General features: G+C 43.5%; 117 protein-coding genes, 4 tRNA genes, 1 CRISPR repeat array and 1 other annotated feature (2 of these 123 running past the window's edge). Of the genes, 54 read left to right on the plus strand and 67 right to left on the minus strand.

Features of this window, described 5'->3' with window-relative positions; all coding sequences use genetic code 11:
* From LRM48_RS01220 to LRM48_RS01330, 23 genes are all read left to right on the plus strand, one after another.
* On the plus strand, positions 1–151 hold the 3' portion of the coding sequence (locus LRM48_RS01220; protein WP_243812509.1) for an NUDIX hydrolase. Its footprint begins 320 nt before the window's first position; the window shows 151 of its 471 coding nt (coding positions 321–471); the start codon falls outside the window, past its left edge; it ends in the stop codon at positions 149–151.
* A 94-nt stretch (positions 152–245) separates the two neighbouring features.
* On the plus strand, positions 246–740 hold the full coding sequence (locus LRM48_RS01225) for a hypothetical protein (RefSeq protein WP_426303690.1): 495 nt from the start codon (positions 246–248) through the stop codon (positions 738–740).
* Positions 741–764: 24 nt separating this feature from the next.
* Entirely contained in the window at positions 765–1,433 is a 669-nt protein-coding gene (locus tag LRM48_RS01230; RefSeq protein ID WP_243812507.1) for an SDR family NAD(P)-dependent oxidoreductase, read from the plus strand.
* 26 nt (positions 1,434–1,459) lie between these two features.
* Positions 1,460–2,476 carry a gluconeogenesis factor YvcK family protein gene (locus LRM48_RS01235; RefSeq protein WP_243812506.1) on the plus strand — a complete coding sequence of 339 codons (1,017 nt, stop codon included), beginning with the start codon at positions 1,460–1,462 and terminating at the stop codon, positions 2,474–2,476.
* A gap of 48 nt (positions 2,477–2,524) precedes the next feature.
* Entirely contained in the window at positions 2,525–4,168 is a 1,644-nt protein-coding gene (locus LRM48_RS01240) for a hypothetical protein (protein ID WP_243812505.1), read from the plus strand.
* A gap of 27 nt (positions 4,169–4,195) precedes the next feature.
* Positions 4,196–4,621 (plus strand): ribonuclease H family protein, encoded by a 426-nt coding sequence (locus LRM48_RS01245; RefSeq protein ID WP_129743803.1) that lies wholly within the window; start codon positions 4,196–4,198, stop codon positions 4,619–4,621.
* Between the two features lie 39 nt (positions 4,622–4,660).
* Positions 4,661–5,638 carry a Kiwa anti-phage protein KwaB-like domain-containing protein gene (locus tag LRM48_RS01250; protein WP_129743804.1) on the plus strand — a complete coding sequence of 326 codons (978 nt, stop codon included), beginning with the start codon at positions 4,661–4,663 and terminating at the stop codon, positions 5,636–5,638.
* Position 5,639: 1 nt separating this feature from the next.
* Complete coding sequence (locus tag LRM48_RS01255; RefSeq protein WP_243812504.1) at positions 5,640–6,893, plus strand: ATP-dependent DNA helicase; 1,254 nt, start codon at positions 5,640–5,642, stop codon at positions 6,891–6,893.
* Between the two features lie 217 nt (positions 6,894–7,110).
* Positions 7,111–7,479, plus strand: coding sequence for a division/cell wall cluster transcriptional repressor MraZ (locus tag LRM48_RS01260; RefSeq protein ID WP_146428578.1), 369 nt, complete (start codon positions 7,111–7,113; stop codon positions 7,477–7,479).
* A 291-nt stretch (positions 7,480–7,770) separates the two neighbouring features.
* On the plus strand, positions 7,771–8,691 hold the full coding sequence (rsmH, locus tag LRM48_RS01265) for a 16S rRNA (cytosine(1402)-N(4))-methyltransferase RsmH (RefSeq protein ID WP_243812503.1): 921 nt from the start codon (positions 7,771–7,773) through the stop codon (positions 8,689–8,691).
* Between the two features lie 197 nt (positions 8,692–8,888).
* Complete coding sequence (locus tag LRM48_RS01270) at positions 8,889–9,230, plus strand: hypothetical protein (protein ID WP_129634729.1); 342 nt, start codon at positions 8,889–8,891, stop codon at positions 9,228–9,230.
* 21 nt (positions 9,231–9,251) lie between these two features.
* Positions 9,252–10,997, plus strand: a complete 1,746-nt coding sequence (locus LRM48_RS01275) for a peptidoglycan D,D-transpeptidase FtsI family protein (protein ID WP_243812502.1) — start codon at positions 9,252–9,254, stop codon at positions 10,995–10,997.
* 2 nt (positions 10,998–10,999) lie between these two features.
* A complete protein-coding gene (gene mraY / locus LRM48_RS01280; protein WP_243812501.1) occupies positions 11,000–12,037 on the plus strand; it encodes a phospho-N-acetylmuramoyl-pentapeptide-transferase in 1,038 nt (345 codons plus the stop codon).
* Between the two features lie 55 nt (positions 12,038–12,092).
* The gene (locus LRM48_RS01285; protein ID WP_243812500.1) at positions 12,093–13,322 is read left to right on the plus strand and encodes an FtsW/RodA/SpoVE family cell cycle protein; all 1,230 of its coding nucleotides are present in this window, start codon (positions 12,093–12,095) and stop codon (positions 13,320–13,322) included.
* The gene (locus tag LRM48_RS01290; RefSeq protein WP_243812499.1) at positions 13,255–14,418 is read left to right on the plus strand and encodes a UDP-N-acetylglucosamine--N-acetylmuramyl-(pentapeptide) pyrophosphoryl-undecaprenol N-acetylglucosamine transferase; all 1,164 of its coding nucleotides are present in this window, start codon (positions 13,255–13,257) and stop codon (positions 14,416–14,418) included. The genes LRM48_RS01285 and LRM48_RS01290 overlap by 68 nt, the downstream gene beginning before the upstream one ends.
* A complete protein-coding gene (locus LRM48_RS01295) occupies positions 14,415–15,329 on the plus strand; it encodes a cell division protein FtsQ/DivIB (RefSeq protein WP_243812498.1) in 915 nt (304 codons plus the stop codon). The genes LRM48_RS01290 and LRM48_RS01295 overlap by 4 nt, the downstream gene beginning before the upstream one ends.
* A 567-nt stretch (positions 15,330–15,896) precedes the next feature.
* A complete protein-coding gene (locus tag LRM48_RS01300) occupies positions 15,897–16,139 on the plus strand; it encodes a hypothetical protein (RefSeq protein ID WP_243812497.1) in 243 nt (80 codons plus the stop codon).
* A gap of 124 nt (positions 16,140–16,263) precedes the next feature.
* On the plus strand, positions 16,264–16,443 hold the full coding sequence (locus tag LRM48_RS01305; protein ID WP_243812496.1) for a hypothetical protein: 180 nt from the start codon (positions 16,264–16,266) through the stop codon (positions 16,441–16,443).
* Positions 16,444–16,481: 38 nt separating this feature from the next.
* A complete protein-coding gene (locus tag LRM48_RS01310) occupies positions 16,482–16,634 on the plus strand; it encodes a hypothetical protein (protein ID WP_243812495.1) in 153 nt (50 codons plus the stop codon).
* A 176-nt stretch (positions 16,635–16,810) separates the two neighbouring features.
* The gene (locus LRM48_RS01315; protein WP_243812494.1) at positions 16,811–17,896 is read left to right on the plus strand and encodes a hypothetical protein; all 1,086 of its coding nucleotides are present in this window, start codon (positions 16,811–16,813) and stop codon (positions 17,894–17,896) included.
* Complete coding sequence (locus LRM48_RS01320) at positions 17,893–18,168, plus strand: hypothetical protein (protein WP_243812493.1); 276 nt, start codon at positions 17,893–17,895, stop codon at positions 18,166–18,168. Before LRM48_RS01315 ends, LRM48_RS01320 begins: the two co-directional genes overlap by 4 nt.
* A complete protein-coding gene (locus LRM48_RS01325; protein WP_243812492.1) occupies positions 18,168–18,854 on the plus strand; it encodes an ATP-binding protein in 687 nt (228 codons plus the stop codon). Before LRM48_RS01320 ends, LRM48_RS01325 begins: the two co-directional genes overlap by 1 nt.
* Before the next feature lie 235 nt (positions 18,855–19,089).
* Positions 19,090–19,746 (plus strand): rolling circle replication-associated protein, encoded by a 657-nt coding sequence (locus LRM48_RS01330; protein WP_243812491.1) that lies wholly within the window; start codon positions 19,090–19,092, stop codon positions 19,744–19,746.
* Here the strand turns inward: LRM48_RS01330 and LRM48_RS01335 are convergent.
* Together LRM48_RS01335 and LRM48_RS01340 are read right to left on the minus strand one after the other, a co-directional pair.
* Entirely contained in the window at positions 19,661–20,194 is a 534-nt protein-coding gene (locus tag LRM48_RS01335) for a DUF2726 domain-containing protein (RefSeq protein WP_243812490.1), read from the minus strand. The genes LRM48_RS01330 and LRM48_RS01335 overlap by 86 nt on opposite strands.
* Before the next feature lie 410 nt (positions 20,195–20,604).
* On the minus strand, positions 20,605–20,988 hold the full coding sequence (locus LRM48_RS01340; RefSeq protein ID WP_243812489.1) for a DUF2726 domain-containing protein: 384 nt from the start codon (positions 20,986–20,988) through the stop codon (positions 20,605–20,607).
* Positions 20,989–21,086: 98 nt separating this feature from the next.
* Between LRM48_RS01340 and LRM48_RS01345 the strand changes: the two genes are divergently transcribed.
* On the plus strand, positions 21,087–21,623 hold the full coding sequence (locus LRM48_RS01345; RefSeq protein WP_243812488.1) for a DUF6609 family protein: 537 nt from the start codon (positions 21,087–21,089) through the stop codon (positions 21,621–21,623).
* A 71-nt stretch (positions 21,624–21,694) separates the two neighbouring features.
* Here the strand turns inward: LRM48_RS01345 and LRM48_RS01350 are convergent, their stop codons facing one another.
* From LRM48_RS01350 to LRM48_RS01390, 9 genes are all read right to left on the minus strand, one after another.
* Entirely contained in the window at positions 21,695–21,886 is a 192-nt protein-coding gene (locus tag LRM48_RS01350) for an Arc family DNA-binding protein (protein ID WP_129744235.1), read from the minus strand.
* A 725-nt stretch (positions 21,887–22,611) separates the two neighbouring features.
* A CRISPR array of direct repeats spans positions 22,612–24,296; the repeat unit is 36 nt; unit sequence GTTTCAGTACTATTCAATATAACACTACTGTAAAAC.
* A 49-nt stretch (positions 24,297–24,345) separates the two neighbouring features.
* Positions 24,346–25,038 (minus strand): type II-A CRISPR-associated protein Csn2, encoded by a 693-nt coding sequence (gene csn2, locus LRM48_RS01355; RefSeq protein ID WP_243812487.1) that lies wholly within the window; start codon positions 25,036–25,038, stop codon positions 24,346–24,348.
* A complete protein-coding gene (gene cas2 / locus LRM48_RS01360) occupies positions 25,035–25,340 on the minus strand; it encodes a CRISPR-associated endonuclease Cas2 (protein WP_129637368.1) in 306 nt (101 codons plus the stop codon). Before cas2 ends, csn2 begins: the two co-directional genes overlap by 4 nt.
* Positions 25,341–25,357: 17 nt before the next feature.
* Positions 25,358–26,233, minus strand: a complete 876-nt coding sequence (gene cas1 / locus LRM48_RS01365; RefSeq protein ID WP_243812486.1) for a type II CRISPR-associated endonuclease Cas1 — start codon at positions 26,231–26,233, stop codon at positions 25,358–25,360.
* Positions 26,234–26,236: 3 nt separating this feature from the next.
* Positions 26,237–30,265 (minus strand): type II CRISPR RNA-guided endonuclease Cas9, encoded by a 4,029-nt coding sequence (gene cas9 / locus LRM48_RS01370; protein ID WP_243812485.1) that lies wholly within the window; start codon positions 30,263–30,265, stop codon positions 26,237–26,239.
* A 158-nt stretch (positions 30,266–30,423) separates the two neighbouring features.
* The gene (locus tag LRM48_RS01375) at positions 30,424–30,717 is read right to left on the minus strand and encodes a hypothetical protein (protein ID WP_243812484.1); all 294 of its coding nucleotides are present in this window, start codon (positions 30,715–30,717) and stop codon (positions 30,424–30,426) included.
* Positions 30,718–30,769: 52 nt separating this feature from the next.
* A complete protein-coding gene (locus LRM48_RS01380) occupies positions 30,770–31,342 on the minus strand; it encodes a CAP domain-containing protein (RefSeq protein WP_243812483.1) in 573 nt (190 codons plus the stop codon).
* 43 nt (positions 31,343–31,385) lie between these two features.
* Complete coding sequence (locus LRM48_RS01385) at positions 31,386–31,469, minus strand: hypothetical protein (protein ID WP_426303693.1); 84 nt, start codon at positions 31,467–31,469, stop codon at positions 31,386–31,388.
* 5 nt (positions 31,470–31,474) lie between these two features.
* Positions 31,475–32,491, minus strand: coding sequence for a hypothetical protein (locus LRM48_RS01390; RefSeq protein ID WP_243812482.1), 1,017 nt, complete (start codon positions 32,489–32,491; stop codon positions 31,475–31,477).
* A gap of 271 nt (positions 32,492–32,762) precedes the next feature.
* Here LRM48_RS01390 and speD point away from each other — a divergent pair, with 271 nt between their 5' ends.
* The 3 genes from speD to LRM48_RS01405 are packed head-to-tail and all read left to right on the plus strand — an operon-like array spanning position 32,763 to position 35,333.
* Positions 32,763–33,107, plus strand: a complete 345-nt coding sequence (gene speD / locus LRM48_RS01395; protein WP_243812481.1) for an adenosylmethionine decarboxylase — start codon at positions 32,763–32,765, stop codon at positions 33,105–33,107.
* A 1-nt stretch (position 33,108) separates the two neighbouring features.
* Positions 33,109–33,795: a hypothetical protein gene (locus LRM48_RS01400; protein WP_243812480.1), complete on the plus strand. Its 687-nt coding sequence runs from the start codon at positions 33,109–33,111 to the stop codon at positions 33,793–33,795.
* Between the two features lie 11 nt (positions 33,796–33,806).
* Complete coding sequence (locus LRM48_RS01405) at positions 33,807–35,333, plus strand: polyamine aminopropyltransferase (RefSeq protein WP_243812479.1); 1,527 nt, start codon at positions 33,807–33,809, stop codon at positions 35,331–35,333.
* A 3-nt stretch (positions 35,334–35,336) separates the two neighbouring features.
* Here LRM48_RS01405 and LRM48_RS01410 read toward each other — a convergent pair whose 3' ends face one another.
* The 8 genes from LRM48_RS01410 to LRM48_RS01445 form a co-directional block, all read right to left on the minus strand.
* A complete protein-coding gene (locus LRM48_RS01410) occupies positions 35,337–37,985 on the minus strand; it encodes a type IV secretory system conjugative DNA transfer family protein (RefSeq protein ID WP_243812478.1) in 2,649 nt (882 codons plus the stop codon).
* A gap of 44 nt (positions 37,986–38,029) precedes the next feature.
* The gene (locus tag LRM48_RS01415; RefSeq protein ID WP_129632578.1) at positions 38,030–39,082 is read right to left on the minus strand and encodes a sigma factor-like helix-turn-helix DNA-binding protein; all 1,053 of its coding nucleotides are present in this window, start codon (positions 39,080–39,082) and stop codon (positions 38,030–38,032) included.
* Between the two features lie 201 nt (positions 39,083–39,283).
* Entirely contained in the window at positions 39,284–41,629 is a 2,346-nt protein-coding gene (gene topA / locus LRM48_RS01420) for a type I DNA topoisomerase (protein WP_243812477.1), read from the minus strand.
* A gap of 51 nt (positions 41,630–41,680) precedes the next feature.
* The gene (locus LRM48_RS01425; protein WP_129744698.1) at positions 41,681–42,367 is read right to left on the minus strand and encodes a CDP-alcohol phosphatidyltransferase family protein; all 687 of its coding nucleotides are present in this window, start codon (positions 42,365–42,367) and stop codon (positions 41,681–41,683) included.
* A 38-nt stretch (positions 42,368–42,405) separates the two neighbouring features.
* Positions 42,406–43,275 carry a DNA-processing protein DprA gene (gene dprA / locus LRM48_RS01430; protein WP_243812476.1) on the minus strand — a complete coding sequence of 290 codons (870 nt, stop codon included), beginning with the start codon at positions 43,273–43,275 and terminating at the stop codon, positions 42,406–42,408.
* 376 nt (positions 43,276–43,651) lie between these two features.
* Complete coding sequence (locus LRM48_RS01435) at positions 43,652–44,065, minus strand: Fur family transcriptional regulator (RefSeq protein WP_243812475.1); 414 nt, start codon at positions 44,063–44,065, stop codon at positions 43,652–43,654.
* 47 nt (positions 44,066–44,112) lie between these two features.
* Complete coding sequence (locus LRM48_RS01440) at positions 44,113–44,847, minus strand: TIGR03943 family putative permease subunit (protein WP_129744695.1); 735 nt, start codon at positions 44,845–44,847, stop codon at positions 44,113–44,115.
* Entirely contained in the window at positions 44,837–45,880 is a 1,044-nt protein-coding gene (locus LRM48_RS01445; protein WP_129744694.1) for a permease, read from the minus strand. Before LRM48_RS01445 ends, LRM48_RS01440 begins: the two co-directional genes overlap by 11 nt.
* Positions 45,881–45,921: 41 nt before the next feature.
* Here LRM48_RS01445 and LRM48_RS01450 point away from each other — a divergent pair, with 41 nt between their 5' ends.
* A complete protein-coding gene (locus tag LRM48_RS01450) occupies positions 45,922–47,043 on the plus strand; it encodes a DUF475 domain-containing protein (RefSeq protein WP_243812474.1) in 1,122 nt (373 codons plus the stop codon).
* 8 nt (positions 47,044–47,051) lie between these two features.
* Here the strand turns inward: LRM48_RS01450 and pth are convergent, their stop codons facing one another.
* A complete protein-coding gene (gene pth / locus LRM48_RS01455; protein WP_243812473.1) occupies positions 47,052–47,612 on the minus strand; it encodes an aminoacyl-tRNA hydrolase in 561 nt (186 codons plus the stop codon).
* Positions 47,613–47,655: 43 nt separating this feature from the next.
* Between pth and LRM48_RS01460 the strand changes: the two genes are divergently transcribed.
* The gene (locus tag LRM48_RS01460) at positions 47,656–48,624 is read left to right on the plus strand and encodes a GTP-binding protein (protein WP_243812472.1); all 969 of its coding nucleotides are present in this window, start codon (positions 47,656–47,658) and stop codon (positions 48,622–48,624) included.
* Positions 48,625–49,483: 859 nt separating this feature from the next.
* Here the strand turns inward: LRM48_RS01460 and der are convergent.
* The 5 genes from der to LRM48_RS01485 form a co-directional block, all read right to left on the minus strand.
* The gene (der, locus tag LRM48_RS01465) at positions 49,484–50,917 is read right to left on the minus strand and encodes a ribosome biogenesis GTPase Der (protein WP_243812471.1); all 1,434 of its coding nucleotides are present in this window, start codon (positions 50,915–50,917) and stop codon (positions 49,484–49,486) included.
* A 20-nt stretch (positions 50,918–50,937) separates the two neighbouring features.
* Positions 50,938–51,444 (minus strand): hypothetical protein, encoded by a 507-nt coding sequence (locus LRM48_RS01470; protein ID WP_243812470.1) that lies wholly within the window; start codon positions 51,442–51,444, stop codon positions 50,938–50,940.
* A gap of 83 nt (positions 51,445–51,527) precedes the next feature.
* Positions 51,528–52,235 carry a pseudouridine synthase gene (locus tag LRM48_RS01475; protein ID WP_243812469.1) on the minus strand — a complete coding sequence of 236 codons (708 nt, stop codon included), beginning with the start codon at positions 52,233–52,235 and terminating at the stop codon, positions 51,528–51,530.
* Positions 52,232–53,254, minus strand: coding sequence for a response regulator transcription factor (locus LRM48_RS01480; RefSeq protein ID WP_243812468.1), 1,023 nt, complete (start codon positions 53,252–53,254; stop codon positions 52,232–52,234). Before LRM48_RS01480 ends, LRM48_RS01475 begins: the two co-directional genes overlap by 4 nt.
* Before the next feature lie 52 nt (positions 53,255–53,306).
* Entirely contained in the window at positions 53,307–55,289 is a 1,983-nt protein-coding gene (locus LRM48_RS01485) for an ATP-binding protein (protein WP_243812467.1), read from the minus strand.
* A 117-nt stretch (positions 55,290–55,406) separates the two neighbouring features.
* Here LRM48_RS01485 and LRM48_RS01490 point away from each other — a divergent pair.
* Positions 55,407–55,481 (plus strand) — tRNA-Glu (locus LRM48_RS01490).
* Between the two features lie 167 nt (positions 55,482–55,648).
* On the opposite strand, the gene LRM48_RS01495 is transcribed toward LRM48_RS01490, so the two are convergent.
* From LRM48_RS01495 to LRM48_RS01525, 7 genes are all read right to left on the minus strand, one after another.
* Entirely contained in the window at positions 55,649–56,131 is a 483-nt protein-coding gene (locus LRM48_RS01495; protein ID WP_243812466.1) for an NUDIX domain-containing protein, read from the minus strand.
* A 185-nt stretch (positions 56,132–56,316) separates the two neighbouring features.
* Positions 56,317–57,084 (minus strand): hypothetical protein, encoded by a 768-nt coding sequence (locus LRM48_RS01500; protein ID WP_243812465.1) that lies wholly within the window; start codon positions 57,082–57,084, stop codon positions 56,317–56,319.
* A 15-nt stretch (positions 57,085–57,099) separates the two neighbouring features.
* Positions 57,100–57,480, minus strand: coding sequence for a response regulator transcription factor (locus LRM48_RS01505; protein ID WP_243812464.1), 381 nt, complete (start codon positions 57,478–57,480; stop codon positions 57,100–57,102).
* A gap of 8 nt (positions 57,481–57,488) precedes the next feature.
* Entirely contained in the window at positions 57,489–59,015 is a 1,527-nt protein-coding gene (locus LRM48_RS01510) for a sensor histidine kinase (RefSeq protein ID WP_243812463.1), read from the minus strand.
* Complete coding sequence (locus LRM48_RS01515; protein WP_243812462.1) at positions 59,006–60,112, minus strand: DUF3048 domain-containing protein; 1,107 nt, start codon at positions 60,110–60,112, stop codon at positions 59,006–59,008. The genes LRM48_RS01510 and LRM48_RS01515 overlap by 10 nt, the downstream gene beginning before the upstream one ends.
* Before the next feature lie 38 nt (positions 60,113–60,150).
* Positions 60,151–61,596, minus strand: a complete 1,446-nt coding sequence (gene gltX, locus LRM48_RS01520; RefSeq protein ID WP_243812461.1) for a glutamate--tRNA ligase — start codon at positions 61,594–61,596, stop codon at positions 60,151–60,153.
* 29 nt (positions 61,597–61,625) lie between these two features.
* Complete coding sequence (locus LRM48_RS01525) at positions 61,626–62,648, minus strand: DUF4367 domain-containing protein (protein ID WP_243812460.1); 1,023 nt, start codon at positions 62,646–62,648, stop codon at positions 61,626–61,628.
* 89 nt (positions 62,649–62,737) lie between these two features.
* Between LRM48_RS01525 and LRM48_RS01530 the strand changes: the two genes are divergently transcribed.
* On the plus strand, positions 62,738–64,234 hold the full coding sequence (locus LRM48_RS01530; protein WP_243812459.1) for a PEGA domain-containing protein: 1,497 nt from the start codon (positions 62,738–62,740) through the stop codon (positions 64,232–64,234).
* A 9-nt stretch (positions 64,235–64,243) separates the two neighbouring features.
* Here LRM48_RS01530 and LRM48_RS01535 read toward each other — a convergent pair whose 3' ends face one another.
* Complete coding sequence (locus LRM48_RS01535; protein WP_243812458.1) at positions 64,244–65,647, minus strand: sortase; 1,404 nt, start codon at positions 65,645–65,647, stop codon at positions 64,244–64,246.
* A 103-nt stretch (positions 65,648–65,750) separates the two neighbouring features.
* On the opposite strand from LRM48_RS01535, the gene LRM48_RS01540 reads away from it, so the two are divergent.
* A tRNA-Leu gene (locus tag LRM48_RS01540) sits at positions 65,751–65,837 on the plus strand.
* A gap of 124 nt (positions 65,838–65,961) precedes the next feature.
* On the opposite strand, the gene LRM48_RS01545 is transcribed toward LRM48_RS01540, so the two are convergent.
* The 3 genes from LRM48_RS01545 to LRM48_RS01555 all read right to left on the minus strand — a co-directional run bounded on the left by LRM48_RS01545 (position 65,962) and on the right by LRM48_RS01555 (position 67,895).
* Positions 65,962–66,174 carry a hypothetical protein gene (locus tag LRM48_RS01545; protein WP_243812457.1) on the minus strand — a complete coding sequence of 71 codons (213 nt, stop codon included), beginning with the start codon at positions 66,172–66,174 and terminating at the stop codon, positions 65,962–65,964.
* Between the two features lie 129 nt (positions 66,175–66,303).
* On the minus strand, positions 66,304–67,089 hold the full coding sequence (locus tag LRM48_RS01550; RefSeq protein WP_243812456.1) for a hypothetical protein: 786 nt from the start codon (positions 67,087–67,089) through the stop codon (positions 66,304–66,306).
* A gap of 5 nt (positions 67,090–67,094) precedes the next feature.
* Entirely contained in the window at positions 67,095–67,895 is an 801-nt protein-coding gene (locus LRM48_RS01555; protein ID WP_243812455.1) for an exodeoxyribonuclease III, read from the minus strand.
* Positions 67,896–67,925: 30 nt separating this feature from the next.
* On the opposite strand from LRM48_RS01555, the gene LRM48_RS01560 reads away from it, so the two are divergent.
* Genes LRM48_RS01560 through LRM48_RS01570 form a run of 3 tightly spaced genes read left to right on the plus strand, consistent with a single transcriptional unit; the run spans position 67,926 to position 71,099 of the window.
* Positions 67,926–68,735 (plus strand): alpha/beta fold hydrolase, encoded by an 810-nt coding sequence (locus LRM48_RS01560; protein ID WP_243812454.1) that lies wholly within the window; start codon positions 67,926–67,928, stop codon positions 68,733–68,735.
* Between the two features lie 20 nt (positions 68,736–68,755).
* Positions 68,756–69,781 (plus strand): glycosyltransferase, encoded by a 1,026-nt coding sequence (locus LRM48_RS01565; protein ID WP_129744510.1) that lies wholly within the window; start codon positions 68,756–68,758, stop codon positions 69,779–69,781.
* A 19-nt stretch (positions 69,782–69,800) separates the two neighbouring features.
* Positions 69,801–71,099 carry a glycosyltransferase gene (locus LRM48_RS01570; protein WP_129744509.1) on the plus strand — a complete coding sequence of 433 codons (1,299 nt, stop codon included), beginning with the start codon at positions 69,801–69,803 and terminating at the stop codon, positions 71,097–71,099.
* 29 nt (positions 71,100–71,128) lie between these two features.
* Here LRM48_RS01570 and smpB read toward each other — a convergent pair whose 3' ends face one another.
* A complete protein-coding gene (gene smpB, locus LRM48_RS01575) occupies positions 71,129–71,605 on the minus strand; it encodes an SsrA-binding protein SmpB (protein ID WP_129632756.1) in 477 nt (158 codons plus the stop codon).
* 89 nt (positions 71,606–71,694) lie between these two features.
* Between smpB and LRM48_RS01580 the strand changes: the two genes are divergently transcribed.
* Positions 71,695–73,353, plus strand: coding sequence for an ABC-F family ATP-binding cassette domain-containing protein (locus LRM48_RS01580; RefSeq protein WP_243812453.1), 1,659 nt, complete (start codon positions 71,695–71,697; stop codon positions 73,351–73,353).
* A 50-nt stretch (positions 73,354–73,403) separates the two neighbouring features.
* On the opposite strand, the gene LRM48_RS01585 is transcribed toward LRM48_RS01580, so the two are convergent.
* Both LRM48_RS01585 and LRM48_RS01590 read right to left on the minus strand, forming a co-directional pair.
* Complete coding sequence (locus LRM48_RS01585; RefSeq protein WP_129634903.1) at positions 73,404–73,691, minus strand: glutaredoxin family protein; 288 nt, start codon at positions 73,689–73,691, stop codon at positions 73,404–73,406.
* Positions 73,692–73,739: 48 nt separating this feature from the next.
* Entirely contained in the window at positions 73,740–73,964 is a 225-nt protein-coding gene (locus LRM48_RS01590; RefSeq protein ID WP_243812452.1) for a hypothetical protein, read from the minus strand.
* 39 nt (positions 73,965–74,003) lie between these two features.
* On the opposite strand from LRM48_RS01590, the gene LRM48_RS01595 reads away from it, so the two are divergent.
* From LRM48_RS01595 to atpC, 10 genes are read left to right on the plus strand one after another with little or no spacing between them, the layout of a single operon-like run.
* Positions 74,004–74,264 carry a hypothetical protein gene (locus LRM48_RS01595; RefSeq protein WP_243812451.1) on the plus strand — a complete coding sequence of 87 codons (261 nt, stop codon included), beginning with the start codon at positions 74,004–74,006 and terminating at the stop codon, positions 74,262–74,264.
* Complete coding sequence (atpB, locus tag LRM48_RS01600; RefSeq protein ID WP_243812450.1) at positions 74,261–75,097, plus strand: F0F1 ATP synthase subunit A; 837 nt, start codon at positions 74,261–74,263, stop codon at positions 75,095–75,097. The genes LRM48_RS01595 and atpB overlap by 4 nt, the downstream gene beginning before the upstream one ends.
* Before the next feature lie 36 nt (positions 75,098–75,133).
* Positions 75,134–75,346: a H+-transporting ATPase gene (locus LRM48_RS01605; RefSeq protein WP_039327198.1), complete on the plus strand. Its 213-nt coding sequence runs from the start codon at positions 75,134–75,136 to the stop codon at positions 75,344–75,346.
* 16 nt (positions 75,347–75,362) lie between these two features.
* Positions 75,363–75,905 (plus strand): F0F1 ATP synthase subunit B, encoded by a 543-nt coding sequence (gene atpF / locus LRM48_RS01610; protein WP_243812449.1) that lies wholly within the window; start codon positions 75,363–75,365, stop codon positions 75,903–75,905.
* Positions 75,906–76,304 carry a F0F1 ATP synthase subunit delta gene (locus LRM48_RS01615; protein WP_243812448.1) on the plus strand — a complete coding sequence of 133 codons (399 nt, stop codon included), beginning with the start codon at positions 75,906–75,908 and terminating at the stop codon, positions 76,302–76,304.
* Between the two features lie 8 nt (positions 76,305–76,312).
* On the plus strand, positions 76,313–77,839 hold the full coding sequence (atpA, locus tag LRM48_RS01620) for a F0F1 ATP synthase subunit alpha (protein ID WP_243812447.1): 1,527 nt from the start codon (positions 76,313–76,315) through the stop codon (positions 77,837–77,839).
* A 3-nt stretch (positions 77,840–77,842) separates the two neighbouring features.
* Positions 77,843–78,724, plus strand: a complete 882-nt coding sequence (gene atpG, locus LRM48_RS01625) for an ATP synthase F1 subunit gamma (RefSeq protein WP_243812446.1) — start codon at positions 77,843–77,845, stop codon at positions 78,722–78,724.
* The gene (locus LRM48_RS01630) at positions 78,721–79,170 is read left to right on the plus strand and encodes an NUDIX hydrolase (protein ID WP_243812445.1); all 450 of its coding nucleotides are present in this window, start codon (positions 78,721–78,723) and stop codon (positions 79,168–79,170) included. Before atpG ends, LRM48_RS01630 begins: the two co-directional genes overlap by 4 nt.
* 51 nt (positions 79,171–79,221) lie before the next feature.
* Positions 79,222–80,655, plus strand: a complete 1,434-nt coding sequence (gene atpD, locus LRM48_RS01635) for a F0F1 ATP synthase subunit beta (protein ID WP_243812444.1) — start codon at positions 79,222–79,224, stop codon at positions 80,653–80,655.
* A gap of 2 nt (positions 80,656–80,657) precedes the next feature.
* Complete coding sequence (atpC, locus tag LRM48_RS01640) at positions 80,658–81,083, plus strand: ATP synthase F1 subunit epsilon (protein WP_243812443.1); 426 nt, start codon at positions 80,658–80,660, stop codon at positions 81,081–81,083.
* 104 nt (positions 81,084–81,187) lie between these two features.
* Here atpC and LRM48_RS01645 read toward each other — a convergent pair whose 3' ends face one another.
* The 5 genes from LRM48_RS01645 to LRM48_RS01665 all read right to left on the minus strand — a co-directional run bounded on the left by LRM48_RS01645 (position 81,188) and on the right by LRM48_RS01665 (position 87,481).
* Positions 81,188–81,973 (minus strand): hypothetical protein, encoded by a 786-nt coding sequence (locus LRM48_RS01645; RefSeq protein ID WP_243812442.1) that lies wholly within the window; start codon positions 81,971–81,973, stop codon positions 81,188–81,190.
* Between the two features lie 99 nt (positions 81,974–82,072).
* Positions 82,073–82,528, minus strand: a complete 456-nt coding sequence (locus tag LRM48_RS01650; RefSeq protein ID WP_129745260.1) for a hypothetical protein — start codon at positions 82,526–82,528, stop codon at positions 82,073–82,075.
* Position 82,529: 1 nt separating this feature from the next.
* The gene (locus tag LRM48_RS01655; protein ID WP_243812441.1) at positions 82,530–83,501 is read right to left on the minus strand and encodes a tRNA dihydrouridine synthase; all 972 of its coding nucleotides are present in this window, start codon (positions 83,499–83,501) and stop codon (positions 82,530–82,532) included.
* A gap of 270 nt (positions 83,502–83,771) precedes the next feature.
* Positions 83,772–83,854, minus strand: a tRNA-OTHER gene (locus LRM48_RS01660).
* 330 nt (positions 83,855–84,184) lie between these two features.
* On the minus strand, positions 84,185–87,481 hold the full coding sequence (locus LRM48_RS01665) for an ATP-dependent helicase (protein WP_243812440.1): 3,297 nt from the start codon (positions 87,479–87,481) through the stop codon (positions 84,185–84,187).
* Between the two features lie 98 nt (positions 87,482–87,579).
* Between LRM48_RS01665 and LRM48_RS01670 the strand changes: the two genes are divergently transcribed.
* Genes LRM48_RS01670 through LRM48_RS01680 form a run of 3 tightly spaced genes read left to right on the plus strand, consistent with a single transcriptional unit; the run spans position 87,580 to position 90,753 of the window.
* Positions 87,580–87,897: a hypothetical protein gene (locus tag LRM48_RS01670; protein WP_243812439.1), complete on the plus strand. Its 318-nt coding sequence runs from the start codon at positions 87,580–87,582 to the stop codon at positions 87,895–87,897.
* A gap of 55 nt (positions 87,898–87,952) precedes the next feature.
* Positions 87,953–88,441 carry a hypothetical protein gene (locus LRM48_RS01675; protein WP_243812438.1) on the plus strand — a complete coding sequence of 163 codons (489 nt, stop codon included), beginning with the start codon at positions 87,953–87,955 and terminating at the stop codon, positions 88,439–88,441.
* Positions 88,441–90,753: an HAD-IC family P-type ATPase gene (locus tag LRM48_RS01680; protein ID WP_243812437.1), complete on the plus strand. Its 2,313-nt coding sequence runs from the start codon at positions 88,441–88,443 to the stop codon at positions 90,751–90,753. Before LRM48_RS01675 ends, LRM48_RS01680 begins: the two co-directional genes overlap by 1 nt.
* A 104-nt stretch (positions 90,754–90,857) precedes the next feature.
* Here the strand turns inward: LRM48_RS01680 and LRM48_RS01685 are convergent, their stop codons facing one another.
* Complete coding sequence (locus LRM48_RS01685; protein ID WP_129744360.1) at positions 90,858–91,205, minus strand: immunity protein Imm33 domain-containing protein; 348 nt, start codon at positions 91,203–91,205, stop codon at positions 90,858–90,860.
* A gap of 21 nt (positions 91,206–91,226) precedes the next feature.
* Complete coding sequence (locus LRM48_RS01690) at positions 91,227–92,540, minus strand: class I SAM-dependent RNA methyltransferase (RefSeq protein ID WP_129744359.1); 1,314 nt, start codon at positions 92,538–92,540, stop codon at positions 91,227–91,229.
* Positions 92,541–92,613: 73 nt separating this feature from the next.
* On the opposite strand from LRM48_RS01690, the gene LRM48_RS01695 reads away from it, so the two are divergent.
* Positions 92,614–92,688 (plus strand) — tRNA-Gln (locus LRM48_RS01695).
* Positions 92,689–92,734: 46 nt separating this feature from the next.
* Here the strand turns inward: LRM48_RS01695 and LRM48_RS01700 are convergent.
* From LRM48_RS01700 to LRM48_RS01720, 5 genes are all read right to left on the minus strand, one after another.
* Positions 92,735–94,483, minus strand: coding sequence for a DUF262 domain-containing protein (locus LRM48_RS01700; RefSeq protein WP_243812436.1), 1,749 nt, complete (start codon positions 94,481–94,483; stop codon positions 92,735–92,737).
* A 180-nt stretch (positions 94,484–94,663) separates the two neighbouring features.
* The gene (locus LRM48_RS01705; protein ID WP_243812435.1) at positions 94,664–95,332 is read right to left on the minus strand and encodes a DUF2268 domain-containing putative Zn-dependent protease; all 669 of its coding nucleotides are present in this window, start codon (positions 95,330–95,332) and stop codon (positions 94,664–94,666) included.
* 351 nt (positions 95,333–95,683) lie between these two features.
* Entirely contained in the window at positions 95,684–96,142 is a 459-nt protein-coding gene (locus tag LRM48_RS01710) for a GreA/GreB family elongation factor (protein WP_243812434.1), read from the minus strand.
* A gap of 76 nt (positions 96,143–96,218) precedes the next feature.
* Entirely contained in the window at positions 96,219–97,169 is a 951-nt protein-coding gene (locus LRM48_RS01715; RefSeq protein WP_243812433.1) for a sensor histidine kinase, read from the minus strand.
* Positions 97,166–97,834, minus strand: a complete 669-nt coding sequence (locus tag LRM48_RS01720; protein ID WP_243812432.1) for a response regulator transcription factor — start codon at positions 97,832–97,834, stop codon at positions 97,166–97,168. The genes LRM48_RS01715 and LRM48_RS01720 overlap by 4 nt, the downstream gene beginning before the upstream one ends.
* Positions 97,835–97,897: 63 nt before the next feature.
* Here LRM48_RS01720 and LRM48_RS01725 point away from each other — a divergent pair, with 63 nt between their 5' ends.
* The 3 genes from LRM48_RS01725 to LRM48_RS01735 are packed head-to-tail and all read left to right on the plus strand — an operon-like array spanning position 97,898 to position 101,008.
* On the plus strand, positions 97,898–98,647 hold the full coding sequence (locus LRM48_RS01725) for an ABC transporter ATP-binding protein (RefSeq protein WP_243812431.1): 750 nt from the start codon (positions 97,898–97,900) through the stop codon (positions 98,645–98,647).
* Complete coding sequence (locus LRM48_RS01730) at positions 98,640–99,872, plus strand: ABC transporter permease (protein ID WP_243812430.1); 1,233 nt, start codon at positions 98,640–98,642, stop codon at positions 99,870–99,872. The genes LRM48_RS01725 and LRM48_RS01730 overlap by 8 nt, the downstream gene beginning before the upstream one ends.
* A 2-nt stretch (positions 99,873–99,874) precedes the next feature.
* Complete coding sequence (locus LRM48_RS01735; RefSeq protein WP_243812429.1) at positions 99,875–101,008, plus strand: AI-2E family transporter; 1,134 nt, start codon at positions 99,875–99,877, stop codon at positions 101,006–101,008.
* Between the two features lie 39 nt (positions 101,009–101,047).
* Here the strand turns inward: LRM48_RS01735 and cysS are convergent, their stop codons facing one another.
* The 3 genes from cysS to LRM48_RS01750 form a co-directional block, all read right to left on the minus strand.
* Positions 101,048–102,481 carry a cysteine--tRNA ligase gene (gene cysS / locus LRM48_RS01740; RefSeq protein ID WP_129744350.1) on the minus strand — a complete coding sequence of 478 codons (1,434 nt, stop codon included), beginning with the start codon at positions 102,479–102,481 and terminating at the stop codon, positions 101,048–101,050.
* Positions 102,482–102,625: 144 nt separating this feature from the next.
* Positions 102,626–103,177: a hypothetical protein gene (locus tag LRM48_RS01745; RefSeq protein ID WP_243812428.1), complete on the minus strand. Its 552-nt coding sequence runs from the start codon at positions 103,175–103,177 to the stop codon at positions 102,626–102,628.
* A gap of 216 nt (positions 103,178–103,393) precedes the next feature.
* Positions 103,394–104,374 carry a DHH family phosphoesterase gene (locus LRM48_RS01750; protein ID WP_243812427.1) on the minus strand — a complete coding sequence of 327 codons (981 nt, stop codon included), beginning with the start codon at positions 104,372–104,374 and terminating at the stop codon, positions 103,394–103,396.
* A 210-nt stretch (positions 104,375–104,584) separates the two neighbouring features.
* Here LRM48_RS01750 and LRM48_RS01755 point away from each other — a divergent pair, with 210 nt between their 5' ends.
* Positions 104,585–105,766, plus strand: coding sequence for a PKD domain-containing protein (locus tag LRM48_RS01755; protein ID WP_243812426.1), 1,182 nt, complete (start codon positions 104,585–104,587; stop codon positions 105,764–105,766).
* A gap of 73 nt (positions 105,767–105,839) precedes the next feature.
* Here LRM48_RS01755 and recR read toward each other — a convergent pair whose 3' ends face one another.
* The 13 genes from recR to LRM48_RS01820 all read right to left on the minus strand — a co-directional run.
* The gene (recR, locus tag LRM48_RS01760; RefSeq protein WP_243812425.1) at positions 105,840–106,457 is read right to left on the minus strand and encodes a recombination mediator RecR; all 618 of its coding nucleotides are present in this window, start codon (positions 106,455–106,457) and stop codon (positions 105,840–105,842) included.
* Positions 106,458–106,461: 4 nt separating this feature from the next.
* Positions 106,462–106,752 (minus strand): YbaB/EbfC family nucleoid-associated protein, encoded by a 291-nt coding sequence (locus LRM48_RS01765; RefSeq protein ID WP_129635271.1) that lies wholly within the window; start codon positions 106,750–106,752, stop codon positions 106,462–106,464.
* 32 nt (positions 106,753–106,784) lie between these two features.
* Positions 106,785–108,245, minus strand: a complete 1,461-nt coding sequence (locus tag LRM48_RS01770) for an ArnT family glycosyltransferase (RefSeq protein ID WP_243812424.1) — start codon at positions 108,243–108,245, stop codon at positions 106,785–106,787.
* Positions 108,246–108,266: 21 nt separating this feature from the next.
* Positions 108,267–109,619, minus strand: a complete 1,353-nt coding sequence (gene dnaB, locus LRM48_RS01775; RefSeq protein ID WP_243812423.1) for a replicative DNA helicase — start codon at positions 109,617–109,619, stop codon at positions 108,267–108,269.
* On the minus strand, positions 109,619–111,067 hold the full coding sequence (gene dnaX, locus LRM48_RS01780) for a DNA polymerase III subunit gamma/tau (protein ID WP_243812422.1): 1,449 nt from the start codon (positions 111,065–111,067) through the stop codon (positions 109,619–109,621). Before dnaX ends, dnaB begins: the two co-directional genes overlap by 1 nt.
* 46 nt (positions 111,068–111,113) lie before the next feature.
* A complete protein-coding gene (locus LRM48_RS01785; protein ID WP_243812421.1) occupies positions 111,114–111,506 on the minus strand; it encodes a hypothetical protein in 393 nt (130 codons plus the stop codon).
* Positions 111,507–111,522: 16 nt separating this feature from the next.
* Positions 111,523–111,858: a hypothetical protein gene (locus LRM48_RS01790; RefSeq protein ID WP_129744992.1), complete on the minus strand. Its 336-nt coding sequence runs from the start codon at positions 111,856–111,858 to the stop codon at positions 111,523–111,525.
* Positions 111,859–111,939: 81 nt separating this feature from the next.
* Entirely contained in the window at positions 111,940–112,212 is a 273-nt protein-coding gene (locus LRM48_RS01795; RefSeq protein WP_243812420.1) for a hypothetical protein, read from the minus strand.
* Between the two features lie 187 nt (positions 112,213–112,399).
* Positions 112,400–113,275, minus strand: coding sequence for a DUF2797 domain-containing protein (locus LRM48_RS01800; RefSeq protein WP_243812419.1), 876 nt, complete (start codon positions 113,273–113,275; stop codon positions 112,400–112,402).
* A 5-nt stretch (positions 113,276–113,280) separates the two neighbouring features.
* Complete coding sequence (locus LRM48_RS01805) at positions 113,281–113,796, minus strand: hypothetical protein (protein ID WP_129744342.1); 516 nt, start codon at positions 113,794–113,796, stop codon at positions 113,281–113,283.
* A gap of 250 nt (positions 113,797–114,046) precedes the next feature.
* On the minus strand, positions 114,047–114,424 hold the full coding sequence (gene rplL / locus LRM48_RS01810) for a 50S ribosomal protein L7/L12 (protein WP_243812418.1): 378 nt from the start codon (positions 114,422–114,424) through the stop codon (positions 114,047–114,049).
* Between the two features lie 65 nt (positions 114,425–114,489).
* Positions 114,490–115,014, minus strand: coding sequence for a 50S ribosomal protein L10 (gene rplJ, locus LRM48_RS01815; RefSeq protein ID WP_243812417.1), 525 nt, complete (start codon positions 115,012–115,014; stop codon positions 114,490–114,492).
* 59 nt (positions 115,015–115,073) lie between these two features.
* Positions 115,074–115,211 (minus strand) — a sequence feature (ribosomal protein L10 leader region).
* Positions 115,212–115,248: 37 nt separating this feature from the next.
* Positions 115,249–115,343: the end of a WhiB family transcriptional regulator gene (locus LRM48_RS01820; RefSeq protein ID WP_243812416.1), read on the minus strand. It continues 232 nt past the right edge of the window; the window shows 95 of its 327 coding nt (coding positions 233–327); its start codon lies off the right edge, out of view; it ends in the stop codon at positions 115,249–115,251.

The following is a 115,343-nucleotide window of genomic DNA, read 5'->3' on the forward strand; positions in this document are numbered from 1 at the left end:
TGTGTGGACGGAAAATTTTGATTTTTCAGCGGGCGTTGATGCGGACGAAGTGATGTTTATTGATCCTGAAGAGTTGCGGCTCCAAGAGAGCGAGTCGGGCGCGCCGCTTCGATATAACGTGCATTTGAAGTGGCAGAAATTGTGTGATTGACTTTTTCCATAAAATAGTATAGAATATCAGGCATGGAAAAAAGTACAGGCGGCGTGTCTTTTGATTGATATAGCTAATGTACAAGGTTTTGCGTATGAAGAAAACTGATAATTACAGCGCCAGAGTTGAAATCGAGAATATTGTCGGTGACCCCAGTAAAGTCGATGAGAATTCGTTATTTACACTATTGACCAGATTGGCTATTAAAAAAGGTCGGATTTTTGACATGGGCATAATATTGGCTAGTCGTGATGATAAATATTCGGGACACGATGGATTAGCGGAGAAGCGTCTCCCTAGCCGGTCCACATCCATACAATCGCCATCTCAGTTTCCGTATGATAGGATTGAGTTGCGAAGCTGGCGAGATAAGCTGGGTGTGCAGTCTTTCGGCAGAATGAAAGGGGATTTCGACAAGGATGCCTATTTTTCTTCAGATAATGCGGAATATCTCATGAGGCGAGTGGCTGCCGTGGCTGTTGGGCTTTGTTTGGAAACGCCTTTGCAGGAGCTGGATTCTGTCAAGGAATTTTCGGCCGAGGAACTGGCAGAAGCGTGGCCGAGGCTTAGATACGGAATTTACATTTAATATTGTCATTGCTATAATAACCATATGCATATTATTCTTGGTGGGACGAGTGGGCTCGGTTTGGAAATGGCGAAGCAGCTGCGAGAACGTGGTGAGCGAGTGCTGGTGCTAGGTAAAACTTATGATCCGCAGAAGCACGGTGAGGGCTTTCCTCTGGATGTTTATTATTCGGATCAAGTGGAGTCGGCGTCGGCGCGAATTGAGCAGATTTTGAACGGTGATGATATTGATCAATTTGTGTGGGCGGCTGGATATGGTTGGCGCGGCAATTTTGAAGATCAGCCGAGTGTTCGCAGTATGGCGGAAGTTAATTTTTCGGGCGCGTTGCCGCTGGTTCAATGGGCTTGGCGTAAGATGTCAACGCAGAATCGCAAGTCTGTACTGACGATTATTGGGTCGACAAGTAGCGTTAAAGCGCGCTCAGATGAAGCTGTGTATGTTGCGACGAAGCACGCTCAAGCGGGTTTGGCGCGAAGTTTGGGGATGCAGGCAGATGAGCAAAAACTTCCAGTTAGAGTTGCGCTATTTTTGCCCGGCGCTATGAAAACTCCGTTTTGGAATGGGCGCGATCTTCCGGCTGACTATATGTTTTTCAACGATCCTGCGAAAATTGCCACGCACATTATCAACGCGATTGATTGCCAACAGCAGCCATTCTTGGAATGGGCGTTGCCAAAAGGTACGTTGGTTTAGGCTTTCCAAGGTGCTATAATTCAAGCATGACAGATAGTTCGAATAATGATTATTTTGGGGTAAAAGTTGTAGTTATTGGCGGCGGAACGGGAAGTTTCACGCTGCTCTCTGGATTGAAAAAATATACACACAGCATCACGGCGTTGGTCAATATGGTCGACGATGGCGGCTCAACTGGCGTGTTGCGCGATGAATTGGGCGTGTTACCAGCGGGCGACGTCAGGCAATGCTTGGTGGCGCTAAGTACTTCGCCGAAAGTTCGCGATTTGTTCAATTATCGGTTCGGCGAGGGCAGTATGAAGGGTCACGCGTTCGGCAATTTATTCATGGCGGCACTGGAAAAAATGACAGGAAGTTTTGCCGATGCAGTGGAATTGGCTAGCGAAGTTTTGGGCGTCAATGGTCGAGTTTATCCGATTACTTTGGACGATACAACAATGTCGATTAAGCTGAAAGACGGCACGGTTGTTGACGGTCAGCACGCGGCTGAGTCGCTAAAGATTCCGCGCGGCGAGCGTCCGTGGCTAGAGCTTAAACCGCCAGCTACGATTAACCCGCGAGCTCGTCAAGCGATTTTGGATGCCGATTTGGTGGTGATTGCGCCGGGTCTTTTATATGGCAGTTTGGCTCCAGCGTTATTGGTTCGAGGCGTTACTCGTGCGCTTGCTGAAACGAAGGCGAAGAAAGTCTATGTTTGCAATTTGGTCACCAAGCCAACGCAGACTGATGGATTTACCGTGGCGGATTTTGCGGATGAAATTGAGCGATTTTCAGGGGTGAATATGGATTATGTGCTTTACAATAACCATCGCCCGCCAGAGGAATTGATAAAGAAATATGCTCACGACGGCGAATATTTGGTCGAGTGGGATAAGGAATTGCTGAAGAAAAAGCATTATTACGCGTCGGGCAAGCGTTTGATTGCTGATGACGTGTGGGTCAATACGAACTCCAACAGCGATCCATTGGCGGCTCAGCGTAGCTTGATTCGTCACGATGCCGACAGGGTGGCGCGCGAATTGATGCGGATTTATTTTGCGTAGATTCCAGGGCTTGATAATTTCCCATTACTATGATATAATGCAAGGGTTGTGTCAAGTGAAAATTGTATTTTGAACGAAAAAGAGATTATACCTGCAGAAGAGGTTTTTCATGAATCATGCCGTAAGGTTTTAGACGGCTATATTAGTTGTACTGAAGGTGAGCGCGAAGATTTTAAGGATCATGCTTACCGAGTGTATAAGATCGTAAAAGCATATACGAGTGATGATTTACCGCCAGAGGCAGCTTCGTTGTCATTGATTCACGACGTTGCTGATAGGATGTTTAATAAAAAGAGCACAAAATATAACGATGCGTGGGCTAGGAATGCCGCAGATGCACTTTATGGCTTCATGGATGATGAAAAGATTAGCCATGATCAGTTGGAATATTCCGCAAGTTTACTGGCTGATATGGCTAAAATTGAACAAAGCGCGGCGTACTATCGTAAGTTGATGGCTGAAATTGCTGAAGAAGAGTCTAATGAAGATTATCGAGAGATATACCCCTTGGTTGCCGAGCGACATACGGGCAAGGTTTCTCCTAAGCAGTGGGCGATTGCTCAGCCACTTCTAGACCTTGATCATATGAGATTAGAGATGGATAAGGTTAATATCGAGGCGTTTATAATAAAAGGCGCTGAGATAATGGATAATTTGCAATATCCGTCGTCAAAGAGGGAATCTGCAGTTTTACAGGATGTATTGGAAGCTGAGTCATTCTATGCTCCAATTCTTGAGGCGATGGGATATGAGGCTTTTTCTGCAGAACTACGTAGTGTGGCTAAAGTAAGACGACTAATTGGTCAAGGTAAGGAAGACCTTGTTAAAAGTGCTAAAGGGATACAAGACAAGGTTCTACAGGTCGGCATAGAAAAAATTACAGACAAGATATTTGGCGTGAATGACGGTACTATCAATTACGCTATTCGTAAAGATGAGGATTCCGGTGAATATTCTACTCATATGGGGGAATTTGCGGCTGACACCAAATATGGCAATATGGTTGCTGGAAACTGGCGTATTAAAACTGTAGGATCGCTTGCGGATAAACTTAAGGGTGGCGACGGAATTATGGATATTGTCGGTATGATGGTGATATCTAGAGATCGTGAAACGACAGCTTGTGATTTTGCGCATTTTATTGCCGACAGGTTGAAAGAATTTAGGTCGGCGTGTGCTCGAAACAAAAACAAACCTATATATATTCAGGGAACTAAAGAGTATGTTGATATTGTGGAACGTAATCTTCGCGAATTGGGCGTTAGTTCGGATGAGTATTTGGTAAAAATTGATACCGATGAAAAATGTGAAAAACGTGGATATTCTATCTATGAAATATCTAAAGTAACATTTGTCGTGGATGTTGATGGTGTTGAGATTCCAGTTGAAATACAGTTTATTACAAAAGACGAGCGACGCCGTGCGCGTACAGGCGAAGTATCTCATATTGCTTATAAATACCTACAGTCTCAGGGTTTTGGTAAGGATAATCTAGAGGAAGAGACGACTCGTCAACGTGTTGAGAGAATAAAGATAGTCAGTCTTGCAGAAGAGGTCTTAGGCGCGCTATACAAACGGCGCTACGACATGAAAAATAGTAAAAACACTGGTGATCTTGGGCTTAATCCGAAATCTCTGTCTAATGAAGATAAGTTTATTGAGAGCTTAATTGATTTACGAGCTGATAATTAACAACTTGCGCGTGATATAATCATACTAATGACGACTTACTATACTGACGGCTCTGCTTCGCCAAATCCCGGTCCGGGTGGGTTTGCGGTTATTCGTGATCTTCAGCCTTATATTTTGGGGTCAGAAGATGGCGACACCACCAATATTCGCATGGAGGGCAAAGCTTTAATTGCGGCATTAAAAGACGCTAATGGTGCGCCGTGTGTGATTTATTCTGATAGTGAATTTTGGATTAACGTGGTTACCAAGTGGGCGCCGGGCTGGGAAAAACGCGGTTGGACGAAGAAGAGTGGCGAGATTAAAAATCTGGACATTGTGCGTGAATTGTACGAACTATATTCGAATTCTCAGGCGGATTTACGTTGGGTGCGCGGTCATGAGGGCGACGAAGGAAACGAATTGGCTGACGAATGGGCTAATCGGGCGCGTGAAGGCGAGAGATTGGCTAAATAACTGCTAGCGACATCTGATAAAAATTGCTATACTAGAAAAATGGAAGAAGTGAGGGAAACGACTGATATTTTTTTGTGGGCAAATCAAAATGACGCAAAAAAGAATGATTTACAGATAGAGCTGTTCTTATTTAGCAAAAATTACACGCCATATTTTATGCCGATAAAAGGCGATGTTGAGCAGCAGCTCAGACCGTTGTTTTTGTTTGATTATATCAATCAGGTCAATTTGGGTGCGGGTACTGGATTGAGCGTTCGTGATTATGAATTGAGCGAATCAGAAGATAATGTTTTATTGAGGACTGACCTGGAAAAGGTTGGGCGAGCTGAAACACTGATTCATTTGATTGAGCATGAACGTCACGACATTGTGGAGTTTTCGGAAACTGAGCACGAATTCAAGCGCATGAAGGGAATTGTGGCACGATTTACCGATCCAAATAACCCTGACGCGACATTCTATACAGTTAAGCTAATCCAGCAAGGTCAGACGCTGAAGAGCGCGTTGGCTTGGGAATTTTCTGATGGCAAATTTGGTTCATTTAATGCGGAAGTTGGTTTTAAGGTTCCGGATGATAATCAAGTTTTGATTGTCGGTAAAGATATTTTTGCGTTTAATCCTGGAAAATTTGAGCGAATGTTTGGCTATGAATATAAAAAGCAGGTGATTGCTGATAAAAAAGTAGCGGAAATTGAGAAGGAATATAAGCTAAGTTTTCCAGAGGGAATGGATCTTAATGCGCTAGTGAAGGAGCGAAAAAAGACGATTAATAAATTGCAGAAATTGGAAATCGGCGCGGTTAAGCAGGAAGATGTTTTGGACTATGCTGATGAGATGCAGTTGGAATTGATGAGCGATGATAACGGCGCGATTATTATCATGGACGGCAATGATTTGGATATGTTCGTAAATCTCATCAACGAGGATTATATCGAGAGTAAAATCACGGGTAAGCGTTACGAAATTAAGTCGAAGAAGCTGCTCGGCGAGCCAGAAGGCGAACCGCCACGAGGCTAAAATGGATCAAGAATTAGCGCTGGCTATTTTACTGAGCGGTCGGTCGGCGTTGCTGACTGGTGCGGCTGGAACGGGCAAAACTTACCTGTTGAATACTTTTATTGCGCAGGCGCGAAAACGGGGTAAAAAGGTGTCGGTAACAGCGACAACTGGTCTGGCGGCTACGCATCTTGGCGGCAATACGATTCACAGCTGGAGTGGTATTGGCGTGAGTGATCATTTGCCGAACAATTTTTTTGAACGATTGTCAAAAACGCGGCGTGATGTGATTTCTAAAACTGACGTGCTGATTATTGACGAGATTTCAATGCTTCACGATTTTCGGCTGGATATGATTGATAAAGTTTTAAGAACCGTCAGGGAAAATGATCGGCCATTTGGTGGCATTCAGTTGGTGATGAGCGGCGACTTTTTCCAATTGCCGCCAGTGAATCGTCCGAACGAGCAGGGCGGCGGTTTTGTGGTTTATTCTGATGCTTGGCAAGAACTTCAGCCGGCGGTTTTATATTTGGAGCGACAATATCGTCAGAATGATGAGCAGCTTTTGGAGATTCTGACCGCTCTAAGAACTGGCGATGTTAGGCGACGTCACGTCGAGGCGTTGTTGGCGCGCACGGAAATTGAGCCGCCAGATGGCGACATTACAGAGCTGCACACCGTAAACGTCGATGTTGATGATATCAATATTCAAAAATTGGCGGAATTACCAGGAGAAGAGCGATCGTATCAGCAAACGACGACGGGCTCGAAAATTTATGTAGAGAATCTGCAAAGGTCGGTTCTGGCTCCAGAAAATCTGGTGATTAAGCTGGGCGCGTTGGTGATGGCGGTTAAAAATTCGCCACAAAAATTATATGCCAATGGTAGCATTGGAACGGTAGTTGATTTTGAGCCGTTGACGGAATATCCGGTTGTTGAGTTTCGAGACGGTCGTCGGGTGACGATGGTACCGGATGTTTGGGAATTGCGGGACGGAGAGCGCAAACGAGCGAGTATTTCTCAGGTTCCGCTGCGTTTGGCGTGGGCTATAACGGTTCACAAAAGTCAGGGAATGACGCTGGATGTGGCTAAGATTGACCTGAGGAAGGCGTTTGTTGAGGGTATGGGTTATGTGGCTTTGAGTCGCGTGCGAGATTTGGACAACTTATATCTATACGGAATTAACCGTAGGGCGCTGGAAGTTTCTCCTGACGCGCTGGCAATTGATGAGGTCTTGAGGCGGGCGAGTAGAGAGTCTGTTGAGAGATATAAATAGCGTAGACTTACATCAACTCAACACTAGGCTTTTCCACAAAAATGTGGAAAAGTTTTTATTTGATGCAAAAATGGGTAAAAAGTCATAAAAAGGGCTTGCAAGTGGGTAGCTGTGGGTAGTATAGTGGAGTCAGTGGAACGAAAGTTGATGGAAAATCACCAACAAAAACAAACATCCACTGTAAAAAACAACTAATCTACCACGAAGGAAGGACGACGTGCAGACAGATTACTTTGAGCGCAAGTTGGACGACAAGCGACGCTTGACAATTCCGGCTGAGCTCAGGGCAGAATTTGCATCAGGCGTCGTGCTAACTCGCGGGTTTGGTAAATATCTCCACTTATATCCACAGCAAATCTGGGATCGGGAAGTGGAAAGCGCTCTAACGGGAAGTATTCTGGATGAGCGAGTTGCCGACCTGAACGTTAAATTCCGACGAGGTAAAACCGCATCGGCGCTCGACCAAAAACAAGGACGAGTGACGATTGAGCAGCATTTGCTCGACTACGCTGGAATTGACAGAGAAGTCGTTGCTGTGCGAGCAGGGGAATATTTTCGGCTAATAGCGGCCGAGAGTGCAGAATAGTAGATTAGCTAAGCACTTTAACAATTAAAACCTCTCGAGATCAACTATCTGGGTATTTGAAAATGGCATGTGGCAATTTGCTCCACATTAAAAAAGGCAACGCACCTTCCTCAAACACCTCCCAAAAAAACTCCACCTCACACATAAGTCTCTTTGGAAAACATGGTTGTTACTGACAATCAACAAATTTCCACTCTAAGACAACAAAAACAAACAAAACACAAATACAAAAAAGCCAGAATTAAATATCCAGTTAGGTGATCTCGAGCATTATTTCTGTATAATGGAATAATGATGAGTATTAAAGAACATCCACCACAGTCGGAAGAACTCCAAGCGAGCGAACCGATCCATGTTCCCGTACTTTTGGAGATAACCCTTAGCAAGCTGCAGCCAGTCGAAGGCGAGTCGTATCTCGACTTGACGGCTGGCTATGGCGGCCATGCCAGGGCATTCTTAAATAGGACGGATAATTACTTGAACTCAGTGTTAGTAGATCGCGACGAAAACGCGATTAAAACATTGGGCGATTTGGCTGAAAAAGGCGTAACTTTAATTCACAAAGATTTTGTGAGCGCGGCGCAAGATTTAGTCAAGCAGGGACGTAAGTTTGACGTGATTTTGGCTGATTTGGGGGTGTCGTCACCGCAGCTTGACAGAGCAGAGAGAGGTTTTTCGTTCAGATTTGACGGTCCGCTAGATATGCGGATGGACAATCGGACGGAAATTACAGCGGCAGATATTGTCAATTCGTATTCGGTTGATGATTTGACGCAACTGATTATTCGTTACGGCGAAGAAAATCCCGGGCGAGCAAGGCGAATTGCACAGGCAATTGTAAAAGCTCGACCAATTCAGGGAACGACTGAGCTGGCTGATCTGATCAAGCAAACCGTTGGTCGCGGTAGCATGAAGCATCATCCTGCGACTCGTACCTTTCAGGCGCTACGCATTGAAGTCAATCGCGAACTTAAGCTGATTGAAGAACTATTGCCACTTTTGCCACGCTTACTTAATAAGGACGGGCGAGTAGGAATAATTAGTTTTCATAGCTTGGAAGACAGATTGATCAAGCGTTACTTTTCGGAGCAAGCGGCGGCTGGCTATGAGGCTGAGCTGATTGTTCCAGAGAAAAAACCGGTGTCTGGAACTGAAGATGTTCACAATCCGCGTAGTCGAAGTGCAAAATTTCGATACGCCGTGAAAAAATAAAACAAAAAAGAAGGAGGCACAATATGCCAATCCACATCAAAGTAGAATTCCAGAATACAGACAAGGCAGAGACTGTTTCAGTACGCCGCGGCTAAACTAAAGCGTATTCCGGAATATATAGAAAAACCAGCCTGTCTTTAACGGGCGGGCTGGTTTGTTATGCTAAATACAAATATAAACATAAAAGATAGAGACAAATGACAAACACCACCACATTTACTTCACGACGTTCACACGGTCAATTGCGCCGAAATCAGAATTCTACACGTTTTCAGTCTCAGGTCAAACTTGGTCCTGTTGCTCATACAGTGCTAGTTGCATTGATGATTACAGTACTGGGCTTGATTTATCTTACTCAGGCAACCAGGCTCACGGCTTACGGCTATGAAGCTCAGAGTCTGGATACAAAAATCACCGAACTAAGCGCAAAAAAGTCAGAATTGGAAGTGCAGAATGCGCGTCTGACGGCGTTAGAGAAGGTGAAGAATAGCAATGTCGCTTCAGCTATGACGACAACTGAAACGCATTACGCTCAATAGTGATATAATAAGATAAGCAATATGCAGCGGCTTATTCGTTCAAGAACTGGTTGGTTAGCCATCGCTTTACTAGTAGTGATGGCAGCTTTTGTGTTGCGATTATTTCAATTGCAGATTTTGCAATATGGCAAATATACGGAATTAGCGCGGGCGAGTCAGCAGCGTCAATTTATCATTCCTGCAGAGCGCGGGAAAATTTACATGATGGACGGTAAAACGCCAGTTCCTGTGGTGCTTAATCGGGCGGTCTATACGGTGATTGCGGACCCGCAGTCGATTGACGATAAAGAGCGGAGCCAGCTTGTTGATAGTTTGAGGGAAATTGCTGGTGGTGAAATGACGGAAAATGTATCTGAACGGCTCAATAATAAAAAGTCGCGCTATGAAGTTTTAGCGAAAAATATCACCAGAACTCAAGCGGAAAAATTGAAAAAGAAAAACTTTGCGGGTGTGTTGTATCAGCAAAGTTCTATTCGAAATTATCCTGAGGGCGAACTGGGCGCGCACGTGCTTGGATTTGTGAATGCGGCTGGCGAAGGTCAATATGGCATCGAAGGCTCTTTGAATAAGCAGCTTAAGGGTCGGGACGGGCTATTGCAATCTGTAACTGACGTAAGGAATATACCTTTGACGGTTGGAAAAAATAATATGCGAATCGAGGCGAAATCTGGTGACAATTTAGCGCTGACGGTGGATAGGAATATCCAGAATCAGACTGAATTGGCATTGAAAAAAGGAGTCGAAGCAGCTGGCGCCACTGAGGGAAGTGTGATTGTTATGAATCCGAAAAACGGTCAAGTTCTGGCAATGGCGAATTATCCGACTTATAATCCAGCGGATTTTGCCAAGCAGAAAAACGGGTCGGTGTTTGTGGATAGCGCGTCGATGGTGCCGTTTGAGCCGGGTTCGATTATCAAGTCCTTTAGTTTCGCTACGGCAATTGACAAGGGTGTTATTACTCCGTCCAGCACGTATAATAATACCGATTGTATTAAAGTCGCTGACCGCACGATGTGTAATGCCTTGAGAGGTTTGGGCGGCACGATGACGATTCAAGGTGCGTTTAACAATTCGCTCAACGTCGGTACGATTACCGCGATTCGAAAATTAGGAAATGGTTCGCAGATTAATTTGCCGGCTCGCCAGACTTTGTACGAATATTATCACGATAAATTTGGCTTTGGCACCAAAACCGGAATTGAGCTGGGCGAGGCTTCGGGCTATATTTATCCGCCAGATAGCGCTGAGGGAAATGAGGTTCGCTATTCGGCTATGACCTACGGGCAAAGTATGAACTTGACTATGGTTCAAGTCGCGGCTGGATTTTCGTCGCTAGTTAACGAAGGCCAATATTACAGGCCAACCATTCTCGTCGGCACAATTGACGAATCTGGCAATCTGAAATCGTCGGAAAATAAAGCCATTCGCCAAACTGTAAGCGGCGGTACGTCATCACAGATGCGAACGATGCTAACGACAGCGCGCCGATCTTCATTCCTATCAAAGAGTGACAAATCTGGCTATGAAATTGGCGGAAAAACTGGTACTTCTGAAGCGGTGGTTAATGGCGCTTACACTCAGAAGGAGACGATTGCTACATATATTGGTTATGGCGGTGGAAAAAATGGCGCCGAATATGTCATAATGGTACGTGTAGCGGCTCCAGGCAAGGGGATTAATTTGCAAGGAAATCTTCACGCTGGACCAATTTTTACAGATATATCCAACTGGATGATTGATTATATGAAAATAGCACCAAAGGAATAAATATGGGAATAGCTTTACAAACAATGACCAATGAATTGACGCACGTGTTTTTACTGAGCGTCGGCGCGTTTTTACTAGCGATGTTTTTAACGCCAATTTATACGTTTTTCGCTTATCGATATCGCTTCTGGAAGCGCCAAAGGTCGGAAAGTACTGATGGGAAAAAGCTAAAGGTTTTTGCCAAATTCCAAGCGGCAAAATTGCGGCGAAACATTCCGACGATGGCTGGAGTAATTGGCGTAATTTCAATCTTTGTGGTGACGATTTTCTTCAATTTAGACCGAGCGCAGACCTGGCTTCCTCTGGCAGCGTTGGTTGGTGGCGGAATTGTCGGGCTGATTGACGATATCATCAATCTGCGTGGTTTGGGTGGCGGCGCCGCTGGGCTTCGTAGTCCAGTGAAGTTTGCGCTGATCACGTTGATTGGCGTGGTGCTTGGTTGGTTTTTCTTTGCCAAACTGGGCGTGGCGAGTTTCCACGTACCGTTTGTGGGTGAAGTGAATATTGGATGGTTGATAGTTCCATTGTTTGCATTTGCAGTGGTGGCTACCGGTAACGCTGTTAATATTTCTGACGGAATGGACGGGCTGGCAGGCGGGCTGCTTGGTATTAGCTTTGGAGCATTTGGCGTGATTGCTTTATTGCAGCAACATGTTATATTGGCGGGATTTTGCTTTACGGTTGTCGGAGTGCTCTTGAGCTATTTGTGGTTCAATATTTACCCAGCTCGATTCTTCATGGGTGACGTTGGAAGTTTTGCTTACGGCGCGTGTTTGGGCGTTGTGGCAATGCTGACCGACTCTTTGCTTTTACTTCCTGTGATTGGTCTGCTATTTGTAATTGAGGCGGGATCAAGCTTGGCTCAAATCGTCAGCAAGAAGCTGTTTAAGAGAAAGATTTTCTTATCTGCGCCGATTCATCATCACTTGGAGGCGATTGGTTGGCCAGAAACTAAAGTGACGATGCGCTTCTGGGTTATTGGCTGCGTGATGGCGTTTATTGGTGTGATGCTGGCGCTCGCTGGAGGTCATATTGCGTAATTCGGTCGCCAAAAGTCGTCAATCTATCGCTCAGCCGGTTAGAAGTCACCGGCCGATGTACCAGATTGTGCTTTATATGGGGCTTTTGCTACTACTTGGGCTGATTGTTATGTATGCGCTGGGGCCGCAACGCGCCAACGTGATGAATTATGCTTACGGCACGAGTTATAGCGATACGTATTTCTTTGGCAAGCAGCTGACGAGTGTGTTTATTGCTATAGTAGCTTTTTCTGCGTTTTACTTTACGCCGTACAAATGGATTACCGGCGAGAGATCAAAATACATTCTTTACGCTGGATTTGCGCTATGTATTTTACTATTTCTCTCGGGCGCAGTTCTTCATTTGTCATTTGCACAGGAAACTAACGGTGCGTATCGATGGTTCCAATTGGGCGTACTGGGAAGCTTCCAGCCGTCGGAATTGCTCAAATATGGCGTACTATTGTTTTTGGCGGGATTTTTAGGGCGGCGCTCGCAACAGGGAAAATTGAACGACATCCAAGAAACTATCATTCCGCTGGGCATTATTTCCGGATTATCGCTGCTGATGATTGTGTTTTTGCAAAAAGACCTGGGAACGGGAATTTCGTTGATAGCGATTATTTTATCAATGATTTTGGTGGCTGGAATTGATTGGAAGATTTTCAAGAAGATTCTGGCGATTGTTGCACTTTGTGGTTTGGTGATGATTTTTACGTCGCCACACCGAATTGAGCGCGTGATGACTTTCGTGCAAGGCGATAGTCACAAAGGGACGAGTAGTCAGGAGAACAAGAATTATCACATTCAGCAGGCCAGAATTGCGATTGGCTCTGGCGGGCTTCTGGGGCTTGGAATTGGCAAAAGCGTTCAGGCGACAGGATATCTTCCAGAGGCGACTAACGATTCAATTTTTGCTGTCATGGGAGAAACGTTTGGCTTTGTCGGTTTAATGGCTATATTGGCGCTATTTACGGCGTTGCTACTATCAATTTTGCATGTAGCCGCGAGGCTTCCAAACGTAACGTTGCGGCTAATTGTGGCGGGAATTTTTGGCTGGATTGCTTCTCACGTGATACTGAATATCGCCGCAATGACAGGATTAGCGCCACTTACTGGAATCCCATTGCCGTTATTAAGTTATGGCGGTACAAGCATGTTATTTATCGCGGCAGCGCTAGGTTTAGTTTTTCAAATTTCCAAATATACGTCACATAAAGCATTAGAGGAGGGTGAAAGTGGCCAAGATCTTAGCGGTCGGCGGCGGCTCAGGCGGACACGTTACGCCAGTGGTAGCCGTATTTAGAGAATTACAGAAAACTGGTGATCACGAGCTTCGTTTTTGGTGCGATAAAAAATTTGGCGCCAGCGCACGCGGGATTTTTGCTAAGTTCGATGAAAATATTCCGGTCGATTTGATTATTGCTGGAAAATTACGCCGATATCACGGAAAAAGCATCTCGTTTCATCTACATCCGTCAATTTTATTCCCAAATTTGCGCGACGGTTTTAAGGTGATGATTGGGTTTTTCCAGAGTTTGTTTAAGCTTATGAGATGGCGTCCAGATGTTATTTTCATTAAGGGCGGGTATGTTTGTCTGCCAGTTGGCTATGCGGCTCGGCTATTAAGAATCCCGTTGGTTTTGCATGATTCTGACGCGCATCCAGGTTTGACGAATCGCTTGCTGAGTCCTTTCGCAAAAGCTATCGGCACGGGCGCGCCGCTTGAATATTACAATTATCCACCAGAAAAAGCTTCATATGTTGGTATTCCAGTTGCGCCAGAATTCCATCCATATTCTGAGGCCGAGAGGAGAGAATTGAAGGAAAAATTGGGCTTTAATGTCAATAAGCCGCTAGTTGTTATTACTGGCGGTGGACTCGGGGCCGGGCGAATTAATTCCGCGATTGTAGCAATTAGGGAAAACCTGCTTTCTGAGGCTTCGGTATTTTTGATATCGGGAAATCAGCAATATGAAGAAATTCTCAAGCAAACCGACGAGCGAGAAGGCTGGCGGCTGCAGGCGTTTGTTCACAACGGAATGGCGGAAGTTTTGGCGGCGGCAGATATAGTCGTGACCAGGGCAGGGGCGACCACTCTTTTGGAATTGGCGGCGCTACATAAACCGACAATCATCATCCCTAACGGCCATTTGACAGGCGGGCATCAATTGAAAAACGCTAAAGTTTACCAGGACGCATTAGCGGCGTTGATAGTTTCTGAAGACGAGTTGGATAAGGACAATCAAATCTTGGCACGAAAAATAATTGGCGTATTAAAATCTCAGAAAATTCTTAAAGGTCTGGGTGATAACTTCGGTAAATTTGCCAAGCCAAACGCAGCTAAAGATATGGCGAAGATTATTCTTACTACGGTGCGAAGGCAGGGTAGGCGAAAGTGAAATTCCCCTTCTCTAAGAAAAAATCGGACGAGAATCTAAGCCGTCGAGAAATCGCGGCGCGTCGTCGGACTGAGAATTATGAGGATTTGCCCGCCCAATCGTATCGTCGGAACAGGACGCTTAATAGCCGCCAAACATCCTCTCCTTTGGAGACTTCTGAGAGACTTGAGACGCACGAATTGGTGAAGAAACGCCGCAGTGTACTGCGAAAAATGCTTGCGACTGCGGTAAGTCTGCTTATTGTGACATTTCTTTTGTTTCAATTGACAATCAATATTTCAGTCCAAACTCCCGACGCAAAAAGTTCCAGTAACGCTAATAAATACGTGGGCGTTCTTAATGAGTATTACAGCGCTCATCCAGCGGAGAGGTTCCGGTTTTTCCTCAATAATAATGACCTAAAGCAGTTCTTTTTACAGAAAGCTCCTGAGGTAAAAAACATTCGCGTGGAGGGAGATTTTCTAGCGCGATCAGCTATTAAATTGACGTTTAGGCAGCCGGTGGCTCAGTGGTCTTCTGGGGATAAGATTTATTTTGTTGATGATAGCGGTGTTACTTTTGAGCAAAATTATTTTGCCGCACCTACGGTTGCTGTTCGTGATGAGAGTGGCCTGCCAACTAGAGGTGGTCAAGAAGTTATCAATCGTCAATTCTTGAGCTTCCTTGGTCAAGCCGTGTCTGAATTTTCGCAACACAAAATGAATGTTTCAGAGGTTATTCTGCCGGCTAATACCGTACGCCAAGTTTGGTTTAGGGTCGAGGGCAGGGAGACTCAGATTCGTATGACGGTAGATAGGTCTGCTCAGGCTCAGGTTAATCAGGCGATAGTTACTTTGAGCTATTTGGATAACAATGGCGCGAAGCCAGGGCATATAGACGTCAGAGTGGATCAGAGGTCGTTCTATAAGTAGGGCGGTCAACTTCTCTTCTGGATAGAGTAAGTTCTCTTTTTGTTCTATTTCTGTATGGAGCGGAAAATATATATAACAATATAAAAATATGCAAAAGTCAAATAATCACAAAATGATAAGCTAGGGGAGTAGGGTAATAAAAATATAAAAATGTCAAATAATATAAAATGCATTGTGGAAAACTTAACGAACTTACGGCGCGCATACTCAGAGTTTATATTGATGTAAAAATATCAATGTAGCACTCCAGTATGTGTAGTGCTGGAATTAAAAATATTTTTTAAGTTCGTATTTTGTTGGTGCATTTTTTTTTAAAAGACGGTATGTTTTATGAGGTTGTATATAATAGAGAATCCCCTGGCCGAATTACTAGAAAAAGTTCGTTTTTAAGGTGTTAGTGAATATATGTAGACATATGTATATTCATCTTTGTGTGGTATTTATTATTGCGTAAAAGGTACATTGTGCGACATTAAAACTATCTATGAAATGCGGTTACTCTATTGTCTTTTTTTACAAAATAAATTATGTTGTTTTTGTAAATCAATTTAATTTTTGGAGGCTTTTATGTCACAACCTACAACCGCCCTGCCAGGCGCCTTAGACAATTTAAAATCACGTGTTTCACGTCTTTATTTTGACAAACGTCAATTTAAAGATGATTCTGGTCAAACTGTCGATTATGAGCGTTTAGTTATTGAAGTTCTTATTAAAGGCGAGATTTTTAATATTGAGTTTAAGCCCGAGAAAAAAGATAAAGCGATACTTATGTTAGCCGATGATTTAAGTCAACCCATGACTTTACAATAATAGAACGAAAAGCGAACTAAGTATATTTTAGAGTAAGTGTTATAGTTCCCTGACAATTTAGAGATTGGTGACCAACTAGCGAAGTCGTTAAACTCAAGCGGGTGTAAACTTAAGGGGGTATAAAATGCCAGAAAATATGACATTTTTTGACGCAGCCACTGCCGGTTCTGTTTTCAAAACTGCTTGGGGTGTTATTTCGTCAAATTTTGCCGGTATTGCCGTTTTGCTTGGCGCTATGATTGGCCTTGCTATTGCTGGTCGCGCGATTAATTCCGCGGTTCGTGGTAAAGTCAAGGTTAAATAATCGGCTTGGGGAGGTACCCCCTCCCCTATTTAGGAAATATGGAAAATTTATCAGTTTTAGCAATCAGCAACGAAATTCTTAAGATGACGCGAGATTTATTAGTTGCTTATGCTCCTCTTATTGGATTATTGGGTGGTTTAAAGTTCGTTTTGGATTATTTACATAAAGTCATTTTTGGAAGAAAAATATGATTGTAACTTTTGGTAACATATTATTTTTTATGTTGGTTATTGGGATTATAATGTTAATTTTGGAAGAAATAAAGAATAATGGCTAGTTTTTTACTTAAGTTAAGTGCGTTTTGGCTATTTATTGCCGTAGCAATTTATGCAATTTTTTGGTTGAGCGGTGCGCGTAGAGGTGATAAATGAAACGGTTGGTTTTGGTTGTTTCCAGCTTAGTTTTAATTTTTCAAGTTGCTTTTCCACCACAGCAAGCGCGTGCCGCTGAGCCAATAAATTATAAGCGTGCTGATCCGTCGAAATTTAAACACCCGTTTAAACTCAACCGCGCTAAAATCACGTATTTTTCAGACGAATTATCGGATAAAGAATTTAATCGACGATTTGACGCGCTTGAAAAATCATTTCAAGAAGACTCATATTTCGTGCTTAGCGAATATGAGGATAATGTTCGCTATCTTATTTTCGACAAAAATAAGCCGATAGAACTTACAATTCAGACTTCTAATGACGGTCGTAAATTCTACAAATTTAAATTTACGCCAGTCGCTGCATATCAATTTGATTATAATATTAATAAACAAGCGTATATTATGCGTCAATATAATGATTTGTATGGAATAACGCCTAAAGGCTTAGGAAATTATGTCGGTTCATCTGATATAATATCGCTTGTTGCAAAACAGCGAATCGAATATCCGGATGGATATGACGGCGATTTGTTTGTTGGCGGCGATTCGCCAGTTTTAGAAATCACGCGAAAAAAAGAATGCGACAATTTGGATTTTGTATGTTTTTTCAAAAAGGCGCTAAGTTCGACAATTTCGACTATTCAGGATCTATTCAAGGGAATAACGCAGCTTGTAGAGGGATTCTTTGAGTTTTTGAAAAACTTATTTGTCCCGTCCGACGCGAATTTTTTTGCGCGATTTTTTAAATCAATAGATGAATCACTTCATAAAAAATTAGGGTTTTTGACTTTTCCGTTTGATTTTTTTACAAAAAGTTTTAATGCGTTTGCTGGTTCGTTAACTGCTGATAATATGAGTGAGTGGCATTGCCGTAGCACTGATTTTTATAAATCAAGTGTATGTTCAGGTATTTGCGTTGATAATTTATTATCGAATAATCAAGTTTGTCTGAGATTTGGCGCGCTTGAGGAGAATTTTCCACAAGTTTGGAATGCGGTTATTCCTCTCGCTAGATTAGGCGTGGTTTTGTCGCTTTTATTTGCAATTTTTGCGAAATTTAAGGAGGTTACAGAAATATGATATTTATAATTATTATAACTGCCGTTATAGCTGGTTTAATTGCGATTTTTGCGTTAATTCCAGATTTACCACCAACACCTGAATATTTAGTTGCTTTTTCAGATTTATTTGCCAATATTTTACGTCAGTTTTCAGGCGTTTTTCGTTATTTTATGACTCCCTCTTTGGCTTTATTGTCAATTACTTTAGTTATTGCGTTTTTAGGTTTTGAGCCGATTTATCGTGTTACGATGTGGATTCTACGTAAAATACCGATGATTGGGATAAAATAATGAGAGTTGATTGGAAATCATTATTAAAACATTATACACGTCCCAAAAAAGGTTTATTCCCTGTTGGTTCTAGAGTTTATATTGGTCGTCAGGGCAAGGGTAAAACACTTAGTATGGTTAATTATGCATATGCAATAAAGCAAGCTTATCCAAATTGTGCCATTTTTTCTAATATAATTTTACAGGATATTAAATATGTTTATCTAGATAACGACGAAAGAGTTTCGCAAGCGCTAGAATTTCAAAACGGTGAAAACGGTGTGCTTGTGTTGTTAGATGAAGCGCACTTGATGTTCAACGCGAAAACTGGAATCCCGATTGACGTCTTGACCGCGATTTCGCAACAACGTAAAGATCGTCGACGGATTGTATTTTCAAGCCAAATCTGGAATGAAATGGATATGTCGATTCGTAAACAAGTTCAGGAGGTTGTAAATTGTCGTAAGATTGGTAGATTTCAATTCAATACAGTTTACGATGGTGAAAGTATAAGGCTTGATAAATCTGATTATACATATGTGATGGATAAGCTTTTTAGCGAGATTTTCAAGCACAACGACGAATATTATAAGCGATACGACACCTATCAGAAAATTTTGCGCAATTCAGAATATAGCCGCCAACCGTCGTCAAGTACTCAATTTGTGCCAATTAACCAAGATAGAAAGAGGAGGTGGCGGAAATGATTTAATGAGCGAAGCAGCAACGTTGTAACGTTGCTGCTGGTGCGCGCAGCGGGCAATCCATTAAGCCCGAGCAAGCGCGCGCGAATATTAAAATTTTATCAAAATTAAGTGCGGAAGCCCGCGCAGCGGGCTACTTGATAGTAGGACATTTAACATATTTTATATAGGGGTGAAGGTGAACGATAATTATATTAACAATATTGTGAAGGAGTACCCTGAGATGTATAAATTAACGATGTTTAAATTTCCAAAAGCACGTTTTTCATCAATATCTAGCAATAAGCAAAAACGTAATCAATGTAATGAGTTAGATATTATGCGTTCAGTTCGTCGAAGCAGAACTGTAATTTCTGATTATATTTTGTCGAATGATTTTGAAATGTTTGTAACGTTTACGTTTAATCCAAAAAAAGTAAATCGTTATGATCTGAACGCTTGTTATCTCAAAATGCAATCATGGCTTTGGCGTCAGCAGAAGAAGTCTAATAATGAGATGAAATATATAATTGTTCCTGAAAAACACAAAGACGGCGCAATTCATTTTCATGCGGTTATGTCAAATTATCCTGGCTTGATTAAGAAAACTAACGTAATTCAAAATAATCGTCGTGTGTATAATCTAACGTCGTTTCGGTTTGGCTTTTCAAATATGCAATATCTTGATGATGACAAACAAAAAGTTGCTTCTTATGTGTGTAAATACATAACAAAAGATATGATTACAGTATCTAATCGCCGGCGATATTGGGCGTCTAAGAATCTACAAAAGCCAGCTAAGTATTATAATGAAGCTGATGCTTTATTTCTTAATCCTGATTTAAAGTCGTTGACTTTTGAAAATCAGTATTTACAGATGCATGAGTTTGAAAAACTTGAGAAACTTTTTGCTTAATAGTTTCATTATTCCACTCACCAGCCTTAAATCGCAGTAGAGGCATATTTGCGTTGTTCATTATTGAATTAACGAATATGTCGCGCTTTTGGCGTTCTAGGCGGTTGTGAGTGCTGTCATCAAGTTCTACAGCAAAAAGTGGTTTCATCTCATTATTACAAATAAGAAAATCGACTGATTTACCATTAATTCTTGAAAATGCCGCTTTCCAATTCTGCCCTTTTATTCTATGTTCTAAAAACATGCTAAAATGTGCTTGCGGAATAATCACACAACCACTTATACATTCCTGCAATATTTGATAAAATTTTAACTCAAATGCTGTCATAATGCATTCTTTTTTCACATATGCATATTCCTTTTTTACGTAATTTTTTGTGATTTGTTTATTTGTTTTTATTCCGATTATTGCAATTGCAATTATCAGAAATACTATAAATATTTCCATTTTTTTAGTATATCATAGTAAATTCTACAACATTATTTTTATTTTAATATTTTGCGTCGTTTATTTTTTTATTTTCTCTGTTGTGCGACATTTGATAATTTTCCTAGGTACATTGTGCGACATTAAAACTATATCTAAAACACGACTATTCCATCGTCTTTCTTCGCGATAAATTTATCTCATTTTCACCAAATCAACCTACTTGTCGTTTATCGTTTTATAAACCGCCCTATTTGCTGGCTTGGTGTGTTTTATGTTGTGTATTGGTTTATCTGCATTGGCTCGGATTTATAATTTATGCTTGTATTGCGCAAAATTTATCAATATAAATATTCAGCCGATTCGGCTTTATGCACGCTTAAAAATTAACTAACAATTAGTTCGTATTTTGTTCTATTGTTTTTTAATCGCTAGTTTTGCGAAAGAGCTTGGGTGATTCTGTGCTTAATTATTTCACTGTTCCATTCGCCTGCCTTAAATCGCAGTAGGGGTATATTAGTATTGGCCATGATCGAATTGACAAAATCGTCGCGCGTTTTTCGATCGGGCTGATTGTGAGTACTATCATCAAGCTCAATAGCTGCCTGAGGTATAATTACACATCCGTTTATTGCTTCGTGTAGGGTTTTATAAAACGATAATTCACTTGGCGTCATTGCACAAGATTTTTTAATATATACGTATTCTTTCTTTATTGGGGTTTTAATTGGGCTTGTGTCGCCGCCGGTCCCCTGCCTTGCTTTGATTGCCAGAAAAATAATTGCGGCTACTACTATAAATATAAGCGCTTCCATAAGATTAGTTTATCGTATGCTAATAATAAATGCTTACGATTTTTAGGCTTTATCGTTGCGGTGATATAATAAGAGTGATAATTTTATCGGAGATATTTATGGCTTTTTTAAATTATAATAAAGATGAAAAGTTGGAATTCAATTATAAGAGAGCGTGTGGATTGTGGCTAATTGTAATAGCGGCGATTATTTCAATAGCTACTCTAATAGGAGGAAAGCAAATAATAAATATGCAAGTATTCAGTATTGGATATGTTATTAGTTTTTTCTCAATCAACATGAATAAAAAGGTGTTGAATAGGTTGTCTGCTGGCTCTTCAAGTGAATTTCAAAAGAAAGTATCTTTATATGCCGTTATTTTATTATTTATCTTGATGGTTTTGCTGGGCGGACCATTCTTTGCGACTGAAAATTGGAGATTGATTTGGCTGGGGGCACTGATGGCAACCGCACTGCATTTTTTCCCGTATTATTTTGTGCATGGAAAATCAATGATATATCTAGGTCTTATTTGCGCCATTAATGTTTTTGTAGGATATATTTTTACTGATATCTCATTAGAGGTGATAGCATATATTGACTCGGCAATTAAGCTTGTATTTGGAGTGTATTTATTATTTTTTTCGAAGCCGTAAAAAAGACACCTCGTTTTTGAGGTGTCTATACAACAACGGCTGCAAATCACAACAATCGCTCAGCCATAATACTACTTTTTAAGAGATTGTTCAAGCCTCCAGTTTATCTCACCAGTTACACTACGACCGTTCTCTGCGGCTAGCACAACTAAGCGTTCGTATACTTCCTGTTTAATTCGTACATTATAAACTGGCGTAGGTACGTCAACCTTAGATTTGATAATCTTGCCATTCTTTTTTACAATTTGATTTACTATTGGCATGGCCTTTCCTTTCTTTAGAGGACCTTAGCGCCAAGCGAGGCGTTAAGCTTATATCTTTATTATCTTTTCGGGTTTGCAATTCATTATAATAATGGCGTATCCTCTAATTGTTAATGTGCCTCGCCTGAGTGTTTCTATTATAGCAAAAGTTGCGCACAAAATGTAATCATTTTGCGTGCATTTTGTATACTTTTTATGTAAAATCTATCCTGAAAATGATAATTTACCATATGGCGTCGCCGTACATAAATAAAACCCGCCCTCATTCTCAGAGGGCGGAAAGGCCACATGGATGCTTAAACCATGCGTTTGCAGTTTATCACTATTTGTTAGATCTCGCAATATGCTTAAATATACAATAAAATAAGGCGTACCGCTTTCCGAGACCAGACCCGGGGCGTATACACCTTATGTTGACATATTACTATAGCCGCCATTGAAAAATCAATAAACGGTTGTTATTAATATTTGTCTTTGGTTATAGCTACCTAACAATTTAGAAATTTATACAGTTTTGGTGATGTTTAAGGGTAATACATCAGTCAAAATAAAATAAGACAGCCCGCTTGCCCTAACATAAGGGGGCGCTGCTGCCTTATAGTCATACTACCACAACCGTCATTGAAAAATCAATAATATCGCCTTGAGTTATAGTTACCTAACAATTTAGATATAATATAACACTACTGTAAAACCGGATTGATCACTATAACAACGGTGATGTGGTTTCAGTACTATTCAATATAACACTACTGTAAAACACGGCGTGTTCCTTGCATCTCAGCCAACTGGTTTCAGTACTATTCAATATAACACTACTGTAAAACCCCTCGTCATAGCGTGGGTTTGCCTTGATTGTTTCAGTACTATTCAATATAACACTACTGTAAAACAGCCTGTCTATAATAGTATCTAACAAATCAGTTTCAGTACTATTCAATATAACACTACTGTAAAACAAAGGACGCGTTTATGCAGCTGCACCAGAAGTTTCAGTACTATTCAATATAACACTACTGTAAAACCGCACGAAAAAGTGGATGGATGAGTGGATCGTTTCAGTACTATTCAATATAACACTACTGTAAAACGACTTAGAAGATCCATCAGCTTTTAAGTAAGTTTCAGTACTATTCAATATAACACTACTGTAAAACATCTGCTGAGCAGGTTGCCCTAATTGATTCGTTTCAGTACTATTCAATATAACACTACTGTAAAACTCATAACCAGGAATAGTCAGCGTCTCTGAAGTTTCAGTACTATTCAATATAACACTACTGTAAAACAGGCGGTAGAGATGCCATACGGAGACTCTGGTTTCAGTACTATTCAATATAACACTACTGTAAAACGGCGTCGGCGGTAAGAATATGAACATACCGGTTTCAGTACTATTCAATATAACACTACTGTAAAACGCAATCCTGTTTATGCTGATAATCTTCTGGGTTTCAGTACTATTCAATATAACACTACTGTAAAACACAGGTGAGAACACTCGCTTGACGTTTTCCGTTTCAGTACTATTCAATATAACACTACTGTAAAACTAGACAAACAGCAGTACTTCTATCACTTACGTTTCAGTACTATTCAATATAACACTACTGTAAAACTTCTGAATCACATCACCGCCTTTACGCTTCGTTTCAGTACTATTCAATATAACACTACTGTAAAACGCCCTTAATACATAATCGCAAATATAAAGCGTTTCAGTACTATTCAATATAACACTACTGTAAAACCGATTGGAGTAGCGTCGCTGGCGCTGACTAGTTTCAGTACTATTCAATATAACACTACTGTAAAACCTAAGCGTTGAAATGCAAACAGCAATTGCCGTTTCAGTACTATTCAATATAACACTACTGTAAAACACTCATTCTAGCCGGTGGCAATGAAATACCGTTTCAGTACTATTCAATATAACACTACTGTAAAACAATAGCTTATCTCCTGCAGCTTTAGCAAACGTTTCAGTACTATTCAATATAACACTACTGTAAAACACCTATTTCGCGAAGAACTCAAGCAGCATGTTTCAGTACTATTCAATATAACACTACTGTAAAACCAGAAGTTATCGTCAATTGCTAGAGGTGATGTTTCAGTACTATTCAATATAACACTACTGTAAAACAAGTTGTTCTGGAGGATGTAAATGAATAGCGTTTCAGTACTATTCAATATAACACTACTGTAAAACGATAATTATGAAGCTATCTAACATGTCGACGTTTCAGTACTATTCAATATAACACTACTGTAAAACTAGTCAAATTATTCAAAGATGGCTGCTCGGGTTTCAGTACTATTCAATATAACACTACTGTAAAACGCCATCGCCAGGTTGCCCATAACCCCCGAAGTTTCAGTACTATTCAATATAACACTACTGTAAAACCTCATATGTGCGGTTTTACAGAGGTAAACGCGGTAGCGCTTACTTGATATTATCGTGAATTAGTACTAAAATCATAAAAATCGTCATCTATGGACAAAAGTCCTTCGCTGTCTAATTTGTCTTTACAGATTTTTTCAATAAAAAGTACTGAAAAATGATTATCTTCTACGTATTGTAAAAGAGCCCGCAACTCACTATGCGATAATAGTTGGCGCTGATTGACCAAAACTACTAGCTGTTTTGACAGTAATTGTTGCGCTGAATCTATGATACCATAAAGTCTATCAATATAGTTATTCCTTAAATTTACCTCCAATCCCACATGCGCCACCTTTAAGATGTCATTCATGGAAATGGTTGATTGGTAACTCAAATTTTGTGAGAAATCGATATTTATATTATCAAGGATATCAAATATGCTTGATTCTATCTGCTCTATTTTTGTCTGATCTATATCGCTGTTGTCCTGAATGTTTTTATATAACGCCGCAGTAATAGTTCGACTGGATAGATCGTATGAATATATGTCGGTAATTATTAGTGAGTCTTTTGTTATATCTAGCGGGTTACAATTATCATCGCAAATTACAATGCGATTATTTTCTTCTCTTTTTGTGTATGCATCAAGTATATTTTCTATAATTTTTCTAAAAAACAAATCATTGTGAATGGCTAGTGTCGCAATTCCACCATTTTCTGGTATTGATGCTGCATTGTCGAATCCTGAAACTTTAATTCTCATAAAATTACTGTCCTGTCTGTATTTTGAATTGATAATTCATCATATTTTCCAGCCAGATATTCCATTGATGCGAATTGATTTTCGGTTACGGTCAATAATTGAACTATGCCGTTTTCTGGTATTATTTTTTTGATTCTGTCGTGGGTTGATTTTTCATTTGTGGAATTGAGTACCAATTTAGTGTAGACGGATTGTTGCATCATAACAAATCCTTCTTGAGTGAGTCTTTTGCGAAAAGTGGTGTATGTTTTACGCTCGTTAGCATTGGTCATTGGTAAGTCGAAGAATATAATCATTCTCATATAGCGCACTCTCATAGTTATATTAATTCATACTCAGGTAGTTCGTCGTCCCCTGTTTCCATTGTCCTGAAAAATAGCTTCACGTAGATACTGATAGCGTTTGATAGGAACTGTTCTTTGCCGAGGATAACAACTTTATGGTTAAGAATCTCAATCAGTCTACTCTTAAAGAAGTCGTCAAATGCAAAATTGCGGCATTTGTAAACTTCGCTGTCGACTATAGGTCTGAACGACTCCATGAGGTCGCAAGTAAGATTGAACGGGTTGTATTCATTACAGTGATTGACGCCTATAGTTGTTGAATATCCAGCAGCCGTAATCTCTCGATTGAAGGCAGACAGAAGAATAGCGTAGCCATAATTTAATGCCGCATTTATATCATTAGAGCTGTCTCGTGAAAATTTTGGACCAAACAATTCTTTGAAGTAGAGCTTGGCTGCATGAGCTTCCCTGTTGGTGAGATCTCCGGGAGATACGTTCGCGGCGAAGTTCATTAGCGCTTCGCAGGCGGAACTATTGCCAGTTTCTCTATAGATCGTCTGGGCTTGCTTAATTATCTTTTGAGTAACGATTGTTTTCCATAAGTTATTTTTGGTCGATTGCGACCACTGGCTTTGCTTTGACATCTGTTTGCTTGCGTTGTGAGATCCGTAATAAGGAATTATCTCTCCATACGGATTACGCTGATGATCACAGAATATCACTTTGACTTTATAGCGAGATAATTCACACAGTAGATAAGCCGTCAGATTAACAGCGGTATTTTCAATTATTAAAGTGCCAATTTCACTTATGTGGAGTGTTTTTTCATTGCCGTCGCTAGTAATAAGCATATAATCATTTTTATAGCTTAATTTACAGCGATTTTTGACGATTACAGTTCGCCAAGACATATCTTAACGCTTATGCCCTAATGATTTTCCGTTTAGCTTTCGACAGTGCAAGCCAGTTATAGACTCGTAGACGAAGGTAACATTGAGGGGGTCTATAGTCTTTCCTGACATGCGACCAAATGAATTCGGTAGACCTAACTCTGGGAATTTAGGATTCTTCTCGCTACCTTTCATGTCTACGCGACCAGATCCAGCGCTCGTAGCCACCAGAACTAGTTTAATAACCTCTATTTTGTCGTCTATTGATAGTTTGTCATATTCTGGTGCTGCATTGCGAGCATTATCCCCCGCCTTTCTGAATTGTTGATATTGATTAGCGAGCTTGTCAGAGTAAACCTTCCAAAAGCGATTTATTCCATCAATAACCTTAGTTCTTTTTTCGATTTGTCTATTGCGTTTGTCGCGTAATTTATCATCTTCGTCGGCTTGTTCTTCTGAAATCGTAACGCGTGGAATTCCGCGCTTTAGCGCTATTGCAATGGCATATTCGATATCGTAAGGAAGTTTTAATTGTTTGGCGTTAGTAACCTCGCTACTGCCAACTATAAATTGCTCGTTACCGTCATACTCAATTTTTTGGTTAATCGGTATTTTAGGCAGAAGCACTACGGCATCTTTATAATTATCTCGGATATATTTATCTATCGATCCTGGGTGAGTCTTCTCTAAGGTGTATATTTGCGCTGGAATGCTGATTATCTCAGTTGCGGGAGATTCTTTTTTGTTTGACTGCTTTAAATAATTGATCACCGCAAAGTAAGCTGCTTGCACGCCAGAATATCCACCGTATCTATTGGTTGGTAGATTTGCTTTTATAGGTATTGTAGGTTTAGGGTCGGTTGATTTTTTGCTATAAATAGTTTGTTTATAGAATTGACTATCACCAGTCTCGGTTTTTTTCGTAATCAAGCAGTCATTATATTTCATCGTTTTATCAATGATTTCGCAGGATGATTTACCCTGCCAGACAATTTCACCAGTATTTGTGTTGGTAAAATCATATTTCATTGACGATAAGATGAAGCTGCCGTATTCCCTGTTCTTCTTTTTGTCCGACTTGAATTTCTTATATTCTCCGTAGATAAACTCCTTGTCAAGCTTTGGATAGCGAACTTTTACATATTGGGCTAGAGTTGCTGCTAAGTAGGCATCTTTTGCGTGGTGGAGGTCGTTTACTTCGCGGCATTTTGGCAAGTCGTGGATGCGGCGATATTCGGAACTCATGCCAGCGCGAATAGTAAACACCTCTGTTGATGAGTCTTTGTATTTTTCGGTTAGCATTCTAGCCAGGTGTTTGGTAATTTGTCGTGTCTCAACTAATTGGCGATTAATGAAGCCATATATCTGGTCGTCTGATAGCTGCTTCTGGCTAGTTAATCGCTGGAACTTGAGCTGTGACATAAATTTGGCGTTTTTTAAAGACATCCAGATTGGCAACATCTTTTTTTGAACGTCGGGCGATATTGGATAGTCGTCAAGCTTTAGCTGATTCTCTTCTCGCAATACCAAGACGGTGTTGTCTAGAGAATCACCCTTTGTCAATGAGCGTGGCAAAATATGATCGATTTCGCAATCTTTAAGTCCGTTTTCAATGTCTAGTTTTTTACCTGAGTATGCAGATTTGCCATTTTGCAAGAAGTACAGGTAATATTTTTTCTTATCAAGGCAATCTTTATAATTTTCCAGTTGAGGCTTTATATCAGATTTATTATATTCTTTTCCGTATAATTCTTTATACATCTTTTCTAGCTGAGAATATCGATTTTTTGTTCTGACTTTTTCCTCTTCGCCTCGCGCCATCTCAATGCTAATCAGTTTCGGACCATAGCCGATCGTATCGACAATTTCATCTATAATCCGAACACTTCGCCAGAGGGCGCGCTTAATCCCCGGAGATGCTGCGAGATTTTTAATATCATCATAGGTGATTTCTGGGGTAGCATCTTTCAAAAGAGCGTCTTCTATGATTTTTTTGAATTCATATCGGTCACTTTGGATAATTTGCATAAAATTATCAGAACATTGACGCATTACTTCAATAACTGTCATTTTTCCATAACGAGTGTGCGCCGCAATTCCGTCAAGTAATTCACTGGATAGTCTTCCCCAGCCTGTATATTTTAGCTTCAAAATACTATCGATCTGGTCTTTGCTAAAAATGTCATTATATTTTTGTAGTTTTTTTGACAGGATTTTCTTGTCTTCAAATAGAGTTATCCATTTTATTACTTCCTCAATTGCCGCTTTGTTTTCTGGCGTGATTTCAATCCCAATTTTCTTAGTAAAATCTATGTACGATTTTCGTGACGACATGAAAGATTTATCGTCGGCTGTTCCAGTAATAACTAGCGAACTAGTGTCGTATATTTGATTGTCGTAAAGATATTTTGCAAGTTTTTTATAGTTAACGGAATATTCTTTCGTGAATAGCTCGTCAATTATGCGATTTTGAATATCTGGGCTTAACCTTTTTCCGTTAACTGTTACATTTTTTAGTTCATTTCGGCACTCATATTCTTGATAAAGTAATGAATTCTTGGGAAGTACATCTTTATCTGGTAAATATGTACACTTGTTGCGCATTCTCCCGATAAATTCTTCAGCTGAAGCTTCGTCGTCTATGATTTCATTAAAATTCCACGGATAAATTACGCCGTCTTTCTTTTTGATTGACCAGGCAAAATCACCACCCGTTTTTAATGGTCCGATGTAATACGGCAATTTAAATGTGAAAATGCTAATAATCTTATCGCGATTTTGCGCCAAGAATGGATAATGGGTTGCTTGATTATCTATAATCTTCTCAAGCTCGTATTGATGAATTTGGTGTGGTATGGCACCATTGTCACGTATTCGCTGTCTGGATAGAAATTCGCCCAATTCCGCCCGTTTCTCAAATCTTTGATATCGCGCATCATCTTTAGCCGATTCGCCTAAGTGTTTTTTAATTGATTTATATAGATCGTCTGCGTCAATCTTGTGCCTGTTGTATAAATCAAATTTTGAAGCATCTCCGTGAAAAAATGATTTATATTCTTTTTTAGAGAGAAAATCTCGGAATAGCCCTTTGAGGTCTGATAAATCCTGACGGTAAGCGTCATACTTTTCGACCATGATGTCAGACAGGCAGCTATCTTTCCTGATAAACTGACTAAAAATTGTCCATTGATAGACCGATTCTAAGGTTTCTATCAACTCGTATCGATCGTCGCCGATTGCTGCGGCTATGTCGTCTCGCTGATCTTCGTAATTCTTATCAGAAAATTCTCCTTTTATTTCAAGGGATTTATCATCAAACAATTTTTCTGCATTCCATTTTAGTCCAATTGCTGCACCAACAGCTTCGCTTATAATGTTTTTACTGTCAGCAGAAGGTTGTAACAGCTGAATTATACTTGATTTTCGAGCGCTTCGCGTTTGAGATTGGTTTAGAAAGATGGACTTAATCTGCTTAGCTTCTTTATCTCCAGCTCCAATAAACTCCATGAATTTTTGCAAGTTTTGGCTATCGAATGACGAAATTACGCCGTCTACTCCTCCTTCGATTAAGAAATTGCCACGATATTTAATAATGTGATGTAACGCCAAATAAATTAAGCGAATATCTTGTTTTCCTGGGTTGTGAAATAGTTCGCTGCGTAAGTGGTAAATTGTCGGATATTTTTCCCTATATATCTTATCTGTAAATGTGTGATCTGAGAATAATATGTTGGCGTCAAGATCTAAGGACGAGCTTTTATCGTCTATGTAGAGCATGGATTCTGTCAGGCGTAGATAGAAATTGGGATCGACGTTGCAGATTTCATTGTTGAATATTTGCTGCAATAGCGTGATACGTCTCTTTCTTCTGGCGAGCCTTCTGCGCGATGAGCGGAATGATCGTCTTAGTTCAGCCTTTTGAGCTTCATTAAATAAATTTGCTCCCCACATGTTCTGATGTTTATGTCTACGCAGACTGAAATCTTCGTTGATGACCGCCCATCCTACGCTACCCGTGCCGATGTCTAGACCTATAGAATATGATTGTTTCATTGTGTGATATCCTTGTTTAATTATTTTCAGTATATCGTTTACTTTTGGGGTTTACAATATTGCTTTAGTTGTATATACTTCTACTGTACCGTTTCGGTACTTCAATATAACACTACAGGTTAAAATAAAGCATTAGCTAAAATGTTTCTGCAAAAGATTCAGGCGGTAGGCCTGTTTTTTTGTTGTACCTGTCTCGCTAACTGGCATATGAATTCATCCACCACGGATTGACTGAACGATTCAGAGTTGAAGCTGTATATCCCGTTTGATGTTTGCTCGCGGGTTCCCATTCCCAGAAATCCACCACGCTGACCTGTTAAAAAATTACCGTCCAGCTTACCGTCGTCTCCGACCTTATTTAGTAGGGCTTGTGCTTCTGCTCGTTTAGCGGCTGACGGGTGATTGTTCGCATGGTACTGAAGGTACTGTCGGAGCGATTCATTTCCTTGCATAAAAAATCTCCTTATTTTTATATAAGGAGAGAGACTTAGTAGAAGATGTTATTTAGATTTGACAGAAGTGCTGGACTGCTACTAGGGTTGTGTTGTTGGTACTAACACCAAATCCCGTCTTTTTGTACTTAGGATCTTGTATAGCTTCTCTGTGAGGCTTAGAACTCATCCATCCGTTAAATGCTTCTCTACTGGTCGATACAAAAACATCTGACTTTGGATGATATGCGCCAGTATAATAATTTTCACTACTATGAGAGCATTTAGCCCGTTGATATATTAGATAGCGCATTTCTTGCGTGTACATATCACCTAGCCCAGGTATGATATGCTGTCTATAGTCTTTGGTAATCATATCATCTGCCTTGAGCTGAGCTGACCTTTGCATGCTTTCATCAAACTCCAACGGCGCCACACCTATACGCTGGCGTTCAGCGTTAACTAGCTCTAATAACTCAGTAGGGTCTGCTGGTCCAACATCATACTTACTCTTCGGTTGCTCCTCTGCTTGCTCCTGAGCCACTCCAGCAGCTGCCTGAGCGTCCAAACGGGTCTTTAGCCATACTCCACCGCCAACGCCCGCTACAAGCGCTAAAATGATGGTGATGACTATAGCTTTTTTCATGCTTACACGTTAGCATAACAGAGATATTTTGTCAAGATGTAGTTTAATATAACCACTGGCTCACACCGCCATGATGCGAACAAGTTCCCCTTCCAGTAGCGTATGATCGCCAGCCATCACGACAGATTGCGCCTACACGATAGTGTTGCTGCTGTACTGGCTGTGGTGCAGGTTTAGGCGCGTCTGGTCGTTAAATTGACCTTCTGCCCTATTCCATGAACTCTTTAATTCGTTTTTCTTGGTATTGTACTGGTTCGCCTCTGCCGACTCCATGGAACATGTAATATGGCTGTTCTCGTCATTGACATCTTGAGGGTTGTTTGGTATACTAGATTTGTCAATCGACTGGTCAAGCGCATCTGCGCTAATGGCGGAACCATCGAGTCCGCGCCCAGTCGATTTTCTTATGTCTGAAATATCATAAGCTAACACATTGCCTAATTTATCTACCTCATTGACATTTTGGGCTTCTTGTGCTATATTGGCACCATCAGAGCTCCGACCGGCGGAAACTGGCGCGCCGCCGACATAGCTATCGCTATTGGTGGATGATGGAACAACATTTGCGCCCCCATCCGAAGCTCTCGAAATCTCTTCTCGTTGTTGGGAGAGATTTTTTATTTCTCCTTCTCTTCTTGGTGAGATGTTCTTTAAGCTTATATTCCCATTAAAATCAGCTATTGTAGCTGTATTGTATCTGCCAGTCTCGCCTGGGCTAGTTACTATATTTATATGATCACGATTATATCCACCTCTACTGGTAGTTCCTCCATATGCCTGAGATTCAGGGCTGGTGGTATCGACATCTTTAATCTCTTGTGCTATATTTTCACTAGAAAAGTCGCCCAGTCCCCGTTTGGCTTGTCCACGGGGCGCACTATTAAGGTCGCCTGGACGGCTTTTTTCTTGGCTTCGCACGTTACCTTCATAAAGAGTATTGCTCCCTGTTGTATTATTTGTTACACTATCTACATGAGAATCCCCTAGATGGTGTAACTCAGTTGACGGGTTCGTCCCTGCTGGCTCCATGGGGGATTTTCTTGTTGTGGCGTGATCATTCTCATCATTGATATTTTGAGCTTCTCGTGCTATATTACGATCAGAAGTCTCTGTGTTATAACCAGGTTCGATAAGTTCCCCTGGCGTCACAGGGGCTTTTCTTATGTTGCCCTCATAGAGAGTATTTCGCCCTATTGTCTGTCTTCTAAGAAATTTACAGGCTATTTGATCGTTGGCAGTTTGAGGAGTGTTTGCTATAGTAGAATCAGAAGAATCCCCACTTAAATCCCGGTAATGGGATTCGGGGATTTTTTCTGTATTATTTGGTTATAATTCCCCAACAATCTAAATACCGATATTCCCTAAGAACCGCGTTTTACCTTTATTCCCAACACCCTAGAAATGATATAATTACTATAATATGCATGCCGCGGCTCAATCTATAACCATAAAAGTGAGCGAAGTTGATTCTGCCTTGCTTAATGACGCGGATGAGCTGCAGAAAATGTTAAGAAATGTTACGGAATTGGCGGGCTTGCATTCTTTGGAATCGGTGATGCATCAATTTTCCCCGCAAGGAATCAGCGCTGCCCTGCTTTTGTCGGAATCGCATATTGCTATTCATACGTGGCCGGAAAGTGGCGTGGCATATATAGCGATGACAACTTGTAAAATGCTGGATGATGATAAATTGCAACAAATAAAAGAGTTGGTTGCACGGCTGCTGGGTGCAAAAAACATAATTATGAAAGAAATGGCATTGTAATATGAAACGAACCAAGGCGCGACTTAAAATTAACCAGATTTTGACCGGCAAGAAGACGAATTTACGAGTTGTTGGCTGTTTGCTTTTTCGCGAATGGGATAAGAAAGACAAGCGATTTTACTATTGGGAAGAGTGGGAGATTACAGGGTTGGCTGATTATGATAGCTGGGTGGAATATGATCACAGTGATCAAACCGTTTCTCTGTATGAGCCGATTCGTTTTACTCAGGCAATTGATCCAACGCAATTGAAAAAGGGTCAATCGTTCACCGTTTCTGAACAGGATGGCAAGGACCACGTTGTGGTGGTTGATGAGGTTGGAATTGGCGAAATTATGAATATCAAGGGCAAAAACACGTACCAAGTTTTCCCGAAAGAACTGATGGCGTACGCTACTTTGAGGGATACTGGCGCGCCGAAAAACCGTCAGTTGATCACGATTGAGAAGTATAATAATCGCGAATACGACGCTTACCGTAAGGTTCAATTGAGCGATAAAGAACAAAAGGAGCTGTTCGGCAGAACCATTAAACCGATTGACTGGACGACGATTATATTTATTGTCATATTTATCGCCATTATTTTGTTTGCATTCATCTTTGACAACAATTCCGACAATAGTAATGGCGGAGGTCACGGCGGATCGCGCAGTGTTTACGGCGGCAGCAGTGGCGGGCTTGGTAAATAAAAGGAGTTATAATGTCACAATCAAGTACGAAAAAACGGGAGCAAGTTGCTTTATTTGCGGCGGCAATTTTGGTAGCAATTGGCGGAATTATTTATGAGCTGATTTTAGGTGCAGCTGCGTCGTATCTGGTGGGCGATTCGATTTTGAGCTTTAGTCTGGCGACGGGCGTGACGCTGTTCGGTATGGGAATTGGCTCATTGCTGGTCAATTACATCAAGCTTCATCCAGCAACCAGCTTCGCAGCGAACGAAATTATTCTGGGATTAATTGGCGGAAATTCGGTGATGCTGATGTATTTGGGATTCGTTTTTACGCGTTCGCATTGGCTGATTTTTGCCGTCATAAGTTTGGCAATTGGTATTTGTATCGGGTTGGAAATTCCGCTTTTAATGAAGATGTTTCAGGAATTCGGGCGCAAGTCTTCGGTGAAATTATTTAGTAAGATTTTAGCACTCGATTATTTTGGGGCGTTAATTGCGTCGCTATTATTCCCGCTCGTTATGCTTCCATATCTTGGCTTAATGCGTAGCGCATACCTGGTGGCAGCTTTGAATATTGGCGTTGCGGTTCTGATTCTTAAGCAAATGAAAGCGTCGAAAATTGTAATGACAATTAGCGTTATTGCAACAATGTTGCTTTTGGGATTCTTTATTTATGCGACGGAAATTGAGCACGGAATTGACAAACGAACGTATAAAGATCCGGTGATGTGGCAGCAGCAGACGCCGTATCAGAAAATTGTCCTGACTAGATATAATAATGACACGAGGTTGTTTTTGAATCGCAATCTGCAGTTTTCCAGTCTTGACGAAGCGCGCTATCACGAAACACTGTCTGCTTCCGCTCTGTCTTCAGTCGCTAATCCGAAGCGCGTGCTGATTATGGGTGGCGGCGATGGGTTGTTGACTCGGGACGTTTTGAAATATTCCAGCGTTGAGCATATTACGTTGGTTGATATCGACGAGGTGATGACTAATCTGGCGAAAACTAATCATCTTCTCACTGATATAAATCAGCGTTCACTGCACGACCCGCGCGTTTCCATTGTCAATCAAGACGCTTTCCAATTCGCCTTCTCTACCAAGGATAAATATGATGTTGTGTTGATTGATTTGGTGGATCCGTCGAATGAGAAATTAGCCAAATTGTATTCTGAGCAATTATATCGTCAAATCGGTAATATTTTAACGGAGCGTGGCGTTATGGTGACTCAGGCGACGTCTTCGTTTTTCTCTCCGCACGCTTTTTATATGGTGGCAAACACCGTCAAATCGTCTCATCCAGAGCGATATGTGACGGCGTTTTCGATCAATGTGCCATCATTTGGTGAGTGGGGTTTTGTGATGTCTACGCCGCGAGCCGAGGTTGTGGCTAGTCAGCCATTACCGAAAAACCTACGATATCAAAACCAGAAACTACTCACCTTTCTGACTAAACAAAACGCCGTATCGGTGCCATCTGGACCGACTTCTACGTTGGTTTCTCCGCGAATTACCGACGTTTACAATTCCGATATGCGTCAGTGGCGATACGAATAGTTTTTAGTCGGCGGTAGTGTTCTTTTTTCGTCGGCGACGTCGTCTTTTTGGTGTGGCTGAAGCTAGCGGTGTAACTGTATTGACTACGGTTTCTGTGGTCACGTTATCATTGCTGCGAATTTGCAGAACAACTTCACCGTCGTTAGCTGTAGGCTGTGGCTTTTCCGGTTGGCTATTGACCGCTGGAGCGTTGTTTGCAGGCTGCGGTTGAGGTTTGGCCGGCTGTTTTTTCTGATTGCGAACAGGCTTTATTGCGGCGTCAATTTCCTTCTCGACATCTTCCCTGTTTCGCGAATACATGCGACGTGAATGTTCGATAATGTGCGGCGTGTTGTCGGCTTGGCTTGGCGGAAGTTCCAATGTGCGGGCAGAAAACGCGGGAGTTTTCTCGCCACCGATAACCATATTGACAACAAAATTACGATTGTGCATTTGAAGCAGGTCGATTGCCTCGAAGTTCGGCTCGAATTGCTTGGCAAGAATCGGTGCATCGTCAGCAGAAACTCGGAAAGAAATCATGGTGCCGACGTTGCCGAAAACTGCATCGCGAACCGTGTCGCTCATCTGGGAAATGTACTGGTTGGCAACGGTCAAATTAAGGCCATATTTTCGAGCCTCGGACAGAATAGTCGCAAACGAATCGGTGGCGAAGTTCTGGAACTCGTCGACGTAAAGATAGAACGGGCGGCGGTCGCGCACGTCAGGAATGTCGCTTCGAGACATGGCGGCAAGCTGAATTTTCGTGACCAAAAACGAACCGAGGATGGCAGCATTATCTTCACCGATAAGACCTTTGGACAGATTGACAATTAGAATCTTTCCTTCGTCCATAATCTGGCGAATATTGAACGTGGATTTCGGCTGCCCAATGATGTTGCGGATGATTGGATTGGCAGTGAAAGCCCCGACTTTATTTAAGACTGGTGCAATTGCCTCGGCGACAAACTTGTCATTCCAGCTAGCAAATTCGACATTCCAGAATTGCAAAACCACGGTGTCTTGGCAATAAGTCAGCGTTTCTTTTCGGAATTCCTTATCTGTTAGCATACGAGTAATGTCAAGCATTGTCGCTTCTGGTCGATCCAGCAAAGCTAAAATAGTGTATCGCAAAATATACTCAAGTCGCGGTCCCCACGAATCGCCGAAAATACGCTTCAAAACGCCGATGATCTCTGATGAGATGTTGGTTTTTTGGTTCGGGTTCGTGACTTCTAGCGGGTTGAATCCCAGAGGATACGCGGTGTCGGCTGGATTGAAATAGATTACGTCGTTTAATCGGCTGCCGGGGATAAATTTCATGTTGTTGATTGCGAAGTCGCCGTGCGGGTCGATGATGGCATATCCTTGATTATGGAAAATGTCGCTTAAGGCGAAGAGCTCTAATAGTCCACTTTTTCCGGCGCCCGTTTGCCCGATTATGTAAACGTGGCGTGAGCGGTCATAGCGTAACATGCCGAATTGGTGGCTGATGCCGCGGAAGTTGGTGACGCCAAAGGCGGAAATTTGGTCGTCGTTGACGTCTTCGCCGGTTAAGACTGGCAATTTGGATGGCGGTTCTGCGGTTTTGGAGCTCGCCCAAACTATATTTGGCGTTTCAACGTTGGTGTGTGGCAAGTGAAAAACTGACGCCAATTCTTCTATATTTAAGATAAAACCGTCGCCGATGAACGAACGCTTGCGATATTTATCAATAAATTCTTTACCAAACGCGCCTTTGACAGCGTGAAATCCGTTGAGATTTGTCGAGTTGAACTGCTTAAATGTACCGACAAGCGCCTGCATACGAAGCTTAGCGTTCGTCTGACTTTCGCCCATATAAACCAAGCGAATTTTTACCTCGTAGCCGAGCTTGGTTGCTTTTTTCTCTGCTTCAGAAATGCGAGTTTTATCGCGATCTGACAGCTCGATTTTGGTTGATTGCCCAACTCCCTGCTCTGGCGGTTGCCATAACGCGCCAAGTATGCCGATTAACCACTGCATGCTGCCGCCAAACCCCGGCAAGGAGAATATTCGTCCATTTTTTATGCTATTGATATATCGGTCAGCGGCGTTTTGCCAGTCGTCAGGAATTGGTCTGACTAGCACCTGAATCCACAATTCTTCACCGGTGGTTTCCAATTTCGCCAGCGTGCCCGTAATGCCTGCCAGCGGGTCGACTTCAAAGTTTTGGAAGGTGCGAATCGGGAGAAATTCATCTGTGGTTAATGTCAATTCTGTCGAGTAAGCAACTTCGTGGTTGCGCTCGTGCTCGGTGTAATCTTCGTCGGCTTGGTGAATTTGAACGGTTGGATATTGAGAATAAATCTGTCCTTCGACAAAGCTCTGCAAGGTTTTTGGCACCCAAACGTAAAAGCGAATTTGCCCATTGACTGAGGCGATTTCAAAGCTGATGTGCTCCTGGTGTCCACCAGATAATCGCAATTCTTTATTATCGCGAAGAATTCCGTGTAGTGAAGCGAATAGCTGCTCGGCGGCAAGTTCTTGCTTGTCGTTGGTGCGTGGGATTTCCAGAATTAAAAGCACGCTCTCAACTGGGGTAAAATCTTCGATCTTCCGATAATTCCGCCACGTCAAAAACATCAGGACTGCCACGATTGGCATCCAAACGTACCATTGCAATAGTGTGCTGATGATCCAAGAAATAATCTGCATTATGTGTAAATTATCTCACCTCTGAAAGAAGTTTGCAACTTAGCTTAAGCGGCTTCTTCAAAAACGTATGTGGCTTTAGCGACGCGTTTGAATTGTGGCTTTGATTGAAGGTTTAGTAGAATGGTGGTTTCTTTAACTTGTCGTTTGTCGAGGACTTGACGAACGATCTCATCACGGTGAAGCGGAGTTTCGGAATTCTTCAAAATATCGGTGATGATATCTGCTACAGTTCCGCGGCTGTAGCCCCAGCTAGCGAGTGCGTAAATCCCGCGACCAATTAGAACAAAGCGCTTGTCTTTAATGAGTTCATTGTGAATTGCCTGCGTCGTGACGCTTCGGCGGTTAAATTCGCTGTCCCGAATTCCTTTGGCAATGTCGGAAAAATGCATCGGTGAGCCATTCGTGTCCAGAACAACGTAGATTTTATCGCGAATGTTCTTTGGGTTGACCGCTGGCCATTTGGCTAGTCCCCACTGATCGTTTAAGCTAGCCAATTTTTTACTGACGGTAGCCAAGGCTGCAATGTTTGAAGGATGTTCATAGTCCAATTTTTTGTGCAATTCTTCCGCAGTAACGGGCTCGCCGTGTTTTTTGATCGTTTTGACAACCTCTTCAACTCGTGCTCTAATTTGCTTTTCATTGCCGAGAGTGTCAATTGCTGCTGCCTGGTAATAATCGTCATTCTCTGTAACAATTGTGATGTTTTCTGCTAGCTCAGAAATGAACGCCACACGAGCGCGGTCAATTGCAGTAGCTTCTTTACCGAGAAAATGTGACGCCAAATCTTGCATGCGCGCAACTCGTCCCATCTCAGACAAACTTGAAGTGATTTCTTTTTCCATAGCAATAACCGAAGGAAGTTCTCCCTCGGCGACAGCTGCACGTAGACGCGTTAAAATTGCTTTTTCTAGCTGACGAACGCGCTCGCGAGTAATGCCGAACATATCGCCAATTAACTCTAACGTTTCTTTTCGGTCATACAAACCAAATCGTCGAGAAATAATTTCCTTCTCGCGCTCTTGCGGAATCTTAGAAATAATAGTATCGACGACAGAATTTAATTTGGCGCTTTGCTCGGTTTTTGCTGTCTCGCTCATGCTACTAGAAACATCCTCTCTGCCTCACCACAGGTTATATTGATTGAAAATATGTTTTTAATTATACAATTGCATTTGACAAAAGTCAATAGATAAATGCCATAATTGCTGATATAAATTATAGCATTTATTTTACGTTTTTTGCAATAGATTATATGAAGAGTTTTTATTATCCGGAATTATTGGATAGTATGGAAAGCGCTATTTCTTTTTAGTGGATGTTTTGGTGGCTTTTTTAACTACGCGTTTGCGAGTTGGTTTCGCTGTTGTGGCGCTTAATAGCTCCAGAGCTTTTTCGTGAGTAATAGTTTTCGGATCCGTATCTTTAGGGATTTTGACATTTTTAGTGCCGTTGGTGATGTATGGACCGAATCGTCCATTAAGAACTTTAACTCCATCCGGGAATTCGGCGATATTCTTAGCGGCTTCGGCTTCTAATTTGGCGGCGTAAAGTTCACGCGCTTTTTCTAAAGTAATGCTATGCGGATCTTCCGGCTTAATGGAAACGAACAATTTGCCAACTTGAATGTATGGACCGAATCGTCCAATATTCGCCTTAATATCTTGCCCGTCCTCTGTTTGTCCGACGATGCGTGGCAACTTGAACATTTCCAGTGCTTGCTCCAGAGTAACTGTCTCAATTTTCGTGCCCTTTGGCAGCGGCGCAAAACGCGGCTTTTCGTCGCCGTCAGTTTCGCCAAGCTGTAACATTGGACCGAATCGCCCAAATCGCGCAATAATCGGTTTATTCGTCTTCGGGTCAATTCCCACTTCGCGATTAGCGCCGACTTTGCTTCGGTCGATCCCGCCAGATTGCTCGATCAATTTATGGAAAGGCATGTAAAATCCGTGCAGCATTGCGCTTTTTTTCAGATTGGCGCCAGCAATTTTGTCAAATTCTGTCTCGACGTTGGCGGTAAAATCGTAATCGACAATTTGTGTAAAGTGGTCCGTCAGGAAATCGGCAATCAGTTCGCCGCTCGGCGTTGGAATAAGTTTGCCGCGTGTCGAGCCAGTTTTTTCCTGGACAATACTTCTACTAACTTCCTCGCCGTTATAGTTCAGGACAATCACATCTCGTGGCTGACCTTCACTGTCACCTTTTTCAACATAGCCGCGAGTTTGCACGGTGTCGATAATTGTGGCGTATGTGGATGGACGCCCAATTCCAAGTTCCTCCAGCTTCTTAACTAACGATCCTTCAGTGTAGCGAGCTGGCGGTCGTGTAAATGTTTGACGAGCCGTAATATCGTGAGAATTGACTTCATCGCCAGATTGTAACTTCGGTAGAAGCTCATCTTTATTGCCGCCGTAAACGCGCAAAAATCCGTCAAACGTAATGACTTCGCCCTTTGCCTCAAACTGAGCGGGCTTTTTGCTCTTAGGTAATTTATCACCTTTGATATCAATTGTAATAGTTGTTTTTTCTAGTTTCGCTGGCGACATTTGCGACGCTAAAGTTCGGCGTCGAATTAGGTCGTATAATTTCTGGTCATAGCTATTATTAGATGCGGTTTCCAGAGTGATGTCTGTCGGGCGAATGGCTTCGTGAGCTTCTTGGGCAGACGCAGATTTGGTCTTAAATTTGCGAACCGTTGAGTAATCTGGACCGTAAAGACGCTTGATAAAATCGGTGGCCGCCGCGATGGCTTGACCGCTCAAATTCACCGAGTCGGTACGCATATAGGTGATTTTTCCGTCTTGGTATAGCTTTTGTGCCGAAGCCATGGTTGCTTTGGAGCTGAAACCAAGCTTAGAGTTGGCCTCCTGTTGCAAGGTTGACGTGGTAAATGGTGCCGCTGGATTGCGCGTTCCGGGGGTTTTTGAGATATCGCTAACAACAAATTCGGCAGGTTTCAGACTATTTAAGAACTCGTTCGCTGCTTCTTCTGTATCGAATTTTTGATTAAGTTCGGCCTTGAATTCTTGATTATCGTGAATAAAAATGGCGGTAACTTTGAACTGAGAGTTGCCCTCAAACTTCATAATTTCTCGTTCGCGCTCGACTAGTAATCGCACCGCTGGACTCTGAACGCGACCAGCCGATTTTCCGCCCGGAACTTTCTGCCAGACGACTGGACTAAGTTCAAAGCCAACCAGTCGGTCGAGGATTTGCCTGGCTTGTTGCGCCTGAACCAAATTCATATCAACGGTTCGCGGATTCTTAATTGCATTAGTTATGGCGTCTTTGGTGATCTCGTGAAAGACAATTCGCTTAGTTGTTTCAATAGGAAGATCCAGCACCTTACATAAATGCCAAGCAATAGCCTCTCCTTCGCGGTCTTCATCGGTTGCGAGCCAAACATTTTCCTTGCCGACTGCCTTGACGTTTCTTTTAAGCTCAGTGATAACTTTCTTTTTTTCAGGATCAACTTCGTAAATTGCGAAAAAATCGTTAGCCACGTCAATCGGCGGCGTTCCATCCTTCGTCTTTTTAACAATCGAGCGAATATGCCCCACGCTGGACAGGACGTGAAAATCCTTGCCGAGATATTTCTCGATGGTTTTAGCTTTGGCTGGTGACTCGACGATAACGAGATTTTTCATAACTTTATATTATAACAAATCACTATCTGGCTACAACCGCAAAGTGAATTATTACGAGCGACCGCTGAGGCGACCGAGCATTGCCATTGATCCGAGGGTGCGATTGACATCTGCTATTTGGCGTGGTTTTTCTTTTTCCGCGTTGCCGTTAATCGCTCGTTCTATGTAGGTGCATGTTGCGTGTGCAGCGGGCAGAAGCGAAGCGGCGAATGCTCCAGCTCCTAGTTTGCGTAGAATCTCGGCGGGCTTTGGATTGTCGGTTCGCTTGTCTACTAATTCGGCGGCGGCATAAGCGACTAAGGCTGCTGTCTCCATAGCTAGCCCCACCTTCCCTGATTTAGTCGGTCGAGTTTCGGTTTTCTCGTCACTACGTAAATTAGCGATTCCCGTAGCTAGGGCGTTTATCAAGTTTAGCACCGCAACAATGTCAATAACTTTCTTTGGAGCCAACTTTTTTTTATCCATTTCATAGAGGATTTTTGCCATAACTATTTTGTCTGTTATGGCATCTAAGGCTGCTCCAAAATTGCTAGTTTGCCCTGTCATGCGCGCTACTTTGCCGTCCAAGACGTCAGCTAATCGCCCGACCACGCATTCCGCCAGCCCTTCGGGTGTATCGATTTTCTCAGATCCGTGCATCGCTAAAGCGGCGCCAGTCACGCTTATCAAATTAGGGATGGTAAAAACGTCTTTGGCGACTTTACGGACGGTAGGAGATGTTTCTCGGGCTTTTTTCATAGTTCGTATAATAACATCAATTTGTCAAAGTAGCAATATTATCGTAATGTCCAGTTGTTCGCCCCGAGAGGTTTGATAACACCGTTGATTTCCAGCATAGTTAACGCCGTGGCAAAATCTGACGCGGATAATCCTGATTTTTGTTGAATTTCGTCGCCGTCGCGCAGTCCTTCTGAGATGAGTTTTATGATAATAGCCTCTTCAATTGTTGCGCTGGCTGCTAATTCTTGGCCGTTGTCTTTTTGCAATTTCTCTGGCGCGATGATTGATAAAACATCGTCGGCGTCTGTCACCAAATACGCCCCTTGTTTTAATAAAGTATTGCAGCCAGCCGACAACGGGCTGGTTATGTTTCCGGGAACTACAAACAAATCTCTTCCCTGATTCAGTGCATGCGAGGCTGTGTTTAATGTGCCGCTTCGCTCGGCGGCTTCAGTGATAATAATTCCGTCAGCTAGCCCGCTAACCAGCCGATTACGCTCCAGAAAGCTCCAACGATTGACTATTTTATTATCGCCCTTCATCCATTCCGAAACGACCGCGCCACCTTGCTCTATGATGCTCATGGCTAATTGATAATTGGTCCGCGGTGAAATATCAGGAAGCTCGTTTGGAACGACCGCCACGACCGTTCCGCCAGCTTCAATCGCAGCTTTTTGGGCAATGCAGTCCACTCCTAGCGCCAGCCCGCTCACGATTACACACCCAGCTTTTGCCAGATCTGTTGCCAATCGCTCGGTGACTTCTTTTCCGTAGGCAGACGGCTTGCGGGACCCGACGATTGATACGACGGGCGCATTTGTTTCTGGCAATTTTCCCATATAACATAAGCTTTTTGGTGGATTGGCAATATGTGCTAATATCTGGGAGAAAATATGCTCATCTGGTGTAATTCTATTGATTTCCATAAAAAATGTGGTAAAAAGTATTGACACTTTGTCAAATGTTTGCTATAATCAAGGACGATTGGTTAAGTAATCATTAACCAAACGCACCTTATACCCCCTATTCTAACTATATGTTAGGTTGCGCGCAATGGCATTAAGTATTCTTACCCTCCACTTTTTGCGGTTCAACGTTACGCGCATACTAACCCCTTTAACTGCCCTTTTTCAAAGGCGACATCCGTTGAGGCGAGCACTAATTGGTGTTGATAATAGTCAGGCGCGGACTTTTGGAGTTTTAGTCGCGACGCTTCGCTGATACGGTAGCTCGGGTGGGTTGAAGGGTAAAAAAGCGTCAGGTGATGCCCACCCTTACCTGGCGCTTTTTTGTTGGGAAAAATTATTTATTTTCTATAATATGTCGGCATTTTTCGCAAATACCTTCCAGCTCAAAGTGGTGTTTTGTGACTATGAAATTATGTTTTTTACCGATGAGATCTATGAGTTTTTCGAGTTCTTGTGATTGTATGGGTTCGGCATTTTGACAATTGATGCAGTATAGATGGTGATGATGTGGTATAAAAGGTTCCGCCAACTCGTAATAATTCTTCCAGCCAATAGTTATAGTGTTTATAATGTTCAGAGTATCGAACATTAGCAGCGTACGGTAAATGCTGGCACGGCTAATGTTTTTGCAGTTTTTCGCAATATCGCCGACCGTAAGAGGCGCATCTGAATTTCGCAGGATATCAAATACTTGCTGGCGTGGTTTTGTCAGGCGAAGACTGTGGCGTTCAAATATTTCATTTAGCATAGTGTTATCAATAGTTTATAACTTATTGCAACAAGTGTGCAATAGACTTACAGCCCGAGCAATTCATAAGGATATTTGGGTTGGTTGATTTTTGTGATGTGTGCGTCGGTTATGACGTATTCGGCTTGGCTATTAACAATTTTCTGTGACAATTTGCCTTTGACGATTAGCCATGTTCCATCTGGGTAATCTGTCGAAAAGTTTTTCTCGATCAGGATTTTCATAGGCACGCTGTCAACAGTGCAGCAACTTATGACGTATCTGGCAATATTGAAGTAATTATAGCCGTAGTTTTTTAACAGATCATTTGAAACGAAGCCAGTAACGGTGATATCTTTGCCGTTAAAATAAGAGGCTTCTTTACAGGAATTTATTGCGGTTTTCCAGCGGTTTATTGAGATTGTAGAAGAGCCTTCTTTTGGTTGAGGTGCTTCGCAGCGGCTTTCAGGTTCAATAATCGCAGGACTTTCTTTTTGCGCGAGACTGCTTGGAGAGAGTGGCTTTGGTGGTAATATATATCCGACTGATAATATAATTATTGCAAAATAAGATATCGGGGTAATTTTTTTCAAGCCAATTCTAGTTTTGTCTTTTGCGGATTTATTTTTTAATTGCAACATTATATCAATAAGCAAAAGTATAACGCCGATTACGCTAATTATGACCGCGAATGTGTGATAGCGTGGATGAACATAAAAGCCGAGTTGGTCACGCCAAGCTAATAGCAAAATATATGCGCAAACGACAATTCCGCCAATTGATCTTGCAAGGTTAGCGTACATATAAATTAACTCCCAGTCCGACAATTAGCGATAAGGCGAATACGGTTAAGGTAATTGTTGCAATAAATTTCCAGCGAAAAGTCGTTTTTAATAGCGTAATCATTTTTATGTCTATCATCGGTCCGAATAGCAAGAAAGATAAAATTGAGCCTGTCGTGAAATTTCGCACGTAAGCCAGTGCGAAGAACGCGTCGATGCTGGAGCATATCGAAATGATGAAACTTAGCGTGATCATGGATATGACAGATAAGAAGATGTCGCCACCGACAGCGTTTATGATGAATCGCGGAACGAAGATTTGCGTGGCGGCTGCGATGCTGGCACCTAAGACCAACATAGTAAATAATTGCCAGAATTCATTGCGTGATGAGCTGAATATGTTTGACAATTTTGAACCGTGATTATGAGGGTGGCAAAGTTTTTCAAACTCTGGATTGACAATGGAATCTTCCTTAAAAAAGCTGACGATAAAAGCGGTTATTTGTACGATAATTAGCGCAAAAATAATTCGCCACCAAACCATTCGGGTGTCAAAACTGAAGGCGGTCATGGTTGAAATTATGGTTATCGGGTTTAAGATTGGCGCGGCGAAAAGAAAGCTAATAACGTCGGCAGGTTTCAGTCCATTTGCTATTAAGCTACGTGCAATTGGCACGTTGCCGCATTCACATACGGGTAAAATTAGCCCGATCATAGAGAGCGCAATTCGTCGGAGAAAGGCGTTTTTTGGCAATATTTTGAAGACGTCTTTTGATGATAAAAAGTATCTGATAAGCGCGGATATGATAATTCCTAAAATTAAAAATGGGACCGCCTCGACAATTACGCTTAGCGTCAGCGTGATGAAATCTTGTAATGACGGAAGTAATTTATTGCACCATTCTGCAAATTCTCCGTTTAATAACATAACGCCGAATCGCGAGCTGAATTGATAAATAGAAATTATAAGGACGCCAAAAACCACCCAACCGATCAATTCGCTGTTGGCTGATAAAAACTTTTTTATGCGACCATCTGGCGATTTTTGTGCCATATATAAAATTATACTCCATGCTTATGCTATACTAAATCAATATGAAACATCTTTTACATTCACATCATCCGTTTCGGATTTTCTGGTTTTCGGTCCTATTGACCTTAGGTTTGGGCAGTTTGATTTTTAGCCATATGGGCGTTAGTGGTCTTTGGCTATTTACTATTTTGGTGGTTTTGGAAGTTACGTTTAGCTTCGACAATGCGGTGATAAATAGCAAAGTTTTGGCGGGAATGAGTCAAGTCTGGCAGAAAGTCTTCCTGACGGCTGGCATATTTGTGGCGGTGTTTATTGTTCGATTTATATTGCCAATTGCTATCGTGATGATTGCGAGCGGTCATGGATTTATGGATGTTGTCAATCTGGCGCTACATAAACCTGTCGAGTACGGCAAGATCCTGCACGAGGCGTCGCCGATGATTGACGCGTTTGGTGGTGCGTTTTTGATTATGATTGGGCTTAGCTATTTCATCGATTACAACAAGCGTGTTCACTGGATGCGACATGTTGAGCCGATCTTGGCGAAGGCTGGGCGATTTGAGAATTTTAAGGTGTGCATAATGCTTAGCGTGGCGGCTATTTTGTATTTTACGGTCGAGGCGCCGCATAAATCTTTGGTGCTGATTTCAGCGGTTCTTGGAATTGTGCTGCATATTGGGTTGGAACTATTTGGATCATTTTTCCATGAAGATGACGCGAAATCAGTTAAGATTAAAACCGGCTGGGCGGCGTTCGCTAGCTTGTTATATTTGGAAATTTTGGACGCCAGCTTTAGCTTTGACGGTGTGATTGGTGCGTTCGCCATTACCAACAGCGTGCTACTAATCGTGGCTGGACTGGGCGCTGGAGCGATTTGGGTTCGATCACTAACCGTATATTTATTACGAACAGGCGCGCTTAGTAAATATAAATATTTGGAAAATGGCGCTCACTGGGCAATTATGGCGCTCGGCGTAATGATGATTGCCAAATTATTCCACTTGGAATTGCCGGAATGGGCGACGGGCGGCTTGGGCTTATTGTTCGTGAGTCTGGCGGTCGGCAGCAGTATATTGGAAGCCCGATCGATCAATTTGCAAGAAGCTGCGGCTACAAAATTGCATCAAGCCGAAGAGCAATTGAAGAACGGCGCTTCAAAAATTGTGCCGCGAAAACGACGCTAGAATCTGGTTTAATATTTTATACTGAACGGCTCAATAGTTTCGTTAATAAACTTCTCGACCAAGTTAATTGATTCGGGCAATATCCAGCTTTGGAGAATCTTTTGCTCATCTGAGTTGAACTTGCCTAGTACAAAATCTACGTCACCGACTTGACGTCTGAGCAGATTATCTGTGCCAATACGAATATGCCAAAAGTCTGATCCGACGTGAGCGTGAAGGGATTTTAATCCGTTGCTGCCCGCGTCTCGTCCGCCTTTGCGAGTTCGAATTTTACCAAAATCCAGTGCCGTGTCGTCGTGAATAATTAGTAAATCGTCCAATGTCAATTTGTAAAAATCTAAGATTGCTCGGGCGGAAATTCCGACCTCGTTGTAAAAAGTAGTTGGCTTAACCAGCAGGATTTTTTCTCCAGAAATATTCAGTTCGGCAATATCAGCGGAAAATTTTGGCTTATTGTAAAAAACTGCATTATTCTCTGAGGCAAATTTATCAATAGCCAAAAACCCAGCATTATGCCGCGTGTTTGTGTATTTTTCGCCTGGATTTCCCAATGCTAAGATGACTTTCATAGACTTAGTATATCACCTTGTGAAAATGACGTATAATAAGCATATGGCAAAACGCGATGATGATTTGGAATTTAGCATTAATGCGCCGTTTGATGATGGGCGAGCGATTGTCGATAAAGTTCCGTTGTATTTGGTGAACGGCTCGTTGGGCGCTGGGAAAACTAGTGTTCTTGAGTTCTTATTGCAACAAAGTGACTATAAGGGTTCTCGGGTGATTGAGAATGAATATGCTAATGAAAACGTTGACGGTTATCGATTGGAAAAGTTGGCGGATATTGTGACGACTTTGGCTGGTGATTGCGTTTGTTGTTCGTCGAAGCATGCATTGACACGAATGTTACTTGACTTTTGTCGCAATTCCCCCGTCCCAGTGTTTATTGAGGCGACTGGTGTGGCACGAACGATGAATTTGGTTGAAAAATTGATTAATGCACAAATATTCAATAAGTATGAGTTGGCGCAGAGCTTTTATGTTATTGACGCACATGAGATTTTACATGGAATTGAGCCGGCGCATGAAATTGAGTTGCAAGCAGCGGACATGATTTTAGTGACCAAAGAAGATTTGCTAGGTGACGACGAGCGACTACGATATGAATCCAAGCTGAGCTCCCTGCCTTACGGAAAAATACTGAGCGCGCCACGAGGTAAATTTGATGTCAATAAAATGACGACGCCGTCGGGACTACTAACGTTTTTCGATAAGTACGATGGCGAGTTGGTCGTGCCGGATAATCCGACGTATGCGGTGCTGGATGTTTCTGGTATGAAAATTGCTGCGGCGACTCTGGAAAAAATTTGGCCGGAACTTTTTGATGCTTATAAACTCAGGCGAATGAAGGGCTGTTTTATTGATGATAATGGCGTGCGGCATCATTTGGAGGCAACGGAAAATCAGATTCAAATAGCTAATTCTGCGGCGGAAGAGCCAGCAAAAATTGTGCTAATTGGTGAACGTGCGGACGAAATTACGCGTGAAGTTTTGTCGGCGCAATTGATGATGTTTGAATAAAAGTTCGCTTTCGTCGTTTCCGACTCATCAGCATAGATACACATCTATGGAGCGAACATGACAAGCAGAGACTTTGACAGAGGTTCGCAGGAGACTACAGCAGCTTGGCAATATCGATCGCCAAGTAGACTGCTACTACAACAGCAATGAGACTGATGGCTATGGCATTATACAATGCATGCTATACCAGATGTTTGTGACGTGCAGGAGTCCAAAGCATACGCTAGCGCGCACTCGTTCGCGCCAGTTCCACCTCTCGCTCCCGGAGCGAAAAGCTTGCTCCTCCAGTAGTGCGAAGAGCAATAGAGTGTTGTACATCCCACATCCGGTTGCCTTGAGACTCTGCAGAGACTTCTGCTTTTTCGTGTAGCTCGTGAAGTTTCCCATGAGAAAGACTCCCGTTGCACCAACAATCCAGGCAGCCCCTGTCGCCCATCTCGCAGGGAGGAACGTCTCAAAGATACTAGTCAGCAGTCCGACTACGGAGCTATCAAGCCCCGGAATCATCAGTAGCGCTTTTATCGTGGCAATTGTTACGATAATCAATCCTGTTGCGATGGCAGTGAGCCATCGCTTGCCAAAGTTTCCGGTATCTTCGATTGCGGCAACTAGCTTAGGCCAGACGAACACTGGTCTGCTGTCTGTCGGCATGACTCTATTGAAGAGCCAAGCCATAGCCCCTTTTTGGGGGCGATGCACCACCGCAATATCTGGAGGGCACATCTATCATCACCTCTTTCAAAGTTCTGCTTGTCAAAGTGCGCTTTCGGGCAAGGATGTACTCAACTTGTCCGAAAGCTGATAGTATTTATAATACATATGTGTAAAAAAGTCAATAGAAATTGCTGTAAGAATAAGATTAAGCGATCTTTTCGGCGTTTTTGGCTTGCTTGTAAGCTTTGGTAACGGGCGCTAGGCCGCGGGCGACGCGTTCGCGATTGGCCTTTAATTGCTTTTCGTCACGGAAAGACATTTTAATTGGCGTTCCTGCAAAATTGAAAGCTTCACGCAGAGTTCGCTCCAGATAACGTTTGTAGCTCCAGTGGACGAATTTCAGATTACTGCCGTAGATAACAAACCACGGCGGAGCAACGTCCGTCTGGACAATGTAGCGCAGCTTCGGGTGTGAATTTTTCAGACCAGCCGGCGGATGTGCGGCGATAGCTTTCTGTAAAATATCGTTTAAGGCGCGAGTTTTACATTCTTGGCGACGACGCTTATAGATATCAAGCGCTAGGTCGAATAACTTAGCGACATTCTGCCCAGTGACAGAAGAGGTGAATATTAACGGCGCGTATGGCGTAAACTTGAAGTTATAGCTGATTTGTGGTGCGATTTCATCGTGTGTGTAAGCGTCTTTACCTTTGACGGAGTCCCATTTGCTGACAACCAGAACAAGCCCCTTGCCCGCCTCGTCAATAATTCCAGCTAGGCGCTGATCCAATTGAACGTTAAGCTCATTGACGTCCATAAGAAGCAGACAAACGTCGGCTTCGTTTATGGCTTGCATGGTGCGAAGAACTGAGAACTTCTCAATTCCCGTTTCTTGCTTTCCTTGGCGGCGAATTCCAGCGGTGTCGAGCAGTTCAATCGTCTGACCGTGATAACGAACTTGAACGCGGTTTACGTCGCGAGTGGTGCCGGCGACGTTGGCGACGATGGCTTGCTGTTTGCCCGCTAAGGTATTGAATAGATTACTCTTTCCGACATTCGGGCGGCCGATTAGTGCGACGCGGATGATGTCGTCAGGTGCGGTTTCGGTGGCTGGTGGAATAAGTTCGGCAATGCTGTCAAGAAGCTCCGAAATGCCGATACTGTGCTCGGCGGAAGTTTTTATGATGTTTTTAATGCCGAGTCGTTTGAATTCGTCGATAGAAAGAGAGCCTTTTAAGTCTGCTTTATTGGCGATTAAAATGACTGGCTTGCCGCTTTTTAGGGCTTTTTTGGCCAATTGTCGATCAGCGTCAGAAGGATAAACAGTGGAGTCAACTGTTACGAGGATCACGTCAGCGGCGGCAGATGCGTCAGCAATTTGGTCCTGAATGGTCGCCTCAAATTCGTCCTCGGCAGTTTTAAGTCCAGCTGTGTCGATGAGCCAAAATTGCGAATAGTCATCTGATGGCGTAGAGTCGACGTTGCGTCGTTTGTATGAGACTTTACCAACAACATTGTCGCGTGTCGTGCCAGCTTCTCTGGCGACGATGGCCGTGCGAGAGCGCGTCAAGCGATTGAATAGTGAGCTTTTGCCGACGTTGGCTTGCCCGATGATGGCGACTGTTGGTAGTTTAGACATGATTGTATATTATAGCAGTTTTAAGACATTTTGGCGAGCACACTGTTTATGTAAGCCTCGCACGGACGAATTATTTTCAGGAAATCTGTAAAATAATTCGGGTTATTTTCTATTGTGAACTTCTCAGGCGCGGCTACGACGAGTGTACATTCTCTGCTGTCGCTATTATATTCTCTGGCGTAATCGTGGATGTAGACCTTTGGAGATTGTTCGTTAATTGGATTTGGGCAAAGTGTTATGTAACAATTTTCTTCGGGGTTATTTATGCAATAGTACACGTTATTGTCGTCATCTTTGAACGCTACAGATATAGGATATTCAAATTTCGTAGTATGTTTCTCAACCTCTTTAATAAGTTCGATGTAAGCGTAGATTTGGTTTTCTAGGAATTTTGGTAAAATGTTGGACTTATCTTTCTCATAGAACAATCTTTCTATGGTATCCGATCTTTCTTCCTTAAGGTTACGTATGACTGCTCTTAGTTTTTCTGAGGACAAGGGCTCAGATTCGCGCCCTAGCGTTTCCATTTTGCAATTACACTTTCTATCAAACTTAGCATAAAAGCTATATTACAATATTTACCGTAAAATGTAAAGAGCCGCGGAGTAAATTATGAATTCGTGAATTTCTCTTCTCGCCATTCGCCTCTCTTGAGTTCACCGAGCGAATAATTGCCAAAGTTTGTTCTGTGGAGTTTTTTAACAGTGTAACCTAACGCATCGAAAGTTCGCCGAATTTGACGATTCCTTCCCTCGCTCATTTCCACTATCCAGTGATAGTCATCATCTTCGTGTTGTCTTTCTAGCGTCAATTGACTGCGCCCGTCAGGAAGCTGCACACCAAAATCATTGATCATTTGGCGATGTAGAGGTTGCAATGGCTGGTCGATTGTAACGAGGTATCGCTTAATCTTGTAAAACGACGGATGTGTCATGCTGTGAGCAAAATCGCCGTCGTTCGTCATGAGAATCAGCCCAGAACTGTCTTTGTCCAGGCGACCAACAGGTTTTAAGTGGTGAAGATTCTTCGGTAATAATTTGTAGATTGTCGGAACGCCGCCCTGAGAAGCGCGCGAACAAAGATATCCAGTTGGCTTATGCAGGATGATGAGCTGTTTGGATTGCAATTCTAGCAATTTGCCGTTATAGGAAATTTTATTTGCGTCAGAGATTTGTTGACCCAATCTGGCGGGCTGACCGTCAACGATAATCTTTCCCTTCTCTATCAATTCGTCGGCCTTCCGCCTGGAAACACCCGAGCACAGCGCCACGAATTTATTGAGGCGCCAAGATTCTTGCTTTGTGTCTGGGTTTATCATTGTTGCGGATTTATCGGTGGAAATTGTGGTGACTGAGGTTCTGATGGTTGATGTGGAATGTTTTTCTCCTGAGGCTGTGCTTGGACCTGAGGTATTACGCTAGCTTGCTCAATAGGATTTGGTGCTAGCTGTTGTGGCTGAGGCGTTGGAATCGGTTGCGGTGCTGGAGTCTGCACTGGTTGAGGCTCTGGAGTTGGTTGAGAAATTCTCTGCGTATTGTCTAATTCTTCTGCCATAAGTTTAGAGATGTCTACCGAATTCTGAGAATCATCAGCTGGTAAAGGTTGAATAATGCGATCACCAAGCCCTGAAGGTCGCGGCGCAGGTGATGAAAATGGCGCCATAGGTTGCGGCAGAGTTGCTGGCTGCTGCTGCGGTGTTGGAATCGGTTGTGGTGCTGGAGTCTGCGCTAGCTGAGGTAGCGGTTGTAGCGCCGGCGCGAATGCCTGTTGCGGATGTTGCTGCATAAGCGGATTTACTAAAGAAGCTGTTGGCGTTGCAGCGGGGGCGGCTGGTTGTGGTGACAATGAAGAAATATCAGGTCTAGTAACTGGCTGCGGCGCTGCTGGAGTTGGCTGAGGTGCTGGAGTGGCTGGCTCATATGTATGAGCTGGTTGTGAAACTGGCACTGGATTTGTGCCGACTCCCGGAAGATCTCCCAAGGTTTCGTGAACTGCCCTCACGACGTCTTCTATTCCCACCTGAGACTTCACCAAGTATTTATCAGCGCCAAGTTGCTCGCCGCGTTTTCGCTGATCTTCTGATGATAGTGCGGTCATGATAATCACCTTAACGTCTTTTGTCTCTGTCGTTGAGCGTAAAATGTCCAGCATATCAAATCCAGAGATTTTCGGCATCATCACGTCGCTTAAAATTAATCGCGGACGTTCTTTAATTGCCATGGCCAGAGCTTCTTCGCCGTCGCCCGCCGAAACGATATCGTAGCCCTCCGCCAAAAGTCGTACACCGTAAATTTCGCGTAAACTTTTGTCGTCCTCAACCAATAAAATTTTTGTCATATGTTTATACTATACTGAAGTTTTGACAAAAAATCCATAGCCCTTATGGTTATTATTCGCGACCAGGAATTGATAGTTGCTGGCGCTTTTTACGCAACTCTTCCTCAATTTCAGCCAACGTCGGCTCGGAAGAATTTCTGGCTGGTTGTGGAGTTTCTGGCTGGGTCGTCGGGACTGTAGGCACGGCTGGAGCTGGGTTCTCTGGAGTTGCAATTGCGGCTGGATTTGAATCGACAATTTCGCTATTATTTTCAGTTGCGACATCTTCCGTCTTCTCTTCTGTGGCAATTTCAATTTTTCCTGAAGCCAAAGAGTCTGGCGTTTTATCTTCGGGCTTTTTAACTTCCGCAGATTCTAATCGCTGCTTAGCTTCCGAACTATTCATACGAGGAATTTCCAGATAGAAAGTACTTCCCTCTTTATATTTGCTTTCAACTCGCAAGTTTCCAGACATCGCCTCGGCCAAGCGGCGACTCAAATATAGCCCCAAGCCAGTTCCGCCAATTTCTCGCGTGTCAGAATTGTCCACCCGATAAAATTTCTGGAATAAATGTGGAATATCTTCGGCGGGAATGCCAATACCGCTGTCTTTTACGCTTACGGAAATCTGCTTATCGTCGCCGGTAACATTGACGACAACTTCGCCCGACGGTGTGTATTTGATGGCATTTTCAATCAAGTTGCTAACAACTTCCCGAAAATGATCAGGGTCAATATTGGCATAAAAAATCGGCTGCAATGACTTCTCTTTACTCTCGCCAACGATGTCTGGCATAAAGATGTAATTGAGCTGCTTTTCGCTAGCTTTTGTCGCCAAACCATCAAAAATATCCTTCAAAAATTCGTTTACGTTGATGACTTTCGGGTTGTTTTTCATTCGCCCATCTTCGACTTTGCTGATATCAAGAAGATCTTGGAATAATCGTCCCAGATGTTGCGCCGATTCGTGGGCTTTGGTAATGAAATCGCGGGCTTTCTCGTCGATGTGAGCGGTGGCTGGATTTAACGCCAGACCCAAATAGCCCTCAATTGACGCAACTGGCGTACGCATCTCGTGGCTGGCGGTGGAAATAAACTCGGCTTGCTCGCGCTCCTCGGCTTTTTCCTTGGTGATGTCGCGGAAAACTACAATGATTCCTTCGCCGTCCGTGCCGACTGGAGAGCTGACGATTGACACTAAAATGCGTTTTTCAGAGCTGGTCAATAGGAATAATTTATCGTTGTGCGTTGGCTGGTTTTTTGATAAAGATTGAGCTATTGGATTCTCGAGGTCTTCTACATCTTTTCCGTCTGAGGTGACAAGTTTTAAGACACTTTTCCAATTAAGCCCGAGCGCGTCGCCTTGGTCCCAGCCTATGATTTGTTGGGCGGACGGATTTATCAGTTCGATGTTGCCGTCTTTGGAAATAGCCAGAACGCCGTCGTCGATGGCATTAATCACTACGTCAGATTTACTTTCAACCGCGGAAAGTCTATTCTCCAGATTGGATGTATTGTCATCAGTTTTTTGGCGGCGAATCCATAGAACGAGGCTAAAAATCAAAGGTAAAAATCCGAAGAAGAGGTAGCCGATGATGAATTGCACGTTTATTCCCTGTTGAACGCTGGTGGCTACAATCTGCAAAATAACCAAAAGTCCCATCATTCCTAAGATTATTGCGCCGAAAAATCCTGCGAAAATTGCCACGATAATCCACATAACCAGGAATGGCGAAACGACTCCGCCGCTGGTAATTATGGTGGTTACGGCGACAGCGACGGTTAACAAATATACGAAAATTCCGATTTCAGTTTCGTGTTTTCTGGGAAGCCAAAAACATAAAATCAGCACAATTAAGCTGCCGATTCCTGCCACGCCAGCTGCCAAATCTGAGACCGATAATCCTATTGGTAGTTGATAGCCGGTCGGTATGAATCGTGCCCATGCATATAAAAGAATGATCGTGAAACAACTCAGTAATGCCACTTCACACAACCGTCTTAACCAAAATCTGGAAATTGCGTGAGGCTTAAAGTAAATCCCGCCCTTTTTCATGCTTTTATTATGGCGAATTTTCAGAAAAATCTCAAGTGATAAATATGACATAGAGGTTGTATGGATGCGGAAAAGTAGACAAGCCTCCCCTTTTCGTGGTACAATCTATGGAGTTACGGCCCTATCGTCTAGCGGTTAGGACACCAGGTTCTCATCCTGGCAACCCGGGTTCGATTCCCGGTGGGGTCACCAAGAATAGTTAACTTATTAAAAAACATCTACATGAAGGTGTTTTTTTAATTTGTGAAGTAGTATGCTTCAATTCTCAATATTCTTCAACTTTTCATATAGACACATACTACAAACCGTACGTAGATGGTCTAATTGACGATCTGTATGGTCTCATAACTAGGGATGTCCTAGAGTTTATAAAGTAACAAATCCACCTCGTCCCATTCCTCAACCACTGTGGTCAAAGTATACGTAGCGATGGTTTTGGCGTTGTCGTATATTTGTTTTGATGTAAGCTTCTTTAAATCTCTCAAGCTAAAGAGGTTAATGTTGTTGGATTCGCCGCTAGCTATATCATGTATCGGATTTTCCGAAGTAATAAACGCATAACTTATGTCCGTGTGATAATGCCCGCCACCAGCAGGATATGTGTGAATCGCGATCGGTTGAGGGTGTAGTTTCACCCCAGGCAATGAAGCAAGTCTATTGTAGCGCGGCTGCAACAACCTCAGCTGGTTTTTGTCGTAGCCAGATTCTTCGGCTATTTCCCGTAAGACCGCTTGCCACGGTGTCTCGTCCAGCTCGACATGCCCGCCAAACTGCAATAACTTGTTTAGCTTGCGGTGCTTATGCAAAATAATCCGAGGTTCGGCACTCTCTGTTATTTTCACAATATATCCGCTAACGCATATATCGTGCTGGCCAGGCTGGTTATGTATATGAGGCATACTATAATTTTACTTTAATTGTGGTGCGCGGTCAAAAGGATGCGCAAGGGTAACCTTTAAGGCGGGCAGGTTAATAAATTGCACTGCATGTGAGACGCCGTGGGAGCCCATAGAAGGGCTATTTTTTATTATTCTATGTTAATCTTTCCGGTGAACATTGCTAATTGAGGGTTTTCAAAGAAAAACAGCGGCTCTCCATGATAATTGTGACACATCTTCAACTCCTTCACTGAACGTTCGTCTCTCTTTACTAAAGTAAGAGTTTTATAATCGGGATTTTTCGCGCTTATAAATATTATTCCCTCGAGGTTTTTACTCTCAATGAATAGATTTTCTATTTCTGGAAAAAATAACGGGAAGAATGGTCTCGTATTTATATTGTCATCATACTCAGGCTCAAAGCGGGAGCCTAGTATAGTCTCATCTTCTGCTATAAACCATATAGCAACGTTTTCCCTGTCTACTCCTAGTTTACTTGACAAGTTTTCTTTGTATTGATCTATCTTTGAGTAGTGTAATTTGAACGATGTTATGAAGTTGTCTTTATAATATTCTGGTTTCGGCACTGACTTTATTTCTTCGTGTATAGTTACGGAATTTTCAGTTTTAATCTTTTTTCGAATTTTTTCATCAGCAGATTGTTTTATTTTCATCTCATCTCTGCGTTGCTGACTTCCGTTTTTGTTACGTTTACGAGCGTCATATTTAAAATGCTCAAGACCATATACTGTTTTATCATATTTAGTGTATATGTCTGGACTCTCGAATGAATGCCAGTTGCTTAATATCCTTTTTGCTTTACGCTTTCCTAAGCCTAGTAGAGAGCATTCTAGATAAGGAGATTTGCTGTCATGATTTAAATATTTTCTACTAATGTACTCAGCTTCATTTTTCATTGCGTCAAAATATTTTTAGTCGTCGCTGCTCATCTGTTTAACGACTTCTATCAAATTCCGCGGCGTAATGTCGGCTTTAATCAGATATCCATCGACGCGACTCATAACGGATTTACGCGAAGCTTCGTCCTGTTCAAAATTGGTCATAATCAAAATCTTACTATTCGGAACCAAATCGACATTGTTATTTCTCAGTGCGTCTAAAATCTGGTCACCACGCTGTTCTGGCAGCATTAAGTCGAGGATTATCAGGTCAAAAGTTTGGTTGCGCGCCGCCACTAGTCCGTCATTTCCGTCGACCACCCACGTCACATCATATCCCGCTTTTTGCAGACTCCTGACATACATTTCGCCAATAAAACGGTCATCTTCCACGCATAAAATTGTCTTTATCATAATTCCTCCTAGCCCTTATACATGGCGTGATTTTTTATCCAGCCGCCACCCTTTCGTATCAATTGATTATTCAGTTGCCCGTCTTCTAACAATTTATCTTTAACTGTAGCATAAATTGGCAAAGTGAACGAGAAGACTGAACCTTCATTTTCGCGGGATCGAGCGATTATCGAGCCGCCGTGAGATTCGACAAAGGCTTTGCAAATGTAAAGCCCAATTCCCGTCCCAGCGACGGCCTCGCGTGATCTGTGTGATCGATAGAACTTGTGGAACAAATTGTCCACGACATTCGCCGGCATACCAATTCCATTGTCGGCGACGGACACTTCCACGAAGTCGCCTTTTTTCTCCGCGGAAACGGTTACGGACCCGCCCTCAAAACTGTATTTAATGGCATTGTCAATTAGATTACCAATCACTTCCCCGATACTTCCGTGATCAGCGGCTACTGTCGGCAGATCATCTGGAATATTGACGCTGAGCATTCTGTGTTGAGTTGAGGCACGAAGCTGCATATCATCGGCGATCGAGGCGTAAATATTAGCGACAGTGTCTTCCAGCAGATAAACCTTCAAGTGATGTCTATCATATCTGGCGACGTTAAGAATATTGTCAATGTAGCTAGACAAGCGATTGGACGAAACGACCAACCTATCAAGAAGTTGCCTTTCATCGCCCTGCAAGCGTCCAGCAAACTCTTCGTTGATGATGTCCAGGTATCCACGAATGACTGTAATCGGTCCGCGGAGTTCGTGGGCGGCAAATGATATGAAATTGAGGTCCTCCTCTTCTGGCAAATATCCTTTAGACTTGTCGATGAGAAAAATGACAGTTTCGGCGGCGGCACCTTTCTCAAATGAAGCCACGATATCAAAAATCCGCGTTTTTTGGATGATGTCGGGGTTGGTGCTAATGCGTTGCCAGCGGCGCTCGGCTTTGATTTTCTCATTGGCAATTTCGTGAAGCCAATCGGAAATGCTCGGTTCGTTTAGAAAATCAAGCGCTAGAAAATCCTCGCCTTTTGCGTTTCTGGAAATCGGGGCGGCGGAATTGGCGAAGATAATTTTCTGGTTGGAATTAAGAATCACGACGCCGGTACTGGCTTGATTCAGGGCTTGAGTGAGCGGGATTTTTGGTTTGTCGTTGTCGTTAGCTGATTTTTGCTCTGGTTGATAATCGCCATAAATTGCCTGAAGTGCCGTCTTAAATCCGGTTTTTTCGTAGCGTTTATCGTTGGGGTTTGGCGGAGTGTCGGTTGTCGGTTCGCCAATTTTATGAGAAAGCGCCGCCAGAATTTTATTAAGCGGTGCAGCGATGATTTTAACGATAGAAATTGAAAATAGGATTTGTAAAATAGCAGTAATTAAAATGATAATCCAGAAATTTAGCTGGAATATGGAAATTGCCGTAAAATGGAGCGCGATTCCCAGTCCTAATATAATGCAGGCGCTCGCTGATAATAGGACTAATATGACTTTTCGGTAATAATATTGTTTGTACTCGCGTAGGGTTTTAGATGCCGGATCTATTGCCATGAAACACTTCCCCTTCCTGGTGTGAAGGCTGCAATCCATGTTTGCCCGCGATTTAAGGCAACGTCTTTTCCAGATTCGTCTGTCAATTTAAGCGGCGAATTTATGTCCGCTTTTGACCAAGTGGCGGTGGCGACTGTGCCGTTTTGGAAAATGTAAGCTTTGCCGGATCCTGTCGTTTTGATGTCTTCGTAGCCATCGTAATTTTGAGCCCGAGCTTCAACGCCAACTTCCATAGCTACGACAGTATTTGGGGCAATTTGCCCGTCCTCTCTATCAGTATGTGGCGCGCCAGCCATGCTCCTGAGGTAAGAATTCGACGCCTTGTCGTAGGCGTATGAAGTGTTGTAGAGTGAGCCGCTGAGGTTTATGCTTACAGATGTGGCGTTTGGCGATTCGACAGGTTTGCCGTCTGCTCGCGCGAAGCTGGTGAACTCGGAATTGTTATAACCTTTTGCGCTGTTCAATTGGTCAAGTTTTTCTCCTGAAGTGTAGACGTTGTGCGGCGCGTAGCGGTCGCGAGATCGCCAATATGATCCGTCGTTAAAGAACTGGTCGATGTCGCGATAATTGCCGTTTCTGACTTGAGATAAAGCGTTGGGGCTTCCGCCAACGTGTGCGATTGATGCTTGATACGGCGCCGCCCAGCTCAAATAGTACAATCTCAAGCTTCGTACTGGACCGATTAGCGCAGGTTTCTCCCCTTGATACAGAGCCAAAAACCTAGTAATTCCGCCCTCTGCCACGGCTTCATAAACCACGCCAGCTTTCTTCAGTCCTGACTGTGGTCTGGCGGCTGGACTATTCTCAATCATCACGCCAGTTACGGGTAGCTTCGCGGCGGCTTCGTTCGCGATTTCCATTCCAGTCAATGGCGAATAAAACTTCTTCGGCGCGGGTTTTTTAGTTGGTAATTTCAGATCCGCACTAGCAGTCTGCTCGTATTTTATGGAGTGAATTGCAATTATGAAAACTCCAGCGATAACCACCGCGCTCACCACGAGCACAATTGCCAGAATATGCTTTTTTACCCATTCTTTGAACGACTCCCAGCGGGCGCTCTTTTTTTGTCCTGATTTATCTATTTTTTCAACATTCATGCTTATGCTTAGTATAGCATTTTCGGCGCACGAATAAACTATTTTTGTAGATAATTATCGATTATTTGCAGAGTTTTTTCCTTGCCAATTAGCGCCAGCGTGTCGTTAAGTTGCGGACTAAACGGCGCCCACGTCGTCACAATTCTCACCAGACTAAACAAAATCCCCGGCTTCTGCCCCGTCGTTTCTAGTAATTCATTAAGGCAATTCTGAATTGCTTCTGGCGTCCAATCTGTAATTTTCTCGAATTCTTGGCGAGCAATTGTCAATAAATCTCGTCGCTCGTCGTCGGTCAATTTGCGAAGTTGCTTATTTCCGTCAATTAATTTCGTGTCAATTTCAGGCTCGACGAAGAAATAGCTCGTTAACTTTGGCAAATCTTGTAGTGTCTTCAAGCGATCTTGTGCCAATTCCAGAACGCGCTTTTTATACGATTCGTCGGCGTTTTTGGCTTCTCCGCCCCAGAACGGTTGGCAGCGAGAATAAAGATCGTCCAAGCTAAGTGAGCGAATCCATTGACCGTTCAGCCAGATAAGTCGTTGTTCGTCAAATCGCGCGCCAGATTTTTGGACTCGATCAAGTGAGAACTTTTCAATCAGCTCAGCTTTACTGAAAATTTCCTGTTCCGTGCCGTCATTCCAGCCAAGTTGCGCTAAGAAATTAAGCATCGCTTCTGGCAAAATTCCTTCTGATCGATATTCAGTTACGCTTTTAGCGCCGTCACGCTTGCCAAGTTTTTTATTTCCCGATGGCGCCATAATGTGTGGCACGTGTGCCAGAATTGGTGGCGTAATTTTAAGCGCTTCGTAAAGCGATAGGTATTTAGGCGTACTGGCAATATATTCCGAGCCGCGAATCACGTGCGTGACTTGCATTTCGAAATCGTCAATGATGTGCGCAAAATTGTAGGTTGGCAGACCGTCCGCTTTGATCAGAATAAAATCATCCAAGGCTTCTGGGCCAGCTGACAACTCGCCCATAACGGCGTCTTTCCAAGAATATCGCTTAATTTCCGGAACTTTGAAGCGTAGCGGCATTCCAAGTTGCCACTCTGGCGGATTTTCTGGACGATGGTCGCGGTATAGGAATGCTCGTTTTTCAGCCTTGGCTTTATCGCGGAAAACTTGCACTTCTTCGGGCGTGTATGGGTCGGCGTAAGCTAGCCCTTCGCTAATCATTTTCTTTGCCCACTTTATGTAAATGTCGCGGCGATCTGTCTGGTGATATGGACCAAAATTGCCAGACTCTTCTTTTGGATTGTTAAGAGTTGGTCCTTCGTCCCAATTTAGTCCTAGCCAATTTAGAGTTTCCAAAATCATTTCTTCCGCGCCTTCGACGAACCGAGCTTGGTCCGTGTCTTCAATGCGCAAGATGAAATCTCCCTGATGCGCTCTGGCGACAAGGTATGTGTATAGCGCGGTACGGACGTTGCCTAAGTGAATATAGCCAGTCGGACTTGGCGCAAAACGAGTTCTAATAGTCATGAGTAAATTATAACACGTTATCTGATGAGTTACAGACTAGTGGCGATTTTTTCAATTTGGCTACTTGAAAGGTTCGCGTCGCCGCTGATTTGATATAGGATTCCGCCGTTCACCCAAGCCGCTTCTTTTCCGCCGCTGTAAATTGTCAATCCATCGATCATTGTGGTGTTTGGATTCTTGTGTTTCTCAGAGAAAAATTCTTTCACTGCTGACGAATTCCAGCCGCTTTTTTGCTGGGTTATGGTATATCCTGAGCTTCCGTCAGCGTAGGCATATTTCATAGAGACCTCGCCCGATTTGAATTTGATAGGTCCGTTCAGTGCGTAGCCGTCTGGCTTGTAGCCTGGGTATTTGGCGTCAATTCCTGATTGAACGGCTGCCATTTTTATGGAAATATTTGGCATACTTAAGTATGTTAAATAACCACCTAGCAGCATCACCGCAAAACCAACAGAAAACGTATTCAACCAACGCAAGGCGCCGCCCTTTTTCTGGCGTCGGCGTGCTTTTTTATTGCTGATAATCTCATTCGACAAAGCTTTCTCAATCGCTTCGTTTTTCAATTGATGAGCGGTTTTTGCGACTGGCTTTTCTATTTTTTGCGGAGCCGTAGCGACAAGCGGATTGTTATTCATAGCCAGAGGCTGGCGTTCTTTTCGCAATTTATTATCAACGCTAAGAGATCTTTGTTGGGCGCGACGAGTAACGGGGTGAGCTTCGGCTGGGCGGTTAATGGCAATTTTCTGAGGAGCCGGTTTGCTGACAATTGGCGTAGAAAACTTCTTCACGGCGACATGTTGCTTCACGTCGACGCGAGCTTTCTGGGGTTTGGCAGCCAATGGCATACGCTGCGGCATTTTAACGTGCCGACGATTCAATGTGCTGGATTTCTGAACATGTGCAGCGTGAATATTTGATACAGATGTGCCGCGCCTACTGATTGATTGTTCTTTTTTTATTTCAGATTTTTCAATCTTAATATCATCCATTACCATTCCAGTAATAGTGTTGTAAGCTCGTCCATTGATAACCACGTAGTTTTTACTTGCCATTAATCCCCCTAATGTTTATTCCTATATATTATAGTACAAATCGCCTAAGGTTTTTTCAAGTGTAAAAATATGTTATAATTTTCGTAATTATGTACCAGAAAAAGAATCGCACTAAAGAGCTCGCGCGGCGGACCTTTGTGTACACGCTGATGACATTATCACTTATAATTCTTCTTACGTTTTTGACGTTTAGAATGCTCGGCTATACGTTTGATCCAAACACGAAAGAATTGCAACAAACTGGACTTGTCCAATATGAATCACATCCTGGCGGGGCGCTGGTTTATGTTGACGATATGGAGCTGCGCCGCACTCCGACGAAAAGCACCGTTCTTCCTGGCAAGCACACTTTTTCGATGAAATTGGATAAATACGAACCGTGGCAAAAAACGTTGAATATCAAGTCCGATACCGTTACGAATTTGAATTACGCCAGATTGATTCCGACAAAACGCGAAACTACCGAGGTAAAAACGTTCGATTCATTACAATCCGTTTCTCTGTCGCCAGCTGGTAATTTCTTGATGGGATTTGGCGTTAAGGATAAAACTCCGATTCTGACAATTGGCGACATTCGCGACACGAACAAAGATAAGGAAAAGTTTACGGAGCATGCATTAAGTACGAGCGTTTTGGCTGGCTATTCCCTGTCTTCTGACAATCATACGTTTATCGTGTCGGAATGGGACCGCGATTCTCGTTACGCGCTAGTGAAGCATTCGTATCCAGCGGAAAATAACACTACGGGCGTGCAGTGGTTGGTTTTTGATAGAGAAAATCCAGAGAAAATTATTGACGTAACGGCTATGACTGGTTTTGGAATTAAGCAAATCGGCTTTGCGGGAACTGGCGCACACACAGCTTACGCTCTGCAGGAAACTGGCGAATTGAGGCGAGTTGACCTTGATAGCTTGACAATTTCCAGCCCAATCTTGACTGGCGTCGAATCTTTCAAGCTTTATGGCGACGATCGTTTGTCTTATATGGCTACTGTTGATGGTAAAAAAGTGGCGGGAATTTGGAAGCGAGATTGGAAAGAGTCGTTCGTGATCGGCACTTTTGCTACCGATTCTACCCCGGTAATTCGAATTTCTCGCTATTTCAATAAAGACACCGTGGTTTTGACTGATGGCAAAAATATGACAATTTACAGAGGTGAGATTTCAGATTCTAAGGACCGCCAAAAAGAGTTCTTAAAAACGGCGAAGATTATTAAGACTGATAATGCGATTACGAACATAACGATGGACAATGCTGGGCGATTTATCGTGGCGCAAAGCGGCGCAGTGCTGCAGACTTACGATTTGGAGCGTAAAGAATTGTCGAGCGCGTTTAATATCGGCGTGGCACAGGAAGTGAAGTGGCTTGACAATTTCTATATCCGTAGTGTTTCTGCGTCAGGAAAAATGGAGATTCGCGAGTTTGACGGCACGAACGCTCATACGTTGATAGACGTTAAGCCTGGTTTGGATTCTGTTTTGTCCTCGAACCAGCGATACGTTTACGGATTGACGACCAACGCTTCTGAAAAAATTGTCCTGAGTAAAATGAATATGGACAATGGTTCGATTGGGCTATTTAATTAAATAGCTAGTTTATCGACCGCCGAATAACTTCTCAAGCAAAGTCGGCTCGGGTTTTCCTGGAATATTTGATTTATTTCCTTGTTGTTGATTTGAGCTGGATTCTGATGTCGCAGTAGCTTTGCTTGGGTCTGGGCTGATTTGTTCCGCAAAGATAAGAAGTCGTTTTTCTGCGGTTCCTAAAGGCACACAACTTACAAGTGTCAGCATTGGCTTATCTGTGTTAATCTGAACTTTTGAAACTTCGGTAGGCATTACAACTTCTGTTGAGGTTATTTTATAAGTGTAGCGTTTCCCGTTGTAATTCATGTAAATAATATCGCCCTTGACCAACTTTTCATTCTGAGCAAAGACGAATTTATAATCGCCACCAGCAAAAGCATCGTTACTGGAGTGTGCGGCAAATACGGCATTTCCGACTTCGCCTGGCACGGCGCTGGCGCCAGGAATTGAAAAGTGAGCCACTCCCTTCTCCATGGCTTTTGATTGCGATTTTGTGTCGCTGGCGGCGCCGTAAATGACCGGCGCGTCAACGTTAATCTTTGGGATGATAATCCTAGGTTCAGGTCCGACAGTTACGTCAGTGGAGGCGTCAACGATGATGTTTTGCGGGTTAATTGCGCCAGGTGTTGTATAGGCTGCGACCGCGCCGAAAATAACGCGGTTATATTGCAAAAACATGAAGACTAATAACACCGATAATCCAGCAATCGCCGGAACAAAATGTCGGGATTTTTTCACCTTATTTGCGGAGTCGCGAACCTTCTGCTGAATTTGACTGCGGAGTTCTTTGATGGCTGCTTTTTGCGGGTCCAGAGGCTCGTCTTCGCTGACTACTGGCGTGATATTCTGATTTTCCCTCGTTAATCGAGAAATCTCACGGTTCTTTGCCGCAATGTCGCCAGCGTAGTAACGCTCATAATACATCTGATAATATTTCTGCCAAGCGCTGTGGTATTGCTTCCATTGGTCAGCCGAAACTTGAGTGTGGACGGCTGAATTTTGAGTTTGAGCGGTTTGGTTTGCGGGAGCGGAATTGCTAATTTGCGGCTCTGGCTGAATCTGGGTTTGGGCAATTGGCGCCGTCCGCATAGCGTGATTAACAGAGTCTTTTTTTAGCTCTGGCTGTGGCGCTGTTGAAGCTTGCTGAGGTTTGGTTATTTGTGCCTTGGGCTGTTCTGATCGGACTTCGGGCTTTGATTGCAATTGAGCGGAAAATGGTTGCGTCTGAGTTTTTTCTGGCGCAGAACTTTGCTCTTCTGATCTGGAATAAATAGCGTCAAGTTGCCCACGAATAACATCGGCAGCGGCATTTCGTGAGGCTGCTGAGTCGCGAGTTGGCGGCGTGAGAGATCGGCGCTGATCTGATACCGGCATGCCCACTCGACCGTTTGATTGATCATCCGTCGGATACATAACTTCTTCTATTATACGTCAAATTGATATCAAATAAAAGTCGTGCTTGTGAGAAATTGTTAGTTGTGTTACAATCATACGGTAGCTTGGAGCGTTCTCTTGTGCCGCGGTGGCGGAATTGGTAGACGCGCTAGACTCAAAATCTGGTGAGCAATAGCTCGTGCCGGTTCAAGTCCGGCCCGCGGTACCAGAGGCAGCTTCAGGTGATAATCGTCCATTTTGGGCGATTTTTTATGCAAAGAAAACAGCCCACAGAAAGGCATTGTGCCGAGGCTTTATAGCCTTCCAGGCGAGCTGTTTCCTTTCTGCGGGCTTTACAGCCCTTTATTCCCGTTTGTTTTCGCATTCAGCAAGAATGCGAGCCCGGAGCAGGCACCGCCCAGCGCTCCAATAAGTGCTGTGGGGAGTGTGGGTAAGGCGAGTACGAGCGAAGCCAAGGCTCCGACTAGGGCTCCTGCTAGGGCGGGGATGATGATGATCACGATAACCGTGATAATCATGATGAATACGATCCAGATTTTTTTCATGACACTTCCTTTCAAGAAGTGCTTCACTCACGACTAAGGGCTACTTTCGCCCTTTGATGAGTCCGAGCGAAAGCTTGGTAGTATAATACAACTAATTGTACGTAATGTCAAGCGGATATTTATGCGAGGCTACATTTTGCAGATAGCGGTACTGATTGCTGCTAGCGGCGCTTTCGGCGACCAAATCAAGTAGCTTGCGGCGCGGGCGCCGACGGTTCCCCGCCAAATTGCCATTGGTGCGTCCCATTTTTGGGTAACGACTTCTCCGCTGTGGGCGATTATTAAATTGTCGGCATGAAAAACGCAAATTGTTACGGGATATGTGATGGTGAATTTGTGAAGCGCTTCAACGAGTTGCGACAATTGAATGCTGAACGTAATCATCTTTGGATAAAAAATTGCGCGGAATATTTTCTGAACTTGCGCCAGACTCGCTATGAAAACCACGTGCGGATTGTCCAAAATTTCCTGAAAACTATTTTGTACAAGGTCAATCGCGTCTCGCGTCAGCACGACGGGAATTTCTGTTTTTTTGATCAATTCTTCATAGACAATTGCCGTTTGACTATTCCGTCCAGCGTCGCCGCATAATAGCAATACATCCGCCCATCTTCCTAGCGCCAAAGTTTCAGTGAGCGCTTCGTTTGCCAAACTTCCTGATTGGTTCGTTGGTGCGAATAAAACGTCGGTCATATTCGCGGGAACATTTTTTTTCAGGGCGTCAGGCAGTAAAACGCGAGCCTCGCCCACGCCAGTTTTAAGGGATTCTTGATAACTTTCTGCCACCGCCAAAAAGCCTAATTTGTTGCCGCCGATGATTCCTAATTTTCCCGCTTGGTCGCGTCGCTCTGGCTTATTCCATTCGACATCTGGAAAAAGTGGTTTCCCTGGTTCTTGTTTTTGCCAAAATTTCATATCCATTACAAATTTACCTCAATGCTCACCGGACAATGATCGCTGCCCATCTGTTCTGGATGAATTTGCGGATTAGTAACGCGATTTGCGATTTCACGCGACGCCAGCCAATAGTCAATCCGCCAACCGACATTTCGCGCCCTGGCATTCGCCCAGTGCGTCCACCAAGTGTACGCGCCAGTTTTTTCGGGAAAAGCCGCCCGGAAAGTGTCCGTAAATCCAGCGTCCAAATAGTTCTGAAAACCTTCCCTTTCTTCGTCGGTGAAGCCGTGCTTGCCGACGTTGGGTTTCGGATTTGCCAGGTCAATTTCTTGATGCGCCACGTTCATATCGCCACAATAAAGGACTGGCTTTGACAATTCCAATTCTTCCAGATAAGCCAACACTGCCTTGTCCCATTTTTTATATCGCAAATCCAATCGGCTCAAATCCCCTTTTGAGTTCGGAGTATAGCAATTGACAACCCAGAAATCGTCAAACTCGGCGGTGATAATTCGTCCTTCGTCGGCTGGATTGCCGTATTCATCGCCCGTCAAGTCAAATTGCTCAATGATGTTTGGCGGAAATCCGTCACGCCAGCTTAAGGGCGGAATTTTTGAGAAAATTGCCGTGCCAGAATAGCCTTTTTTGGCGGCGGAATAGAAATGTTCGTGATAATCTGGCAGGTCAATTTCAACTTGATCTCGTGTGGCTTTGGTTTCCTGCAGGCACAGAATATCTGGATTGTACGTGTCGATGAACTTCGCGAATTCACCCTTATTTATAACTGCACGAATGCCATTTACGTTCCAAGAGAAAAGCTTCATAATTTTATTATACCGTGATGATATAATTTAATGAATATGCTACCAATGTACGATAAGTTTTTGGGCGAAATATCAAGCGATTTCATGGACGTCGGAGGAGTGAAAACTGCTTGCTATTTTTATCAAGGCGGCTCGAATAAAACTATTTTGCTAATTCACGGCATTGGTGGCGATTTTCACGGGATGATTCCGCTGGCTTATCACCTGAAAAATGACGCGAATTTGATGTTTGTTGACTTGCCTTCTCACGGCAGAAGTCAATTGATAAAAAATATGAAAATGAGCGATATTGAAAATTGGGCGATGAATTTAATATCGGCTTTTGACGGTAAAGGCGTGTCAATTGACGAGGTTGTTGCCCATTCGCTTGGATGTTTGGCGGCAAATAAAATGCAATGCCAGAAAATTTGGTACATCAGCCCTCCGATTAAAACTTCGGCTATATCGAGAATCTCCTCGTCATTTTTTTACCACACTCGTCGAGTGAATCAATATATCTATTTGAACTATTATTTTTCGGTGTTTCGTGGGCTGTGTTTGGTGAATAATAGACGGAAAAATGTCGTGGATTTGATACGGTGGCTGACGAAAAATACGCGAGTAACGCGGCGGCAATATTTGGAGCAATCGAAAATTGCGCGGGACATTTCTCGGGGCAATAAAATTATTATTTCTGAGCGTGAGTTTACGGGATTGATAGTTGGGCGACGGGATAAGATTTCGCTTCCCGTAAACGCCGCCGATGGTGTAAAAATTGATAAATTTGTGGAGCTTGATACGGGACATTTGTCGGTGTTGGACAGTCCAGAACTGGTTGCCGAATTGATATTGGCGGAATAATTATTTGCTATACTGTAGGTATGAGTAAGAAAGACGATAAAAAACTAATTGTTGATATGATTTCTGAGAGCGAGTTTACCGTTCAGGGTCACGGTGTGCATACGGCCTTTGTAGAGATGACAAATGCGCTTAAAGATCGTAATGATATTGATATTGCGGTGAATAAGGCTCGGTTAGATGCGGATATAGTCCATGCGCAAACTACCGGACTGTATTCGATGAAAAAAATGCGTCAATCTGGCGGAAAGAAGGTTGTGTCTGCTCATGTTGTACCAGCTTCTTTTATAGGTAGTATTAAGGGTGCGAAGTTGCTAGAGCCACTTGCTCGCGCGTATTTACGATGGTTTTACAATAAAGCTGATTTGGTCTTGGCGGTATCTGATTATACAAAGAACGAACTGGAAAAAATTGGTGTCAAGAAGCCAATTTCTGTACTATACAACACTATAGATACGGCAAAATATGCTAATTCACCGGCGAAGAAGAAATCTGCTAGACAAAAGCTTGGCATTAGCAATGATGCTTTTGTGGTTGTTGGAAGTGGTCAAGTGCAGCCACGTAAGCGTGTCGATGTGTTTTTTGATATGGCAGAAAAGATGCCTGATGTGGAGTTTGTATGGGTCGGCGGCGTGCCGTTTGGAGTGATTGCGGCTGAGAATGGTGCTATGCAAAGAATGATGAATAATCCGCCAAAGAATTTGAAATTTACCGGTGTGATACCGCTTGACGATGTTGCTGATTATTACCGTGCGGCCGATGTATTTGTATTGCCGAGCGAGCAGGAAACCTTCGGTTTGGTTGTTGTTGAGGCCGCTGCCGCAGGATTACCTGTTGTCTTGCGAGATATTTCTGATTATGACACAACATTTAGAGATGGGGCGGTAATGGCTTCGTCTGATAGCGATTTTGTTACCCAAGTAGATAAACTGAGGCGAAATAAGAAATTTTATAGCCAACAATGTCTATTAGCAGAAAAGATTGCCAAACGTTTTGACAGCAGTGCTGGCGCTGAGCGATTGGTTGAATTTTATCGATCGCTGATATAAATGGTATAATGGGGCTATTATGAGGATAGGACTTTTTACGGACAGTTACAGACCGTCCATTAATGGTATCGTTTACGTTGTTGAATCATTAAAGCGCGAGCTGGAAGCTTTGGGGCATGAGGTCTATGTTTTTTGCCCAGCAAAGTCTATTAATCCGTCCAAGCAAGCCGAACTCCTTCACGAAGATGAAAATAGTCGAATAATTCGTTTCCGCTCAATTACGGGCGCGTTCTTTGATGATTACGACACGTCGGTGTTCTTCCCTCCTGTGGTGCAGCGCCAAATTGCTAATATGCATCTGGACGTCGTTCATATTTTTACGCCGTCGCAAATTGGGCTATTGGGCGTGAAGGCGGCAAAGAAAAATAATATTCCTTTGATTATCCAGCATTGCACGGATCTATATGAATTCGTCGATCATTATCCTGCGGTTTTGCCGGGAGTTTTGGCGTTGGCGGGAGTGGTTTTTCCATTGTCGGTAAAACTGAATGGACAGGATTTGCTGGAAGTTGCCAAATTATATCGTCCGCGTAATGGCGTAACGAAATGGAATAAAGATATTATTGAGCGCGTCATAACTATTTTATACAGCAAGGCGGATGCGGTGATTGCCCTGTCGCGTAAAAGCCGCGATCAATTGGAATCTTGGCAGACTGAAGATTACACGTACGATGTTACTTTAATGCCAAACGGTGTGAATGCTCTTCCGCGAGCAAGCGCAAAACGAGTTGCAGAATTTCGCGAGCAATGGGGTCTTGATGAAAAAGATGAGGTGTTTGGCTTTGTGGGGCGTTTGGGCGAGGAAAAGAATTTGCCAATTTTGATTCAGGCGTTTAGCGAGTTTATTGCCGAAGCTCGTCCGAAATCGAAGCTATTGTTTGTTGGTGATTTTGAATATCGAAAGACTTTGGAAAAAATGGCAGCCGAGACGGATTTTGCGGATAGGATTATATTTACTGGCGCTATGCCACGAGAAGATTTGGGCGTGGCGTATAAAGTGATGAATGTGTTTACTTTTCCTTCGCTTAAGGATACGCAGGGCTGGGTTCTTCACGAAGCTGCTCACGCTGGAAAGCCGATTGTTATTATTGACAAGGAAGTTTCAGAGGTCGTGAAGGACGGAGTCAATGGCTATTTTGCGGAGAACAATCCAGAAAGTGTCGCGGAAAAAGTAATTGCAATTCTAAAAAGTCCGAAGAAACAAGCGGAATTTAGCGCTGAAAGTAAGAAGCTGGCTAATAAATTCACGGAGCGCAGTCAAGTGAAGAAGCTTGAAAAGCTTTATGAAAAGCTAATTGACGCGCGCGAAAATCAATAAATTCTGAGCCTGGTTCGTAGTCAATGCGATTATCTATTAGAGATAAGCCGCCTTGTTTCTCGGTCTTGGTCGCGACGTTTGATGGTTTGGCGCTTGTCGTAATTTTTCTTACCTTTTCCGAGTGCAATTACAACTTTAATGAATTTTCCGTTGGTCAACAATTTGGTCGGGACGATTGTCATTCCCTGTTTTTTGGCTTCTGTAAAATTGGACAATTGTTTTTTACTTACCAATAATTTCCGCGCCGAAGTGTCGACTGAGCGGCTATTTGCTTCTCCGCGAACGTTTAATCGCAGTGAAAAGCTGGCGTTATTTAGCCACAATTCGCCGTTTCTTAAGCTAACAAATGAGCCTTTAAGTTGGACGTGTCCTTCTCTGGCGGCTCGCACTTCCATCCCAGTTAAAACCAAGCCGGCTACAATTTCTTCGCCAAGTTCATAATCAAACCGTGCGCGACGATTGACAATATTCTGTGTGGCTGGTTTTTTAGCTTTTGGCTTTGACATGGATTATATTATAGCAAAACTTAACGCGACAGTATATTTAGGCTAGTTTTGTGCGGCTGAAATATGACTTATGTTACAATATCTCAAGCATGATAGCCGACATTCATATTACTGAGAAAAGTTTTGGCGATAAGACGTTGATGAAAGACGTCAAGTTCAGTGTGGACGACGGCGAGAAAGTCGGTGTGGTTGGTCGTAACGGTGTTGGTAAGTCGACGCTGTTTGGAATATTGAGCGGAAAAGACACTGATTATACTGGCGAGGTTATTTTTCGCCGTGGCATTACAATAGCAACTACGGCTCAGGAGCATCACGGCTTGGGTGATCAAACGGTTATGTCGTATATTCTTGGCGGACTTCCAGAATATTCCAAGCTGAAGAAAATCATCGATGAATATCCGCTGACTATGGGCGACAATATGCGAAAAATTGAGGAATATACGCAGGCTTTGGAGCGATTTGACCAAAAAGGATTTTATCAAGTTGAAGAAAAAATTGAGCGAGAGTTGAGTAATTTTCAATTAGACGGTTATGGCAATCGGAAGATTTCTTCCCTGTCTGGCGGTCAAAAAAGGCTGGTGGAAATTGTTAAAATTATGCACTCGGAGGCGCATTTGACGCTAATTGACGAGCCGACAAACCACATGGATTACGTTGCGAAACAGCAGTTTATTGACTGGATGAATTCGCAGCCACATCAAGCGATGTTGATAATTACACACGACCGCGATGTGCTTGGGCAAGTTGATCGAATAGTTGAGATTAAGGACGGTCAAGCGGTAAGCTATCGCGGAAATTACGACGCGTATTTGAAGCAGAATGCGCAAGCGACGACAGCTGGAATGAACAATTTTGAGCAGATTGAGAAGCGAATTGTTAACCTGAAACAAAAAGTTTTGGACTATCAAAGGCTTAAGGAAAAGTCGCGTAATCCTGGCACTATTCAGAAATTTAAGCGGCTGGAGAACGAGGCGCGAGCGGAGCTGGCGGAATTGTCAGAAATGGAAAAGCCGACGTTTTGGATTGACAAAGAATCTGCTAGTCAATTGGATTATAAATCCGCTGAGCGTTACGGAAAGTTCAAATCGCGTAATATTCGCCTGAGTATGAAAGATGCTTCCAGTCGCAGTCAGCATGTGTTGGTTCGTGCGGAAAATGTGGCGGTTGGGATTGGTGAGCGGATATTGTTTGAGGACGTGAATATTGATTTGCGTGAAGGTGAAGCGATTGAAATTAGAGGTCGCAATGGCGCCGGTAAAACTACGTTGATTCGGATGATTCTGGCGTCGGGCAAGAGTTTTGACGGCGGTCCTGTTCTTTATTCTGGCGATATTTTCCTTGATCCGCAGGTTCGAATTGGTGTTTATGAGCAAGAAATTGACGAGCGATATTTGTCTGATCCGCTAGAAAAAGCGATTGAAAAATTGTATATGAGTCGCGATTTGTCGATTTCTGATACGAAAATTCGGCAGCTTTTGGCTGACTATTTATTCACGGACGCTGATCGGATGACGCCGCTGGCTCGCTTGTCTGGCGGTCAAAAGGCGCGTTTTCAGATTATTGCTATGCTGGCGAACGACCCGCAACTGCTAGTTCTGGACGAGCCGACGAACCATTTGGATTTGCCGAGCATCGAAGAGCTGGAAACGGCGTTGGTCAAGTATTCCGGCGCGATTCTTTACGTCAGCCACGATAATTATTTCCGCGAAAAACTTGGCGGCAAAGTTGTGCAAATTGGCGCAGAATAAAAATTTTCCGCCAGAATTTGACGGAAAATCTTGAATCGTTTTTAAGAAAATTAGTCGGCTAGTAAGCCGTTTTTTCGTAGTAAATCTTGTAGTTTTGGTCGATCAAAACCAAGCACTAATTCCCCGTTAATATCCGTTACTGGCACGCCTTGGAAATTGCCGCCATTTTTATTTAGCAATTCCTCTTTTGCGCCAGGATCAGCCTCGATATCTTTGGAAACAAAGTCAATTCCCAGCTTCTTCAGCCATTCCATTTCCGTGTGGCAAAACGCACACCAGCTGGTGTTGTATACGACAACTTTTGTGTCTTGATGGTTGTTTGTTGTGTCTTCGCTCATATATTCCCCTATTTAATAGCACTTCTAATTATAGCATAGCGGTTACGCCTATTTAGAATTCTTTGACGTCAAATGCCAATTTTTGCACCATTCGCAGTGATATGTATCAATCGACAAATTCGGGTTTGTTAGTTCTTGGATTTCTGCTGCTTGGCGCGCTTTTATCTCTGTTGAGAAGCGACGTTTTTTCTGGCAATTGGCCAACCCTGAAATTGACATCAATGATGTTTTTTGGGTTTTTTGACTATTTTTTGAATAATTTCGCCGCGGCATCTTGCAAAATAGTATAACAGATTGATATAGTGGAAAGTAATGGTAAAAGAAACTGACATTTCGGCTAATGATACAGGCGATTCTGGTGCGATGATGATTTTGGTAAGGACGATGATTGGTACAATGTGGCGAATGTTTTTGCCAACAATTGGCTTAACTTTGTTGGGATTGTGGCTGGATAATGTCAGCGGAATGAAGATGAGATGGTTGCTTGCTGGAATTATTTCTGGCGCGATTATCTCAGCGATTCTCGTAGCTTTGCAAATTGCTAAAATTAAACAGCAGGAGTTGAAGAAATGATCGATTATATGGCAAGCGCGGGTCCGCATATTTCAGTAAAGGTTGACGAAGTTTTCAATGTCGCTGGCGTATCTATTACGAATTCACACTTGATGGGATTCTTGGGATTGATCGTACTGTTGTGGGTAATGTTCCGTACTCGTGCGGCGGTTTTAGGTAAAAAGAAGCATAATTTTATTACAAGACTAATTCAGTGGACGTTCGACGGACTTTATAATACGGTTCGCCAAGTCATTCCAGACCAAAAATGGGCGCGTAAGGTTGCTCCGCTTTGTATTACGTTGTTTTTCTTTATCGTCGCGCAGTACTGGCTGGGGCTTTTGCCGATCGTTGGTCCAATTACAATTGGCGAGCATCACACTCCTCTATTCCGCGGTGGTGTGGCGGATCTTAATATGACTTTCGGCTTGGCAATTGTAACGATTGTCGCGGCTCAGATTTACGCGTTTAAGTATTTGGGCTTTAAGGGCAATTTGGGACGATATTTCGTTAACCCGCTGCGTGATCCAATTATGTCATTTGTCGGAATTTTGGAATTGGTGGCTGAGTTTTCGCGAATGCTGGGACTGAGTTTCCGTCTATTTGGTAACGTTTTGGCTGGCGAAATTCTCTTGGCAATTATCGCTTATATGACGAAGTTTTTGTCGCCCGTAGCTCTGCAGCCGTTCTATTTCTTTGAATTGTTTATCGGCGGTATTCAGGCGTATATTTTCTTTATGTTATCAACTGTGTTTATTTCCCTGGGGCTGGCTCACCATGATTCGCACGAGCCAATTGATGAAGTTCACTCCTCTGCTGAAGCTAATAAATTAGCGATGTCAGAGAGTGATTAAATTAGGTAATAATTAATTAAAAGGAGAATATTAACAATGGAAGCATTATCATTTGCACTTACCTACGCAATCCCAGCAGCATTTGCAGCAATCGGTGCCGCAATCGTTGGTGCAGCAGCTATGAACGCAGCTGGTCGTAACCCAGAAAAAATCAACGACCTACGCACAATGATGATCTTGGGTATTTCATTCATCGACGCTATTGCTATTATCGGTTTCGTCGCAGCAATCGTCGGCAAAGTTATGTAGTTTTCGGGAGTAAATTGTGGAGAAAATATTAACACAATTTGCCAATTCTGGCGTATCGGAAAAAGCTGGTTTGTTTGATTCGCTGGGTATTGATTGGGCGCTGTTGGCGTTTCAGACGATAGCATTTTTAATCTTGCTATTTGTTCTTCGCAAGTTTGTTTATCCGCCAATGATGGAAATGCTCGTCAAGCGAGAAAAGGACCTGAAAGCGGCTGATGCGGCGGCAAAATCTGCCAAGGAAAATGCTGACCGAGCCGAAGAAATGACCGCTGAAATGATGCGAAAAGCGCGAGCGCAAGCTAGCGACATCGTGGCGTCTGCTCGAGAAGAAGCGACCGAAGTTGTTGAAGAAGCGGCTAAAAAAGCGACTGCCAAATCTGAAGCTTTGATTAAAGAAACACACAATACGATTGCTCAAGAAATTGAAAACGCTAAGAAAGATCTGCACAATTCGACATTAGAGTTGGTGGCTGAAGCGACTGGCAAGGTTTTGGGCGAGAAAATTGATGCGAAGAAAGATACAAAGCTGATTTCGGAAGCGCTTGAGGAGGCTGAATAGATGAGATTAGTGTCCAGAAGAAAGTTGGCAAAGTACGCAGCTGAACAAATTTTAGCTGGCAATGACGCGGTGTTGGAAGAAATTGCTGGTCTTTTGATTTACGAAAAGCACGAACGTGAAATTGATTTGTTGGTGCGAGATATTGAGGCTGAGTTGGCTGAGAACGGTGAGATTGTGGCGTCGGTCGAGAGTGCGAGAGCGCTTGATGACAATACAAGGCGTAAAATAGAGCAATTTCTGGCGGCTGCGGCGAGCGATAAAAATAGCAAGCCAAAAGTGTCGCTAAGAGAATCAATTGACCCGACGTTGATTGGTGGATTTAAGCTACAAACGCCGACCGCAACACTGGACGCAACGGTTTCGAAGAAGTTAAACGACTTGCGGGCGAAGAAAATCTAGGAGGAAAAATGAGCAAGATTGATGTGACAGAATTAGCCAAAAGCCTGCGGGAAAAAATCGCGCAGCTGGAGGCGACGGAAGGTTTGGAAGATGCTGGCGTGGTTATTCGCGTCGGTGACGGCGTGGCTTGGGTGCATGGCTTAAGCAGCGCGGGCTATAGCGAAGTGCTGGAAATTGAAACTGACGGCGGAACGGTTGAAGCGTTTGCTTTGAACTTGATGGAAGATGAAATTGGTGCGGTGATTCTTGGCGGCGAAGATAAGGTTAAGGCTGGTGCCAGTGTTCGCCGCAAAGGTTCGGTGCTAGACGTTCCTGTCGGCGAAGAATTATTAGGGCGAGTGGTTGATCCGCTGGGTCGACCTCTTGACGACGGTCCAGCGATTAAAACGAAGAAACGTGGTTTAATTGAGCGTCCTGCCATTGGCGTGATGGGCCGTAAGTCGGTTCACGAACCTCTGATGACTGGTATTATGTCGATTGACGCGATGTTCCCGATCGGTCGTGGTCAGCGTGAGCTTATCATTGGTGACCGCCAGACTGGTAAGACGGCAATTGCTATTGATACGATGATCAACCAGGCACGTCAAAAAACTGGCGTGGTGAACGTTTATGTGGCGATTGGTCAGAAATTGTCGAAGATTGCTCGATTGGTCGACCGATTGAAAGAAGAAGGCGTGATGGATCAGACGATTATCGTCGCAACCAGCCCGTCCGACGCAGCCTCCCTGCTTTACTTGGCGCCTTACGCTGGTACAGCCATGGGTGAATACTTCCGAGATAACGGCGGTCACGCATTGATGATTTATGACGATTTGACCAAGCACGCGGTGGCTTACCGACAGATGTCGCTATTGTTGCGCCGTCCACCAGGACGCGAAGCTTACCCAGGTGATGTCTTCTATTTGCACTCACGATTATTGGAGCGCTCGGCTAAATTGTCAGATAAACTCGGTGCGGGAAGTCTGACGGCTCTACCAATCATCGAAACGCAAGCTGGCGACATTTCCGCTTACATTCCAACCAACGTGATTTCTATTACCGACGGTCAGATTTTCCTAGAAACCGACTTGTTCTATCAAGGTATTCGCCCAGCTATCTCAGCCGGTCTATCCGTTTCTCGTGTTGGTGGCGCGGCTCAGACGAAAGCTGTTAAGTCCGTTGGCGGAAACTTGAAGCTTGGTCTTTCTCAGTTCCGCGAATTGGCGTCATTTGCTCAATTCGGCTCAGATCTTGACGACGCGACAAAGGCTCAAATTGATCGCGGTCAGCGACTCACTGAACTTTTGAAGCAGCCACAATATCAACCAATGAGCGTCTGGGAGCAATTTGTCAGTATCCACGCGGTGACTGGCGGTATATTTGACGATGTTCCAGTTTCTAAGATTAAGGATGCGCAGTCTGCTCTATTGACTTATCTCTGGAAAAATTCTAAAGATGCTATGCGTGAGTTAAACAAGGGCGACAAGCCTTCGGATGAGCAATTGAAATTGATTGACGAAGCTACGAAAGAAATAGCGAAAGGATTTGAGGAGTAATTCATGCCGAGCACTCGCGCGCTGAAAAATCGCATTCGTTCGGTGGACTCAACTAAGCAGATCACCAAGGCTATGCAATTGGTGGCGGCTAGTAAAATGCGTCGCGCTCAAGAGGCGGACAAAGCTTCTGCGCCGTACACAATGGCGGCGGAAGAATTGCTGTCCTATTTGGCTAGCCAAGGCGCAACCGACAATCACCCGCTGTTCGTTAGGCGAAAGATAAATAAGCGATTAATTATCGTGGTGGCCAGCGACAAGGGTTTGGCTGGCGCATACAACACCAACGTTTTAAAGAAGTATTTGGAGCTATTAAAGCGTGATGACGAGCGCGAAATTGAGAACTTGACTTTGACGATTGGTCGTCGAGCTTCGCAATTCGCAACGCGCCTTAAAGATACGAAAATCATCGGTACTTACGAAGATTTGCCAGATCAGCCGTCTGGATTGACGTTCCACACGATTTTGAATACGGCAGTAAATATGTTTGAGAATGGCGAAGTTGATGCAGTTACGCTTGTTTATACGCGTTTTGTCAATAGCATGGTTCAGACTGCGGAATTGGACAGGTTATTGCCAGCAGGAACAAAAATCTTGGTTGATCCGAGTGAAGTTTCTAACACGATTTCTGACGCCAAATATGAGCCAAGTATTCCAGAAGTTTTGGACGCGGTGGCATATCGTTTAGTCGGTGCGCGACTGTTGCAAGCGCTGCTTGATGCTCGCGCCAGTGAACATTCTATGCGTATGATGGCGATGAAGAATGCTACGGATAATGCCAGCGATTTGGTTGATGATTTGACGCTAGCCATGAATAAAGCCCGTCAGGGGGCGATTACTCAGGAGCTAGCTGAAATTTCTGGTGGCGTGGAGGCGATGGAACAATGATAAATAACACAACCCTATTCGTCAGTACTGTTGTTGTAAAGGACGGTAAGTTGTTGGTCGTTCAAGAAGGCAAAAATAACTATGGTCAATTAGATACCTGGAATTTTCCAGCTGGTCATGTTGAGCCTGGCGAAAGCTTGGTGGATGCGGCGATACGCGAAGCGAAGGAAGAGTCTGGCTACACAGTTGCAATTGATAGTGTGCTGTCGGTGCTGCTGAAAAATACTGATTCTGGTATGTCGCTAGTTGTGTTCTTTCTAGGGCACGTTGCCGATGGTTCTCCTGTCGCGCATGAAGAAGGAATCCAGCAGGTTGACTTCGTGACGTTAGAGGCTTTAGAGAAACTGAACTTACGCTTCCCTGATGATATGATAGAGCCGGCTCGTCGAGCATTGTCGGATAAGAGTTATTCTTTGGATATAATTATGGATTATCAGGAGGCGTAGATGCGATATGAAAAGTGAGATTAATACAAAGGAAATGCGGAGGAAAAATTGATGAGTAAAACACTAGGTAAAATTATTCAGATCGTTGGCGTGGTCGTTGACGTGGAGTTTCCACGAGACGTTGAACTTCCAGCGATTTACGATGCGTTGCACGTTAAAAACGGCAATGAGAATTTGGTGCTGGAGGTTGCTCAGCATTTGGACGAGCATACCGTTCGAGCAATTGCCCTATCTTCGACAGATGGATTGAGTCGTGGCGCAGAAGTTGTTGCGACTGGCGCTCCAATTTCCGTTCCAGTCGGCGCAGAAACTCAAGGACGAATGTTTAATGTTGTCGGTGAAGCGATTGACGAAAAGCCGCAACCAAAAGGCAAAACCGCCCCAATTCACCGCCCTGCTCCAGCGCTCTCTGAGCAGTCAAATAAGACTGAGATTTTGGAAACTGGTATTAAGGTCGTCGACTTGATTGCGCCACTTGCTAAAGGTGGAAAGGCTGGTCTATTTGCCGGTGCTGGTGTTGGTAAAACGGTGCTTATTACTGAGTTGATTAACAATATCGCTAAGTTCCACTCTGGAAACTCTGTTTTTGCTGGTGTTGGTGAGCGAACTCGTGAAGGTAACGACCTTTACTATGAAATGGAAGAAGCTGGCGTTTTGGACAAGACTTCTCTGGTCTTTGGGCAAATGAACGAGCCACCTGGAGCACGTTTGCGTGTTGCGTTGTCAGGTTTAGCTATGGCTGAAGCTTTCCGCGATGAAGGTAAAGATGTCTTGCTATTTATCGACAATATTTACCGCTACACCCAGGCTGGTGCTGAGGTGTCGGCGCTGCTTGGTCGTTTGCCGAGTGCGGTTGGTTATCAGCCAAACCTCCAGCAGGAAATGGGTGCCTTGCAAGAGCGCATTACTTCAACAAAGAAAGGCTCGATTACCTCTGTTCAGGCTGTTTATGTGCCAGCTGACGACTTGACTGACCCAGCTCCTGCCACGACCTTTGCTCACCTTGACGCTACAATTGTGATGAACCGTGCATTGACGGAAATTGGTATTTATCCAGCGGTTGATGTTTTGGACTCCAGCTCAAACTCGCTTGATCCAGAAATTGTCGGCGAAGAGCATTACCGTGTGGCGCGCGAGGTTCAGCGAATTCTGCAGCAATACAAAGAGCTTCAGGATATTATCGCTATTCTTGGTATGGAAGAATTGTCAGATGATCAGAAGCAGATTGTTGCCCGCGCTCGTCGTATTCAGCGATTCTTGGCACAGCCGTTCCATGTGGCTGAGAAGTTTACCGGAAATCCAGGTGTTTACGTTAAATTGGAAGATACCATTCGCGACGCTTCCGATATTTTGGCTGGTAAATACGATGATAAGCCTGAAAACTGGTTCTACATGGTTCAGGGTACGTTGGCTGACCAAGTCGCTCGCGACACTGAGGTGGAAACTGCTAAACCTAAGAAACATTCTGAAAAGAAAGCCAAATAGCCATGAAATTGTCATTAGTTACACTTGTTGGCACGAAGGTTGACGAAGAGGTTTATTCGCTGTCAATTCCAACCATTGACGGCGAAATATCCGTCTTCCCTAGTCATGAGCCGCTAGTGACGATTGCGCGGGATGGCGTCATTACTGTGCGTCGCCGTAAAGAAGATTCGGATAGTCAATTGGAGTATTTCGCAATCTCTGGTGGCGTGGTAAAAATTGACTATTCGTCGGTGCAAATTTTGGTTGATGAAGCTGATCACGGCGATGATATCATCGAGGCGGAAACTCAGAAAGCTCTGGAGCGTGCTATTAAGGCGCGTGATGAGGCTGGTGATCAAGTTGAGCGCGAGAAAGCCAAGCAGCTTATCGATCGTCATATGGTGCGATTGAAGGTTGCCGATCTTCATAGGCGTAAGCGACGACGCTAGGTTTGAGTGCGTAAGTAATTAGACAAGACCCTGCCAATATCGTCGGGGTTTTGTTTTTATGTCTTAAACTGGGCGTGAAGATTGAAAGGTGTATACAGATTTACTCATAGATTATTAGTAACGCGATGAACACTATCCTGTTGCTTTTTTGATAGTGCACCAGCGACTAGAGATAAGTATGGATCAATAAAATATTCCTCAATATACTTATTGTCTAGTACTGGACTAATGTAATCAGGTAATGTATCTATATACGAATGCATGTCATCAGCGATACCGCGACCGCTTTTATCAAAATAAGAGGAAGTTAGGTCTATTGCTCGCTCTTCCCCTGTCTTTACACTGAATGCAGTATTTTTAATTTGCGCGTCGCCATGTGCAACTCCCGATTTATGTAGCCTCGCGAGTGTCGCTGCTCCCATAAGCAGAACCTTTTGTATTTTTTTAGGATTGTCCGTGCTGTCGGTAATCGTGTCACAGCTCACAACATCGTCTTCGAATGCTGATAGTGTATATATAGAATCTCTGCCTGATAAAAATCCTAGTGGTTGGTACGGTTTAATATGTCCTTCACTAATAAGATGTTGTGTAATACAAAATTCTGAAAGTGCATAAGCGATATTGTCATGAGGCTTAATCGCTACAGGTATTTCTATGTCATTTGTTGACATGTTTCCGAACATGATGCCACTTGTTGCGTCCTGTCGTCCTGTATAATAATCTTCAACGGGAGTAAATGTTAATCTTTGACCGCGAGTGACGCTACTCAGCGGTGTATTGTTTACTATGAGGAGCTGTCCGCTGGGCGTATTTTCTATTGCCGTACGCAGTTTTCTCTTTGGCTGATCCTGATGTAGTATGCCGCATGCGCGCATTTCTGAGGATAACATATTTATATTATATAATATTATCTATACTTTTTCAATCAATTTGCGTATAGTACTAAGACTCTAATTAATACTAATCTAAATAGCGACGTCTTCCGTCGTCTATTCTTTGTCTTCAGCGATACCAAAAGTAACAGCCACGAATAGAGACAGAACCACTACAAACCCCGAGATAATGGCGATAGTTTTTGATGTTTTAAATGAAATAGCGTTATTTGTATACACGGATAATGTTGAAAAGGTCTCCATGTCGCTAAAATCAGGCATTGCAAGGCCGCAGATAAATAATGAAATTGACATGACGATAAAGGAAACACGTACTATTGTGGTGAGATGGTCTTTTGATGCATGGCGTTTTTTCATTTGTCGGGAGATGATTGCAAGACAGATACAGCTAACGATAAGCGCCCACGGGCCAAGTAGTGCTAGTACCCAACCGCCGATGCCAGTAATGAATCCGCGTGCGAGCGAGAACCAGATAGCACTTACCCATAATGCTATGACGATCCATGTGTCTATGGCCTGTTGTTTTTGTAGTTTTTGTTTTTTTGTTGTCATGTCAATAAGTATAATGTGGATGATCGTTGTGTGCAAGTATTGATCGCACCTCATCGGTCGTCGTGGTGTGCATCAATTTTTCTCGAAGTTCCTTTGCGCCGTCAAAATCGTGAATATAAATCTTGAAAAAACGTTTTAGAGTTTCAAAAGGTCGCCCTAAAATCGGCTGGTAAGAATCGAACAAATCCAAGTGATAATTAAGGAGCGTCAACAGTTCTTCCTTGTGATTATCTGTGTCAGTTTTCGATTTACGGAAGCAAAACGGATCACTGAAAACGCCTCGCCCGATCATAATTCCATTCACGCCAGGGTGTTTTCTGGCAATTTCCAGCCCATGCTCTCGATCGCGAATGTCGCCGTTGATGGTCAGGAGTATTTGTGGGGCAATTTCATCGCGCAGCTTAACGATCTCGTCAATCAATTCGTAATGCGCCGCAACTTTGCTCATCTCTTTTTTTGTGCGCAGATGAATCGTTAAATTCACAATGTCTTGCTTGAGAATTGCCGTAAGCCACTCGCGCCACTCATCGACGTAAGTATAGCCCAGCCGAGTTTTTACGCTAACTGGCAATCCAGATTTTTTGGCAGCGTCAATTGCGGCTATCGCTATGTCGGGTCGACGAATCAGAGCCGCACCGCCACTTTTAATGGCAGATTTGGCGGGACACCCCATATTGATATCAATTCCGTTAAAACCAAGTTCCGCGCAGTGCTTCGCGAAAGCTTCCATGTCCCCTGGCTCGCCACCCCAGATTTGCGCAATCAGCGGCTGCTCGTCGTCAGTTTTGATTAGTCGCCCAGCTATGGCTTTGTCGCCGGCGTGAACCCAGCCGGTGGCATTTGCGAACTCAGTGAGAAATATATCTGGCGCGCCAGCTTGTTTCACGACATGACGAAACACGACGTCGGTGACGGCTTCCATTGGTGCCAATATGAAAAATGGCTGCGGTAAATCATTCCAAAACGATGTCATCTCTGTTATTTTATCACAAAAAGGAGAAAACCCCTCACTCTCGTCTTTGAGAATGAGGGGGATGGGGGCTCAAGCGGTTCTGCTCGGAGTTGATCTCAACGGTGAGAAAAACTGCCACGAGTGAATCTCGCGAGCCCGAAAATTAGAAAACATCAATACTTCCACGTGCCGGCTCACGTTGCTAGGCGCCATCGTCTAGCGGGGAGTATTGATGAACCTGAACGCCGCCCGTTGGGGCGCTCGACAGCGTTAGGTTTTTTAATTGCCGGATGGCGGACGCGACGGGAGTTGAACCCGTCCATCCTCGATTAACCACTTCGTCGTGGAGAATCGAGGGGCTATCCTGCGCGTCCCTTGATTCTTTTCCGGACTAACCGGCTGGGGAATCGGACCCAGGGGTGTGCTACTTGCCGCAGCTCGGACAATGGAATTTCCAAGACCCAAGCTTCGAAGGGTCCACGTAGAAAACGCTTCCACACTTGCTGCAGGTCTTCCCTACAGTATACAGACCAGTGGGGGCGTCTTTTCCGTAGTACTTGAACACCATTCACCTCTTTTCTAAAGAAAAGAGCTGACCTCATCTGTGCTCCTGGAGAGCACGATATAGAATCAGCTCTACCAACAAAAGCGTTTACTATAATAACACTAATTATAAAAAAATGCAACAATATACCAGAATATTTTTATATTTCGCCCGCCAGCAGGTCTTTTTCGAATTGCAACATTCCCTTATAATCCGCTGAATAGCCAGAAATATCCGGCAGATCTAACGTGGTAATTTTTCGCCAAATAATCTCAATCAGTTGCGTAAATTCAGTCAGCTCTTCTCTGGAGAATGTATCTTCCAGGTTGAGGATATCGCCGGTCTTCATGTCTGGCTCGACAAATTGTAATCGCCCGCCAGTAAACGTGAAATTGCCATAATCGCGTGAATGCTCGACCAGCAGCTGATAGAACATCAATTGCTGACGATATTTATGAAGTTTGATTTTTTCGTAATCAGCCGAACCTTTCCAAGAATGCGCCGGCTTGCCAGTTTTATAATCCGTTACGAAGATGGTTTTATTTTGCTTGTCGATGTCGACAACGTCAAGTTTACCAGTCAATCTGGCATTATCGATAATTACGCCTTGGTTTGAAAAGTCTAATTCCGCCAAGTCCGTGTCGTGAAAATCTGAAGATTTGGCATTTAAGAACGCAGTCAAAGCCGACTTCCCTTTGTCCAAATACAATTGAAAATCGTCCGCTGGCAAATGCTGACCTTCGAGAGATTTTTGGAAAAATTGGAGAATTTGTTCGACGCTTGGCAATTGGTGATCGGCGCTGAATGAGCAATGTGCCTGCTGAAGGCTGCTGTGAATCGCGGTTCCGTAAGCTGCGGCGGAATTTTTGGCGGATGGAAAATGTAGCAAATTGTTCAATAAGAAATTCTGCGGTCCGCCACGTGAAACGTCGAGGAAATTATTCAAATGCGTCGCGGAAAGTTTGTATGTTTCCAGCGCTGGCGCCAATAAATCCTTTAATTCTGGAACAATCGGCGAAGTTAGTCGTGTCGTCCAGTCGGTTTCAGCGAGTTCAATTTGTTCCGCTGGATCGTCGCTGGTCGGAATGACGGTCGGCGTGCAATTCGTCAAGAAACTGGCAATTATCGTGTCGCTACCAGAATCGTTGGTTTGAGAATAAGCCATGGTCAATGTGGTTTTGGCGCGAGTCATCGCCACGAAAAATAGCCGAAGTCGTTCGTCGTAAGTGGCGCCCGCTGGCTGAAGCTGGAGATTTGCGGGATATCGGATAGCTCGGCTGCGTGAACGAACCTTCTCGCCCCAAGCGCTGTCAATTGCCCCAATCACGAAAACGTGCGGAAATTCCAGACCTTTGGATTTATGGGCGGTCATTAAGTTTATGGCGCCGCTGAGTGAACTTGCGTGCGTGCGAATTTGCGTTAAGCGAGTTTTTGTTGAAATATGCAGATCAATAAATTCCAAAAAATCTTCCAGAGTTGGGTTTTTATCGGTGATTCGATCGCGAAGTTTTTGACGCAAAGTACGCAAACTTTCCAGAATTGTCAGATATGCTTCTGGGTTTTTATCTAGCTTTTCTGGCGAGAAATAGAAATTGGCGAGAGAATTGACTTGAAGATCGCCGCTTTCATCGTTAGTTAAGCCTAATAAATTGTCCAATTGCTCTTCCAATGGCAGATTCGGCACGTCTTTAGCGCGCTCCAAAAGCCACTTTGCAAATTCCTTAAATACGCTATTTGCCAACATACTTTCCAGCCACAATTGCCGATTTTTGTAAGCTTGAAGGCTCAATTTCCAGATGTCCAGCGCAGAAAATCCAAACGCGGGATGAGCCGTAATTTCCGGCAATAGACTATTGGCAACGTCCAAATTATTCTGGCTAATCGCCACGACAGTTCGCGCTAATTTGTCCAGAATCTGAATTATATCTTGCTCCAAAATGTCGTCGTGACGCTCGTAATTGACAAAAAGATTTTCTTTATAAAGATGCGGAAGAATTTCAATGAGTTCCTTATGGTGGCGCGCAATAATCGTAATGTTTTCTGGCTTTTCACCGTTTTTTATTAGCTCGGCAATTTGTTTGGCAATTCCCGCTCGCTCTTCGCTAACAGATGAGAATTCTTGGATTTCGACTTTTGAGCCTTCGCTATTTGCGTGTGCGGTCAATTGTTTTGATAGCCCGTCAATTGTGTTTTCCAATCGATCCGCGCCTTGAGTGATGACGTCTCGCGCCGACGATAAAATGTTTTCGGCGGAACGATAATTGTCGGTCAAAACGATGATTTTTGGGTCGTGATAATGTTGGCGGAAGCGCTGGATGTTGCCCACGTCTGCACCTTGGAAGCTGAAGATTGCTTGGTCGTCATCGCCGACCGCCATGATGTTTGGATTATCGTCATTCTCGCTAGTCAAATTGAACAGCAATCGAAGTTGCGCCAAGTTTGTGTCCTGGAATTCGTCGACCATGATGAATTGGAATTGCTCTTGGAGGTTTGCGCGCAGTTCTGGGTGAGATTCGCAGGCTTGAATAACGGATAAAATCATGTCGTCGTAGTCAAATAACGAACGCTCGGATAAAATATTTACGTATTTTTCGTAAACGTCAATTGCGGCAGATAATTTTTCTGCGGCGGTAAAATCTTTCAGGACAAATTCGCCATTGGCATTTTTTTCGCACCATTTATTTTTCCAGGCGGTCAGTGGCTTGGTTGAGTTTTCGTCAATTGCTTCCTGGGTGGCGTGCACAATACTCAGCGCCAAAACGTTGGCGTATGGCGTGATTGAGGCTGGCAATTTTGAGTTTTTCTCGTCAGGATTTTTGGCTGCTAAATTGGCAATTTTCTCAGCTATCGGCGCAAACATTTCAATTGTTTTTTTCGATATTTTGGCGGAAAATACTTGCTGAATATCTGGCGCGATTTCGGCGATTGTGTTTTGATTGTCCTCAATAATTGCCCGTAATTCTGACGGCGTTAAGCCGCTTTGCTTGAACTCGGAAATAATGCGAATGAGGTCTTTAATATAAACGAATTCCCCGTTGTTTTTCGCGCTTAATGGATTCCGCCAATCAAGTCCTTCGAGTATTCCAGAGATAATTTGATATTGCGTCAATTCGTCAACTGGCTGAGCGTCGGCGCCACGGAAAAAATACTCGCGATGTTGATTGATGATTTCTGTGCCGAAGCTGTGGAACGTGTGAATTGCAATTTTATACGCATCCTCACCGATAATCTGGCGAAGTCGTTGGCGCATGTTCGTGGCGCCACTTTCGGTGAACGTTAGACATAAAATACTGTTCGGCAAAGTGTCGGTCTGCCTTAGGATTTGGGCGGTACGCATACTCAGAAGTTCGGTTTTCCCTGTTCCCGGCCCAGCAATTACAAGAAGCGATCCGTGAATGTAGTCGACTGCTTGTCGTTGATTATCGTTTAATTTAGCGTAACGAGTATTGAAATCCATAGTTTTATTTTACCATGTCGGCAGTCTTCAGAATGCAATATCAAAATTGCTATTTACAGAATTCGTCTAAGGTTATAAATTTAGCATAAGGAGGATAAATGAAAAACTTAAAAAAGATAAGATTTAGTCATATATATATGTTTGTGCTGACGATTGCGTTGATTTTTCTGAGTTATCAAGTCTACTGGCTGAATGAAAAACAATATCGAAGATCAGTCCAGTCTTCCATCGATTATCTTGAAAACGCCCAAAGCATTAAGCGACTTGAGTTTTGTGTTAATCACGCCATTAAAGATTGTACTGAAGAAAATGTCGATGATTGGAATGAAAAACATCCAGAAGATGCGTTTAAGGGTAAAAGCCACTTGGATATTTCCCGTCAAGCAATTGAAGCGGTCAGGCAGGTTGGTTATTAGATTTCACATCTTTGCCATCTCGCGCACCTCATAAAAAAATGGTAAAATATTATCTATGAATAAGGCGACGTACGACGAGCTGGCTCTGGAGCGAGTTGCTAAGGAAAAATTTGGTTTTCCAATTGATGTTCAATCAATAATTTTGTGGCACGCTGATGTTAGTCGCACGGCTAAGGCGTCGGTGTTTTTGACGAATAAAAAGCAGCTGATGATGTATTTGGAGGCGACTTCGCCGTTGATCTTATCTGATGTTAAAAAGATAATTTCACGAATGGGTATGCGTGCGGAATTATTCCTTCCACCAAAAGGTCAGCCGCGATATTTTGAAGACATCGGCAAGCGCAAATTCCGTGAAGTTTTCCCTGGAAGAAAGCACGTTACGGATGAAGATTTGCATTTTTATAAAACTTTGGCGCCGTATAATCCTGCCTTGGTTTTGATTTATGAAGTGAAAAATGGCGAGATATATCAATTCGATTCTGACGCGTACGGAAATTGGCGAGTTGGCGCGAGGTTCAGTTACAGAAGGATTCGGACAAGCTAATGCGCGACTACTTGGACATTATTAAGCGGAATCTGCTTTCACCCATTGTCGTGGTGATCTTTCTGCTGGCTGGCGCGCTGGTTTATGTTCGCGAATATCGTGATGCGTGGTTTATTTCGGTGGTGATTGTCGTGAATTCGACGATTGGTATTATTCAGGAATTAAGGGCCAAGCGAGTTTTGCGTCAATTGGAGCTGATGAGCGCGCCGAAAGCTCGATTGTTAAGAGATGGAAATGTTGTCGAGGTTGGTTATGACGAGCTTAAAATTGGCGATGAAATCCTTATTCAGGCTGGCGATGAATTACCGGCGGACGCGAAAGTTATCGAGTCAAAAGGCTTGGAGCTGAATGAAAGTATGTTGACTGGCGAGTCTGCGTCGATTGAGAAAAAGGATGGCGATGTTGTGCTGGCGGCGACGACGGTTCTGGCTGGTGAAGGTATGGCGCGAGTAATTGCGATTGGCGACGACACGAAAGCTGGCGCGATTAGCCAAGTTCTGAAGCGTTACAAACCAGAACTCACGCCTCTGCAATTAGCGATTTGGCGCGCAATTTACTTCTTGACTTACGGCGCAATTGTTCTGTCGCTACTTATTGCTATCGTCTATTATTTCTCTGGCGATAACGTCGTTGTTATCTTAAAAACCATCACTTCGGCAGCGGTTACGGTCGTGCCTGAGGGTTTGTTATTGGCGAGTTCGCTGCTTTTGGCGTTCGGCTCACTGCGATTAGCTCAAGCGAAAGTCTTGCCACAAAAATTGTCAGCGATTGAAGCGATGGCGCTTTTGAATTTGCTGGCCGTAGATAAAACAGGCACCTTGACTAGTGATGAAGTGACGCTTGAAAAAGTCGTGGCGTTCAGTGATAAGATTGGCTATTCGGACTCTGACATTGCCAGTTTTGCGGCGTTAATTGCTCATGAAACCAGCGGCGGAAATATCACTGGTCGTGCAATTTTGGCGGAAGCTACGTCGCCAAAAAATACGAAAGTTTTGGAAGTTATGGCGTTTTCGTCGGCGCGTAAAATGGCTGGCGTGAGGGCGAATATTGACGGTGAAATTCGGACGTTAATGATGGGCGCGCCAGAGTTTGTGTCGAAGTTGGCGCCAGTGGATAAGGAAACTCAGAAGAGGTTGAATGATTGGGCTGACAATGGTTTGCGCGTGTTGATGTTAGCTGAATTTTCGGATGATAAAACCAAATTGAAAGACTTGAAAAATGGTTCTGGAACGGCAATCGGTGCGGTTGTTCTGCGCAATTCCCTGCGTCATGGCGTTGTTGAAACGGTGGATTTTTTGCAGCGCCAAGGTGTAACTATTCGCGTAATCTCTGGTGATAATCCGTGCACGGTTCAATACATCGCCAAAGAAGCTGGAATTAAACATCCAGAAAAGGCGATTTTAGGCGAAGATTTGGCGGCACTTAGCGAAGATGAATTTAATAAGGCGGCTGATACTTACACGATTTTTGCCAGAGTTTTGCCGGATCAAAAAGAACGCTTGATTAATCGATTCCAGCAATCAGGAAAATTCACTGGTATGGTCGGCGATGGCGTGAACGACGCTCTGGCTCTGAAAAAGGCTGATCTCGGTGTGGCAATGTACGCTGGTGCGCCGGCTTCTCGTCGAGTTTCCGACATTATATTGCTCAACAATTCGTTCACTTCTCTGCCGATGGGAATGAAATTGGGCAATCAAATAATGCAAGCAATCGAAGTCATCGCTGTTTTGTTCTTCCATAAAATTATTTACGGCGTGACGCTTCTTCTTGCGACGATTCTTATCAATATGAATTATCCGTACTCGCCGCGCCACATTACGTTTATGAATATTTTTCTGGTGACGATGCCAACTCTTATGTGGACGCTGTTTCCGCCGGTGTCGAAGCATCGAATAAATCCGAAGAGATTCTGGCACGATACTTTGCTGGCTGTTACGCCGATTGCTTTAATTACTGGCGTGACTGTCGCGTTCACCTATTGGATTACCTCTGTTATGTTCCCTGGTCACGCCGCGGAAGTCGCAACGATGACCGTGCTTACCGCGACTTTGTTCGGCGTATATTTGGTGTTCTTGGTGGGAATTATGCTGGACGTAACCATCGATAAATCTGCCAAGCGCGCTCGTCTGCTTTATCTTCTGTCGGTGATTATTGTGGCGGCCGGAAGCTTTAGCTTTGGTTTCCTACGCGATTTCTTCGACTTTACCGTGCCGAATTTATTCATAATGTGGCCAGCAGCTGGCGCAATTGTCGTAGCGATGTTAGCTCAGCTATTCATTGCTCGCTGGGCTGGTCGACGAATTGTTCGGTAAATGTAAATACTAGAATATGCACCTAGCTGTACCGTAGATAGGCGCGACTTATAGGAGCTAGTGAATATTTTAATTTGGGTATTTTCTAGATATTATTGAGCCTACTAGTGCATTTTTATTCGATTACCAGTGTTTGAATCGGTAAAATACCTTCCGCTTTCGTCAAAATGGAACGTTAGGTCTGTACCTATGGGCATGTCGTATACTGCTAAAACCGCAGGCTCAATATTTGCAAGGGTATTGAAATCTACAATGATGAGATTCTTTGGGTTATCTATATATTCTTGAGTATCAGTGTCTCCTATTGCTCGCCATCCACAATCGGCTGGATTGGCTCCTTCCTCTCTAAAAAGCCATTTCAGCTTAGATTTTCCTTCATAAATCGACTTAGTTATAATAGCACCTCCAGCGTTTTGTATAAGAGGAGCTTCTTTTTTATTAAATAATTTCATAAAACCTCCGCGACTCTATGTTTATATATTTCTATCCAAAACCACAAGGTGCTCAATGTGCGGCGTCCTCGGGAAGAAATTGTAGCCTTGATGATGTACGATTTCGTATTTTTCCTGAAGCAGGCTGACGTCTCGCGCTTGCGTGACAGGATTGCAACTCAGATAAATAATCCGAGGCGGCTCTGTTTCCAGCAGTCGATTAGTAACATCCGCGTGAAGTCCAGCGCGCGGCGGATCAACGATGATAATTTGCTCGCTCGTTATATATTCCAGAGATTTTTCGCTTGGCGCCAAAATCGCCTTGGCATTCGGTCGATTCAGCTTGGCAATATTCCTCTGCATTTCCGCGACGGCATGTTCGTTAATCTCCACCAGCGTCACGTCATCTCCGCCAATTGTCAAACCGATTGTCCCAACTCCAGAGTAAAGGTCGAGCGTCGGCAATTTTTCATTGCAATTAATCCACGCTTTCATATCGCTCAAGGCCTTTTCGTAAACGGGAATGTTGACTTGGAAAAATCCTTCGCAAGCGTAGTTGAAGGCGACGCCTAAAATCGTGTCGCTCAGTGTTGTGTCGCCGAATTTGTTCAAGCGTTCGGTGATTCTGCTGGCTGGACTTTTGGGGTCGGAGTAGATTATTTCACCACCCGCGGCTGATAGCAGTTTGGCTTCGCCCTCGGAAATCAGATTTTCTATTCGATCTTTTACGTACAATTGCCAAACGGCATTTCCCTGTTGGTCTGAGCGGATCAAGAGCGTTTTTAATTGGCGCGCGACGATTGGCTTTTCTCGTAATAGGTCGCGGATTTCAATTGCCAATTTATTTATGCTCGGGTGCGCCAAGCTGGTTCCGTCAACGACGACTTTTCCCTTGCCGCCACGCTTGAAAAACGCCAAGTCCAGAGTTTCCTTTTCGTCGTCGTCCGTTTTGTCGCCGAACCAACTGAACTCGACTTTATTGCGATAATTAAATTCTACGCCGTCAGAAAATACCTCGATTTTTTCAGGCAATGTAACGTTGTGAAGCAAAAAAGCCTCTTCGATTAGCAACGCTTTGTGCGATTGCTCGCTGGACATCGGCATTATTTGCCAAGGACTGGTGCTTAAATAACTGTTTTCATCCTTCGGCGTAATTCGCTCTGGACTTTTCTTGATAATTTCCGTCACTATTCCTTCGACGAAGTGTGATTTTTTCTTTGTCACGCGAATCGTTACAAGTTCTTTTGGCAGCCCTCCCCAGACGAACGCTTTGCGACCATCGTCAAGTGTTCCGATAGCTTGCCCGCCGCCAACGATTTTTTCCAATCTTAAAGTCTCAAAAATTTGCTTTCTCATTAGGTTATATTATATCAGGATGTGTGGATTTTTTCTGGCTGGCGTGCTATAATCGTCATTGTCCTGGCAATAGTGGGACGTCGCCAAGTGGTAAGGCACTGGGTTTTGGTCCCAGCATTCGCAGGTTCGAATCCTGCCGTCCCAGCCAAATTTGACAGACATAAATTATCGCTCTTTTGGGCGATTTTTTGTTTTTAAGCAATCAAGCCATTTTTATCTAGTAAATTCATAAAATCGTCAATAAACAAATTAGTCCTCTCAACAATTTCTTTTTCTCCGAATTTTTTATAAACATTGCTTATATTCTTGAGTTCAAGATTTTCTGTTCCGCCTATGCGCTGTCCTCTACTATTATCAAAACCCTGGTAATATTTAATTTTATCTTCGAACCTATAGTCGGATGCGCGAATATTGACTCGTTTTTCTAAAAGAGATTTATTACCAAGGAGGTCGATTTGCCGATTATTAGACAATCCTTTCTCATTTTCTTGTCGCTTTCTGGGATAAATATGTTCAATATCAAACTGCTGAGAGAGTTTTGGATATGACTGCTCTTTATTGAGCATCATACGAAGCGCTAGCATGGATTTGGTGATTGGTCTGCCGTTTTTGAAATCATAAATAAGGATCGCACTGCGTGTTTGCTCTTTATCAAATTTGAAGTCTGAGAATGTAACTTCATTTAGATTAACTATATTTAGCATCTCGGCAAAAATAGGCGTTCTTAATGCGTTCACGCCTGGGTGCATTATTGCGTATCCCCATATGAATGCAATTGTACGATCGAGAAACATCTTAAAATCTTCATCATCCAATTTTCCGTCTTCGGTGCGATTTGCTAAATAGTAAACAGATATGAAATAATTCCACATGCTATTTGGCGCGTAGTTTAATATAAAGAGCTTCTTTAAGACGTCTTCGCTGAAACGTTCACGATTTTGATCGGTAATATCTTCCCAGAATTGAGCAAGATCTTTAAGATTTTCAAAAGTGTCATCTTGTTTAAGTACGGAATATTTATCACGCTCATAGAATCTTCTAAGTGACTCGGTCGTGGAAGACTTGTTATTGTCTCGCTTGGCGCGAATGAAATACATGTATCTCGTAAACAAATCGTCCATTGGTGTGCCGGTGATTGGGTGAAAGATTTTTTCACATGTCTCCTCGAGTTTTTTCCAATCTTTAATAAACTCATCCCTGTCGTCTTCGCTTTTCTGCTTGTAATATTGATAGAATTGAGCCTTAAAAATATCAGAATCTGAAAGTGGGAGGCCCCTATCGTTTAATGTTGAGAATATGCGAAGAGCGGTATCTTGAGATTCGGCTTCGATTGGCATTAAGATGCAGTTATTGAGAATTCTTGCTGGCAAGTTCTTTGCAAAAGTTGGGAAGCTATTGATGAATTCGTCAACTTTTTTAAGGAAAAATCTAAAGTTATTGGCGTATCGGCTAGTTTGGTCGTTTGTAACGATGCCTGTTCTTAGGATTGAAAGGAATTCCTCCTTGTCTTTATCAGTGGCGACAACAGAATCTATTTTTAGGTGATCTTTATCTGGCTTGCCCATTTCATCTGTTTTCCATATACAGCTGGCGATACGCTCGGAAAAGTCTTTTGAGCCTTGGTCTTGCATTTTGGTGAAGCGATCGTAAAAAGCTCGAAGGAGAAGCATGAATGTGGTTAGGCGCTGCTGACCGTCGATCACTTCCTTCTGTTTCCTGTCGTTTTCAAAAGTCACAATCGAGCCAAGAAAATACTCGTCGTTCGTGTCAAACTTTGTGGCGTCATTATCTGGTATTGCGAAATAAAATATATCATCCCAGAGAGTCTGACAACTATCCTCATCCCACGCATATGGACGCTGGTAATCTGGTATGATGTAGTCTGCTTTTCTATCCGATAAGAGTGCATAGATACTTTTTTGGTCTACGTTTAGCTTTGACATATATCCCCCGTTTATTTTTTGTCGCTAAATTTGTGAATATTCTTGGTGTAATTATAGCATGTCGCAGCATCGGCTGCGGCAGGTAGCCTTCACGTCGCGGATGGCGCGATCACAAAAAGCGTAGTTTAAAACTACGTTTCGTCCCCGTTGTTACGCATATCGCGACGGGGACTCTTCAATTTATAGGATAAAATCCTTGTAACTTGCCAAAGTCGCCTGTGCGATAGTCTGACTAGTTTGATGTAGGTATTGCTTCACAAAGTAATACCCAAGTTTATACCCCGCCCAGCGCGGCAAAATATCATCGCCGGTGAAAAATATTTTGGTATAATCGTAAATCTTGTCTTCAAAATTGCCTTGTAGTGCGGCAATTATCTTGTCAATTTCAGCTTGAGAAGTAGTTTTCTGTATTTCTCTCAAGAAAAATTGTTGGTTTCGCCGTCCGAGTTTAATCATTGCTTCCTCTTCTAGCGCGACCGCCAAGCCCTCCGAAATCATCCCATCAAACATAGTTTCGGCATATTCAGGCAGTTTTTCCCAACGCAGCGAATGTGACATTTCGTGGCAAATCGTTTCGAAAATAAAATCCTCGCTAACTCCGTGCTGGCTTTTATCGACAGAAATCATAATCAAGCGCGAATGAAGCGTTTTGCCAGCGATTCCGTCCTCGGCGATAGTTGGCAGCATAAACGAAGGTGTAGTGATAATTACATCAACTTCGTAATCAAACTGCGCAAACTCGCTCGAAACAAAAGTCTCGGCTTGTTGCGCTGTATTTTTGAATATGGTAATTTCGGCATCGGTGAAAGTTTGGTTGGCGTTAGCGATGTGTAGGTGGAGTTTGCTCATGATTTTATTATATTGCAATAACATAAGTATCACTATAGGGACAACGCTATTTATTAAGTGCAATATTTAAATGGAAATCACTAAAATATCAGCAGCGACCTTCGGCGGGTTGCTAGCGTCCCAGCCCGCCGAACAGGGCTTTGCCCTGGTTTCTTTTTCAACGTCGTGCCATAGTCTGGAAATAGGTTCGGATCCTGCCGTCCCAGCCAAATTTTAGCAGACATAAATTATCGCTCTTTTGGGCGATTTTTGTTTTTATATTAAATTTCAGAAACGGAATAAAATACTATTAAAAATAAAAAAGCTCCCACTCGCCAGTGAGAGCTAAACTGTCGTGGTGGACAATTGAGATTAGCTAATGTTGATAACCTGTAGTTGCCTGGTCGCCAAGCCATTTTTCCAGGAGACGGTTTCGGATTTCTTATGATTTAGTAGACTTTTCCCCAGCGGACTGTCCACGGAAATTCGCCCGTCCAGAGGGTTTGCTTCCAGGCTGTGAACTAGCGTATAGCGGAAAATTTTTCCTTGCTGATCCACCAAATCCACGACTGAGCCGATAGCAATTTTCAATCGATCACGCTTCCTTGGTAGCGGCTTAGCGTGACGCAAAATATCCTTCTTCATAAAGATTTTTGATTGGATATTTTCCAGTTGCGTAATCACGTCGTTGCGGTGTAATTTATCATCGCGTGATTTGGCACGCCCAATTTCTTTCAATTCTAATATGAGCGCTTTTTCTGAAATCTCCAGTCCAGAAATTTCTTTCTGAAGCTCTTTAAATCCTTTTTTGCTTAAAAATGTTGTACTCATACTTCCCCTTTCGGATCGGCAATTTGCCAATCAACAATCCTATTACAACATCTAATTCTGAAAAATAGCTGAAAATTTACAGAATCGGCAAAGAAATTGTGAAGGTGGTTGAGTTTTTCGAGGTGCTAACAGAGATTTGTCCGCCTAGCGCTTTTGTCAATTGTTCCGCTAATGGCAATCCTAATCCATAGCCTTTCGTCTGTTGGTTGCCGCGAAAAAATCGCTCAAAGACGTGCGGTAAGGTTTGTTGTGAAATCGTGCCGTCGTTGATGAAGTTGACGGTGATGTTTTGTTTCGATGGAATGATGCAAATTTTTACCACAGAATTTTTCGGACTATGTTTCAATGAATTGTCGAGTAAAATCGCGCACAATTCTCGCGTCGCAGTGTGATGAAGCGGAATATTTATGTGTTCTGGGCAATTCATTTTAACTCGCGCTTCGGCTTTTCGTTCGCGGATGAGTTCGGATATCAATTCCGTCAAGTTAAAACTTTTATCTTCCAGTGCCAACTTATTTTCTGTCCGCGACAGTTCCAGAAGCATCGCTGTAAGCTCAGTCAACTTATTTATTTCCTCCAAATTGCTTTCCAGAGTTTCTGTAAGTTCCGCCTTATTCGCCTTCCGATTTTTTAGCGAAAATTCAGTTTCTGCCTTCATAATTGCTAGAGGCGTTCGGAGCTGATGGCTGGCATTAGCAACAAATCGCGATTGAGCTTTGTGGGCGGTTTCTATCGGTCGCAAAGTAATTTTCGCCAATAAATATGAACACCAACCGCCAGCGAGCAGAACTATAAGATTTATATAGCCCAAACTAATTAAAAGATTTCGAGTTGAATTATCTATTCTTTCCGACAAATTGATTGCAGGAAAATCGCCCTTCCTTTGAACGATAATTTTATGAATTTGCGCATCAACCTCTGAGCGTGCCACCTGAAAAATAATGCTACTAAACAGTAGGCTGACGATCATCAAAATCATCAAATACCAGCCCGCCAACTTAATTGTTGCTGAAGTAAAAATTTTCATGATTCAATCCTATAACCGAAGCCGCGCACGGTTTTTATCAATTGTTTTTTGAACGGTTTGTCGATTTTTTGGCGCAGATTTTTTATGTATGCCTCGACATTATTCGGCAAAATATCGGCATCAAAATCCCAAACGTGATCAATCAGTGTTTCTTTACTGAGAATCTGATTCGGATGTTGCATCAAATATTCCAGCAGCGCATATTCTTTGTTCGTTAGGTCTATATTCTTCCCGGCTCGCGTTACGGTTTGCTGCTGCTTGTCAATTGTCAAATCGTCAATTTTCAAGATGTCTGGTTGCTGAATTGGCGGCCGACGGAGCAAGGCTCGCACTCGCGCCAACAACTCATCAATCGCAAAAGGTTTAGTCAAATAATCATCGGCGCCCACGTCCAGCCCAAGCGTTTTATCTTCGGTTGTGCTCAGCGCTGTCAGAAACAGAATAGGCATATTTTTTCCATTTTCGCGCAGTTTTTTAACAATCTCCGTGCCTTCTAATCCCGGCAGCATTCGATCAACAATCAACAAATCATACGGCTGACTATCCGCCAAATTAAAGCCCTCTTCCCCGTCGTACGCCGCATCAACCGCGTATTTTTCGCGCTTCAAAGATTTGGTTATGACCCTCGCAATTTTTCGTTCGTCCTCAATGACCAGTAGTCGCATATTTATATTATATCTTTTTTCCTGCGCTAAGTGCTATAATTTTATTTAAAGAAAAGGAGGCGTATGCCAGATAATAAAAAAATGGTTGAGATTCGTCATTTTAAGATGAGTTTCGGCGATAAAACTGTTATTAAAGATCTGAGTTTCGACGTTTTTCGTGGTGAAGTTTTTGGTTTTTTGGGAAGTAATGGCTCAGGAAAAACTACGACGTTGCGCGCATTGTTGGGACTATACCAGCCGACCGCGGGCGATTTATTGATAAACGGCAAGCCGTATTCGGTGGAAAGTCAGATTCGCCTTGGATATCTTCCTGAGGAACGCGGTTTGTATAAAAAAGAAAAAGTCTTAGACGTGATGATTTACTTTGGTCAGTTGAAGGGCTTGAGTCGCAAAGAGGCTAAGGATTTTTCCCTGAAGTTTTTGGAGCGCGTCAATTTGAGCGATAAGGCCAGCACGCAACTTGACAAATTATCTGGCGGACAGCAACAGAAAATTCAGCTTGGCGTAACGATTATGGGCGATCCAGAACTACTGATTATGGACGAGCCAGCCAAAGGTTTTGACCCGGTGAATCGCCGTTTGTTAATGAACATAATTGAGGAGCAGCGAAAAGCTGGCGCAACGATTATTTACGTGACACACCAGATGGAGGAAGTAGAAAGATTGTGCGATCGTTTGATTTTATTGAAAGACGGTCAAGCGGCGGCATACGGCACATTGGAAGAAGTAAAAAGTCAATTTGGCGGCGCTTCAATGGACGACATTTTTGTCCAAGTTTACGGCGGCGAAGCGAAGGAGTTGAGCGATGAGTAAAATGCATAATTTGGGGACGGTTTTCAAATTTGAAACGCTTAGAACATTGAAGAAACCGACGTTTTGGTTGACGGCATTGGGATTTCCTTTGTTGATTGGCGTTCTGTATGGCATTATGTTTTGGTCGCAAAGCACGACTATTGAAGCGTCAAAAAATCTGGAAAAGCAAGAATTTTCGCTGGAAGTCACGGACGATTCGAAGTTGGTAAAGCCAGAATTGCTGGCGGCAATTAAAGCCAAAACTGCCAAATCGAAAGAATCTGGAATTGACGACGTAAAAAATAATAAGGTTGATGCGTATGTTTATTTTCCAAAAGATTTGAGCAAGCAAAAGGTTGAAGTTTACGGTAAAGATGTTGGGTTATTCCAAAACGGAAAATACGGCGCGGTGGCGCAGAGTTTATTGAGTCAATCAGTAGCAAGCGACATCAGTCCAGCGCAAGTTGCAATTTTACGCGACAAAGTCCAATTGTCATCAACCACATATCTGAACGGAAAAGAGCACGGCGGCATTAATGAGATGATTGTACCGGGAATGTTTTTGGCTATTTTGTTCATTCTCATCAGTATTTTTGGCAATCAAATGCTCATTAGCACCACCGAGGAAAAAGAAAATCGCACGGTGGAAATGCTGCTTACGACCGTTAAAACTGACACTTTGATTACGGGTAAAATTCTGTCTTTGATGGTATTGGCTTTGATTCAGATTTTGGTGATTGTTTTGCCAGTTTTGGCGGGCTATTTGGCGTTTGGCTCGAAATTGCAATTGCCTAATCTGGACTTGAGCACGCTTGTGTTTGATCCTGTGAGAATTGGTCTGGCGATCATAATTTTCTCCGCAAGCTTCACTTTATTTACGGGAATGTTGGTGACTTTGGGCGCGATGATGCCGACCGCTAAAGAAGCCAGTCAGTGGTTTGGAATTGTGATTATGCTATTCATTGGTCCATTTTACGGAATCACGGCGTTCGTTTCCTTCCCTGATTATTTCTTCGTTAAGTTCTTGTCGCTATTTCCATTCACCGCGCCGATTCCATTGTTATTACGAAACGCAATAGGAAACCTGCCAATTTGGGAAGCTTTGCTCGGCACGGCAATTTTGGTCGCTACAGCGGTGTTTGTTATGTGGTTATCCGTGCGCGTTTTCCGTTACGGCGCGATGTCTTATGATAGTAAATTATCTCTGTCGGCGTTGCGGACACGCCGAAAAGCTGGTAAAGTTTAATTATGAAAGTACGTATAGAGATAGACACGAAAACATTTGTGCGATTTTGGCTGGTCGTGATGGGCTTTGGTCTGGCTGGTTTGGCAATTTATTCCGCGAAGGATGCGCTGATTTTACTGGGAATTTCCCTGTTTTTGGCGTTGGCGCTTAATCGTCCGGTTGCGGCAATTGCTAAGAAGCTTCCTGGGAAAAGCCGATTGGGCGGCACGGCGCTGGCGTATACGACGCTGGTTCTGCTTTTGGGCTGCGTGATTTGGTTTGTTATTCCGCCAATTGTCCAACAATCTGCCAAATTTGTCGAGAGCATTCCGAGTATAATCGACCAAGCCAGCTCACAGTGGCGTGGCGTCAACGATTTTATTGATAAGAACAATTTGCGCCCGCAGGTCGATTCGATGATGGAAAATATTAAGCAGCAATCTTCGTCTTGGGCGACGAGCGTCGGCACTAATTTATTATCCAGCGTTGGTTCTTTGGCGTCATTCTTAGGATCGTTATTCTTGGTGTTGGTGCTGTCATTCCTGATGCTCCTTGAGGGTCCAACTTGGGTGAAGCGTTTGTGGGGATTGTACAACGACGAAGAAAAAATGGAGCGTCATAAGAAGCTGGTTGGCCGAATGTATAACGTGGTCACAGGTTATGTTTCTGGGCAATTGACCGTTTCTGGAATCGATGCGATATTATCAGGTTTCGTGGTGTTTGTGCTGAGTTTGACATTCCCTGTCATAAATTCCAATTTGGCAATGCTCACCGTTATGGCGACGTTTGTATTGACACTAATTCCGATGTTTGGCGCAACGATTGCTGGCACGTTGATATCGCTACTACTATTCTTCAATAATATGACAGCAGGCATTATTTACGCGATTTATTTCGTGATTTACCAACAGATTGAGAACAACTTTGTTTCTCCTTCTATCCAGTCAAAGAAGGTTGAGTTGTCGGCTCTGACTGTCTTGGTCGCGGTGACAATTGGTTTATATGTTGGTGGTCTATTGGGCGGTTTGGTTGCTATTCCAGCCGCTGGTGTCGTTAAGGTTTTGCTAGACAATTACTTAGAGCAGGTTAAGTCTAAGCGTGTTGAGAACGAAAAGCCGCTTAATAAATTAGTTAAGAAATTGAAAAACGAAGATTAGTTTGACGCAGAAAAAATATAGCCCGTTGAATCCAGCGGGCTATTTCCATGTCCAAACACTGCCGCTTGGCGTATCACGAACAGCAACGCCAGCCTGAAGAAGTTTATCGCGAATTCTGTCGGATTCTTCCCAATTTTTCTCTGCGCGCGCTTGACGTCGCTGGATAATCAACCTCTTCAAATCATCAGTAATATCAGGCGTAGACTCAGCCAAGTCTAGCCCTAAAATCTCGTCAATCTCATCAATAAATTGCACCAAGCTCTGTTGATGAATCTTATCAAGCGGCGTATGATCCAACTTTGAGAATACTTCATCAATCAACGCCAGTGCGCCTGGAGTATCCAAATCGTCATTCAATTTCTCGACCAACGCCTGACGTCCCGCTAGCAACGAAACCGAATCGTCCTGCTCGTCCTTATCATCGTCATCTTCCAGTGTGTCGTGAGTCTGATGTCTCAGAACCGCGTAATCCCGCCAATGATTCAATCGTGCCTGCGCTGCTTCCAGAATTTCCCAGGTAAAATTGCCCTCCGTTTGATAATGTTTGCTGAGAATCGCCAGCTTAAACGCCATCGGACTAAACCCTAGCGAAATAATATCTTCCAGCGTAATAATATTACCCAGTGATTTACTCATCTTCCGGCCGTCGACTTTTATGTGATTATTATGTAGCCAAATCTGAGAAAATTGTTTTCCAGTCAGACTTTCGCTCTGGGCAATTTCATTCGTGTGATGAACTGGAATATGATCAATCCCGCCTGCGTGAATATCGATGGAGTCGCCGAGCGTTTCACGGGCAATTGTCGAACATTCCAAATGCCATCCAGGAAAACCGACTCCCCACGGACTATCCCATTCCATATCGCGTTTGGCGTCTTTTGGTGAAAACTTCCACACGGCGAAGTCGGTAATATTGCGCTTTCCTTTAACGCTCACTCTGGCGCCAGCCTCCAGCCCAGCTACGTTCAGCCGCGCTAATTTACCGTAATCCTTCAAAAGCGACGTATCAAAATACATGCCGTCGCCGTCGATTTTATATAAAAATCCTTTTTCGTCCAGTCCTTTTGCGAAGTCAATCTGCTGCTGAATATAATCCGTCGCCCGCACCAAGTAATCTGGTTTTATCAATTTCAGTACGTCGTAGGCTTCATGATTTGCAACGGAAATATATCTTTCCGCCACATCCCAGGCAGTCTTCCCTTCACGGCGCGCACCTTTTTCCATTTTGTCCTCGCCGTTATCGTCATCGCTGGTCAAATGTCCAACATCAGTGATGTTTTGCGTTCGAATAACGGGAATATCTTGCCAGCGTAGCAATCGCACCAACACATCCCAGTAAATATAGCCAACCCAATTGCCGATGTGCGGTTGCGAATAAACTGTTAGACCACAGGTGTAAAATTTGACCGTTTCTCCGTCAAGCGGCGTCAGTTCATCTTTCCGTCTAGTGAGCGTGTTATAGAGCTTTATCATTAGTTCTATTGTACGGCACTCTGGTCAGTTTTTCAAAATTGGTATAAAAAACAGCCCCATTCGGGACCTAATAATTTCCAAGGAATAGCGACAAGCAGCCTTTATAAAAAAGAACAACTTGTCGCTATTGTGGGCCAGGCTCTCTCAGCTGGCATCTGGTCTTAAGCTGTCTGCCATCACGAGGAGAGTATTTCTGAAGTCCTGCACCCTCAGCGCATAGCTAGTGCTATTCAGCGCATAGTGCCATACAGCGTTGACGTAAGCAAAGAAGTAAAGCGGAGCAATACTTATACAGTGTTCCTTTTTTACTCTTTCGGCTTCAGTATGGACTGCGAGTAGGGAGAGATCTCCAACAATCATATTGCTGAGCCTATCCGCTACAGCAGACAGGTTTCTCGTAGAAACTCTCTCGTTATCTTTCGAGAGTTGCCGATCTGTGCGTCCATAGGACGCAATGGTGATTATGCATTCGTCGACAGAGTTTAGTACATCTAGTAGCCTCTGAGATTCATAGCCATAAGCGTCCCTAAAGGCCTTGACTAATTCCTTTCGGAAATTAGTGATAGCCTCTAGCATTTCCCAATTCTCTTGATCTACGTGGATCGTGAGCAGGCGTCGGCTTGGGCTCTCGGCTGGGTTGTCTAGAATCAGGATATTTCCCCTGCACTCACCCGTTCGAGCATCGATGAGTTTCATCGTTCTCCCTTTCTTCTCATCCCCACGTGAATGTGGTTGAGTGTTGTTCTTTTCAACACAGGATGAGATTCCATTCCTCTTTATATTTTCTCCTCAAAAAAGGAATAAAACCTCATCCCGTGCTAGGCTGCTTGTCAAGGTTCGCTTTCGGATAAGGATTTACTCGTCAACAAAAGCTGTATTCATTTATATCACTAATAGAATAAAATGTCAATACTATTCTGCTTCTCGTAGAGCCTTATCCGTCGCCGTAACTAATTCCCTTACGATTTCGTCATAGCTTTCATATACGCGGAATCCTGCCGCGTACGGATGACCGCCGCCACCGAAGTATCCAGCTACGGTGTCAGCAATTGGTAAATTACCTCGCAGCCGCGCAGTCAATTTGCCGTCAGGGTAAGTCTTAATAACGCAACTAAGCGCCACGCCTTCAACCAGCCTCAACTCGTCACCAATCAACGCGCCAGGATTATAAGCGTCGCTGTAGGCTTGGATTTCCTCAAACGGCACGTGTACTAGCGCCAATTGTCCGTCTAATAAATATTCGATTCGCTCGATCAATTTTCCCTTGTACGTCAAAATTTCTGGCGATTTTTTCATAAATTCGCGTCGTCGCTCTTCAATTTCCGCGTTGGAAGCGCCCAGTTCTGTAAGTTCTCCCGCCGTATGGAAAGTCTGAGCCGTAGTGTTTTGCGTAGTAAGTCCCAGGCTATCGCTCATAATAGCTATCAATAAATCTTCGGCAGCCTGAGGGTTTATCTTCCAGTCGGAATGCTTGAACAGTTTGTACAGTAATTCCCCGGTCGCCACGACGGTTTCTGATAACATAATATGATCAAAGCTGAGCGTTGATTCGGCTGTGTGATGATCGATAACCAGAGTCGGGTGCGTTTCCAGAAAATGCCGCGCTCCAGGAGTTTCCAGTACCTTACTGAGAAGCACATCCGCGCTTGTATCGACAATTATCGCGGCGTCGGCTTGAAACGGAAAGTCGTTCTGTACTCGATCCCAACCGTGAATATAATGAAGATATTTCGGTATATCTACTGGACAATATAAAGTAACAGTCTTCCCTAGATCGCTTAAGACTTCTTCCAGTGCCAAGCTTGAACCCAGGCTGTCGCCGTCGGGATTTTCGGCTTGAATAATAACTATATTGTTTGCGGATTGAATGAATTGTTTAGCTGTATCTAGCATATTATTTATTATAACAAATGATTTTTACTCTAATATATAATATATATTGTTTTTAATTACATAAGTGGTATAATATGTGATGGACTATTAAAAATACTGCGCAATCGAAAAAACATAAACATTTTTATAAATTATTATTGACAAAATATAAAGATTGTGCTAGTATGAGGACATAAAGCCTGAAGATAGGGCTGGAAAAGAGGAGTTTTTATGAACAAATTTAAGAAAATCGGCATTGCTATCTCTCTGGGATTTGCTATGCTCGGTGGAATCTGGTTGGCATCACCTTCACAGGCTGCCGGCTGTAACAAATTTAACGTTGTATACTGTGGTACGCATTCTATGTCGGAATTGCAAACAGCATACAGCCGTACAGAAATTAAAGAACTATATAAAGAGTGGTACGTTACTGAAACTATGGTTCAGGGCGGATCAAATATGCGCGAAGGTGTAGTTGACGCAAATGGTAATATTACAGTTGACGGTCGTGTTGTAGCTACAAACGCTATAACCGTACAATCTAAAGCTGGTACTCGTCAGCCTCAGCCACAACGTAGCTACAAGACCTCAAACGGATATACTTACTATCAATACACAACTGGTCAGAGCTTTGTTGACGGACCTAAGAGCTACAATATTTACGCATGGTTTGACAATAACGGCTCATTTATCACTGGTGTGATTAAAGACTGCGGTAACCCAGTTTGGGGTAACCCAACAACACCTCCAGCAAAGCCTGCTCTAACATGTGACGCTTTGCAAGTAACTGAGATTTCTCGAAACACCTTTAAATTCAGCGTTAAGGCAACTGCCAAGGGTGGCGCATCTATCACCAGCTACACATACAACTTCGGTGATAACAACATCAAGACAACTAACTCATCAGAAATTCAATACACTTACGCAAAAGAAGGTAACTACACAGTTACTATTACTGTAAACGGTAAAGAAACTGGTGAAGTTAAGAGGCAAAACCCTAACTGCCAAAAAACTATTACAGTTAAGCCAGAACCAAAGATGATCGTTTGTGTAATTGAAGAAGGTGGCAAGAAGTACACTAAGGAGATTAAGAAGGAAGAGTTTAACGAAAAGATTCACAAGACCAACTTGGATGAATGTAAGGAAACTCCTGCTAAGATCACAGTCTGTGTAATTGAAGAAGGTGGCAAGAAGTACACTAAGGAGATTAAGAAGGAAGAGTTTAACGAAAAGATTCACAAGACCAACTTGGACGAATGTAAGGAAACTCCTACACCAAACACTCCTTCAACACCAACACCTAGCCCAGAATTGCCAAAGACTGGTGCAAGTGACGCGATCATGTCAGCACTAGGCCTAGGTGGGCTAACTACAGCTACTATCGCTTACATCGCTAGCCGCCGCCAAATGTAATCAGGTGCTAAGCTAGCAACGAAATACCCGCCGAGATGGCGGGTATTTTTTATTGGTGATGAAGCTGTTGAGTTTATAATTGTTTTCGACCTTCCAACGCGTGAGTTAGTGTAATTTGGTCTGCGTACTCAAGGTCAACGCCGACTGGAATACCTCTAGCCAAGCGTGTGATAGTCGTATTCAATCCAGCTTCTTGGATGTAGCGCTGCAAGAATAGCGCGGTCGACTCGCCCTCAACTGAAGCGTTCGTAGCAATAATAATCTCCTGAACGTCGTCAGTTTTTATACGCTCAATTAGCTCTGGGATGTGTAATTGTTCTGGTCCGATATTGTCAATTGGTGAGATAACGCCGCCCAGCACGTGGTACGTACCCAGGAACTGCCCTGTTCTTTCTATAGCAATGATATCTAGCGGCTCCTCGACTACACAAACTACTCTTTTATTCCTGTTCGAATCTGCGTATAAAGGCGATACGTCGTCATCTGAGTCGATCAACGCAAATGTCTTCGGGCAGGTTTTTACTCGGTCGTGCAATTGATCTAGTGAATGCGCTAATTGCTTTGCGGATTTGGGATTACGGCGTAAAACCGCGTAGGCATATCTTTCAGCCGTACGCGGTCCAACTCCAGGTAAATTACCAAAATCATCAATTAAAGCAGTTAGAGCTTTTGGTAAAATGTCGATTGACATGACTTTAGAATGGCAAGTTGCCCAAGCCGCCCATCAATGGCTTCATAGTTTCAGCAGCGACTTCCTGAGCCTTTGTCATACCGTCGCGAACTGCGATTTCGATCCAGTGTTCCAACTCTTCGATATTCTCCAAGTCAACCATTTCCGGGTCAATCTTTACAGACTTGATCTTTAATTCGCCAGTGATTTGTACGATCACAGCGCCATCGCCAGCCTCAACTTCGATGATTTCTTTGCCCAATTGTTTCTGTGCTTTGCGTAATTGTTGCAGCATTTTTACCTGATCAAACGCCATATTCCTCCTTATTTAACATTTATAATTATACCCTATTTGCGGTCGGATGTGTAGATATAGAAGCGGTCACCGTCTTTATGGTCATTGACAATTACTGACGACAAGTGTCCAGAGTAAGTCTGCGGAATTTGAGACTTTACGCTGTGGCTAACGTATAAAGTCTGTCCGACATTTGCTGGCGCTGTGTGGATAATTGATATCTGGTGATAGTTGTGTTTTTTAAGCGCTTCGTAAATCGGTGATTCTTCTTTGCTGACCAATAATGAGAATGAATCGGTCGGCGCAGTATTCTTGCGGAGCAGAGACAAATCTTTATTGAAGCGTGAAGCTGCTTCTGGGAAATAGCGATAACTGTCAATGTAGCGGAAGCTGCCGCCCGCCACCATAACGATGATTAACATTGATATGAGAACCAGTCCTGTGCCGCGAGCGTATGGGTTGCGCGGGAAAAGTCCGTACCACATGTTCATTAGGGATTCCAATCCGACCGCCAAGAGGATAAATAGCGGGATGATGATTATTGGGGTGAGGCTTGGCTGGAAGATGAGCAGCGCCAATGCTAAGATTAGCCACGACCAAATCATAAACGAGCGGGCGCTGGAGATTTTTTGGAAGCTGCGAAATAGTCCTAGTCCAATCAACACCATTGCGTTGATGTCCATAATTGGTGTGATTTGATTCCCTACGACTGATGGGAAAATGCGAATGTATGTGTAATATAAAGTCCTGAGGTTTGCAACGATATCAAAACTTAGGCTGTTGATGCCGATGAGGTTGTAAAATAGCGCGTGGGATTTATAGCAAAGAAAACTAATCGCACAACCAATCGCGAATAAAATGGCGGACGGCACAATCCAAGACTTACGGTGTTTTCGAGAGATGAGGAAATAGCGTGGGTGTGGATGCAGGAGGGCGATGATTAGAAGTCCCAGATTGATATACCAAAAATACGGAGTGAAGAGGCTGAGTGCCGTGGTGATGGCTAAGCTGATTCGCCAAATGGAGGCGTTCTGGGCTTTCTGGAGAATCAATGTAGCAAAAAGCAAAGTTAGCGCGGTGTAAAAGATGTATAAAATGCCAACAGTTGCGCTTTGACCGATGAATAAGAATTGTCCAGTCGTTGCCATGATTAATAGCGATAGAATTGTCGTGGACGGCTTAAACCAGCGTTTTAAGAGGAAGAAAATGGCGACGGAGCTGGCGATTGAAAGGATTACGGCGGGCGCTTTAATTGTTAATAAACTGACGCCGAATAGCTTAAAGAATAGCAATTGAAGAAGGTGAAATGGCAGATTTGTGACGGCCACTCCTTCGATGCTAAAGTTCAAGTGATTTGTCGTATTGACCATGTCGATTTCTGCTTGCGACAAACCTCCCGGCACGTGCAACGCGGAAATTATAATAGCCCCCACGTATAATAACGCCAATAGCGTATAGCCGAAAATGTAGCGCCATCGGTAAAGGAATATATCGGTAACTTTTTGCTTTTTCATTGGTATGATTATAACACAATTCTATTCATGCTTGCGATCCAGACTCATAAAGCGTAGGCGCTCTGGGTGAAAGTATAATTGGACTTTACCGACCGGACCGTTACGGTGCTTAGCGATGATTAAGTCTGTAATATTCTGTACTTCTGGATTGTCTGGCTCGTAATATCCAGGGCGATAAATAAAGCTCACGATGTCGGCGTCCTGCTCAATGGAACCGGATTCGCGCAGATCGGCTAGTTGTGGAATTGGCGGCGTGCGAGATTCGACAGAACGGCTTAACTGACTCAGGGCAATTAGCGGCACATTCAATTCGCGAGCAATAAGCTTCAGTCCGCGTGAAATTTCCGAAACTTCCTGAACGCGGTTCCCGTTGTGGTTTCCGTTGGCCTGCATAAGCTGCAAATAGTCGACGATGATTAATCCCAATGGATTCTCGTGGGCAATTCGACGCGCTTTAGTTCGCATTTCCAAAACTGATAATCCCGGCGTGTCATCGATATAAATCGGCGCCTCAGCCATTTCTCCCATAGCCTCAGACAGCTTCGCAAAATCTTCATCGCTCAGGTTTCCAGTGCGAATATTCCAGCTATCAACTCCCGACGCATCCGCCAGCATACGGTCGACCAATTGTTCCTTACTCATCTCTAGGCTGAAAAATAGGACGGGATTTTTATCAATCGTTGCCACGTTATAAGCCAAGTTCGTCACCAACGTCGTTTTACCCATGGCTGGACGCGCCGCCAGAATGATCAAGTCTGATTTTTGCAAGCCAGCGGTCATATTGTCCAGATCACGATAGCCAGTACGAACTCCCCTGAGAGAACCTTTATTCTTACTAAGCTCTTCAATTCGGTCAAAACTATCCGTCAGAATACTTTCCAGGCTGACCAAATCTTGCTTGGTTGATTGGTCTGACACGCTGAAAAGTTCAGCTTCGGCCTTCTCTAATAACTCCTGCGTGGTCGTCGATTCGTCATAGCCAAGCTCGGAAATATCGCCACTCGCTTTTATCAGACGCCTGCGAACCGCTGCTTGCGCGATCATCTCCGCGTAAGCCGATGCGTGCGCTGCCGTTGGGACGTAGTTTGTTAGTTCTGTCAGATATGCCGAGCCGCCAACTAATTCCAGCTCGTCCTTTCGTTTTAATTCGTCGGTTAAGGTCAATAGATCGACAGGCTTATGTTTTTCAAATAGTCGCATCATTCCGGCAAAAATCAATCCGTGATTCTTGTCGTAAAAATCGCTAGGGTGAGTAATTTCTGCGGCGTCCGCCAAAACTTCCTCGTCAATTAAAACCGCCCCAAGCAAACTCTTTTCCGCGTCCAAATTTTGTGGCGGTATCTTCCCTTTTACTTCTTCGTTCTTATCTGCCATTAAATATCCTCCAGCTTAACTTCTTCGCCGCCACCCATTAATTCTGCAATTTCCGCCAATTTTTCGTCCTCTGGCGGCTTCTTCTCTCCAATTATATCAATTTCCAAATCCATCGCGGTTTCTTCTGAGATAATTTCTGAGATCAATGGTTTGTTTTTCGCGTCATCCAACTTTTTCTTATAAAACGCGGAACCTGCGTAAATTGTCAATTTTTCACCATCAAACGACCACTGGCTTTTCTGTAATAATGACGCCAGTCCGAGGGATTTCTCCTTCGCTCTTTCAATGACTTTTTCCCAATTTAGCTCTAGCGGAGCGTCGGTTTTCTTTGGTTTTATGGCGGGTTTTTTTGCTGGCTCGGCTGGTTTTTCTTCTTTTTCAATCGGCTTTTCTGTCGGTTTGGCTGGCTCCGCGGATTTAATTGACGTTGGTTTTTCGGCGGGTTTTTGGGTCGTGGCTTGAGCTATATTTTTCTTTGTCGCAATTGGCTTTTCTGTCGGCTGAGAATTGCTATTCATAAATATCGTCAATAATTTCAAGTCTGGGTGCGGATGCCTATCAACCTCAATCAATTGCTGAACCAGCCCAACGAGGTTTGGATTTTTTTGTAACCTATTGCGAGCAATTGACAATAATTGATGCGACACAACAACTGAATTTGCGCCGCTATTTTCTAATTCCTGGAAGATGTTTAAGACTTTCTCATTGTCGTCGGATGGATATGAATCCAACAAATTGCCAAGCATCGTCGCGTCGCTCAGCCCCAAATATTCGGTAACCATATTCGCCGTCAGTGGCTGGTCTGATGTTGCTAAAATCGACAATTGGTCAAGTGTGCTAATGCCGTCACGGAATCCGCCACGAGAACGTTCAGCGATTAATCTGGCGGCGTCCTCTTCAATTGCGAATCCCTCTTGCTTCGCTATATTCATTAACTGGCGCGTCATAATTTCCGTCGGAATTGGGCGGAAGAAAAATTGTTGCACACGGCTAAGAATGGTGGCTGGAAGTTTGTCAGCATCAGTTGTAGCTAAGATAAACACCACGTGCTCTGGCGGTTCTTCCAGGGTTTTTAATAGCGCGTTAAATGCTGATTTTGACAGCATGTGAACTTCGTCGATGATATAAACTTTTTTTGGCGCAGAAACAGGCGCGACTTGAGCTTTTTCCCTTAAAGCGCGAATGTCGTCGACGCCGTTATTACTGGCTGCGTCAATTTCAATAATATCCAAGTTTGAAGAGTCATCATCATATGGCAAGTGGTTAATCTCGTGCGCCAGAATTCGCGCCACCGATGTTTTTCCCACGCCACGCGGTCCAGTCAACAAGTACGCATGAGCAATTTTTCCCTGCTCTAACGCTCGACGTAAAATACTAGTCACGTGATCTTGACCTAAAACTTCATCCAAACTGCGACTACGATATTTACGATATAGCGCCTGACTCATCCCCTCATGCTCCTCATGAGATAATTATAGCAGAAAACGGCATTTTTTATGGATAGCGCAGATCGATTTTGTGTTTTGTTTCGGCGACATAAAAACGGTAGTAACTATTAGGGTCTGACACGGTTGGATCTTCAAGTATCTCGTCATTTTCTTTTATCCCAATATATTCATCGTTACTATACGGTTTGATGAGCTTAGTAAACTCAAACGCATATTCACCAGAAATATTCTTTAACTCTTGACTTTGATCTATTGGGTCAGCATAGTCGGTCATAACTAGTATAAGAAAGTATCCGCCCTTACCGCCGAATAGATGAAAAGTCGTATCTGGACTAAGCGGTATCAGTGGTGCGAATTGTCGAACATAACCCAATTTTTTCAGAATTGGAAATGCTTCAAAAACTACAGACGGAAATACAAAATTTGAGTAATTGTTCATATCTATAGGTGATAATTTATTCGCCAAATTTATTTTTACCGTATTCGATAAATTGATCAATAGGTTTAGCAAACTCGGCGGCCCAGCCGTCATCTTCTTTCTTTCTCTTTGCGTTGGCTAGGACTGTTCCTATATATTCTTGTAACGACATACCGAGGCCGTCCGCACCCTCTTCTCCATTATCGCGCAGCCGTACGCACAACATACCAAAAATTGCCAATGCTATATCATTGGCACGTGTTAAAATCTTAACATTATCAAGATTTTCATCGGCAAGCTGCTTGACTGTTTTAATAAGTTCCCAATCAGATTGGGTGTACGACTCAAAATCTTTTTCTGTCCATTCTGACATAGTGAATCCTCTAGGTAAGTGAGTAGTTTTATATCATACTCAGGATAAGACATTTTTCAGGTCATGTCCAGGACGATGGGTCTAGTGGCCAGGGCCGGTGGTGTACTGGCCGCGGTTGGTGCCGTTGTTGTTGGATCCGTTGCCAGACCCGTAGTGGTCGTGGTTGTCGCTCTCGAGGAACGAGTAGTGCGTCGCACCGTCGGCGAGACCACCGCCGATGCCCATACCGCCGCTGCGGTCGCCATCTCCGATGAGGGTGTGTCCCTCCTTCGGACCGCTACCGAACGACATGGTGATGGGGTTGCCCTCAGAGTCGCAGCCGCCCATCGGCTCGCTCCACCAGTTCTTTCCCATGATAACTCCTTCTGGAGTCGGGCAGAGAAAATAAATCCTCCGCAAAACGGTGCGTCGATTTGACGCAAGCTAACACACGTTGTGAAAGCTAATATATATCAATAATAGAATAAAATGTCAAGCAATTTTGTCAAAAATATATCACAATAATAATGTCATCTCTGTCAAAAAGGAGATTTTGTGTCTTTTAAAATAACGTTAATTGCTCGGTTGGTAAGTCCAGCTCAATTTCTCTGTCAACTTTTTGCGCCCGATAGCCAATAAGCTTTTTGATATTGTAAGCCAGCAGCTGACCGTCGTAATCAGTAATGACAATTGAGCCGATGACGCTGCGTACACGCCCGACCAATTGACTGTAATTCTTCATTAAAACGACACGTGACAAATCAACGCCAGCGGTTTGAAAATAATCTTCACAAGGAATTAGCTCGGATTTCGGAAACGACACGTCAATTTTCTGCTCAATTTCAAGCAATTTTTGTCGCAATTTCCTTTCGCCGGCTGCACGGTCAAAAGGTTGTTTTATCGATTCCATCTTTTTGTGAACTGGCAGAGTTTCAACTATTCCGTCCAGCTTGGAAATTTTCGCCTCGTATTGTCTGGCGATCAATGCCGAAGAAAACGTCTCTAATTTTATGGCCAATCGCGCTCCCTGCTCCAATAATCTCCGAATTCCACGCTCTTCTTGCGAGATTCCGACTTTTATGACGTTTGGTGCGAAGTACGCCAAGTAAACAAAGTGCGGATTTTGATTGATTTTTTCTTGTTGGACGGAAACCGAACTGGCGTTGTAAAATGCTGGATTAAAGCCGGTTTTGTCGCGGCATTTTAGACAATTTTCATACTTTTCATCAACCGTGGCGTGGTCTGGGCAGATTTGGCTACAGCGATTCTCAAAATCCACCCAACCTGTGCAATATTTGACAGAAAAATCAAACTCAAGAGACAAATCTTGTCCGAACAATTCATGGCGCTCAATTTTATCACCAACTTGACATTCGACGAATGGCTTATTGTCAGCGTTAAAACTGGCGTAACTGAGCAAAAACTCGCTCGGCAGCATAATATTTACAATGCAGCTTCGACTGCAGCCCAAGTTGCGTCAGGATTGTCTTCAGGGATGATGATTGTAACTTGGTCGCCGACGTTAATTCGGAAGTAAGTTACGCTAGCAAGCAAAATACGATATTCGCGGCCGGAAGCCTCGACGTAGTAAATTCCGTCGTGCTGGACGAGCGTTCCGATAATCTGCTTTCGCGGCACAGGACCGATTTGCTTATAGATAAAGCTGCCATCTTCAGCGATTGTCAATTTCATCAAGTCGCCTTCAACCAACTTTGACTTTGAAGCGTAGTTGGCTGGGATTGGGTAATTTTTGCCATCAGGACTGAGCATCATTTGTCCGTCAAATACGCCTTCGATAATCTTTCCCGCTACGTTATCTGACGAAGTTTTTGGCGTAACAACTTGACCATCATCGCCAATAATACTAATCAATAATTCTTTTGCGGCAGCTAAATTGGTTTCCGCCTCTTGAATAAGTGTCCTCAGACGCTTAATTTGCTTTTCTGGTAATTCAGACATGGTTCTCGCAATTCCTTTGTCTATTTTTTATAATACTTAACTAATATATAGCATATCCTTACATTTATATCAAGTCGCGTTATCTATTTTTATCCAATTTTCCACAGCGCTATAAGATATGAATAAAAAAGTGTTGCAAATTTTACTCTTGAAATTGACGTGTGGTTCGTGATATTAAGATTGGCGACATAAAAATCACCGCCCAGGGCGGACGGTGATTAAACGAAACAAATTGGCGTTATATAACAAATTATGAAAGCTCAACAGTAGCGCCAGCGTCTTCTAAAGTTTTCTTTGCAGCTTCAGCTTCGTCTTTAGAAACTTTTTCCTTGACTGGCGCTGGAGCGCCGTCAACGATAGCTTTTGCTTCACCTAGACCTAGGCCAGTGATTTCTTTAACAGCCTTGATGACTGCAACCTTCTGAGAACCAGTGTCTTTCAAAGTAACTGTGAACTCAGTTTTTTCGTCAGCAGCAGCGGCGTCACCACCAGCAGCTGGACCAGCAACAGCGACAGCTGCAGCAGCTGGCTCGATGCCGTATTCTTCTTTAAGATGATTTTTCAATTCGTTAACTTCTAGAACTGTCAATTTTACAAGTTCTTCAGCCAATTTCTTAATATCAGCCATTGATATTCTCCTTTATTATTATATTGTTGCGATGAATGCAACGTTACTAGTGTTGATTGCTAAACTTAAGCAGCAGCTTTGGCTTCGATGCCGTCCAAAAGTCCGTGCAAATTGCCGCCAAGCGCGTTGACTGTGTCGTGTACTGGTGATAGCAATTGTGATACCACTTGAGCAACGAGTTGGTCTTTGCTTGGTAGGCCTGCCAATGCTTTAACGTCAGCTTCGCTAATTGCCAAGCCTTCGCCTGAGAAGCCACCTGCAAGTTGTAGTGCTGGATGTGTTTTTGCAAACGTGTCCAATACCTTTGCTGGCATAACTTCATCTTCGCTACTTACGGCGTAAACCAATTGACCAACCAATAAGCTGGTGTCGGTTTCTTTGTAAGTGTCGATTTCCTGAAGAGCTACGCGTACCAATCGGTTTTTAACAACCTTGATGGTAACGCCCGCTTCGCGAGCTGCCTTGCGTAGTTCTTGTAGGTCGGCAACGGTAAGGGTTTGATATCGAGCAAAAGCCGTACCCTTAGCGTCTTTTAATAGCTCTGTCAGTTCAGCAACCAAAGTTTGTTTTTTATCGCGTGAAATTGCCATAAAAATCCTTTCTTTGATTGAGTTAATTTGTTATGTGCCAATTTGTTAACGTGCGGTAATGGAGAATCAAAAAAACGTCTTTGATTCTCGCACTACCAAAGACGTCAAATAAAACTGTTAGTTTCATCCCTCGGTGGTATTTTTACACTTGTTTTATGTCAAGTCGCCACTGTCTTTGGTAATGTTCCTTAGAATTGTAGCAGAAATGACAACGAAAAACAAGAGTTATGGCGATTATTTTCCAGCCGATTCAATCGCCTTTTTTATCGCATTTTTGCCTAATCGTGATATTCTTCTGCGTTGAGGGGGAGTTGTACCTCCCCAAATTC

Source organism: Candidatus Nanosynbacter sp. TM7-008 (genome assembly GCF_022828245.2).
Classification (GTDB): Bacteria; Patescibacteriota; Saccharimonadia; order Saccharimonadales; family Saccharimonadaceae; genus Nanosynbacter.

Bases quoted from the DNA above. Each gene is read 5' to 3' on its own strand.
- LRM48_RS01500 (WP_243812465.1), bottom strand. From the start codon at position 57,084: ATGAAAAATGAAGCTGAGTACATTAGTAGAAAATATTTAAATCATGAC.
- cas9 (WP_243812485.1), bottom strand. From the start codon at position 30,265: ATGAAACAATCATATTCTATAGGTCTAGACATCGGCACGGGTAGCGTA.
- LRM48_RS01590 (WP_243812452.1), bottom strand. From the start codon at position 73,964: ATGCCGCGGCGAAATTATTCAAAAAATAGTCAAAAAACCCAAAAAACA.
- rplJ (WP_243812417.1), bottom strand. From the start codon at position 115,014: ATGGCAATTTCACGCGATAAAAAACAAACTTTGGTTGCTGAACTGACA.
- LRM48_RS01630 (WP_243812445.1), top strand. From the start codon at position 78,721: ATGATAAATAACACAACCCTATTCGTCAGTACTGTTGTTGTAAAGGAC.
- LRM48_RS01325 (WP_243812492.1), top strand. From the start codon at position 18,168: ATGAGAGTTGATTGGAAATCATTATTAAAACATTATACACGTCCCAAA.
- LRM48_RS01800 (WP_243812419.1), bottom strand. From the start codon at position 113,275: ATGCTGCCGAGCGAGTTTTTGCTCAGTTACGCCAGTTTTAACGCTGAC.
- LRM48_RS01645 (WP_243812442.1), bottom strand. From the start codon at position 81,973: ATGTTATCCTCAGAAATGCGCGCATGCGGCATACTACATCAGGATCAG.
- LRM48_RS01595 (WP_243812451.1), top strand. From the start codon at position 74,004: ATGGTAAAAGAAACTGACATTTCGGCTAATGATACAGGCGATTCTGGT.
- LRM48_RS01690 (WP_129744359.1), bottom strand. From the start codon at position 92,540: ATGAGAAAGCAAATTTTTGAGACTTTAAGATTGGAAAAAATCGTTGGC.
- rsmH (WP_243812503.1), top strand. From the start codon at position 7,771: ATGATGAGTATTAAAGAACATCCACCACAGTCGGAAGAACTCCAAGCG.
- dnaB (WP_243812423.1), bottom strand. From the start codon at position 109,619: ATGGCAGATAAGAACGAAGAAGTAAAAGGGAAGATACCGCCACAAAAT.
- LRM48_RS01480 (WP_243812468.1), bottom strand. From the start codon at position 53,254: ATGACAAAAATTTTATTGGTTGAGGACGACAAAAGTTTACGCGAAATT.
- LRM48_RS01310 (WP_243812495.1), top strand. From the start codon at position 16,482: ATGGAAAATTTATCAGTTTTAGCAATCAGCAACGAAATTCTTAAGATG.
- dprA (WP_243812476.1), bottom strand. From the start codon at position 43,275: ATGGAAATCAATAGAATTACACCAGATGAGCATATTTTCTCCCAGATA.
- LRM48_RS01485 (WP_243812467.1), bottom strand. From the start codon at position 55,289: ATGAAAAAGGGCGGGATTTACTTTAAGCCTCACGCAATTTCCAGATTT.
- LRM48_RS01530 (WP_243812459.1), top strand. From the start codon at position 62,738: ATGTACCAGAAAAAGAATCGCACTAAAGAGCTCGCGCGGCGGACCTTT.
- LRM48_RS01255 (WP_243812504.1), top strand. From the start codon at position 5,640: ATGGATCAAGAATTAGCGCTGGCTATTTTACTGAGCGGTCGGTCGGCG.
- LRM48_RS01745 (WP_243812428.1), bottom strand. From the start codon at position 103,177: ATGAAACTCATCGATGCTCGAACGGGTGAGTGCAGGGGAAATATCCTG.
- LRM48_RS01275 (WP_243812502.1), top strand. From the start codon at position 9,252: ATGCAGCGGCTTATTCGTTCAAGAACTGGTTGGTTAGCCATCGCTTTA.
- LRM48_RS01715 (WP_243812433.1), bottom strand. From the start codon at position 97,169: ATGAAAATTTTTACTTCAGCAACAATTAAGTTGGCGGGCTGGTATTTG.
- recR (WP_243812425.1), bottom strand. From the start codon at position 106,457: ATGTCAATCGACATTTTACCAAAAGCTCTAACTGCTTTAATTGATGAT.
- LRM48_RS01770 (WP_243812424.1), bottom strand. From the start codon at position 108,245: ATGAAAAAGCAAAAAGTTACCGATATATTCCTTTACCGATGGCGCTAC.
- LRM48_RS01425 (WP_129744698.1), bottom strand. From the start codon at position 42,367: ATGAAAAAAGCCCGAGAAACATCTCCTACCGTCCGTAAAGTCGCCAAA.
- atpD (WP_243812444.1), top strand. From the start codon at position 79,222: ATGAGTAAAACACTAGGTAAAATTATTCAGATCGTTGGCGTGGTCGTT.
- cas2 (WP_129637368.1), bottom strand. From the start codon at position 25,340: ATGAGAATGATTATATTCTTCGACTTACCAATGACCAATGCTAACGAG.
- LRM48_RS01400 (WP_243812480.1), top strand. From the start codon at position 33,109: ATGAAACGAACCAAGGCGCGACTTAAAATTAACCAGATTTTGACCGGC.
- LRM48_RS01305 (WP_243812496.1), top strand. From the start codon at position 16,264: ATGCCAGAAAATATGACATTTTTTGACGCAGCCACTGCCGGTTCTGTT.
- LRM48_RS01585 (WP_129634903.1), bottom strand. From the start codon at position 73,691: ATGAGCGAAGACACAACAAACAACCATCAAGACACAAAAGTTGTCGTA.
- atpC (WP_243812443.1), top strand. From the start codon at position 80,658: ATGAAATTGTCATTAGTTACACTTGTTGGCACGAAGGTTGACGAAGAG.
- LRM48_RS01225 (WP_426303690.1), top strand. From the start codon at position 246: ATGAAGAAAACTGATAATTACAGCGCCAGAGTTGAAATCGAGAATATT.
- LRM48_RS01615 (WP_243812448.1), top strand. From the start codon at position 75,906: ATGAGATTAGTGTCCAGAAGAAAGTTGGCAAAGTACGCAGCTGAACAA.
- LRM48_RS01505 (WP_243812464.1), bottom strand. From the start codon at position 57,480: ATGATAAAGACAATTTTATGCGTGGAAGATGACCGTTTTATTGGCGAA.
- smpB (WP_129632756.1), bottom strand. From the start codon at position 71,605: ATGTCAAAGCCAAAAGCTAAAAAACCAGCCACACAGAATATTGTCAAT.
- LRM48_RS01755 (WP_243812426.1), top strand. From the start codon at position 104,585: ATGAACAAATTTAAGAAAATCGGCATTGCTATCTCTCTGGGATTTGCT.
- LRM48_RS01350 (WP_129744235.1), bottom strand. From the start codon at position 21,886: ATGCCAATAGTAAATCAAATTGTAAAAAAGAATGGCAAGATTATCAAA.
- LRM48_RS01765 (WP_129635271.1), bottom strand. From the start codon at position 106,752: ATGGCGTTTGATCAGGTAAAAATGCTGCAACAATTACGCAAAGCACAG.
- LRM48_RS01785 (WP_243812421.1), bottom strand. From the start codon at position 111,506: ATGAACAATTACTCAAATTTTGTATTTCCGTCTGTAGTTTTTGAAGCA.
- LRM48_RS01285 (WP_243812500.1), top strand. From the start codon at position 12,093: ATGTACCAGATTGTGCTTTATATGGGGCTTTTGCTACTACTTGGGCTG.
- LRM48_RS01735 (WP_243812429.1), top strand. From the start codon at position 99,875: ATGAAAGTACGTATAGAGATAGACACGAAAACATTTGTGCGATTTTGG.
- LRM48_RS01330 (WP_243812491.1), top strand. From the start codon at position 19,090: ATGTTTAAATTTCCAAAAGCACGTTTTTCATCAATATCTAGCAATAAG.
- atpA (WP_243812447.1), top strand. From the start codon at position 76,313: ATGAGCAAGATTGATGTGACAGAATTAGCCAAAAGCCTGCGGGAAAAA.
- LRM48_RS01790 (WP_129744992.1), bottom strand. From the start codon at position 111,858: ATGTCAGAATGGACAGAAAAAGATTTTGAGTCGTACACCCAATCTGAT.
- gltX (WP_243812461.1), bottom strand. From the start codon at position 61,596: ATGACTATTAGAACTCGTTTTGCGCCAAGTCCGACTGGCTATATTCAC.
- LRM48_RS01750 (WP_243812427.1), bottom strand. From the start codon at position 104,374: ATGCTAGATACAGCTAAACAATTCATTCAATCCGCAAACAATATAGTT.
- LRM48_RS01665 (WP_243812440.1), bottom strand. From the start codon at position 87,481: ATGGATTTCAATACTCGTTACGCTAAATTAAACGATAATCAACGACAA.
- LRM48_RS01545 (WP_243812457.1), bottom strand. From the start codon at position 66,174: ATGAAAAAAATCTGGATCGTATTCATCATGATTATCACGGTTATCGTG.
- LRM48_RS01415 (WP_129632578.1), bottom strand. From the start codon at position 39,082: ATGAGCGAGACAGCAAAAACCGAGCAAAGCGCCAAATTAAATTCTGTC.
- LRM48_RS01375 (WP_243812484.1), bottom strand. From the start codon at position 30,717: ATGCAAGGAAATGAATCGCTCCGACAGTACCTTCAGTACCATGCGAAC.
- LRM48_RS01670 (WP_243812439.1), top strand. From the start codon at position 87,580: ATGAAAAACTTAAAAAAGATAAGATTTAGTCATATATATATGTTTGTG.
- LRM48_RS01270 (WP_129634729.1), top strand. From the start codon at position 8,889: ATGACAAACACCACCACATTTACTTCACGACGTTCACACGGTCAATTG.
- LRM48_RS01335 (WP_243812490.1), bottom strand. From the start codon at position 20,194: ATGGAAATATTTATAGTATTTCTGATAATTGCAATTGCAATAATCGGA.
- LRM48_RS01720 (WP_243812432.1), bottom strand. From the start codon at position 97,834: ATGCGACTACTGGTCATTGAGGACGAACGAAAAATTGCGAGGGTCATA.
- LRM48_RS01725 (WP_243812431.1), top strand. From the start codon at position 97,898: ATGCCAGATAATAAAAAAATGGTTGAGATTCGTCATTTTAAGATGAGT.
- LRM48_RS01710 (WP_243812434.1), bottom strand. From the start codon at position 96,142: ATGAGTACAACATTTTTAAGCAAAAAAGGATTTAAAGAGCTTCAGAAA.
- LRM48_RS01380 (WP_243812483.1), bottom strand. From the start codon at position 31,342: ATGAAAAAAGCTATAGTCATCACCATCATTTTAGCGCTTGTAGCGGGC.
- LRM48_RS01235 (WP_243812506.1), top strand. From the start codon at position 1,460: ATGACAGATAGTTCGAATAATGATTATTTTGGGGTAAAAGTTGTAGTT.
- LRM48_RS01685 (WP_129744360.1), bottom strand. From the start codon at position 91,205: ATGAAATTATTTAATAAAAAAGAAGCTCCTCTTATACAAAACGCTGGA.
- LRM48_RS01345 (WP_243812488.1), top strand. From the start codon at position 21,087: ATGGCTTTTTTAAATTATAATAAAGATGAAAAGTTGGAATTCAATTAT.
- csn2 (WP_243812487.1), bottom strand. From the start codon at position 25,038: ATGAGAATTAAAGTTTCAGGATTCGACAATGCAGCATCAATACCAGAA.
- LRM48_RS01700 (WP_243812436.1), bottom strand. From the start codon at position 94,483: ATGTCAAAGCTAAACGTAGACCAAAAAAGTATCTATGCACTCTTATCG.
- LRM48_RS01705 (WP_243812435.1), bottom strand. From the start codon at position 95,332: ATGAGCAAACTCCACCTACACATCGCTAACGCCAACCAAACTTTCACC.
- LRM48_RS01410 (WP_243812478.1), bottom strand. From the start codon at position 37,985: ATGCAGATTATTTCTTGGATCATCAGCACACTATTGCAATGGTACGTT.
- LRM48_RS01245 (WP_129743803.1), top strand. From the start codon at position 4,196: ATGACGACTTACTATACTGACGGCTCTGCTTCGCCAAATCCCGGTCCG.
- LRM48_RS01230 (WP_243812507.1), top strand. From the start codon at position 765: ATGCATATTATTCTTGGTGGGACGAGTGGGCTCGGTTTGGAAATGGCG.
- LRM48_RS01680 (WP_243812437.1), top strand. From the start codon at position 88,441: ATGCGCGACTACTTGGACATTATTAAGCGGAATCTGCTTTCACCCATT.
- LRM48_RS01440 (WP_129744695.1), bottom strand. From the start codon at position 44,847: ATGTACGCTAACCTTGCAAGATCAATTGGCGGAATTGTCGTTTGCGCA.
- LRM48_RS01250 (WP_129743804.1), top strand. From the start codon at position 4,661: ATGGAAGAAGTGAGGGAAACGACTGATATTTTTTTGTGGGCAAATCAA.
- LRM48_RS01795 (WP_243812420.1), bottom strand. From the start codon at position 112,212: ATGGGAAAGAACTGGTGGAGCGAGCCGATGGGCGGCTGCGACTCTGAG.
- LRM48_RS01805 (WP_129744342.1), bottom strand. From the start codon at position 113,796: ATGTCTGAATTACCAGAAAAGCAAATTAAGCGTCTGAGGACACTTATT.
- LRM48_RS01445 (WP_129744694.1), bottom strand. From the start codon at position 45,880: ATGGCACAAAAATCGCCAGATGGTCGCATAAAAAAGTTTTTATCAGCC.
- LRM48_RS01450 (WP_243812474.1), top strand. From the start codon at position 45,922: ATGAAACATCTTTTACATTCACATCATCCGTTTCGGATTTTCTGGTTT.
- cysS (WP_129744350.1), bottom strand. From the start codon at position 102,481: ATGATAAAGCTCTATAACACGCTCACTAGACGGAAAGATGAACTGACG.
- LRM48_RS01655 (WP_243812441.1), bottom strand. From the start codon at position 83,501: ATGACATCGTTTTGGAATGATTTACCGCAGCCATTTTTCATATTGGCA.
- LRM48_RS01510 (WP_243812463.1), bottom strand. From the start codon at position 59,015: ATGGCAATAGATCCGGCATCTAAAACCCTACGCGAGTACAAACAATAT.
- LRM48_RS01555 (WP_243812455.1), bottom strand. From the start codon at position 67,895: ATGAAGCTTTTCTCTTGGAACGTAAATGGCATTCGTGCAGTTATAAAT.
- LRM48_RS01650 (WP_129745260.1), bottom strand. From the start codon at position 82,528: ATGACAACAAAAAAACAAAAACTACAAAAACAACAGGCCATAGACACA.
- der (WP_243812471.1), bottom strand. From the start codon at position 50,917: ATGTCTAAACTACCAACAGTCGCCATCATCGGGCAAGCCAACGTCGGC.
- speD (WP_243812481.1), top strand. From the start codon at position 32,763: ATGCATGCCGCGGCTCAATCTATAACCATAAAAGTGAGCGAAGTTGAT.
- LRM48_RS01560 (WP_243812454.1), top strand. From the start codon at position 67,926: ATGAATATGCTACCAATGTACGATAAGTTTTTGGGCGAAATATCAAGC.
- topA (WP_243812477.1), bottom strand. From the start codon at position 41,629: ATGAAAAATCTCGTTATCGTCGAGTCACCAGCCAAAGCTAAAACCATC.
- cas1 (WP_243812486.1), bottom strand. From the start codon at position 26,233: ATGTCTTGGCGAACTGTAATCGTCAAAAATCGCTGTAAATTAAGCTAT.
- LRM48_RS01525 (WP_243812460.1), bottom strand. From the start codon at position 62,648: ATGGCAAGTAAAAACTACGTGGTTATCAATGGACGAGCTTACAACACT.
- dnaX (WP_243812422.1), bottom strand. From the start codon at position 111,067: ATGAGTCAGGCGCTATATCGTAAATATCGTAGTCGCAGTTTGGATGAA.
- LRM48_RS01535 (WP_243812458.1), bottom strand. From the start codon at position 65,647: ATGTATCCGACGGATGATCAATCAAACGGTCGAGTGGGCATGCCGGTA.
- LRM48_RS01730 (WP_243812430.1), top strand. From the start codon at position 98,640: ATGAGTAAAATGCATAATTTGGGGACGGTTTTCAAATTTGAAACGCTT.
- LRM48_RS01550 (WP_243812456.1), bottom strand. From the start codon at position 67,089: ATGAAATTTTGGCAAAAACAAGAACCAGGGAAACCACTTTTTCCAGAT.
- mraY (WP_243812501.1), top strand. From the start codon at position 11,000: ATGGGAATAGCTTTACAAACAATGACCAATGAATTGACGCACGTGTTT.
- LRM48_RS01570 (WP_129744509.1), top strand. From the start codon at position 69,801: ATGAGGATAGGACTTTTTACGGACAGTTACAGACCGTCCATTAATGGT.
- LRM48_RS01565 (WP_129744510.1), top strand. From the start codon at position 68,756: ATGAGTAAGAAAGACGATAAAAAACTAATTGTTGATATGATTTCTGAG.
- LRM48_RS01675 (WP_243812438.1), top strand. From the start codon at position 87,953: ATGAATAAGGCGACGTACGACGAGCTGGCTCTGGAGCGAGTTGCTAAG.
- LRM48_RS01470 (WP_243812470.1), bottom strand. From the start codon at position 51,444: ATGGAAACGCTAGGGCGCGAATCTGAGCCCTTGTCCTCAGAAAAACTA.
- LRM48_RS01475 (WP_243812469.1), bottom strand. From the start codon at position 52,235: ATGATAAACCCAGACACAAAGCAAGAATCTTGGCGCCTCAATAAATTC.
- LRM48_RS01315 (WP_243812494.1), top strand. From the start codon at position 16,811: ATGAAACGGTTGGTTTTGGTTGTTTCCAGCTTAGTTTTAATTTTTCAA.
- LRM48_RS01300 (WP_243812497.1), top strand. From the start codon at position 15,897: ATGTCACAACCTACAACCGCCCTGCCAGGCGCCTTAGACAATTTAAAA.
- LRM48_RS01580 (WP_243812453.1), top strand. From the start codon at position 71,695: ATGATAGCCGACATTCATATTACTGAGAAAAGTTTTGGCGATAAGACG.
- LRM48_RS01515 (WP_243812462.1), bottom strand. From the start codon at position 60,112: ATGAATGTTGAAAAAATAGATAAATCAGGACAAAAAAAGAGCGCCCGC.
- LRM48_RS01460 (WP_243812472.1), top strand. From the start codon at position 47,656: ATGGCAAAACGCGATGATGATTTGGAATTTAGCATTAATGCGCCGTTT.
- LRM48_RS01405 (WP_243812479.1), top strand. From the start codon at position 33,807: ATGTCACAATCAAGTACGAAAAAACGGGAGCAAGTTGCTTTATTTGCG.
- atpG (WP_243812446.1), top strand. From the start codon at position 77,843: ATGCCGAGCACTCGCGCGCTGAAAAATCGCATTCGTTCGGTGGACTCA.
- pth (WP_243812473.1), bottom strand. From the start codon at position 47,612: ATGAAAGTCATCTTAGCATTGGGAAATCCAGGCGAAAAATACACAAAC.
- LRM48_RS01605 (WP_039327198.1), top strand. From the start codon at position 75,134: ATGGAAGCATTATCATTTGCACTTACCTACGCAATCCCAGCAGCATTT.
- atpB (WP_243812450.1), top strand. From the start codon at position 74,261: ATGATCGATTATATGGCAAGCGCGGGTCCGCATATTTCAGTAAAGGTT.
- LRM48_RS01435 (WP_243812475.1), bottom strand. From the start codon at position 44,065: ATGCTAAATGAAATATTTGAACGCCACAGTCTTCGCCTGACAAAACCA.
- LRM48_RS01320 (WP_243812493.1), top strand. From the start codon at position 17,893: ATGATATTTATAATTATTATAACTGCCGTTATAGCTGGTTTAATTGCG.
- rplL (WP_243812418.1), bottom strand. From the start codon at position 114,424: ATGGCTGATATTAAGAAATTGGCTGAAGAACTTGTAAAATTGACAGTT.
- LRM48_RS01340 (WP_243812489.1), bottom strand. From the start codon at position 20,988: ATGGAAGCGCTTATATTTATAGTAGTAGCCGCAATTATTTTTCTGGCA.